This window comes from Pedobacter sp. 05L430 (genome assembly GCF_056397585.1).
This window is the reverse complement of record NZ_JBFTNT010000007.1, coordinates 1-99,761: the sequence shown is the minus strand read 5'-3', so window position 1 is coordinate 99,761 and position 99,761 is coordinate 1. Positions and strand designations below refer to the sequence as shown.

Annotated in this window: 93 protein-coding genes, 6 tRNA genes and 2 pseudogenes; 33 read left to right on the top strand and 68 right to left on the bottom strand. The window is 37.6% G+C overall.

The annotated features are described in order from the left end of the window. From AC1DG9_RS03690 to AC1DG9_RS03670, 5 genes are all read left to right on the top strand, one after another. A partial coding sequence (locus AC1DG9_RS03690) for a transketolase family protein (RefSeq protein ID WP_477634317.1) occupies positions 1-417 on the top strand: 417 nt, incomplete at its 5' end. 27 nt (positions 418-444) lie between these two features. Next, positions 445-1,005, top strand: coding sequence for an RNA polymerase sigma factor (locus AC1DG9_RS03685; protein ID WP_172661208.1), 561 nt, complete (start codon positions 445-447; stop codon positions 1,003-1,005). 34 nt (positions 1,006-1,039) lie between these two features. Then, a complete protein-coding gene (locus AC1DG9_RS03680) occupies positions 1,040-1,567 on the top strand; it encodes a hypothetical protein (protein ID WP_477634316.1) in 528 nt (175 codons plus the stop codon). Between the two features lie 12 nt (positions 1,568-1,579). Next, a complete protein-coding gene (locus tag AC1DG9_RS03675; RefSeq protein WP_172661210.1) occupies positions 1,580-2,026 on the top strand; it encodes a hypothetical protein in 447 nt (148 codons plus the stop codon). A 35-nt stretch (positions 2,027-2,061) separates the two neighbouring features. After that, a complete protein-coding gene (locus AC1DG9_RS03670; protein WP_477634315.1) occupies positions 2,062-3,255 on the top strand; it encodes an aspartate aminotransferase family protein in 1,194 nt (397 codons plus the stop codon). On the opposite strand, the gene AC1DG9_RS03665 is transcribed toward AC1DG9_RS03670, so the two are convergent. The 4 genes and pseudogenes from AC1DG9_RS03665 to AC1DG9_RS03650 form a co-directional block, all read right to left on the bottom strand. Further along, positions 3,252-4,172, bottom strand: a complete 921-nt coding sequence (locus AC1DG9_RS03665; RefSeq protein WP_172661212.1) for a DUF58 domain-containing protein — start codon at positions 4,170-4,172, stop codon at positions 3,252-3,254. The two genes, AC1DG9_RS03670 and AC1DG9_RS03665, sit on opposite strands and share 4 nt — an antisense overlap. A gap of 62 nt (positions 4,173-4,234) precedes the next feature. Beyond that, a pseudogene (locus AC1DG9_RS03660) lies at positions 4,235-4,400 on the bottom strand (thioredoxin family protein). 150 nt (positions 4,401-4,550) lie between these two features. Further along, positions 4,551-8,577: pseudogene (dnaE, locus tag AC1DG9_RS03655) on the bottom strand (DNA polymerase III subunit alpha). Positions 8,578-8,671: 94 nt separating this feature from the next. Further along, positions 8,672-9,154, bottom strand: coding sequence for a lipocalin family protein (locus AC1DG9_RS03650; RefSeq protein WP_172661214.1), 483 nt, complete (start codon positions 9,152-9,154; stop codon positions 8,672-8,674). Positions 9,155-9,302: 148 nt separating this feature from the next. Between AC1DG9_RS03650 and mdh the strand changes: the two genes are divergently transcribed. Both mdh and AC1DG9_RS03640 read left to right on the top strand, forming a co-directional pair. Continuing rightward, positions 9,303-10,241, top strand: a complete 939-nt coding sequence (gene mdh, locus AC1DG9_RS03645; protein WP_172661215.1) for a malate dehydrogenase — start codon at positions 9,303-9,305, stop codon at positions 10,239-10,241. Between the two features lie 24 nt (positions 10,242-10,265). Next, complete coding sequence (locus AC1DG9_RS03640) at positions 10,266-10,688, top strand: retropepsin-like aspartic protease (RefSeq protein ID WP_477634314.1); 423 nt, start codon at positions 10,266-10,268, stop codon at positions 10,686-10,688. 238 nt (positions 10,689-10,926) lie between these two features. On the opposite strand, the gene gyrB is transcribed toward AC1DG9_RS03640, so the two are convergent. Beyond that, positions 10,927-12,885 carry a DNA topoisomerase (ATP-hydrolyzing) subunit B gene (gyrB, locus tag AC1DG9_RS03635; protein ID WP_477634313.1) on the bottom strand — a complete coding sequence of 653 codons (1,959 nt, stop codon included), beginning with the start codon at positions 12,883-12,885 and terminating at the stop codon, positions 10,927-10,929. Between the two features lie 214 nt (positions 12,886-13,099). On the opposite strand from gyrB, the gene AC1DG9_RS03630 reads away from it, so the two are divergent. The 3 genes from AC1DG9_RS03630 to AC1DG9_RS03620 all read left to right on the top strand — a co-directional run bounded on the left by AC1DG9_RS03630 (position 13,100) and on the right by AC1DG9_RS03620 (position 15,046). Continuing rightward, positions 13,100-13,696, top strand: coding sequence for an OmpH/Skp family outer membrane protein (locus AC1DG9_RS03630; protein WP_172661218.1), 597 nt, complete (start codon positions 13,100-13,102; stop codon positions 13,694-13,696). 64 nt (positions 13,697-13,760) lie between these two features. Then, the gene (locus AC1DG9_RS03625; RefSeq protein ID WP_172661219.1) at positions 13,761-14,243 is read left to right on the top strand and encodes a nucleoside deaminase; all 483 of its coding nucleotides are present in this window, start codon (positions 13,761-13,763) and stop codon (positions 14,241-14,243) included. Between the two features lie 77 nt (positions 14,244-14,320). After that, positions 14,321-15,046, top strand: coding sequence for an EcsC family protein (locus AC1DG9_RS03620; RefSeq protein WP_288884128.1), 726 nt, complete (start codon positions 14,321-14,323; stop codon positions 15,044-15,046). Here AC1DG9_RS03620 and AC1DG9_RS03615 read toward each other — a convergent pair whose 3' ends face one another. Then, the gene (locus AC1DG9_RS03615) at positions 15,047-15,448 is read right to left on the bottom strand and encodes an RNA-binding S4 domain-containing protein (RefSeq protein ID WP_172661221.1); all 402 of its coding nucleotides are present in this window, start codon (positions 15,446-15,448) and stop codon (positions 15,047-15,049) included. A 129-nt stretch (positions 15,449-15,577) separates the two neighbouring features. Here AC1DG9_RS03615 and AC1DG9_RS03610 point away from each other — a divergent pair, with 129 nt between their 5' ends. Beyond that, positions 15,578-16,396 carry a 2,3,4,5-tetrahydropyridine-2,6-dicarboxylate N-succinyltransferase gene (locus tag AC1DG9_RS03610; RefSeq protein ID WP_048907289.1) on the top strand — a complete coding sequence of 273 codons (819 nt, stop codon included), beginning with the start codon at positions 15,578-15,580 and terminating at the stop codon, positions 16,394-16,396. Positions 16,397-16,428: 32 nt separating this feature from the next. Here AC1DG9_RS03610 and AC1DG9_RS03605 read toward each other — a convergent pair whose 3' ends face one another. Then, positions 16,429-17,571 carry a glycosyltransferase family 4 protein gene (locus AC1DG9_RS03605; RefSeq protein WP_337717151.1) on the bottom strand — a complete coding sequence of 381 codons (1,143 nt, stop codon included), beginning with the start codon at positions 17,569-17,571 and terminating at the stop codon, positions 16,429-16,431. Positions 17,572-17,670: 99 nt separating this feature from the next. On the opposite strand from AC1DG9_RS03605, the gene AC1DG9_RS03600 reads away from it, so the two are divergent. The 4 genes from AC1DG9_RS03600 to miaA are packed head-to-tail and all read left to right on the top strand — an operon-like array spanning position 17,671 to position 21,298. Then, on the top strand, positions 17,671-18,237 hold the full coding sequence (locus AC1DG9_RS03600) for an L-threonylcarbamoyladenylate synthase (protein WP_172661223.1): 567 nt from the start codon (positions 17,671-17,673) through the stop codon (positions 18,235-18,237). 26 nt (positions 18,238-18,263) lie between these two features. Next, the gene (locus tag AC1DG9_RS03595; RefSeq protein WP_288884133.1) at positions 18,264-19,670 is read left to right on the top strand and encodes a CCA tRNA nucleotidyltransferase; all 1,407 of its coding nucleotides are present in this window, start codon (positions 18,264-18,266) and stop codon (positions 19,668-19,670) included. 57 nt (positions 19,671-19,727) lie between these two features. Further along, positions 19,728-20,381: an IS1096 element passenger TnpR family protein gene (locus AC1DG9_RS03590; RefSeq protein WP_172661225.1), complete on the top strand. Its 654-nt coding sequence runs from the start codon at positions 19,728-19,730 to the stop codon at positions 20,379-20,381. A gap of 8 nt (positions 20,382-20,389) precedes the next feature. Further along, positions 20,390-21,298, top strand: coding sequence for a tRNA (adenosine(37)-N6)-dimethylallyltransferase MiaA (miaA, locus tag AC1DG9_RS03585; protein ID WP_172661226.1), 909 nt, complete (start codon positions 20,390-20,392; stop codon positions 21,296-21,298). On the opposite strand, the gene AC1DG9_RS03580 is transcribed toward miaA, so the two are convergent. From AC1DG9_RS03580 to rpsU, 18 genes are all read right to left on the bottom strand, one after another. Further along, entirely contained in the window at positions 21,295-21,609 is a 315-nt protein-coding gene (locus AC1DG9_RS03580) for a DUF3467 domain-containing protein (RefSeq protein ID WP_048907295.1), read from the bottom strand. The two genes, miaA and AC1DG9_RS03580, sit on opposite strands and share 4 nt — an antisense overlap. Before the next feature lie 86 nt (positions 21,610-21,695). Further along, positions 21,696-25,982 carry a DNA-directed RNA polymerase subunit beta' gene (gene rpoC / locus AC1DG9_RS03575; protein WP_172661227.1) on the bottom strand — a complete coding sequence of 1,429 codons (4,287 nt, stop codon included), beginning with the start codon at positions 25,980-25,982 and terminating at the stop codon, positions 21,696-21,698. 92 nt (positions 25,983-26,074) lie between these two features. Continuing rightward, the gene (gene rpoB / locus AC1DG9_RS03570; RefSeq protein ID WP_477634312.1) at positions 26,075-29,878 is read right to left on the bottom strand and encodes a DNA-directed RNA polymerase subunit beta; all 3,804 of its coding nucleotides are present in this window, start codon (positions 29,876-29,878) and stop codon (positions 26,075-26,077) included. 154 nt (positions 29,879-30,032) lie between these two features. After that, positions 30,033-30,407, bottom strand: coding sequence for a 50S ribosomal protein L7/L12 (rplL, locus tag AC1DG9_RS03565; protein ID WP_008243131.1), 375 nt, complete (start codon positions 30,405-30,407; stop codon positions 30,033-30,035). A gap of 62 nt (positions 30,408-30,469) precedes the next feature. Further along, on the bottom strand, positions 30,470-30,991 hold the full coding sequence (gene rplJ, locus AC1DG9_RS03560) for a 50S ribosomal protein L10 (RefSeq protein WP_048907298.1): 522 nt from the start codon (positions 30,989-30,991) through the stop codon (positions 30,470-30,472). Between the two features lie 2 nt (positions 30,992-30,993). Further along, the gene (gene rplA / locus AC1DG9_RS03555) at positions 30,994-31,692 is read right to left on the bottom strand and encodes a 50S ribosomal protein L1 (protein ID WP_048907299.1); all 699 of its coding nucleotides are present in this window, start codon (positions 31,690-31,692) and stop codon (positions 30,994-30,996) included. A 23-nt stretch (positions 31,693-31,715) separates the two neighbouring features. Next, a complete protein-coding gene (gene rplK / locus AC1DG9_RS03550; RefSeq protein ID WP_008243137.1) occupies positions 31,716-32,159 on the bottom strand; it encodes a 50S ribosomal protein L11 in 444 nt (147 codons plus the stop codon). Between the two features lie 71 nt (positions 32,160-32,230). Beyond that, positions 32,231-32,773, bottom strand: a complete 543-nt coding sequence (gene nusG, locus AC1DG9_RS03545) for a transcription termination/antitermination protein NusG (protein ID WP_048907300.1) — start codon at positions 32,771-32,773, stop codon at positions 32,231-32,233. Positions 32,774-32,782: 9 nt separating this feature from the next. Then, positions 32,783-32,980 carry a preprotein translocase subunit SecE gene (gene secE, locus AC1DG9_RS03540; protein ID WP_108206554.1) on the bottom strand — a complete coding sequence of 66 codons (198 nt, stop codon included), beginning with the start codon at positions 32,978-32,980 and terminating at the stop codon, positions 32,783-32,785. A 13-nt stretch (positions 32,981-32,993) separates the two neighbouring features. Beyond that, a tRNA-Trp gene (locus AC1DG9_RS03535) sits at positions 32,994-33,064 on the bottom strand. 117 nt (positions 33,065-33,181) lie between these two features. After that, complete coding sequence (gene tuf / locus AC1DG9_RS03530; protein ID WP_048907301.1) at positions 33,182-34,369, bottom strand: elongation factor Tu; 1,188 nt, start codon at positions 34,367-34,369, stop codon at positions 33,182-33,184. 124 nt (positions 34,370-34,493) lie between these two features. After that, positions 34,494-34,565 (bottom strand) — tRNA-Thr (locus AC1DG9_RS03525). An 86-nt stretch (positions 34,566-34,651) separates the two neighbouring features. After that, positions 34,652-34,724 (bottom strand) — tRNA-Gly (locus AC1DG9_RS03520). A gap of 10 nt (positions 34,725-34,734) precedes the next feature. Further along, positions 34,735-34,817: transfer RNA gene (locus AC1DG9_RS03515), tRNA-Tyr, on the bottom strand. Between the two features lie 8 nt (positions 34,818-34,825). After that, positions 34,826-34,898 (bottom strand) — tRNA-Thr (locus AC1DG9_RS03510). A gap of 209 nt (positions 34,899-35,107) precedes the next feature. After that, complete coding sequence (gene hpf, locus AC1DG9_RS03505) at positions 35,108-35,455, bottom strand: ribosome hibernation-promoting factor, HPF/YfiA family (RefSeq protein WP_048907302.1); 348 nt, start codon at positions 35,453-35,455, stop codon at positions 35,108-35,110. A 16-nt stretch (positions 35,456-35,471) separates the two neighbouring features. After that, positions 35,472-36,356 carry a tyrosine-type recombinase/integrase gene (locus AC1DG9_RS03500; RefSeq protein WP_172661229.1) on the bottom strand — a complete coding sequence of 295 codons (885 nt, stop codon included), beginning with the start codon at positions 36,354-36,356 and terminating at the stop codon, positions 35,472-35,474. 128 nt (positions 36,357-36,484) lie between these two features. Further along, positions 36,485-36,679 (bottom strand): 30S ribosomal protein S21, encoded by a 195-nt coding sequence (gene rpsU, locus AC1DG9_RS03495; protein ID WP_008243148.1) that lies wholly within the window; start codon positions 36,677-36,679, stop codon positions 36,485-36,487. A gap of 154 nt (positions 36,680-36,833) precedes the next feature. Here rpsU and AC1DG9_RS03490 point away from each other — a divergent pair, with 154 nt between their 5' ends. Continuing rightward, positions 36,834-37,205 carry a hypothetical protein gene (locus tag AC1DG9_RS03490; RefSeq protein ID WP_048907304.1) on the top strand — a complete coding sequence of 124 codons (372 nt, stop codon included), beginning with the start codon at positions 36,834-36,836 and terminating at the stop codon, positions 37,203-37,205. A 101-nt stretch (positions 37,206-37,306) separates the two neighbouring features. Here AC1DG9_RS03490 and AC1DG9_RS03485 read toward each other — a convergent pair whose 3' ends face one another. Beyond that, positions 37,307-38,479: an acyl-CoA dehydrogenase family protein gene (locus AC1DG9_RS03485; RefSeq protein ID WP_172661230.1), complete on the bottom strand. Its 1,173-nt coding sequence runs from the start codon at positions 38,477-38,479 to the stop codon at positions 37,307-37,309. 198 nt (positions 38,480-38,677) lie between these two features. Here AC1DG9_RS03485 and AC1DG9_RS03480 point away from each other — a divergent pair, with 198 nt between their 5' ends. After that, positions 38,678-39,727 (top strand): DUF2238 domain-containing protein, encoded by a 1,050-nt coding sequence (locus tag AC1DG9_RS03480; protein WP_172661231.1) that lies wholly within the window; start codon positions 38,678-38,680, stop codon positions 39,725-39,727. Here AC1DG9_RS03480 and AC1DG9_RS03475 read toward each other — a convergent pair whose 3' ends face one another. From AC1DG9_RS03475 to AC1DG9_RS03465, 3 genes are all read right to left on the bottom strand, one after another. Beyond that, complete coding sequence (locus AC1DG9_RS03475; RefSeq protein ID WP_172661232.1) at positions 39,728-40,465, bottom strand: LuxR C-terminal-related transcriptional regulator; 738 nt, start codon at positions 40,463-40,465, stop codon at positions 39,728-39,730. It lies immediately after the preceding gene. A gap of 246 nt (positions 40,466-40,711) precedes the next feature. Beyond that, positions 40,712-41,239, bottom strand: coding sequence for an adenine phosphoribosyltransferase (locus AC1DG9_RS03470; protein ID WP_172661233.1), 528 nt, complete (start codon positions 41,237-41,239; stop codon positions 40,712-40,714). 2 nt (positions 41,240-41,241) lie between these two features. Further along, positions 41,242-42,153: a ComEA family DNA-binding protein gene (locus tag AC1DG9_RS03465; RefSeq protein WP_288882251.1), complete on the bottom strand. Its 912-nt coding sequence runs from the start codon at positions 42,151-42,153 to the stop codon at positions 41,242-41,244. Positions 42,154-42,286: 133 nt separating this feature from the next. Here AC1DG9_RS03465 and AC1DG9_RS03460 point away from each other — a divergent pair, with 133 nt between their 5' ends. Next, positions 42,287-44,038 (top strand): lysophospholipid acyltransferase family protein, encoded by a 1,752-nt coding sequence (locus AC1DG9_RS03460; protein WP_172661236.1) that lies wholly within the window; start codon positions 42,287-42,289, stop codon positions 44,036-44,038. 222 nt (positions 44,039-44,260) lie between these two features. After that, positions 44,261-45,463 (top strand): hypothetical protein, encoded by a 1,203-nt coding sequence (locus AC1DG9_RS03455; protein WP_477634311.1) that lies wholly within the window; start codon positions 44,261-44,263, stop codon positions 45,461-45,463. 3 nt (positions 45,464-45,466) lie between these two features. On the opposite strand, the gene AC1DG9_RS03450 is transcribed toward AC1DG9_RS03455, so the two are convergent. From AC1DG9_RS03450 to rpsT, 13 genes are all read right to left on the bottom strand, one after another. Further along, a complete protein-coding gene (locus AC1DG9_RS03450; RefSeq protein WP_172661238.1) occupies positions 45,467-46,006 on the bottom strand; it encodes a hypothetical protein in 540 nt (179 codons plus the stop codon). Between the two features lie 130 nt (positions 46,007-46,136). Continuing rightward, positions 46,137-47,597, bottom strand: a complete 1,461-nt coding sequence (locus tag AC1DG9_RS03445) for a hypothetical protein (RefSeq protein WP_246269578.1) — start codon at positions 47,595-47,597, stop codon at positions 46,137-46,139. 86 nt (positions 47,598-47,683) lie between these two features. Beyond that, complete coding sequence (locus AC1DG9_RS03440; RefSeq protein WP_084498422.1) at positions 47,684-50,479, bottom strand: TonB-dependent receptor; 2,796 nt, start codon at positions 50,477-50,479, stop codon at positions 47,684-47,686. 112 nt (positions 50,480-50,591) lie between these two features. Continuing rightward, the gene (locus AC1DG9_RS03435) at positions 50,592-51,092 is read right to left on the bottom strand and encodes an Mpo1 family 2-hydroxy fatty acid dioxygenase (protein ID WP_172661239.1); all 501 of its coding nucleotides are present in this window, start codon (positions 51,090-51,092) and stop codon (positions 50,592-50,594) included. 103 nt (positions 51,093-51,195) lie between these two features. Then, a complete protein-coding gene (rny, locus tag AC1DG9_RS03430) occupies positions 51,196-52,749 on the bottom strand; it encodes a ribonuclease Y (protein ID WP_048907315.1) in 1,554 nt (517 codons plus the stop codon). A 273-nt stretch (positions 52,750-53,022) separates the two neighbouring features. Beyond that, positions 53,023-53,313 carry a cell division protein ZapA gene (locus AC1DG9_RS03425; RefSeq protein WP_068891351.1) on the bottom strand — a complete coding sequence of 97 codons (291 nt, stop codon included), beginning with the start codon at positions 53,311-53,313 and terminating at the stop codon, positions 53,023-53,025. Positions 53,314-53,346: 33 nt separating this feature from the next. After that, positions 53,347-53,637 (bottom strand): hypothetical protein, encoded by a 291-nt coding sequence (locus AC1DG9_RS03420; protein ID WP_048907317.1) that lies wholly within the window; start codon positions 53,635-53,637, stop codon positions 53,347-53,349. 52 nt (positions 53,638-53,689) lie between these two features. Beyond that, positions 53,690-56,089, bottom strand: a complete 2,400-nt coding sequence (gene pheT / locus AC1DG9_RS03415) for a phenylalanine--tRNA ligase subunit beta (protein WP_337717155.1) — start codon at positions 56,087-56,089, stop codon at positions 53,690-53,692. Positions 56,090-56,166: 77 nt separating this feature from the next. Next, positions 56,167-56,364 (bottom strand): hypothetical protein, encoded by a 198-nt coding sequence (locus tag AC1DG9_RS03410; protein WP_048907319.1) that lies wholly within the window; start codon positions 56,362-56,364, stop codon positions 56,167-56,169. A 2-nt stretch (positions 56,365-56,366) separates the two neighbouring features. Next, positions 56,367-57,773: a radical SAM protein gene (locus AC1DG9_RS03405; protein WP_172661242.1), complete on the bottom strand. Its 1,407-nt coding sequence runs from the start codon at positions 57,771-57,773 to the stop codon at positions 56,367-56,369. After that, positions 57,770-58,507 (bottom strand): prolipoprotein diacylglyceryl transferase, encoded by a 738-nt coding sequence (locus AC1DG9_RS03400; protein WP_477634310.1) that lies wholly within the window; start codon positions 58,505-58,507, stop codon positions 57,770-57,772. The genes AC1DG9_RS03405 and AC1DG9_RS03400 overlap by 4 nt, the downstream gene beginning before the upstream one ends. Positions 58,508-58,512: 5 nt before the next feature. Further along, positions 58,513-59,211 (bottom strand): RadC family protein, encoded by a 699-nt coding sequence (radC, locus tag AC1DG9_RS03395; RefSeq protein WP_172661244.1) that lies wholly within the window; start codon positions 59,209-59,211, stop codon positions 58,513-58,515. Between the two features lie 72 nt (positions 59,212-59,283). Further along, the gene (gene rpsT, locus AC1DG9_RS03390; RefSeq protein WP_048907321.1) at positions 59,284-59,538 is read right to left on the bottom strand and encodes a 30S ribosomal protein S20; all 255 of its coding nucleotides are present in this window, start codon (positions 59,536-59,538) and stop codon (positions 59,284-59,286) included. Between the two features lie 420 nt (positions 59,539-59,958). Between rpsT and purN the strand changes: the two genes are divergently transcribed. From purN to rodA, 7 genes are all read left to right on the top strand, one after another. After that, complete coding sequence (purN, locus tag AC1DG9_RS03385; RefSeq protein ID WP_172661245.1) at positions 59,959-60,537, top strand: phosphoribosylglycinamide formyltransferase; 579 nt, start codon at positions 59,959-59,961, stop codon at positions 60,535-60,537. Between the two features lie 73 nt (positions 60,538-60,610). Next, positions 60,611-62,137 (top strand): bifunctional phosphoribosylaminoimidazolecarboxamide formyltransferase/IMP cyclohydrolase, encoded by a 1,527-nt coding sequence (gene purH / locus AC1DG9_RS03380; protein WP_477634309.1) that lies wholly within the window; start codon positions 60,611-60,613, stop codon positions 62,135-62,137. 88 nt (positions 62,138-62,225) lie between these two features. Next, complete coding sequence (locus tag AC1DG9_RS03375) at positions 62,226-63,248, top strand: rod shape-determining protein (RefSeq protein ID WP_048907325.1); 1,023 nt, start codon at positions 62,226-62,228, stop codon at positions 63,246-63,248. Positions 63,249-63,291: 43 nt separating this feature from the next. Continuing rightward, positions 63,292-64,131 (top strand): rod shape-determining protein MreC, encoded by an 840-nt coding sequence (gene mreC, locus AC1DG9_RS03370; protein WP_172661247.1) that lies wholly within the window; start codon positions 63,292-63,294, stop codon positions 64,129-64,131. Then, positions 64,121-64,636 (top strand): rod shape-determining protein MreD, encoded by a 516-nt coding sequence (locus AC1DG9_RS03365; RefSeq protein ID WP_172661248.1) that lies wholly within the window; start codon positions 64,121-64,123, stop codon positions 64,634-64,636. The genes mreC and AC1DG9_RS03365 overlap by 11 nt, the downstream gene beginning before the upstream one ends. Then, positions 64,636-66,582: a penicillin-binding protein 2 gene (gene mrdA / locus AC1DG9_RS03360; protein WP_172661249.1), complete on the top strand. Its 1,947-nt coding sequence runs from the start codon at positions 64,636-64,638 to the stop codon at positions 66,580-66,582. The genes AC1DG9_RS03365 and mrdA overlap by 1 nt, the downstream gene beginning before the upstream one ends. Beyond that, positions 66,575-67,843, top strand: a complete 1,269-nt coding sequence (gene rodA / locus AC1DG9_RS03355) for a rod shape-determining protein RodA (RefSeq protein WP_172661250.1) — start codon at positions 66,575-66,577, stop codon at positions 67,841-67,843. Before mrdA ends, rodA begins: the two co-directional genes overlap by 8 nt. A 2-nt stretch (positions 67,844-67,845) precedes the next feature. Here the strand turns inward: rodA and AC1DG9_RS03350 are convergent, their stop codons facing one another. Next, positions 67,846-68,895: a hypothetical protein gene (locus AC1DG9_RS03350; RefSeq protein ID WP_288882234.1), complete on the bottom strand. Its 1,050-nt coding sequence runs from the start codon at positions 68,893-68,895 to the stop codon at positions 67,846-67,848. Between the two features lie 98 nt (positions 68,896-68,993). Between AC1DG9_RS03350 and AC1DG9_RS03345 the strand changes: the two genes are divergently transcribed. Continuing rightward, positions 68,994-69,584, top strand: coding sequence for a thymidine kinase (locus AC1DG9_RS03345; protein WP_048907331.1), 591 nt, complete (start codon positions 68,994-68,996; stop codon positions 69,582-69,584). Positions 69,585-69,813: 229 nt separating this feature from the next. On the opposite strand, the gene AC1DG9_RS03340 is transcribed toward AC1DG9_RS03345, so the two are convergent. The 5 genes from AC1DG9_RS03340 to AC1DG9_RS03320 all read right to left on the bottom strand — a co-directional run bounded on the left by AC1DG9_RS03340 (position 69,814) and on the right by AC1DG9_RS03320 (position 77,867). Beyond that, positions 69,814-70,344 (bottom strand): ferritin, encoded by a 531-nt coding sequence (locus AC1DG9_RS03340; RefSeq protein ID WP_172661252.1) that lies wholly within the window; start codon positions 70,342-70,344, stop codon positions 69,814-69,816. A gap of 101 nt (positions 70,345-70,445) precedes the next feature. After that, positions 70,446-70,811 (bottom strand): hypothetical protein, encoded by a 366-nt coding sequence (locus tag AC1DG9_RS03335; protein WP_048907333.1) that lies wholly within the window; start codon positions 70,809-70,811, stop codon positions 70,446-70,448. 284 nt (positions 70,812-71,095) lie between these two features. Next, positions 71,096-72,235 carry a SusD/RagB family nutrient-binding outer membrane lipoprotein gene (locus AC1DG9_RS03330; protein WP_477634308.1) on the bottom strand — a complete coding sequence of 380 codons (1,140 nt, stop codon included), beginning with the start codon at positions 72,233-72,235 and terminating at the stop codon, positions 71,096-71,098. Beyond that, entirely contained in the window at positions 72,211-75,393 is a 3,183-nt protein-coding gene (locus AC1DG9_RS03325; protein ID WP_477634307.1) for a SusC/RagA family TonB-linked outer membrane protein, read from the bottom strand. Before AC1DG9_RS03325 ends, AC1DG9_RS03330 begins: the two co-directional genes overlap by 25 nt. A 137-nt stretch (positions 75,394-75,530) precedes the next feature. Further along, a complete protein-coding gene (locus AC1DG9_RS03320) occupies positions 75,531-77,867 on the bottom strand; it encodes a glycoside hydrolase family 95 protein (RefSeq protein WP_477634306.1) in 2,337 nt (778 codons plus the stop codon). A gap of 323 nt (positions 77,868-78,190) precedes the next feature. Between AC1DG9_RS03320 and AC1DG9_RS03315 the strand changes: the two genes are divergently transcribed. Together AC1DG9_RS03315 and AC1DG9_RS03310 are read left to right on the top strand one after the other, a co-directional pair. Beyond that, positions 78,191-79,093 (top strand): AraC family transcriptional regulator, encoded by a 903-nt coding sequence (locus AC1DG9_RS03315; RefSeq protein WP_172661256.1) that lies wholly within the window; start codon positions 78,191-78,193, stop codon positions 79,091-79,093. A gap of 124 nt (positions 79,094-79,217) precedes the next feature. After that, positions 79,218-79,290, top strand: a tRNA-Phe gene (locus AC1DG9_RS03310). A 122-nt stretch (positions 79,291-79,412) separates the two neighbouring features. Here AC1DG9_RS03310 and AC1DG9_RS03305 read toward each other — a convergent pair. The 3 genes from AC1DG9_RS03305 to AC1DG9_RS03295 all read right to left on the bottom strand — a co-directional run bounded on the left by AC1DG9_RS03305 (position 79,413) and on the right by AC1DG9_RS03295 (position 80,133). Next, a complete protein-coding gene (locus tag AC1DG9_RS03305) occupies positions 79,413-79,553 on the bottom strand; it encodes a transposase (protein ID WP_288882274.1) in 141 nt (46 codons plus the stop codon). Between the two features lie 37 nt (positions 79,554-79,590). Further along, on the bottom strand, positions 79,591-79,794 hold the full coding sequence (locus tag AC1DG9_RS03300; protein WP_288882272.1) for a transposase: 204 nt from the start codon (positions 79,792-79,794) through the stop codon (positions 79,591-79,593). A gap of 84 nt (positions 79,795-79,878) precedes the next feature. Continuing rightward, the gene (locus tag AC1DG9_RS03295; RefSeq protein ID WP_288882226.1) at positions 79,879-80,133 is read right to left on the bottom strand and encodes a hypothetical protein; all 255 of its coding nucleotides are present in this window, start codon (positions 80,131-80,133) and stop codon (positions 79,879-79,881) included. Positions 80,134-80,319: 186 nt separating this feature from the next. On the opposite strand from AC1DG9_RS03295, the gene AC1DG9_RS03290 reads away from it, so the two are divergent. Beyond that, a complete protein-coding gene (locus AC1DG9_RS03290; RefSeq protein WP_337717157.1) occupies positions 80,320-80,760 on the top strand; it encodes a pyridoxamine 5'-phosphate oxidase family protein in 441 nt (146 codons plus the stop codon). A 183-nt stretch (positions 80,761-80,943) separates the two neighbouring features. Here the strand turns inward: AC1DG9_RS03290 and AC1DG9_RS03285 are convergent, their stop codons facing one another. The 3 genes from AC1DG9_RS03285 to AC1DG9_RS03275 form a co-directional block, all read right to left on the bottom strand. Beyond that, positions 80,944-81,324 carry a PH domain-containing protein gene (locus AC1DG9_RS03285; RefSeq protein WP_288882223.1) on the bottom strand — a complete coding sequence of 127 codons (381 nt, stop codon included), beginning with the start codon at positions 81,322-81,324 and terminating at the stop codon, positions 80,944-80,946. 257 nt (positions 81,325-81,581) lie between these two features. Further along, positions 81,582-81,818: a hypothetical protein gene (locus AC1DG9_RS03280; RefSeq protein WP_288882222.1), complete on the bottom strand. Its 237-nt coding sequence runs from the start codon at positions 81,816-81,818 to the stop codon at positions 81,582-81,584. A gap of 4 nt (positions 81,819-81,822) precedes the next feature. Beyond that, complete coding sequence (locus AC1DG9_RS03275; RefSeq protein WP_288882220.1) at positions 81,823-82,965, bottom strand: S1 family peptidase; 1,143 nt, start codon at positions 82,963-82,965, stop codon at positions 81,823-81,825. Between the two features lie 422 nt (positions 82,966-83,387). On the opposite strand from AC1DG9_RS03275, the gene AC1DG9_RS03270 reads away from it, so the two are divergent. Together AC1DG9_RS03270 and AC1DG9_RS03265 are read left to right on the top strand one after the other, a co-directional pair. Further along, positions 83,388-83,798, top strand: a complete 411-nt coding sequence (locus AC1DG9_RS03270; protein WP_288882218.1) for a hypothetical protein — start codon at positions 83,388-83,390, stop codon at positions 83,796-83,798. A gap of 29 nt (positions 83,799-83,827) precedes the next feature. After that, positions 83,828-84,520 carry a CPBP family glutamic-type intramembrane protease gene (locus AC1DG9_RS03265; protein ID WP_288882217.1) on the top strand — a complete coding sequence of 231 codons (693 nt, stop codon included), beginning with the start codon at positions 83,828-83,830 and terminating at the stop codon, positions 84,518-84,520. 584 nt (positions 84,521-85,104) lie between these two features. Here AC1DG9_RS03265 and AC1DG9_RS03260 read toward each other — a convergent pair. The 6 genes from AC1DG9_RS03260 to AC1DG9_RS03235 form a co-directional block, all read right to left on the bottom strand. After that, positions 85,105-85,632 (bottom strand): GNAT family N-acetyltransferase, encoded by a 528-nt coding sequence (locus AC1DG9_RS03260; RefSeq protein WP_288882215.1) that lies wholly within the window; start codon positions 85,630-85,632, stop codon positions 85,105-85,107. Positions 85,633-85,870: 238 nt separating this feature from the next. Next, a complete protein-coding gene (locus AC1DG9_RS03255; RefSeq protein ID WP_337717161.1) occupies positions 85,871-87,727 on the bottom strand; it encodes a tetratricopeptide repeat-containing sensor histidine kinase in 1,857 nt (618 codons plus the stop codon). 212 nt (positions 87,728-87,939) lie between these two features. Next, a complete protein-coding gene (locus AC1DG9_RS03250; protein WP_337717163.1) occupies positions 87,940-89,529 on the bottom strand; it encodes an MFS transporter in 1,590 nt (529 codons plus the stop codon). A 2-nt stretch (positions 89,530-89,531) separates the two neighbouring features. Beyond that, the gene (locus AC1DG9_RS03245) at positions 89,532-90,578 is read right to left on the bottom strand and encodes an HlyD family secretion protein (RefSeq protein ID WP_288882209.1); all 1,047 of its coding nucleotides are present in this window, start codon (positions 90,576-90,578) and stop codon (positions 89,532-89,534) included. A gap of 11 nt (positions 90,579-90,589) precedes the next feature. Continuing rightward, the gene (locus AC1DG9_RS03240) at positions 90,590-91,924 is read right to left on the bottom strand and encodes a TolC family protein (RefSeq protein ID WP_288882207.1); all 1,335 of its coding nucleotides are present in this window, start codon (positions 91,922-91,924) and stop codon (positions 90,590-90,592) included. Next, the gene (locus tag AC1DG9_RS03235) at positions 91,911-92,165 is read right to left on the bottom strand and encodes a hypothetical protein (RefSeq protein WP_288882206.1); all 255 of its coding nucleotides are present in this window, start codon (positions 92,163-92,165) and stop codon (positions 91,911-91,913) included. The genes AC1DG9_RS03240 and AC1DG9_RS03235 overlap by 14 nt, the downstream gene beginning before the upstream one ends. Before the next feature lie 88 nt (positions 92,166-92,253). Here AC1DG9_RS03235 and AC1DG9_RS03230 point away from each other — a divergent pair, with 88 nt between their 5' ends. Beyond that, on the top strand, positions 92,254-93,042 hold the full coding sequence (locus AC1DG9_RS03230; RefSeq protein ID WP_337717165.1) for an AraC family transcriptional regulator: 789 nt from the start codon (positions 92,254-92,256) through the stop codon (positions 93,040-93,042). A gap of 722 nt (positions 93,043-93,764) precedes the next feature. Here the strand turns inward: AC1DG9_RS03230 and AC1DG9_RS03225 are convergent. The 8 genes from AC1DG9_RS03225 to AC1DG9_RS03190 all read right to left on the bottom strand — a co-directional run. After that, entirely contained in the window at positions 93,765-95,582 is a 1,818-nt protein-coding gene (locus AC1DG9_RS03225; protein WP_477634305.1) for a glycoside hydrolase family 2 protein, read from the bottom strand. A 176-nt stretch (positions 95,583-95,758) separates the two neighbouring features. Then, positions 95,759-96,337: a Crp/Fnr family transcriptional regulator gene (locus tag AC1DG9_RS03220; RefSeq protein WP_288882202.1), complete on the bottom strand. Its 579-nt coding sequence runs from the start codon at positions 96,335-96,337 to the stop codon at positions 95,759-95,761. Between the two features lie 30 nt (positions 96,338-96,367). Continuing rightward, on the bottom strand, positions 96,368-97,384 hold the full coding sequence (locus tag AC1DG9_RS03215; RefSeq protein WP_337717169.1) for an NAD-dependent epimerase/dehydratase family protein: 1,017 nt from the start codon (positions 97,382-97,384) through the stop codon (positions 96,368-96,370). A gap of 507 nt (positions 97,385-97,891) precedes the next feature. Continuing rightward, positions 97,892-98,140, bottom strand: coding sequence for a hypothetical protein (locus AC1DG9_RS03210; RefSeq protein ID WP_172661391.1), 249 nt, complete (start codon positions 98,138-98,140; stop codon positions 97,892-97,894). A gap of 20 nt (positions 98,141-98,160) precedes the next feature. Beyond that, entirely contained in the window at positions 98,161-98,472 is a 312-nt protein-coding gene (locus tag AC1DG9_RS03205; protein WP_337717171.1) for a hypothetical protein, read from the bottom strand. 89 nt (positions 98,473-98,561) lie between these two features. Beyond that, positions 98,562-98,957, bottom strand: coding sequence for an SET domain-containing protein-lysine N-methyltransferase (locus AC1DG9_RS03200; RefSeq protein WP_172661393.1), 396 nt, complete (start codon positions 98,955-98,957; stop codon positions 98,562-98,564). Continuing rightward, positions 98,954-99,367, bottom strand: coding sequence for an SET domain-containing protein-lysine N-methyltransferase (locus AC1DG9_RS03195; protein ID WP_172661394.1), 414 nt, complete (start codon positions 99,365-99,367; stop codon positions 98,954-98,956). Before AC1DG9_RS03195 ends, AC1DG9_RS03200 begins: the two co-directional genes overlap by 4 nt. Beyond that, positions 99,367-99,761, bottom strand: a 395-nt coding sequence (locus tag AC1DG9_RS03190; RefSeq protein WP_477634304.1) for a hypothetical protein, incomplete at its 5' end; no start/stop codon positions are given. The genes AC1DG9_RS03195 and AC1DG9_RS03190, both read right to left, overlap by 1 nt.

The window sequence follows — 99,761 nt, the reverse complement described above, 5'->3', positions numbered from 1 at the left end:
AAATTCGAAATCGGTAAAGCATGGATGGTAAATGAAGGTACTGATGTAACCATTATTGCTACCGGACACATGGTTTGGAAAGCCATTGAAGCTGGTGAAAAATTAGCAGAAATGGGAATTGATGCTGAAATCATCAATATCCACACCATTAAACCTTTAGATGAAGCAGCAGTTCTGAAATCTGTAAAGAAAACAGGATGTGTGGTTACTTGCGAAGAGCACAATAAGTTTGGCGGATTAGGAGAAAGCATTGCAAGATTACTTTCAACTGAGCTTCCGTCTCCTCAGGAATTTGTTGCTGTTAACGACAGCTTCGGGGAAAGTGGTACTCCTGATCAGTTAATGACTAAATACGGATTAGATTCAATTAATATTATTGAAGCAGCTCAAAAAGTAATTAAAAGAGCAAAAAAATAAATTACCTATCCAACCAAAATAGAATAAATGAAGCAGGTTGAAGATTCAGAGATTTTAGAGAAGTTCTCAAACACAAAAACTCGCGATGAAGCCTTTAACCTGCTTTTAAATAAATATCAACAAAAAATTTACTGGCACATCCGACGCCTGGTAATTGATCATGACGATGCGGATGATCTGGTACAGGATGTGTTCATTAAGGTTTGGAAAAATCTCGATTCTTTCCGCAGCGACTCGCAGCTTTATACCTGGATATACAGGATTGCTACCAACGAATCTATCACCTTTCTCAATAAAAAGAAACAAAGAAACAATACTCCTTTAGACGAGGTATCTGATGAACTGGCAGAGACCCTGATAGCTTCATCTTATTTTAATGGGGATAAAATACAGCTAAAACTACAGCAAGCATTATTAACTTTACCTGAAAAACAAAGACTTATATTTAATATGAAATATTTTGATGAACTTAAATATGAGGAAATTTCGGAGATCACTGGCACCAGTGTAGGTGCTTTAAAAGCCTCTTTTCACATAGCTGTAAAAAAAATTGAAGTTTTTATGCTAAATGAAGACATTACCTTTTAAACCTTTTGGCAATTAATGCATCAATACATTTGTAATGAAACAAGATTTTGAAAACGATGAATGGATGAAGGGAGTTCGGGAAACCGGGTTTACTACTCCTGCGCATTATTTTAATGAATTGAGCGAAAGTRTCAATGCCAGAATTAGTACTGAAAAATTAAAATCTGTTATTCAAAATGATGGGCATACTGTACCAGATCATTACTTTGAAAAATTGCAAGCCAATATTTTAGCAAAAACAGTAGGTGAAACAAAACCAATTGCAAAACCTAAAGTTATACGCTTATGGAATTCCCATCTCGTTAAGTACGCTTCGGCAGCCTGCTTTTTATTAATAACTGGCGTAGGTTTGTATTTCAACCAACAGCAAAGCCCTGCGCAACAAACAGTTTCTTCAGATTTGGCCACAGAGCAAATGTTATACGACATAGATGAGCAAGTAATTATAGATCACATTAGCAGTACCGATATTACACAGCCTAAGTCCACAGTAGCAGATACTGATTTAGAAAATTATATACTAACTAATTATTCGCAGAATGAGCTTGCAACAAGTTTATAATTTATAGAAGAAATGAAAAATTTAACCATTATAGCATTCCTTTTCGCATTTCCATTTCTTGCAATGGCACAAAAGCCAGATGACAAGAAACGCGAAGAAATTGAATCTTATAAGATTACTTATTTAACGCAAAAACTTGAGCTTTCAGCTGAAGAAGCTAAGATCTTCTGGCCAATCTACAATGATTACCAAAAAGAACAATCCCAACTGCGTAAAGAACGTGGACAAAAGATGATCAGTTTCAGAAAAATGCCCGAAATTGATGAACTTTCTGATAGCGAAGTGCAAACACTTATTGTTAATGATTTTAGCTTTAAACAAAGAGAACTAAACCTCGACAAGAAATATTACGCAAAACTAAAAGCGAGCTTACCCATTAAGGTTATAGGAAAATACTATAGAGCACAGGAAACCTTTAAACGCGAACTACTATCAAGATACCGTAATAAAAGGCCTTAAAAAGGTGTGTAGCAAAATAATTCTTAACTTTGTGTATGCTTACACAACGTCAGTTATTTCTTCAACATAACGCTCAAACCACATTAGAACCTCTTCTTTTAGAATTCAATAAAGCCAGCGGAATGTATCTTTATGATACTGAGGGCAAAAAATACCTCGACTTAATTGCCGGCATTGGCGTTAGCAATGTTGGCCATTGTCATCCTGCCGTTGTGGAAGCAGTAAAAAATCAGGCCGAAAGTTACATGCATATCATGGTATATGGCGAGTTTGTTCAAAGTCCACAAGTCAATTTTGCCAAAGCCCTTGCAGATGTTCTTCCTGCCAATTTAAATTGTACTTATTTTGTAAATTCCGGAGCAGAAGCCGTGGAAGGCGCAATGAAGCTTGCAAAACGCTATACAAATCGTACAGAGATTATTTCCTGCAACAATTCCTATCATGGCAGTACTCAAGGTGCGTTAAGCTTAATGGGCAATGAGGAGTTTAAACAAGCCTACCGCCCTTTATTACCTCATATTAAATTTATTGAATACAACTCCCTAACTGATCTGGATCTCATCACTACAAATACCGCAGCAGTATTTATTGAAACCATACAGGGTGAAGCAGGAATTAGAATTGCCGATAAAGCCTATTTTAAAGCGCTTAGAGAGAAATGCACTGCTACCGGTACATTATTAGTGCTTGACGAAATACAATGCGGTTTTGGACGAACTGGTAAACTATTTGGCTTTGAACATTTTGACATTGTACCTGATATTCTTTTACTGGCCAAAGGTATTGGTGGCGGCATGCCTATCGGCGCCTTTATCAGTTCAAAAGAGATCATGATGACTCTGGCAACCAACCCGATACTTGGCCACATTACAACCTTCGGCGGTCATCCTGTTAGCTGCGCCGCTGGCCTGGCAACATTACAGACCATTCTTCACGAAAATATTGTTGACGGGGTAACTGAAAAAGGTGAGCTATTTAAGAAATTACTGGTACATCCGGCAGTAAAGGAAGTGCGTGGTAAGGGTTTAATGATTGCCATCGAGTTTGAGAACTTCGAAACAAACAAAAAGATCATTGATGCTTGCATTGCTGATGGCGTAWTAAGCGACTGGTTTTTACATTGCAGCAACTCTATGCGTGTAGCCCCTCCACTAATTATCAGCAACGAGGAAATTGAATACGCCTGTTCTGTTATTTTAAAGAATACCGAACTGGCAACAAATCCTTAGCTCATCTTTTGTCTTTTAATGAGGTAGGCCTGCAATATGGGATAAAACCCGGCAGAAATATCGGCATCAATCATATCGATCTTATATTGAGTGCACTTAAGCTGAATAGCTTGTCTATAACTGTTCATTTTTAACAGATACGATTCTTTTACTTTGGATGTATGCGCCTTAAGAGTGGCACCGGTTTCCATGTCTACAAACTCATAGGGTCTGTTCTCAAAGCCGAAATCTACTTCCTTTGATTTATCGGTAACATTAAAAATAATTACTTCGTGCTTGTTAAACTTTAAATGTTGCAGTGCAGAAAACAACGCTTCAGTTTCGTTCTCATCCTGCATGGTATTCAGCATATCACTAAAAACTACCACTAATGAGCGTTTATGAATCAATTCCGCTATCTGATGCAATGCCTGATCTACATTAGTTTTTACATCCATCTTTTGAGATTTTAATATCCCTTCCAGATGTGTAAATAAATATTTTTGATGTGTCGTAGTAGATTTCGCCGGAGTATTTAATAATAAATGATCTGTAAAAAGACTAAGACCAAAGGCATCACGCTGCCGTTTTAATAAGTAAATTAATGCTGCAGTGGCTTGTATCGAAAAATTGAGCTTATTGTATTCGTTTACCGGAAAATACATAGAAGATGATACATCTATGATAAACTGGCAACGAAGGTTGGTTTCCTCTTCGTACCTTTTACTGAACAGTTTATCTGTTCTGGCAAACAGTTTCCAGTCAATATTCTTTACACTATCACCCACATTGTAAAGCCTGTGCTCTGCAAATTCAACCGAAAAGCCATGAAATGGACTCTTATGAAGACCGGTAATAAAGCCTTCTACCACCTGTCGGGCAAGAAGTTCTAAATTACTGTTAAAGTGTAAGGATTGTTCATCAAACGGCGATTGCATATTGTAAATATAAAAAAAGCGTTCATAAGTTATGAACGCTTTTTAAACTAGTATATGTTGAGTTATAATAACTGCTTATCTAATTTCTGTGCTAATACAGATTTCGGAACTGCACCAACTTGCTTATCTACAACCTGACCGTCTTTAAGCCCAAAAATCAACCAAAACGGGTTTATCTGATTTTAATACAACTTCCTCGAAGTTTGCATCTGTAATTTCCAAAGCCATAATTCTTATTTTTATTTTATTTTTTTCTATTGAAATCAGCGGTTAAAAGCCTGTGGCATAAACTCTGTGAGTATAAACTTATCAGGCTATTGCTGATGCAAATATATAATCAATTGTAGTGCCATCTACTTTACTAATGCCAAAATGACATTAGTTCAACTTAGGATGAACATCCAAACTCTGCAATTGTTCTAAAAGTTGATTACTAGGATTGATTTTAACCGACTTAGAAGGCATTTTAATGTTCACATTCTGTTCCCTATCATAAACCTCAAAAAGTAGCTGGCAATTTTGTTGATCAGTATTGGCCTTATTGTCTTCTAATATCGCATTAATTTGAGTCATAAAGTCATCGTCTATCCTTTCAAGCGGTACCTGAATTGTTACAGACTTGGCTAACTTATCCCTTAATTCCGAAAGYAGGTTAATCGAAGTGATCTTAAACTCCCAATCGCCCTCTTTTCTAAACCGTTCTCCAACCCTTCCGCGAATCTGCAGAAAATAACCATCAGTAAGAAACTGCTTAAATTTAATGAAATCATCACCAAACAAAGCAAGCTCACAGCTGTCATCATAGTCTTCAAAAACCATAGTTCCAAAAGGCTTTCCGGTTTTGGTCATCCTTTGAGCTGCCACCACTACCAATCCTCCTACAACTAATTCTCTGTTTTTTATCCCTTCAAACTCTGCAAGTACCTCTTCATTTGTATCACCAGTTCTTATTTTGTTAATCACAGAAAGATGCTTAACCTTTTGCTGGCAAAATTCCTTTAATTCTAAACGATAATTATCAAGTGGATGGCCACTCAGAAATATCCCAATAGCATCCTTTTCAAATTTCAACCGATCAATTAAACTCCATTCCGGTGCAACAGGAAGTGATGGTTCTGAAATCATATCGGCAACCGAACCTCCAAATAGAGACGATTGAGATGAGGATTCATTATTTGAAAAATCGTTGGCAAACTTGATAAGCTTCTCAATACCGTTCATTTTCTCATTTAAACCCACAAAAAAGTACTGTGCACGATGATAACCGAAGCCATCAAATGCACCACTATAAACAAAGCTCTCATATGCTTTTTTGTTTACAGTACGAGTATTGGATCTTTTAGCAAAATCATGAACATCTTTGTACATACCATTAACATTACGCTCTTCGATAATACTTTCTACCGCCTTATCACCAACTCCCTTAATACCAGATAAACCAAAACGAATTTCACCTTGAGTATTTACAGAGAACTTAATGTCCGACTCATTAACATCCGGGCCTAGTACCTGAACTCCCATTTGTTTACACTCTTCCATAAAAAAGGCAACCTGTTTAATGTCACTCATATTGTTTGACAGCACAGCAGCCATATATTCGGCCGGATAATGAGCCTTTAAGTAAGCCGTTTGGTAAGCAATCCATGCATAACAGGTAGAGTGCGATTTGTTAAAGGCATAGGATGCAAATGCTTCCCAATCTTTCCAAATCTTTTCAAGCGTAGCGGCGTCGTGTCCTTTCTCTGCGGCCTGGGCTACAAATTTAGGTTTCATCTTATCCAGTACATCCTTTTGTTTTTTACCCATTGCCTTACGCAAAACGTCGGCTTCACCTTTGGTAAAACCTGCAAGTTTTTGCGATAAAAGCATCACCTGCTCCTGATATACGGTAATACCATAGGTTTCCTTTAAATATTCTTCGCAGGCATCAAGGTCATACTTAATCTCTTCTTCTCCGTTTTTCCGGCGCACAAAGCTTGGGATATACTCTAAAGGTCCAGGACGATACAGCGCATTCATGGCAATTAAGTCGCCAAAAACAGTAGGCTTCAGCTCCTTCATGTATTTCTGCATTCCGTTGCTCTCGTACTGGAAAATACCTATGGTTTCTCCCCGTTGGAAAAGCTCATATGTCTTTTCATCATCGATAGGGAAATTATCAGGATCAAGATCTACCCCATGGCCGAGTTTAACAAGCTTTACTGTATCCTTAATAAGGGTTAGCGTTTTTAACCCCAAAAAATCCATTTTTAACAAACCCGCACTTTCCACAACAGAGTTGTCGAACTGCGTTACATACAGATCAGAATCCTTAGCTGTAGAAACAGGAACGAAGTTCGTAATATCATCAGGCGTAATAATTACCCCGCAAGCATGTATACCTGTGTTACGTAATGATCCTTCCAGAATCTGTGCCTGAAGAATGGTTTCGGCACTTAGGTTTTTAGCTTCAGATAATACCTTTAATTCTAAAACCTTTTCATATTCATCTGCTCTTAAAGCACCTTTTAAAGTCTTTTCATCAAGCGTAAATATTTTGGCAAGCTTCATATTAGGTATGAGCTTGGCTATTTTATCAGCTTCAAAAAGTGGCAGATCCAGTACACGTGCAGTATCTCTGATCGAAGATTTTGCCGCCATGGTACCATAAGTAATGATCTGAGCAACCTGGTTTGATCCATATTTTTTAATTACATAGTCCATTACCCTGCCACGGCCCTCATCGTCAAAGTCGATATCAATATCGGGCATGGATACACGATCCGGATTCAGGAAACGCTCAAAAAGGAGGTCATATTTAATCGGATCTATGTTGGTGATCCATAAGCAATATGCAACCACCGATCCCGCAGCTGAACCACGACCAGGTCCAACAGAAACATCAAGGTTTCTTGCTTCAGCAATAAAATCCTGTACAATAAGGAAATAGCCTGGATAACCTGTTTTTTCGATAGTCTGCAACTCGAAATCAAGTCGCTCAATAATTTCCGGTGTAAGCTCGCCATACCGTTTTTTAGCACCTACATAAGTTAGATGACGCAGGAATTTGTTTTCTCCACGTTTTCCTCCATCTTCTTCATCCTCGGCAACTAGAAACTCTTCGGGGATATCGAACTTAGGCAAAAGAACTTCACGGGCGAGTTTATAGATCTCAATTTTATCTACAATAGACTGTATGTTTAAGATTGCTTCAGGAAGATCAGCAAAAAGTGCCTTCATMTCATCCGAAGATTTGAAAGTAAAAACCTCTGGTATAGGCAATGGACGACATTTTTGCCAGATTATGATAGCCATTTTTATTTTTGGCCAGCAATACCATCTGATAACCATCATCTTTACGTTTTTTGTCTTCATGGTTCTCGCATACAAAAAACTCACACCCAACTATTGGTTTTAAAACAACATCAGTAGGTTCCTCTCCTTTTTCTACAGCAGCAGCATTTTTAGCCTCTATGGCTTTATTATGATTGAGTACCTGGGTTACAAAATGAAAGGCTCCCATCATATTTGCATGATCGGTCATCGCTACAGCTGGCATTTTCTCGGCGGCCGCCGCCTTTATAAGCGCAGGAATATTAATGGTCGACTGTAGAACAGAAAACTGCGTATGGTTATGTAAATGCGCAAAAGAAGCGTTTTTAAGCTCTTCTTTATTACCTGCGAGTTCCTGTTTAGAAGGTCCACCGCTGGTTTTTTGCAACCTTTTCCTGATATCATCAGAGGCCGACTTAAGGTTTATATGTGTTAAACCGATGCGGTTTATTACCCCTGGGTTCTTTTCTTTAAAAAGACGTAAATAGTTCTGGTCTGTCTGTAACTGATCAGGTCGGAAGGCATCAATTTTGAGAAGTTGAAAAAAGCAACGTGTGGTTGCCTCTACATCGGCAGTGGCATTGTGTGCTTCCGAAAATGGCTCACCAAAAAGGTATTCGTGAAGTTCCGTTAAATTAGGTAGTTTAAACCTGCCTCCTCTACCCCCGGGAAGACGCAACAGCTCGGCCGTAGTTTCTGTACAGGTATCAAGAACAGGCATCTGTGCCATCGGACTTTCTACACCCATCCTATGAAACTCGCATCCCATAATATTAACGTCGAAACCAATGTTCTGACCTACAATAAATTTTGCCTTAGAAAGTGCAATATTAAACTTCTCTAACACCTCCTGTAATTCAATTCCTTGTTCCTGCGCAAGTTCAGTTGAAATGCCGTGAATACGTTCGGCATCATAAGGAATATTGAATCCGTTAGGATTTACAAGATAATCCTGGTTTTCGATAAGATTACCAAACTCATCATGAAGCTGCCATGCAATTTGAATACACCTGGGCCAATTATCTGTATCAGTAATCGGGGCATTCCAATTGCGTGGTAAACCTGTAGTTTCGGTATCAAAAATCAAATACATATTGTAATCAAATTACTCGTTTCGGAATTCAAGAATGGAAGTCCAAAAATAGGTATTTTTTGACTGTGATGTAAGGTGTTTCTAAATTTTAAGATCAGGCTAGTGCTGCATCAGCACAAGAAAGAATGTGATGTTCCTGAGAAACAAGCTTTGAGGTATCATAACCGCGCTGCCCACACCTGTCAATAATTTCTGCAAGTAGTTTATCAGCCATGCCCGGTTTACGCGATAGAATAGAAAGATGCCTGTGCTTAGGATGCCCAACCACGGCATACGAATAATCATCGGCCAGTTCCACTACCCAATAGTCAACTTTAAAAGGCCATACATATTGAGCCTTTAAAATAGCATTATTACTGCCCCTGGTTACAAAAAGTTTTGATCGGGTATATCTTTGCTCATCAGTCCCAACAACTTTATATGTTGTAAATACAGCATAGTAACCATCGGGGTGTATTACATAAGTTTCGGTAGTTTGATACCAGTCTTTATCCATAATAGTAGGTATGGAACATAGCGAATACCATTTGCCTGCATAAGACATTATATCAACTTTTTGTACTGGTATATTTTCCATAAGCCCCCCTATTTTTTCACTCGATTAGCAAATGTAAATTCTTTATCATAAAACCAGCAATAAAGAATAAAGTTTTAAAAACCATTTTTTAAACTCATGTATTTTTCTAACTTCGAAGGGAAGGTAACATATGTAAAAAACTATATTTATGAAGATAACGGTTGTAGGTGCAGGTGCCGTTGGCGCTACCTGTGCAGATAATATTGCCAGAAAAGAATTAGCTGAAGAGCTAATTTTACTGGACATTAAAGAAGGTTTTGCAGAAGGCAAGGCAATTGATATGATGCAAACGGCCGCTCTATTAGGCTTTGACACTAAAATTACCGGTGTTACCAACGATTATGCCAGCACGGCAGGATCTGAAGTTGTGGTTATAACTTCGGGCTTACCACGTAAACCGGGCATGACTCGCGAAGAGTTAATTGGAATTAACGCCGGCATTGTAAAAGGCGTTGCCGAAAATATCTTAAAACACTCTCCTGACACCATTATCATCGTGGTTTCGAACCCGATGGACACCATGAATTATCTCGCCTTAAAAACTTCAGGACTACCTAAAAACCGTGTAATAGGAATGGGTGGTGCTTTAGATTCATCAAGGTTTAAATATTACTTAAGTCAGGAATTAGGCTGTTCTCCAGCTGACCTGAATGCCATGGTTATTGGCGGTCATGGAGATACAACTATGATTCCTTTAATTAACCATGCCACCTGGAATAGCATCCCTGTTACTCAATTCCTAAGCAAAGAGCAACAAGAAAAAGTTGTTGCCAGCACCATGGTAGGCGGTGCTACTTTAACTAAACTAATTGGCACATCGGCATGGTACGCACCCGGTGCAGGTACTGCTGCAATGGTTGAAAGCATTGTACGCGACCAGAAAAAACTGATCTCATCCGGCGTGTTCCTTGAAGGAGAATACGGACAAAAAGATATTTCATTGGTTGTTCCGGTAATTCTTGGTAAAAACGGTGCCGAAAAAATACTAGATATTAAATTAAGTGATACTGAACAAGCTACATTTAACAAAAGTGCTGATGCTGTTCGTAACATGAATGACGTACTTTATGAAATGAAACTCGTTTAAACGAGGGTATACAGATCTGCTTAAATGAGACCAATCTCAATACCCTTAATATTAATAAGCTTACAAGACGACGGTTTCCACCTGCTGGTGGAAATTGTTGTTTTTGGACAAAAGTTATTTGCCGTTGTTGACACAGGAGCGTCCAGGTCAGTTTTTGACAAAACCTTTGTTAAAGAACACCTTAAGGAACTGGAACATAGCGAAGAGACACMGGCCACTACATTATTCTCTACCTCAAGTACATTGCAAGCGATAATACCGGCTATAAAAATTGGCAGCCTTGTATTAAAGGATTACGAAACAGTAGCACTGGATTTGGAAACCGTAAACCAGGCGTATGAGAATCTGGGCCACCCACCTATTATTGGAATTATAGGGAGCGATTTGCTCTTGAAATATCAGGCAGTAATTAACTATAAAAAGATGAAACTATTCCTTTATAAGTAAATATTTAAAATATTTCTTATAGGGATCAAACAGGGAGTTAATAGGGGGTTGATAGGGGCAATTCTCTATTAACTCCTTTTAGTATCCGTTTAAAAACCCTTGTTGTTTCTTATAATCTATTTTAAGGAAGAATCCAATTCCTCATAGATAAATGGCACCAAAAAATCGATTGGACAAAAAAAGAGGATGTATCATAATCATGACCATCCTCTTTTACATATTCTTGAAAGCTTAAAAATTAAGCATCAATTTTAGCATACTTAGCATTTCTTTCAATAAACTCTCTTCTTGGCGCAACATCATCGCCCATAAGCATAGAGAATGTATGATCGCACTCTGCAGCATTTTCAATTGTTGCCTGCATTAATGTACGCTTTGCCGGATCAAGAGTTGTGTCCCACAGTTGCTCCGCGTTCATCTCTCCCAAACCTTTGTAACGTTGAATATGTACGCTTTCTTCTTTACCAGCACCTTTTAAACGCTGTACGGCAGCATCACGTTGCTGGTCATTCCAGCAATATTCAAATTCTTTACCTTTTTTAACCTGATACAGCGGAGGAGCAGCGATATAAACATATCCGGCCTCTATTAAGGCTTTCATATACCTAAAGAAGAAGGTAAGAATCAAAGTGGTAATGTGAGATCCATCGATATCAGCATCCGTCATGATTACGATTTTATGATAGCGAAGTTTGGTAAGGTTTAAGGCTTTATCATCCTCTGGAGTACCAATACTTACGCCAAGAGCAGTAAACATATTTTTGATCTCATCATTTTCGTAGATCTTATGTTCCATTGCTTTTTCAACATTCAGGATCTTACCTTTTAGAGGCAGGATGGCCTGGAAGTTACGATCTCTACCTTGTTTGGCAGTTCCACCTGCGGAGTCTCCCTCCACCAGGTATAGTTCGCATTTTTCCGGATCGCTATCTGAACAATCGGCAAGTTTTCCAGGAAGGCCCGAACCTCCCATAACGCTCTTGCGCTGTACCATTTCACGAGCTTTACGCGCCGCAGCACGGGCAGTAGCGGCAAGAATTACTTTATTAACAATTGATTTAGCTTCTCTCGGATATTCTTCAAGGTAAATACCAAGGGCCTCACCTACTGCGATATCAACCGCACCCATAACCTCAGAGTTACCTAATTTAGTTTTAGTTTGCCCCTCAAACTGAGGCTCCTGAACCTTAACAGAAATTACTGCAGTTAAGCCTTCTCTAAAATCATCACCGGTGATTTCAAATTTAACTCCTTTAAGCAATCCTGATTTATCAGCATACGCTTTTAAAGTTCTGGTTAAACCTCTTCTAAAACCGGCAATGTGTGTACCACCCTCGTGTGTGTTAATATTGTTTACATAAGAGTGAACGTTTTCTGCATAGCTGTCGTTGTACTGCAAAGCAAGTTCAACAGGAATACCATTTTTGATTCCTTCAACATAAATTGGTTCAGCAATTAGCGACGGACGATTGCCATCAAGGAACTGAACAAATTCTTTCAGTCCACCTTCAGAATGGAAAAGTTCTGTACGGAAAGTTCCATCGTTATTTACTTCCCGCTCATCAGTAAGGGTTAATCTGATCCCCTTGTTCAAGAAAGATAGCTCTCTTAATCTTGAAGCCAGTGTATCATAACGATATTCTGTAGTTTGTGTAAATATAGTAKGGTCAGGCGTAAAGGTCACTATAGTGCCACGTTTATCGGTTTCGCCAATAGATTTTACTTCGTATAGTGGTTTACCAATATTGTATTCCTGTACCCAAATTTTTCCTTCTCTATGTACTTCTGCTCTTAAATGGGTTGACAATGCATTTACGCAACTTACCCCCACCCCGTGTAAACCCCCAGATACTTTGTAAGTATCCTTATCGAATTTACCACCGGCGTGTAGAACTGTCATTACAATTTCTAGTGCGGATTTCTGTTCTTTTGTGTTAATTCCTGTTGGAATACCACGTCCGTTATCTTCAACTCTTATCGAGTTATCTTCAAGAATATTTACATAAATGGTATCGGCGTGTCCTGCCAATGCCTCATCAATCGAGTTATCTACAACCTCATACACCAGGTGATGTAAACCTTTAACTCCTGTATCGCCTATATACATCGAAGGGCGCTTCCGCACCGCTTCTAAACCTTCTAAAACCTGTATATTATCTGCCGAATAATTTGAATTAGGATCCTTTTCTTCGCTCATATTTTTAAATAAAACAATTAGACTCAAATTTAACCATTTATGGCCAATTAACGGCAAATGTGGATAACTATTTGACTTAAAACAGCCAAAAAACATCCGAAAAAAAACAGTTCTTTAGGATACTAAATTTGAAATTTTATATTTGTTGAAATTTATCACTCAGAAATGGGCAAGAGGATAGGTTTATAACCCAGAAAAAACAAATTAAACACTAATGAAAACAAAATCAACATTAGGCAGTATAGCTACTGCTGTAGCCATAGTTTCTTTAATGGCATCTTGTCAGAACAAAGAAGAGAAGGCTGGCGCAGCTACTAAATCTGAGCCAACTACTGTTTCAAATAATGAGAAAATTGTTTACGTGAACTCTGATTCATTACTAACAAAATATCAGTATTTTAAAGACATTAAAGTAAAATTAGAAGCAAAATCTAAAACAGCACAAGCTGATCTTGGGTCAAAACAACAAGCGTTTCAACGTGAGGTTGCTGCTTACCAACAACAGGCAAATACTTTACCCGCTGATCAAAGAGCTAAAACTGAAGAAAGATTAGCACGTAAACAACAAGAATTACAGGCATATCAGCAAAATGCTGGTGCTGCACTTCAAACTGAACAAGCTACTGAAAACGAAAAACTTTACGATAAAGTTGCTGATTACTTGAAAGGTTATGCAAAAAAGAAAGGCTATAAAATGGTGTTGACTTACTCTAAAGGAAACAGTGCAATTTTATTTGCTGACGAAAGTTTAGATGTAACCAGTGAGGTTATTATTGGACTAAACGATACTTACAAACCAGCAACAAAATAATGCTGATTTATTAACATATATGTGCCCCGAATTATCGGGGCATTTTTTTTGCACCACGATTAATATGGACAAATTAAAAGAGCACGAGAAATTCATGAAGCTGGCGATTCAGCTTTCTGAAGAAAATGTTTTAGAAAAGATGGGTGGCCCTTTTGGTGCCGTTGTGGTAAAAAACGGGAAAGTTATTGCTAAAAGTGCCAATATGGTTACAGCAAGTAACGACCCTACAGCACATGCGGAGGTTGCTGCGATAAGACTGGCCTGTAAAAAACTTAAAACATTTGATTTAAGCGGATGTGTGATCTATACTAGTTGTGAACCATGCCCTATGTGCCTAAGCGCTGTTTACTGGGCAAGGATTGACACTATCTATTACGCAAATACAAAAATAGACGCAGCAGATATAGGCTTTAGCGACAAGTTCATTTATGATGAAATTCATAAATCTATGGCTGACCGTGTACTTCCTTTTAAGCAAATGCTTAGAGATGAGGCTCAAAGAGCCTTTAAGCTTTGGAGTAAAACTGCAGAGAAGACAGAATACTAATCTTTTCTGTAACTTGGAACTGCCTTGTCACGTCTTATACCAAACAGTGTAATGACAATGCCAAAAAACCCTGCAGAATGGACAATTACAAGCAAAAAGTAGAGATTGAACTGGAGTTTTGGAAAAGGGATATTCTTAAGAAACCATCTGCTTTGAGCAAGGTTACAGATGGTATTCAGAAAAAGATAAACACCTATATTCCCGACAAGGTTCATAATGCAATTACTGCTGCCATTAAGGGAATGACAAAGGCTGTTCTTTTTGGTTCTACTTATACTACTTCTTCCACCCCTCCAATGGGAATGAGTTTGATTCATAGGGAAGCGCTGGTGCGCGAAAAAATAGACGGTTACTGTAAAACCGGAGCTGCTGAAGGGGGGATAACCGGGGCCGGAGGTTTTTTAATGAGTATGGCCGACTTCCCAATTCTTGTTGGCATTAAAATGAAAATGCTTTTTGAAATTGCTGCTTTATATGGTTTCGATGTAAAGGATTTTCGGGAACGCTTATACATTCTTTACATTTTCCAATTGGCTTTTTCAAGTAAAGAAGGTGCCGCAAAGGTATTTCTGCATATGCAGGACTGGGATCAAAAATTAATTGTACTACCGGAAAGTTCTGACAATTTCGACTGGAAAACGTTTCAACAGGAATATCGCGATTATATTGATATTGCTAAGCTGGCTCAGTTGCTACCTGTAATAGGTGCCGCTGTTGGGGCGGTTGCCAATTATCAGCTGATTAAAAAATTAGGAAAAACGGCCACCCAGGCTTATCGGATGCGTCTGATAAAAAAGGAATAACTACTCTTCTTCTTCAAACATCCCCCCTATCAAATCGTCGGTTTCGCGCCTATCCTTTTTAGTTGGTCGGCCAGACCCTCTGTCTCTTTTTAATGCAGGAGCATGGAACATGGATTTGAATGCATGTGTTTCTTCGACCGGGGTGATGTCTTTGTATTTAGTTACGGCAATTTTAGATTCTACCCTGTTATACAAAAGTTCCACTACCTCTATTAATTTTTTTTCTATCCCTTTTGATACCTGGTAAACATCACCAGGTTTTACGATAGCAGATGGCTTAAGATTTTGACCATTAAATTTAACGCGACCTGCCTTACAGGCCTCTGTGGCTAAACTTCTGGTTTTAAATAATCTTATTGCCCACAAGTATTTATCAATACGTAATTTTTCCTTTTCAGTCATAAAAAATCAAAAATACATAAGAACCATCAGGAATTGATAAATACGAATAAAAAAAACAATAATTATATGGCAAAAAACAATGCGCTATACATAAAATTCATTTATTTTGTCAAAAAATAAACAAACAACATGATAGCAGAATTAAAAAAGTTAGTAGAAGCCGCTTGGGAAGACAGAACTTTATTAGAATATACGGAACATTGTGAAGCAATTGAAACCGTAGTTATGCAGTTAGATAAAGGTGAATTGCGCGTGGCTGAACCTATTCTAAATTCATGGGGTGTAAATGAATGGATCAAAAAAGCTGTTATTCTTTACTTCCCCATCAGACAGATGAAAGTAACTGAAACAGGACCTTTTGTGTTTCATGATAAAATGAAACTAAAAACCAATTATAAAGAACTTGGAGTAAGAGTAGTACCTGGTGCTAGTGCACGTTATGGCGCTTATCTGGCTAAAGGTGTAATTATGATGCCWTCKTAYGTAAACATYGGYGCTTAYGTWGATGAAGGTACTATGGTTGATACMTGGGCTACTGTTGGTTCATGTGCWCARATTGGWAAACAYGTTCACTTAAGTGGTGGTGTTGGTATTGGTGGCGTTCTTGAACCGATCCAGGCTGCACCTGTTATTATTGAAGACAATTGCTTTTTAGGATCAAGAGCTATAGTTGTTGAAGGTGTTCGTGTTGAAAAGGAAGCTGTATTGGGAGCAAACGTAGTACTAACTGCATCTACAAAAATTATAGACGTTACCGGAAGCACTCCGGTTGAGTATAAAGGTATTGTGCCGGCTCGCTCTGTGGTTATCCCGGGAACTTATGCTAAACAATTCCCAGCTGGTGAATATCACGTTCCATGCGCTCTAATTATTGGCAAACGTAAAGAATCAACTGATAAAAAAACCTCACTTAATGATGCATTAAGAGAAAACAACGTTTCAGTATAAGAAGCTTAAATTTATATTAAGAGCCTGTATCATTATTTATGATCAGGCTCTTTCATTATAGCCTGATAGGTCTTTATGACTTGTTCTGCACAGTTTTTATTGCTGAACTTTTCGGCATGTACAAATCCTTTTTTGATCATGTTCTGCACTTCCTCTCCCCCCTTTAATATCTTTAACATACAATCTGCAATTTCAGCATAGCTATCAGGATTAACGTATAACGCGGCATCGCCACCTGCTTCTGGCAAACAACTAACTGAAGAGGTAATAACGGGCACGCCTACGCTTAAAGCCTCTAGTACCGGGATACCAAAACCTTCAAAATAGGAAGGATAAATCAATGCCTCCGACAGGCTATATATTGCTGGCAGATCCGCAGAGCTAATATCAGAAAGAAAGATTATTTTACTGTTCAGGTTATTTTTTTCAATGAAACTGTCAACCTCGTTTTTATATTTACCACTCCCCTTTCCAATCACAATTAAATTAACTGCTGTATCCTTTACTAACATTTGAACCGCTTTACAGACATTGAGCAGGTTCTTTCTTTCTATAATAGAGCCAACGGAAAGGAAAAACTTTTCTGGCAGGCTAAATTTATCAGCTACTAATCGCTTATGATTGTCCGAAATTGATGGGTTAAAGCTGTTATCGCAACTTTGGTAACAAACATCAATTTTATTTGGATCTGTTTGATAAAAGTCTACGATATCTCTCTTGGTTTGCTCACTAATTGCAATTACCCTGTCGGCATACTGGCAGGCATGTTTAAATTTTCTTCGATAGATTTTAACATCTAAAGGGTTATGCTGTTCAGGGAAGTGTTCATAAATCAGATCGTGTATGGTAACTACCGACTTAATAGGTGTTTTATTTATACCTACCGGAATTTCGTGACTTAGTCCATGATAAAGCTCGATACCAAGATCCAGTAAATCCTTTATCATCCATTTGCTCCTCCATAAGGATGAAAGTTTGCGGGAGAAAAATCCTTTAGGTAAAACCTGATGTATATTATTATTTTCTAGTGAATATTTTTTTGAAGGTTTAGGGTTTAACAAAAAATATTCATTATTAGGATAAAGCCGGGACAGGTCCTGGATCAATGTCCTGCTATAGTTCCCTAACCCTGTATTATTATGATAGGCTCTCTTTGCATCGAAGGCAATTTTCATATCACATTTAAAATTGAGGCGAAATATACAACAAATTAAAAACTGAGGTCAATAAAAAACGAAATTTGCCTACTTTTATAGACTAAAAGAAACTCATATATGTTAAATGATCAGATTAAACAGGCGCTGACTGTACTAAAGGATGGTGGTATAATCCTTTATCCTACCGATACAGTATGGGGTTTGGGCTGTGATGCTACCAATGAGCAGGCTGTAGAAAAAATAAATGCCATCAAAGGACGCAGCAATGATAAGAGTTTTATCATTTTATTAGATACTGATGCTAAACTGCAGAGCTATGTTACCGAAATCCCTGATGTTGCCTACGATTTGATTGAATATGCTGAAAGTCCGCTAACCATTATTTTTTCAGGAGCAAAAAACTTGGCAAAAAATGTAATTAATGTTGATGGAAGCGTAGGTGTAAGAGTTGTGAAACATGATTTCTGTGAACAGTTAATACAACGCTTCCGTAAGCCCATCACCTCCACTTCTGCCAATATATCCGGAGAACCTACTCCAAAGTTTTTCGATGAGATAAGTGATGAGATTAAGGATGCGGTCGACTATATTGTTGACTGGGAGCAAGACTTAAACGTTGATAGAAAACCATCAACTATAATGAAATTAGCTCCCGGAGGACAGTTTTCCTTTATTAGAAGGTAAGTTTTACTACTTTTGCAAACTCAGTAATGGAAAAACACCTACAACATCCTGTTTTTAAAGTTCTTGCAGGGATAGCTGCGAAACACAACATTGAAGCTTATGTTATTGGCGGGTATGTACGCGATATTTTTTTGCAAAGGCCATCAAAAGACATCGATATAGTTGTACTTGGAAATGGAATCAATTTTGCCGAATTAGTTGGTGCACAACTGAAAACCAAAGTAGCTATTTTCAAGAATTTCGGTACAGCAATGCTTAAATTTCAGGATCTGGAAATAGAATTTGTAGGTGCAAGAAAAGAATCTTACCGCGCAAACTCACGCAAGCCAATTGTCGAAAATGGTACAATTGAAGATGACCAGCTCAGACGCGATTTTACCATAAATGCGCTGGCAATTTCTTTAAATAAAGATAATTACGCAAGTCTCATAGATCCTTTTAGCGGTATAGAAGATCTTAAGAATAAATTAGTCAGAACTCCTCTGGATCCTGAACTTACTTTTTCTGATGATCCTTTGCGTATGATGCGTGCCATTCGCTTTGCCAGTCAGCTTGGTTTCACTATTGATGAAGCTGCAATAAACGCTATCAAAAAACAAAAAGAACGTATCAGTATCGTTTCAAAGGAACGTATTACTGATGAACTTAATAAAATTATTCTATCTCCCTTACCCTCAATAGGCTTTAAGTATTTATTTGATACCGGTTTATTGCACCTGATATTTCCTCAAATGGCCAACTTATATGGCGTTGAGATCATTAAAGGGAAAGGGCATAAAGATAACTTTTACCATACCTTGCAGGTTCTCGACAATATTTGCACCGTAACTGATGACCTGTGGTTGCGCTGGGCTGCAATTCTACACGATATTGCCAAACCGGCGACAAAACGTTTTGAAGAAGGTCATGGTTGGACTTTTCATGGCCATGAAGATAAAGGCGCACGCATGGTACCTCAAATCTTTGGTCAGCTTAAACTACCTCTTAATGAAAAGATGAAGTATGTTCAAAAGCTGGTCCAACTACACCTACGCCCTATCGTACTGGCACAGGAAGTAGTAACCGACTCAGCAGTTAGACGGTTATTGTTTGATGCTGGAGAGGATATTGAAAGTTTGATGTTGCTCTGCAATGCTGATGTAACGACCAAAAATGAGTACAAGGTAAAAAAGTATAGAAACAACTTTGAATTGGTTAAGCAAAAGCTCAAAGATGTTGAAGAGCGCGACAAGATCAGAAATTGGCAACCACCAATTTCAGGAAATGACATTATGAAGGTATTCGGCTTGGGAGCAGGAAAAGAAGTGGGAATCATCAAAAACGCCATTCGTGAGGCCATTTTGGAGGGAGAAATAACCAACTCTTACGAGGAAGCTTTACAGTTTATGCTTAAAAAAGCAAAGGAACTGGGGCTTTTACCAGTAACTCATTAATACAATTATATAAAGTATATTTTATTTTTTAATTTTATAGCTAGAAAATAAGCTCAAATGGCAATTTATAGATTTAGAATAAGTTTCGAAGATTTCGATGAAGTAGTAAGGGAAATAGATATTAAATCGACCCAAACATTTGAAGATTTACATAAAGCAGTTCACCGCTCAACCGGTTATTCTGCCGAAAAATCTTCTTCCTTTTTTGTGAGCACAGATAATTGGATAAAAGGCGATGAAATAGCCTATTTGCCTAATCAGCGTAAAACTGATCGGGGCGTAGCATTAATGGAAAATTCCAAATTAAGCAGCTTCATTGAAGACCCGCATCAAAAATTCTACTACATATATAATTTTGACCGCCCCTTTGATTTTCATGTTGAACTGATAAAGATCATCCTGGAAACAGATCCTAACATCGAATATCCATACCTTGTTAAAAGTACTGGAGAGGCCCCTAAAATTATCGACAAGAATAATTTTGGATCGGTTGCCGTATCTTCAAATCCGGTGTCTACAGATTTCGATTTCCTAAATGAAATGGATTTTGTCCCTGAAGACACGGATGAAATCGAAGCAATGGGTGGCAGAGGAATTAACACGGAAGAGAAGGATGAGGATGCTGAAGAGGAATCGGAAGACGGAGCAGATGAATTCTCTGATAATGACAACTACGAAGACGAAGAATACAATAGCAAAGAGGATTATTAGTGCCGGCTATGGCATCAGGTAAAACTTTAATTGTTATTGTAGGCCCAACTGCAATAGGTAAAACTGCCTTAGCTATCGAAATAGCTAAGCAGTTTTCTACCGAAATAATTTCTGCAGACTCCAGACAATTTTTTAAAGAGATGGAAATTGGTACTGCTAAACCTTCTGCCGAGGAATTAGCTGCCGCGCCACATCATTTCATTAATTCACATAGTGTAAATACATTATTTAGTACCGGTGACTTTGAAATACAAGCGCTTAAACTAATGGATGAATTGTTTAAAAAGCATGACCTTTTGGTTATGGTTGGAGGTTCAGGTCTTTATATAGATGCTGTATGTAAAGGTTTGGATGATCTTCCTGCCACTGATATCAACATTCGTGAACAACTTAATGAGCAGCTCGCAACAGAGGGGATTGAGGCAATAAAAGATCAGTTAAGCAGGGATGATCCTGAATATTATGCTAAAGTGGATCAATCTAATCCCCAACGAATGATAAGGGGTCTGGAGTTTTTTCTTTCAACCGGAATGAAATTATCTTCTTTTCTTACCAACAGTAAAAAAACAAGACCCTTTAATATCATTAAAATTGGTTTAAATACAGACCGTGCAATACTTTACAATAGAATCAATTTAAGGGTTGATCTGATGATGGATGCGGGTTTACTGGATGAAGTAAAGGCCTTAAAGGATTATAGAAGCTACAATGCTTTAAATACCGTAGGCTATTCTGAACTTTTTGCCTATCTGGATGGAGAAATTGACCTTGAACAAGCTGTAGATAAAATCAAACAAAATACACGTCGTTTTGCCAAAAGGCAATTAACATGGTTTAGAAGAGATGACCACACCACTTGGTTTGAGCCAAACCGCACTGATGAAGTCATCACTTTCATTAAACAGGCATTGGCTTAAGCCTGAGCTGTTGGCCCACCAAAGTTCATTGGAAAACCCGGAGGCTCTTCCTGAGTCTTAATACGTCCGTTTATAGCTTCATATTTTTCTATATTATCCTGCATTGCAGCTAACAATCTCTTTGCATGCTCCGGGGTAAGAATAATACGTGACTTTACCCTTGCTTTAGGAACACCTGGCATTACTCTTATAAAATCGAGCACAAACTCTGTATTAGAGTGAGTAATAATAGCCAGATTAGAAAATATACCCTCTGCTATTTCTTCAGAAAGTTCTATGTTTAGTTGGTTCTCGTTATTTTGTTCTTCCATATAACAAACTTAGATATTTTTTATAGTATAAAAAAAGTCCCCCAACTTTTAAAGAAGGGGGACTTGTAGAAAAATGTATTTAAAAATTAAGCCTCTATTTCTTCTTGTTTAGAAGCTAACAATTTATCGTATTCTTCCTGAGAACCAACAATGATACGCTCATATCCACGTACACCAGTACCTGAAGGGATTAAGTGTCCAACAATTACGTTTTCTTTTAGTCCAAGCATACTGTCACGTTTACCAGCAATAGCTGCTTCGTTCAATACTTTTGTTGTTTCCTGGAATGATGCTGCAGAGATAAATGATTTCGTACCTAATGATGCACGTGTTATACCTTGCAGCACTGAACTCGCAGTTGCAGGTCTTGCATCACGAACTTCAATTTGCTTCAAATCCTTACGTTTCAATTGAGAATTTTCGTCTCTTAATTTACGTAAAGAAAGAATCTGACCAGGTTTAACTGTGTTTGAATCACCAGCTTCTACTACAACTTTTTTGTCATAGATCTCATCATTCTCGATCATAAAGTCCCAACGATCTACAGAGTTATTCTCTAGGAAACTGGTATCACCCGGATCTTCGATATGTACTTTCTGCATCATTTGGTGTACAATAACCTCAAAGTGTTTATCATTGATTTTCACACCTTGTAAACGATAAACCTCTTGGATACCATTAACAAGATATTCTTGTACAGCCGCAGGGCCTTTAATTGCAAGGATATCAGCAGGCGAGATAGAACCATCAGATAATGGCATACCAGCTTTCACAAAGTCATTATCCTGTACAAGGATGTGTTTAGACAATGGAACAAGGTATTTTTTAATCTCACCGTCTTTAGATTCAATAGTCATCTCACGATTACCACGTTTCACACCACCTAAAGTTACCACACCATCAATTTCTGTTACTACAGCAGGGTTAGATGGATTACGTGCTTCGAATAACTCAGTTACACGCGGTAAACCACCCGTAATATCCCTTGTTTTTCCAGTAGCACGAGGTATTTTAACTAAGATCTGACCTGTTTTAACAGCATCACCTTCATCAATTGCAATGTGAGCACCTACAGGAATGTTATATCCTCTGATTAGTTCACCTTTTTTATCAACAACTCTTACAGAAGGGTTTTTAGTTTTGTCACGTGTGTCAATAATTACTTTTTCTCTGTGACCAGTTTGCTCATCTGACTCTTCACGGAAGGTTACACCTTCGATAATTGCATCAAATTCGATTTTACCGGCAAATTCCGAGATAATTACAGCATTATATGGATCCCACGAACAAATCCTGTCACCTTTAGTAATTTTAGCTCCATCCTCTACGTACAAGAATGCACCATAAGGAATGTTACTGGTCATGATAATCTTATTCGTTTCCGGTTCAACAATTTTGAACTCACCTGAACGGCCTAAAACAATTTGTTTTACTCCATCTTCAGTATCATTCTCAACTGTACGAACGTTTTCAAATTCGATAATACCATCAAACTTCGCCATAATCTGAGATTCAGCAGCAATGTTCGATGCAGTACCACCCACGTGGAATGTACGTAGTGTTAACTGCGTACCCGGCTCACCGATTGACTGTGCAGCAATTACACCCACAGCTTCACCTTTTTGAACACGTTTACCAGTTGCTAAGTTACGTCCATAACAAAGGGCACAAACACCTCTTTGATTTTCGCAGGTTAATACAGAACGTATTTCAATACCTTCAAGTGGRGACTCTTCGATTGTTTTAGCAATCTCTTCGTCAATATCCTCTCCGGCTCCCACTAATAGTGCTCCATCCAATGGATTGAATACATCATGCAGCGAGATACGTCCTAAAATTCTGTCATATAATGGCTCAACGATATCTTCATTGTCTTTCAATGCAGTGGTATACATACCTCTCAATGTACCGCAATCCTCAGAATTAACGATCATATCCTGTGCCACATCATGTAAACGACGTGTCAAGTAACCAGCATCGGCAGTTTTTAACGCCGTATCCGCCAAACCTTTACGAGCACCGTGAGTAGAGATAAAGTATTCTAGTACCGATAATCCTTCTTTAAAGTTAGATAAGATCGGGTTTTCGATAATCTCACCACCAGAACCTGATTTTTGAGGTTTTGCCATCAAACCACGCATACCGCACAACTGGCGAATCTGTTCTTTCGAACCACGGGCACCAGAATCCAACATCATGTATACAGAGTTAAATCCTTGGTTATCGTTCGATAACTGGTTCATCACGAATGATGTCAAACGGTTATTGATACGAGTCCAGATATCGATAATTTGATTGTAACGCTCGTTGTTGGTAATGAATCCCATGTTATAGTTATTCCTTACCTCTTCAACTTCTGCAGAAGCTTGCTCTAATAAAGTATGTTTTTCAACAGGAATGTTTACGTCTTGTAAGTTAAACGATAAACCTCCTCTGAATGCCATTTGGAAACCTAATTCTTTAATATCATCAAGGAATCTTGATGCACGAGCCATACCAGTGATTTTTACTACCTCACCAATAATGTCTCTTAAAGATTTTTTAGTTAACAATTCATTGATATAACCAACTTCTTCAGGAACCATTTGATTAAATAGTACGCGTCCAACCGTTGTTTCTGTCAATTTATTAACAATAGATCCGTCCTCAATTTTAACATTTACTTTAACTTTAATAAATGCGTGAAGATCAATTTGTTTCTCATTGTAAGCAATGATTACCTCTTCAGGAGAATAGAATATAGAATCTTGTCCTTTAACTACACGTCCTGCATCAGTTCTACGGCCTTTAGTAATATAATAAAGACCCAAAACCATATCCTGTGAAGGTACAGTAATAGGAGTACCGTTTGCAGGGTTTAGAATGTTGTGTGCAGCAAGCATTAATACTTGTGCTTCTAATATTGCGGCGTGCCCTAATGGTAAGTGTACTGCCATCTGGTCACCGTCAAAATCCGCGTTAAATGCGGTACAAACTAACGGGTGTAATTGAATTGCTTTACCTTCAACCAATTTAGGTTGGAAAGATTGTATACCCAATCTGTGCAATGTAGGCGCACGATTCAGTAATACAGGGTGTCCTTTTAAAACATTTTCAAGAATATCCCAAACTAGTGGATCTTTTCTGTCTACAATTTTCTTAGCAGATTTTACTGTTTTAACGATACCTCTTTCTATCATCTTACGGATGATAAATGGTTTGAATAGCTCGGCAGCCATATCTTTAGGTAAACCACATTCATGTAATTTAAGGTTAGGCCCTACAACAATTACAGAACGAGCAGAATAATCCACACGTTTACCTAATAAGTTCTGACGGAAACGACCTTGTTTACCTTTCAGGATATCTGAAAGAGATTTTAAAGCACGATTACCTTCAGTTTTTACAGCGTTTACCTTACGTGAGTTATCAAATAACGAATCAACAGCTTCCTGTAACATACGCTTTTCGTTACGTAAAATTACTTCCGGAGCTTTGATCTCGATCAAACGTTTCAAACGATTGTTACGGATAATAACACGACGATAAAGATCATTTAAATCAGAAGTCGCGAAACGACCGCCTTCAAGAGGTACTAATGGACGCAATTCTGGTGGAATAACCGGAACGATCTTAATGATCATCCACTCTGGATTATTCTCAATACGTGATCTTGAGCCACGGAATGCTTCAACAACCTGTAAACGTTTTAATGCTTCGTTTTTACGTTGTTGAGAAGTTTCATTAGCAGCCTGGTGACGTAAGTTATATGATAATGTATCTAAATCAATACGTTTTAATAAATCCTCTAATGCTTCAGCACCCATTTTGGCTACGAATTTATTAGGATCTTTATCATCCAGGTATTGGTTCTCTTTAGGTAATTTATCAAGAATATCTAAATATTCTTCCTCAGTAAGGAAATCCATATACTGAATACCTTCCTCAGCCATTAAACCTGGTTGAATTACTACATAACGCTCGTAGTAAATGATCAGATCTAATCTTTTAGTAGGCAAACCTAATAAGTAACCGATTTTATTTGGCAGTGAGCGGAAATACCAGATATGCGCAACAGGAACCACCAGGTTGATATGTCCCATACGCTCTCTACGTACTTTCTTTTCAGTTACCTCAACACCACAACGGTCACAAACAATACCTTTATAACGGATACGCTTGTATTTACCGCAATGACATTCGTAATCTTTCACAGGACCAAAAATACGCTCGCAAAACAAACCATCACGTTCAGGTTTGTAAGTACGATAATTGATGGTCTCAGGTTTCAACACCTCACCACTTGAGCGCTCTAAAATAGCCTCAGGCGATGCCAAACTAATGGTGATCGATGTGAAATTGCTTTTTAATTTATTATCCTTTTTGTAAGACATAGCTCTTTTGTTTTAGTAACTAGTACTTAGTAGTTAGTATTTAGAACCAGGCGCTTAGCCTATCTAATTACTAACTACTTAATACTATATACTTAGTCTAACGTAATATCTAAACCTAATCCACGTAACTCATGCACCAATACGTTGAACGATTCTGGTACACCCGGTGTAGGAAGGTTTTCGCCTTTTACAATCGCTTCGTAAGTTTTAGCTCTACCGATAACATCATCCGATTTAACGGTTAATATCTCTTGTAGAATGTTGGCAGCACCAAACGCTTCCAGTGCCCAAACCTCCATCTCACCAAAACGCTGACCACCAAATTGAGCTTTACCACCCAATGGTTGTTGTGTAATTAGTGAGTATGGTCCGATAGAACGAGCGTGCATCTTATCATCAACCATGTGTCCTAATTTCAACATGTAGATAATACCTACAGTTGTTGGTTGATCAAATTTCTCACCTGTTAAACCGTTATTTAAGTAGGTTCTTCCAGAAGCAGGTAATCCAGCCTTTGCGATCCAGTCTTCAACCTCATTGTGCTTAGCACCATCAAAAATTGGAGTAGCAAATTTAACACCCAATTCTTTACCGGCCCATGCCAATACAGTTTCATAGATCTGACCAAGGTTCATACGTGAAGGTACACCAAGTGGGTTCAACACGATATCAACAGGAGTTCCATCTTCTAAGAATGGCATATCTTCATCACGTACAATACGAGCTACAATACCCTTATTACCGTGACGACCAGCCATCTTATCACCTACTTTTAACTTACGCTTTTTAGCTACATAAACCTTAGCCATTTGAACAATACCTGATGGCAGCTCATCACCCACACTAATCGCAAATTTATCACGTTTGTAAGCACCAAGTTCTTCGTTTACACGAATACCATAGTTGTGCAATAACAATTTGATCTGCTCATTCTTGTCATCATCAGTAGTCCATTTGTATGGATTAATGTGCGCATATTCTAAATCGGCTAAACTCTTTTGAGTAAACTTAGCTCCTTTAGGGAATAACAATTCCTTATAAACATTGTACACACCTTGAGATGTCTTACCGTTTACAATCTGGAATAATTTATCTACAAGCTCATTTTTTAGATTTGTAGTGGCAAGTTCATATCTCTTGTCTAATTTTTCTATTGCTGATTTTTCCTCAGCTTTAGTAGTTTTCTTAGCTCTAGAGAATAACTTAGTATCAATTACAACACCTTTAATAGATGGAGGAGTTTTTAATGATGCATCTTTAACATCACCAGCTTTATCTCCAAATATCGCACGCAGTAATTTCTCTTCCGGTGAAGGATCAGATTCTCCTTTCGGAGTAATTTTACCGATAAGGATATCGCCTTCTTTAACTTCAGCACCGATACGGATAATACCGTTCTCATCTAAATCTTTAGTAGCTTCTTCAGAAACGTTAGGGATATCTGGTGTTAATTCCTCTTCCCCGCGTTTCGTATCACGTACTTCCAATTCAAATTCTTCGATGTGTAATGAAGTAAAGATATCTTCACGAACAATACGCTCGTTAATTACGATCGCATCCTCAAAGTTATATCCTTGCCAAGGCATGAAAGCAACTTTTAAGTTTCTTCCTAATGCCAACTCACCATTTTCAGTAGCATAACCTTCACAAAGCACTTGTCCTTTAACAACTTTCTGACCTTTCTTAACGATTGGTTTCAAGTTGATACAAGTATTCTGGTTGGTTTTCTTGAATTTGATTAATTTATAAGTTTTGCTATCACCTTCAAACGATACTAAACGATCTCCATCGTTTCTTACATATTTAATAGTGATCTCATTTGCATCAACATATTCAACAACACCATCACCTTCAGCATTGATCAAAGTTCTTGAATCGCGGGCTACGCGACCTTCTAAACCTGTACCGACAATTGGAGCCTCAGGACGTAACAAAGGTACAGCCTGACGTTGCATGYTTGATCCCATCAATGCCCTGTTCGCATCATCATGCTCAAGGAAAGGAATTAAAGAAGCAGCGATTGAAGTAATCTGATTAGGTGCCACGTCCATTAAGTCTAATTTCTCAGGCTCAATAATCGGGAAGTCACCCTCATAACGTGCTTTTACACGAGGAGTAGTGAAATTACCTTTATCGTCATACTCAGCATTTGCTTGTGCAATTGTTTTACCATCTTCATCCTCAGCAGAAAGGTAAATAACCGGTTCATCAACAGACACAACACCATTATCTACTTTTTTATAAGGGGTTTCAATAAAACCTAAGTTGTTTATTTTCGCATGCACACAAAGAGACGAGATCAAACCGATGTTTGGTCCCTCTGGAGTTTCAATTGTACATAAACGACCGTAGTGAGTATAGTGAACGTCACGCACCTCGAAACCAGCACGCTCACGTGAAAGACCACCTGGGCCTAAGGCTGACAAACGACGCTTGTGCGTAATCTCTGCCAAAGGATTTGTCTGGTCCATGAACTGAGACAACTGGTTAGTACCAAAGAAAGAGTTAATAACCGACGATAACGTACGGGCATTAATTAAGTCTGTTGGAGTAAATACCTCGTTATCACGAATGTTCATACGCTCACGAATAGTACGCGCCATACGTGCTAAACCAACACCAAATTGAGCGTATAATTGCTCACCTACTGTACGAACACGACGATTCGACAAGTGATCAATATCATCCACTTCTTCTTTAGAGTTGATCAACTTGATCAGATATTTAACAATAGCAATAATATCAGCTTTTGTCAAAACCTTTACGTGATCAGGAGTATCCATTTTCAACTTACGGTTGATACGGTACCTACCTACATCACCTAGATCATAACGTTTATCCGAGAAGAACAAACGCTCGATAATACCTCTTGCAGTTTCCTCATCAGGTGGTTCTGCATTACGCAAAGCACGATAGATGTTTTCAACAGCCTCTTTTTCAGAGTTAGAAGTATCCTTTTGTAATGTATTATATATAATGGTATAATCAGCCTGGCTTGCACCATCATCTTTAGATAAGATAATAGTTTTAACACCAGCATCAATGATCATATCAATATGGTCATCTTCTAAAACAGTATCCCTGTCTAAGATCACTTCATTACGATCTATAGAAACTACCTCACCAGTATCTTCATCAACAAAATCTTCAACCCATTTTCTTAATACTCTTGCAGCAAGCTTACGACCGATATATTTCTTCAATCCCGATTTGCTAACCTTAACCTCATCAGCTAAGTCAAACAATTCAAGGATATCTTTATCAGAATCGTAACCAATGGCACGCAATAAGGTGGTAACCGGGAACTTTTTCTTACGATCGATGTATGCATACATGACGTTATTTACGTCGGTAGCAAACTCAATCCAAGATCCTTTGAAAGGAATTACACGGGCAGAATAAAGCTTAGTTCCGTTAGTGTGACGGCTTTGACCGAAGAACACACCCGGAGACCTGTGTAACTGAGAAACAATTACACGCTCTGCGCCGTTAATCACAAAAGTACCTTTAGGAGTCATATAAGGTATGGTTCCTAAATATACATCTTGAATGATCGTTTCAAAATCTTCGTGTTCAGCATCATTACAAGAAAGCTTAAGCTTTGCCTTTAATGGAACACTATAAGTTAACCCACGGTCAATACACTCAGGTATATCATAACGTGGTGGGTCAATAAAATAATCAAGGAACTCAAGAACAAAGATGTTTCTTGAATCGGTGATTGGGAAGTTTTCAGCAAACACCTTAAATAAACCCTCAGTGTGACGGTTATCTGAAGTTGTCTCGATCTGAAAAAATTCTCTGAATGATTGCAACTGCACATCTAGAAAATCTGGGTAATCTATGATATGCTTACTACGTGCAAAATTTACTCTTTGGTCGACTTTATTTGCCAATGGACTAAAGTTAATTTACTTTAAGAATAAACTATTTGTTTGGTTAGCCGTTAAACAATTCCACCAACCAAACAAGATGAAATGTTTATAAACAGGTATAGACTCCGACTATACAGTCGGAGTCTATGGTTAAAGTTATATTAAAATTAAGTGATTACTTAATTTCAACTACAGCTCCAGCTTCTTCTAATTGTTTTTTCAAAGCTTCTGCTTCGTCTTTAGCAACACCAGCTTTTAATTCTTTAGGTGCACCATCAACTAAGTCTTTAGCTTCTTTCAAACCTAAACCAGTTAAATCTTTTACCAATTTAACAACTGCTAATTTCTGACCACCAGCTTCTTTCAAGATTACATCGAAAGTTGATTTTTCTTCAGCCGCAGGAGCAGCATCACCAGCAGGGCCTGCAACAGCAACTGCAGCAGCAGCTGGTTCAATACCATACTCGTCTTTTAAGATTTGAGCTAATTCGTTAACTTCTTTAACTGTTAAGTTTACCAATTGCTCAGCAAACGCTTTTAAATCTGCCATTTTTATAGATTTTAAAAATTTACGTAAAAATAATTTGTTTAATATGAACTTTTAAGGTGTCCTTAACCTTCTCTTTCTTGAAGAGTTTTAACAATTCCTGCAATTTTGTTACCGCCAGACTGTAAAGCCGAAATAACGTTTTTAGCTGGTGACTGTAATAATCCAATGATATCTCCAATAAGCTCTTCTCTTGATTTCAAGCTTACTAAAGTATCTAATTGGTTGTCACCAATAAATACCGTTGAATCGATATATGCAGCTTTAAGCTGAGGTTTATCAGATCCTTTTCTCAAGGCTTTGATCAGCTTAGCTGGACCATTACCTACTGTTGAGAATAATAATGCTGATTGGCCTTTAAGCGCAACAAAGATCTCTGATGCATCGCCTTCTAATCCTTCAATCGCTTTTCTGATTAAAGTATTTTTAGCAACCTGCATTTCAATCCCACTTTCGAAACATTTGCGACGGATACTGTTTACTTTCTCAACAGATAAGCTTGATGTATCGGCAATATAAAAATTACCGAATTCCTGCATCTTCACTTGAAGAGCCGAAACGACTTCGTGTTTTTCTTCTCTGTTCATAATTAGATCCCCGCTACTGATTTAGTTTCGATTGCAATTCCAGGACTCATAGTTGAAGAAACATGTATGCTCTTAAAATAAGTTCCTTTTGCAGCAGATGGTTTTAGCTTAGAAATTACTTGAAGAACTTCTAAAGCATTTTCATATATTTTATCTGCTGGGAATGATACTTTTCCTACTGAAGCGTGTATAATACCACTTTTGTCAACTTTAAAATCAATCTTACCGCCTTTTACATCAGTTACTGCTTTACCAACTTCGTTAGTTACAGTACCTGATTTAGGGTTTGGCATAAGGTTACGTGGACCTAAAACGCGGCCCAGTTTACCTACTTTTGCCATACAAGCAGGAGTAGTGATAATAATGTCAACATCAGTCCATCCACCTTCAATCTTGGCTACATATTCGTCTAAACCTACAAAATCTGCGCCAGCCGCTTTAGCCTCTTCTTCCTTATCAGGAGTACAAAGAACTAAAACACGTACAGTTTTACCTGTACCATGTGGTAAAGTTGCAATACCACGTACCATTTGATTGGCTTTACGTGGATCTACACCTAAACTAACATCGATATCAACCGATGCATCAAATTTAGTAGTAGTTATTTCTTTAACCAAAGCAGCCGCATCCTTTAAAGAATACGTTTTACCAGATTCTAGTTTAGCATGTGCCTTTTTTTGATTTTTTGTTAATTTAGCCACTGTTGTAAACTGTTATTTGTTAATTAATTTGTCCAAGGCGCATCACCGCTAACGGTGATTCCCATACTGCGTGCTGTACCGGCAACCATACTCATTGCCGATTCGATAGTGAAAGCATTTAAATCAGTCATTTTATCTTCAGCAATTGACTTAACCTGATCCCAAGTCACCGAACCAACTTTTTTACGGTTGGGCTCAGCAGAACCACTCTGTAATTTAGTAGCATCCTTTAACTGGATAGCAACCGGAGGGGTTTTGATGATGAATTCGAAAGACTTGTCAGCATAAACAGTAATTACAACAGGTAATACTTTACCAGGCTTATCTTGGGTACGAGCATTGAATTGTTTGCAAAACTCCATTATGTTCACCCCCTTAGCACCTAAAGCAGGTCCTACTGGTGGCGATGGATTTGCAGCTCCACCCTTGATCTGTAATTTAACAAGTGCACTGACTTCTTTTGCCATTTTCTGTTTTTGTTAATTTGTAATACTCAATGTTAAAATGTTGGAAGCATGTAACAATTAAGATCTTTATTCTATTCCTTTTCTACTTGCATATAGTTAAGTTCTAACGGAGTTTTTCTTCCGAAGATCTTAACCATAACCTTTAATTTCTTTTTCTCTTCGTTAACCTCTTCAATAACGCCGGTAAAACCGTTAAACGGTCCATCCATTACTTTAACGTTCTCTCCAACATAATAAGCAACGTTCATGATCTCGCTTTGTTGGCTCATCTCATCAACTTTGCCTAAAATACGGTTAACTTCCGCTTGGCGCATAGGAACAGGATTTCCGCCCTTATCTCCTAAGAAACCAATAACGCTATTAACATTCTTAATAATATGTTCTAACTCACCATCTAAAATAGCTTCAATTAAAACATAGCCAGGATAAAAGTTGCGCTCTTTTGCAATTTTTTTCCCGTCTTTCATTTGGTAATATTTCTCCATCGGTATTAAAACCTGAGGAACCAAATGTGAAAACCCTAAACGGCTAATTTCAGAATCAATATACTGTTTTACTTTCTTCTCTTTTCCACTAACGGCCCTAACTACATACCATTTCAACTGATCGTTCATTTAGCTATATTAATTAGAAAGTGATTTATAAAAAGTATCCAAAACGAATGTAGAACCCTTATCCATTGCAAAAATAACACATGCAATAATAAGCGACGCTACCAAAACCAACACTGCAGAATTTTGCAATTCTCCCCATGTAGGCCAGGTAACCTTCTGGGTCATTTCTTCATATGATTCTTTAACAAATTGAACTACTTTAGCCATAATTAATTTTTTGCACGGGAACAAGGATTCGAACCCTGATCAAAGGTTTTGGAGACCTCTATTCTACCGTTGAACTATTCCCGTGTATAATTTTCGCTCTTCCAAGCGAATCGTTTTGCTATTAGAACAAAGTACTCAGGCTGTTAAAGCCCAAGTACTTTGCTTTATAAATTTGTCCGGTATCTTTTGGATACCTAAGAACTATTTTACAATTTCAGTTACCTGACCAGCACCTACTGTTCTACCACCCTCACGGATAGCGAAACGTAGACCTTTTTCCATTGCGATTGCGTTGATCAATTTAACATTGATAGTAACGTTGTCACCTGGCATAACCATTTCAGTTCCTTCAGCTAGTGTAATCTCACCAGTAACGTCTGTAGTACGGAAATAGAATTGTGGACGGTATTTGTTAAAGAATGGAGTGTGACGTCCACCTTCTGCTTTTGATAACACATAGATCTCAGCTTTGAAATCTGTGTGAGGAGTTACTGAACCTGGTTTGCAGATAACCATACCACGACGGATATCAGTTTTCTCAATACCACGTAACAATAAACCTACGTTATCACCTGCTTCACCATAATCAAGGATCTTACGGAACATCTCAACACCTGTTACAGTTGATTTAAGATTTTCTGCACCCATACCCAAGATCTCAACTGGATCTCCAGAGTTGATTACACCACGCTCAATACGACCAGTCGCAACAGTACCACGACCAGTGATCGAGAATACGTCCTCAACWGGCATTAAGAATGGAAGATCAGTTAAACGTGGAGGAATTGGAATGTAGCTATCAACAGCATCCATTAATTCCATGATTTTAGCTACCCATTTCGGATCTCCGTTCAAACCACCAAGAGCTGAACCTTGAATAACAGGAATATCATCACCAGGGAATTCATAGAATGATAACAATTCACGAACTTCCATTTCTACTAATTCTAATAACTCAGGATCGTCAACCATATCCACTTTATTCATGAATACTACCAACGAAGGAACACCTACCTGACGAGCCAATAGAATGTGCTCACGAGTTTGTGGCATCGGACCATCTGTAGCAGCTACAACAATGATAGCTCCATCCATTTGTGCAGCACCAGTAACCATGTTTTTCACATAATCCGCGTGACCTGGACAGTCAACGTGTGCATAGTGACGGTTAGCAGTTGAATACTCAACGTGTGCTGTATTAATGGTGATACCTCTTTCTTTTTCCTCAGGAGCTGAGTCAATTGAATCAAATGAACGCGCCTCAGATAAACCAGCATCAGATAACACTTTAGTGATAGCTGCTGTTAAGGTTGTTTTACCGTGGTCAACGTGACCGATTGTGCCGATGTTTAAGTGCGGCTTGCTGCGGTCAAACTTTTCTTTTGCCATGTTTTTATACTTATTAGTAGGTTATAACTTTTTATTTATTTATTGTTTTGATACAATTCAATACAAAAAACCTTGTTCACCCTGCGTTTAAACAGATTCAACAAAGCCTATTTTTATTTTTTTGAGCCAAAGATGGGACTTGAACCCACGACCTCTTCCTTACCAAGGAAGTGCTCTACCGCTGAGCTACTTCGGCTTTTAATCTCTAGCAGCTTATTATTTAATTCCTTTTAGAATCAATTTTCACAATCCCTGCCGACTGCCCACCTTTTTCCATTTAAGAGCGGAAGACGAGGTTCGAACTCGCGACCTATAGCTTGGAAGGCTATCGCTCTACCAACTGAGCTACTTCCGCTTCTTTATTGTGGGGGGAGAAGGATTCGAACCTTCGAAGTCTTGCGACAACAGAGTTACAGTCTGTCCCATTTGGCCACTCTGGTATCCCCCCAAAAAAAGAGCCTCCTATCGGGATCGAACCAATGACCTACTGATTACAAGTCAGTTGCTCTACCAGCTGAGCTAAGGAGGCTTATATCATGTGCTGCTTACAAACGAAGCAACAAATCTTATAATATTAATCTTTCATAGAACATTCCATTTTAGTTGTTGAGGTAACGCCCTCTCTGAAATGGAATGCAAATCTACAAGAATTTATGATAGACGCAAAATTTATTTCAAAAAAAAATTGGCGAAACTTACTCCGCCAATTCAATATTAAAATATCGCTAAAATATGTACCTAATAATCAGATACTTCATTCGCGTTTAAAATTGCCTTATGTTCACTTAATTTTATTCTCGTCTTGTCTTTATGTTTGGTAATTTGCTTCCTTAACGACTCAATTGCTAAATCTGTGGCCTCTTCAAATGATTTACACTGTTCCTTTGCGAACATTGTTCCGCCCGGTACGATCAATTTAATCTCACTTATTTTATTGGCTTCATCATCTACATTCTCTAATTTTAAATAAACTTCGCCACTGATAATCTGATCAAAAAACTGATCTAGCTTATCTACTTTCTTTTGAATGAAATCTAATAACTTCTGGTCTGCATTGAAATGGATCGATTGAACTGTAATTTTCATATTTTCCTCCTCTTTTTTATGCCTTTGGATGGGCTTGTTTATATATTGATTTTAATCTTTCTACTGAATTGTGGGTATAAACCTGAGTAGCGGCCAGGCTTGCATGCCCCAACAATTCTTTTATTGCATTTAAGTCTGCCCCCCTATTCAACAAACTGGTGGCGTAAGAATGGCGCAACACGTGTGGACTCTTCTTATCCTGCGTTGAAATGAAACTTAAATAACGCTGAACTATTCGGTATATTAATTTAGGATATGCATCCGCTCCTTTATCTGTAACGAATAAGCCTTCCGTTTTGTTATCAAATTTTTGTAATGTTTTTAATTCAATGTAGGTTCTTAGCTGATCCTCAAGTGGTTTGCTTATCGGAACTATCCGCTCTTTATTTCTTTTTCCCAAAACCCTGATATTTGAGTCGTAAAAGTTAATGTCAGATTCCTTCAAGGTCAGCAATTCTGCAAGCCGCATACCGGTTCCAAATAATGCTTCGATAACTAACCGGTCTCTTACTGATGAAAAGCTTCCATCAAAAAACTCTTCAGAATCAAGAAGCAGATCCAGCTTTTGGTCGTCCACAAATACAGGAAGGCGCTTAGGGGCTTTAGGAGCTTTTACGAGAGCCATAGGGCTCGATTGAACTATTTGCTCGCGAACAAGGTATTTATAAAAACTGCGCAGGGTAGATAGCTTCCTTCCTATAGAATTCTCGGTAACACCTTCCTCCATCAGCCAAACCATATAATTCCTTACATGGATATAGGCCACCTCATTAAGTGACAGTTCAAATGTTTGGAGCATAAAATCTCTAAACTGAATCAGGTCGGTTCTGTAGGACTGGACTGTGTGTGGAGAATATCGCTTCTCGTGCTGGAGATATGTTAGAAATTGTTCAACAGTCATAGAAACTATTTGTATTGCTCGATAGAGTGAATATACAAAACATTATCTTAACAATTCCTTTTTATTTGAACAAAAAAAGCCATCAAACAATTGATGGCTTTTAATATTATTATGTTAAACTACAAGAACTATATTGTTCCTTCTAGTTGCATATTTTGCTTATAAATAGCGTGTTTCACTAATGTACGACGTGCTACAGATTTTTTCTCGTAAGCTTGGCGGCTACGTAATTCTCTTAACACTCCTGTTTTTTCAAATTTCTTTTTGAAACGTTTTAACGCTTTATCTAGTGATTCACCGTCTTTAATATTAATAATGATCATAACGTAAAATACCTCCTCTCGTTGTTTTTAGGACTGCAAAGATAGGTATTTCATTTGATAATCAAAACACTATGTTTAATTTATTAATAATATTGGATTTGAAAATACGTGGTACACTTTTTATACTTATTTTTAATATAAAAACAAATCTATCATGAAATCTAAAAAGCCGCTGTTTATTACTCTTGCTATAATAATTGTTATCCTGTCAGGATTCATTTATTACCGTTATTATTTTGTGTTTGGCGATGGCGTTAAAGCTGGCGAGCTGAACTATGTTGTAAGAAAAGGTTATGTATTTAAAACCTACGAAGGCAAACTGATCCAAACAGGGCTCCGATCCAAACAAACCGGCACCATACAATCAAATGAATTTGAGTTCTCTGTTGATGACAAAGCCATCGCCGAAAAAATGATGATGAACAGTGGAAAAACATTTGAATTACACTATAAGGAATATGTCAGCACACTTCCCTGGAGAGGTTACAGCCCTTATGTAGTCGACCGTATCATATCCATAAAATAGAAGTAAGCTCTTTAAAAACAAAAATCCGGCATATTTAAATATGCCGGATTAATTGGTTTTATATTTGGTTAGAATATTCTCTTTTATTTTGTTACACTAATCTAATGTTTTAAAACTTCTCTTGCAATAACTATTTTCTGAATTTCTGAAGTTCCTTCTCCAATAGTACACAATTTACTGTCTCTATAGAATTTTTCTACTGGAAAATCCTTTGTATAACCATAGCCTCCAAAAATCTGCACTGCCTCTGTTGCCGTTCTTACAGCAACTTCCGAAGCAAAATATTTAGCCATAGCAGATTCTTTGGTCATAGGTAAACCACGATTCTTTAAATCGGCAGCCTGTCTAATCAACAGCTCCGCAGCCTCAATCTCAGTAGCCATGTCTGCCAGCTTAAAGCTAATGCCCTGAAAACTTGCTATGGGTTGCCCGAATTGATGTCGTTGTTTAGCATAAGCAACAGCTGCCTCATAAGCACCTTTTGCAATACCTAGTGCCAGCGCTGCAATAGAGATTCGTCCACCATCTAAAACTTTCATTGCCTGCTTAAAGCCTCCGCCTATATTCCCTAAAAGATTTTCTTTTGGAACACGGCAATTGTCAAATATCATTTCAGTTGTCTCCGATGCTCTCATACCTAATTTATTCTCCTTCTTGCCTGCTGCAAACCCTGGCGTTCCTCTTTCAACAACAAAAGCCGAAACCCCATTAGAATCTCCTTTTTCACCTGTTCTGGCCATAACAACTGCAATATCTCCGGTCTTACCATGAGTAATCCAGTTTTTAGAGCCATTAATAACATATTCATCTCCATCCAGTGTAGCAACTGTCATCATCCCCAAAGCATCAGATCCTGTATTTGCTTCGGTTAAGCCCCATGCTCCTATCCATTCTGCTGTTGCTAATTTAGGCARCCATCTCATTTTTTGTTCCTCATTAGCAAAAGCCAGGATATGACCAGTACATAAAGAATTATGAGCCGCTAAAGAAAGACCTATTGAACCGCAAACTTTAGATACCCCTACAATCACATCTACATATTCCTGATAGCCCAAACCAGATCCACCATAAACCTCAGGAACAAGAACTCCCATCAAACCTAATTCGCCAAGTTTTTTAAAAACATCTATCGGAAAATGCTGCACTTCATCCCACTCCATTACATTTGGACGAATATTCTTCTCCGCAAAATCATGTACCACCTTTCTTATCATTTCCTGATTTTCTGAGATGCTAAAGTTATAGCCTACAGAATTATCCATTGTTTCTAACATAATTTTATCGATTGAATCCCGACAATTATAAACAAATAAAACAACAGAAACACAAGTTTAAATTTGCAGAATAATAGAACGAAATGGTATTTAGTTCATTAACCTTACCTCCTTATTTTAAGTAAGTCAAATACGCTAAAAACTTTTTTTATTTTTTTTTAGCTTTACCCCCTTAGAACTATCTAAATAAAGCATCTCATGAAGTCCATTACCGTAAAAGCTCTTGTCGCTCAATTAAAGAACGACCTTATAGGCAAAGATTCTTACAGAGGAGTAACGCTTACTTACTCCTGGCTGGCAAACCAGTTTGGTCACTTTTCTTTAGGTTTTATTCCAACAATACTGCTTTATAATGTACTTAAAGCAAAGACAAATATGTCTCAGCCTGAATTGTGGGCGGCATTTGGTGTTTGGGCTGGCTGGATTTTGTTTGAACTTTTTAATTTCCTATGGCCGTTATTGTTTAAAACAGAATCAATACGTAAGGCTCTTGGAACAGGCAAATACACATTTCAGCCAGCATGGACAAATGTTGCGTTCGATACTTTAACAGATCTGGTTTATTTTGGAATGGGTGCACTTGCTGCAAGTCTCATCTGTGAGTTTCACAAAGGTATGTTAATTGGTCTTATTGTGTTAGTATTATTGGTTATTTACCCCTTCTACTATTGGTACACCACAAAAATGTTTATCCAAAATGCCGATTATCCTTTTCAGTTACGACTAAGTCAATGGAACCAACGAATAAAAGAAGACAACAAAGCATTGATTTTAGACTTCCTCAAGCACAATGAACCAGGAAAACATATGTTGCTATTTGGCTCCAGAGGCAGTGGCAAAACAATGCTATCAGTCGGAATTGCAACGGAGTCATCTATTAAAAATAACAGTTGCAGCTACATTACTGCCGTAAAACTACTCTGTTTATTTTTCGAGAATGAAGATAACCCGCCGATTACAAAGCCTGGGGCTTGGTCGTGGAGAAACTCTTCTTTATTAGTTATTGACGATATTAATCCTGGCGGAAATGTACAAGACGATATTTTAAGCGCAAAACAATTCTACACGATACTTAATAATTTAAACTGTGGCGAATTAAATAAAAAAGCTATCAAAGAAAAAAGTATTATCTGGGTTATGGGTAATGATGACCCAGACAGGCACGCTGAAGAACGCTGGGAAACATTATTAGAAAATATAGGTGTAGAGAAATCAAATATTACAACCGTAAACCTCGATGCAGTTTAATTAAGGAAGTATGTTATTGTCATACGCAAAGCTTACCAGGTGTGTTAAACTTTTAACATCAAAGCGCTTGTACAGTGGAATTATCCTTTTTTCAATTGCTGAGTGCGAAACACCCAATTCATGGGCAATTTCTTTGAAGGAATAGCCTTTTGCCACAAGCGAAAGTGCCTCCTTCTCTTTATTGGATATAGCCAGATGGTAAAACAATATCTTGTTTAATTCCTCTTCAAATTTTTCCTTATCAGGGCCATAAGCCGCATATCTCATTATTTTTCCAAAAATAAGACTCCTGTTAATTTGAAAACGACCGATAATAGATTCGATTTTACCATTCTCAGAACTAAAAACACCTACCCTTGCAGAGATAGGAACTTCCTGACCGTTTTTATGTATCTTTTTAAGCTCTATAGTAAAGCTATACTTCTCCAGGTCTTTTGACTTGTTATGAATAAATTTGAGGGCCTTATCATTAAGGTCATGTGAGAAGGGAGCAAATTCAGGGGCCGACATATTTACTATTGCCAGCATATTTATTTCATCATCTTTATAACCAACCACCTCTTCCCATCCGCTGGCAAAAATCATTCTGTTCTCTTTAAATGAATAGATATAAATGGCTTCTTCAGCAAACCTGGGGATAGTTTGTTCAAAGAACAATGCTTGTTCGCTCTCTAAGTCGGCAGGAACATCTGTAATAAAGTTCCTTGAATAGTCTCCAAAATTCCCTTTTGATTTCATTTTATATCAATTTTGAGAAATCCTTTCATTAAAACCTGCGTATTTACTCAGTTGATTTCAATTAAAAGCACTGCTAATTTTGCAACAAGTTTAAAAAAAATACCTCTCATTTCAGCATACAAAAAAAAGCTGCAAAATTATGCCTAGTCTTACCCCTCGCTTTTCTATTCTAATTTTAAAATTAATTGCAATTTCTCTACTGATCTTATGTTTATATCAAGCCAGCAATTTAATCGTTTAAGAGAACTAGTAAGAGGCTAAAGAAAAAACCTCACTTCCATAAGGGGTCAATCTCTTCCTGCCATTTAAAAAATCCAACGATATAATAAAAGAATAAGCGGCTACCGTTGCTTCCATTTGCATCACAAGTTTTGATGCCGCTACAACCGTTCCCCCCGTGGCCAGTAGATCATCATGAATTAAAACCCTTTGTCCTTTAAGCAATGCATCCTGATGACACTCTATGGTTGCACTGCCATATTCCAGATCATATGATTCCTGCATCGTTTTGTAAGGCAACTTCCCTGCCTTTCTAATAGGGATAAAAGGCACATTTAACAGCTGAGCCAAAGATGGGCCAAACAAAAAGCCCCGGCTCTCTATACCTGCAACCACATCAATGGCCACATTCGAAAGTTGTTTAGCCAACGCGGCTGTAATATCCATGCACAAGCCCGGATCCTTTAGTATCGGAGTTATATCTTTAAAAATGATTCCTGGTTTTGGAAAGTCTTGTACATCGCGTACAGTTTGTTTTATTCTTGATTCTATCATGACTAAAAAGTAAGGTAAGGCGCCAAACGCTCAACCGTTTCCGGGTCTAAAATAGCAACCTTATTTAAGTCAGCAATATTACTATAATTTCCGTGTTGTTTTCTATATTCAATAATAGCATTTACCTGTTTATACCTTATATATGGATGTCCTTTAAAATCCTCTAACCTTGTAGCATTAACGTTAATTCTTTTCAATTTTTGATCATCCACAGAAACCTGATTCCTGATCTCCTCATATTTTACTGAGTCCAGTCCAAATACTTCAAGCAGCTGCTCCTTTTTATAAAAGCCTCCAATACGTTCCCTGTATTTTATTATCCTCCTGGCAAAAGCCGGCCCAATTCCTTTTATCTCAATAAGGGCTGCACTATCTGCCCCATTCATTTCTATTATTTTGCGCGCTCTGGAAACTGGGCTGTTGACATTATTCTTAAAACTCTTCTCCGGCACTTTAGTATTTCCAGCATACTTATCCTCAATTCGTACATAAGGAGATAACCTTTCGTACATTTTCTCAGTAATCGTATACATTTTCTTCAGATCTTCTACATTTCTAAACTTCCCTCCTTTCTCTAAATATTTTAAAATAGCTGCAGATTGCTTAAAAGACAGGCCCAGTCTTTGCCAATCATCAACATTTATAGTATTCGGATCAAACACGAACAAAGAATAATGATGTTCTTTTTTAACATTGTACTTTAATTTTCTACTGTTAAAAACGGAAGACTTATTAACCGGTAGCACTAACCTTTTAATGGCTAATTGTTCGGCTACTGAATTATCCGGTTCTGGCGTCACAAAGCTGTATAAATAAGGAGTAGCACTAATTAATACTATAAGCACTATTAGAACTAAAAGACCATTAAATTCCTGTTTACTAAAATCAAAATAAGCATTCAACCATTTTCTCATTGCCTAATCTATAGCAGAATATTATAAATAACAACCATAATAGGATTAGTATTATATTTTAGTATGTCGCCAACGATTAAAAATATAAATCTTACTTTTGAGGTTGGATAATGTTTCACAAACTGGAATTTAAATGAAGATCATAACTACCCAAGAGTTTGCAAAAGCTACTAAAATAGATAAACTGGGCGTACCCGGACTTGCTGCTTTACTCATGGAGATGATGAAACTTAATGACATCAACAAAGTTTTTTCGCAGAATGAGCATTTTAGTGGTTTAGAATTTGTCGATAAGATTTTAGAAACCATAGGCGTTAGTATCGATTTTGATGAAGACGACCTTAAAAACATACCCAAAACCGGAGGTTTTATTGCAATAGCAAATCACCCATATGGCGGTGTCGAAGGTCTTGCACTTGTAAAATTACTTTGTACCGTAAGGCCCGAGGCAAAGGTGATGGTTAATTTTATACTTAAAAAGATTCCCAATCTAAGTGAGTTCTTTGTAGCAGTAAATCCTTTTGAAAACGTTCAGCACACCTCAAGCATAAGTGGCTTAAAAGCTACTTTCGACCTCCTTCAAAGCGGTACACCAATAGGAATATTTCCCGCAGGTGAGGTTTCAACCTTTAGTTTAGATAAGCAGGAAATTACAGATAGGATATGGCACCCGGTAGTAGGTAAATTAATTGCCAGGGCTAAATTACCTGTAGTACCAATCTATTTCCATGGCAACAACGGGGTTTTATTCAATATCCTTAGCTTTATCCATCCTACGTTAAGAACAGCTAAATTACCTTCAGAATTTTTAAACAAACAAGGTTTAAAAATAAAAGTAAGAATTGGTAAGCCTATTAATATAGAAGATGTTTCTTACAGAAATAACACCAATAAACTACTTGATTTTCTTAGGGCACGTACCTATGCCCTTGGAACCGGTTTAGAACAAGAAAAGAAATTGTTCAACCCAATCAATCTGTTTAAAATAAAGAAAAAGCCAGAAGAAGTTATTGTTGAAACGGATAGGAATAAAATTGTAGAAGAAGTTGATCAGCTCGAAAACTTCAGGGTATGGCAAGAAAAGAACTACGAAGTATATATTGCCCCTACGGTAGCCATTCCAAATATTTTAAGGGAAATTGGCCGTTTAAGGGAAATAACCTTTAGAGAAGTTGGAGAAGGAACAAATAAAAAGATTGATCTCGACAACTACGATATTTATTACAACCATCTTTTCATCTGGGATAAAGACCTGCAAAATATCGTAGGTGCTTATCGTATCGGTAAGGGAGATGAGATTTTAAATACCATGGGCAGACGTGGGTTCTATCTATCAGAACTCTTCAAAATCAAAGAGCCTTTTTATCCGATCTTAAGACGTGGAATTGAATTGGGCAGATCGTGGATCCGAAAAGAATATCAGCAGAAACCACTTCCTCTTTTCTTGTTATGGAAAGGTATTTTAAAATACCTTCTGGATAATCCTCACTATCGCTACATGTTTGGCCCGGTAAGTATCAGCAATAATTTCTCAAAGTTCTCCAAGTCTTTAATTGTAGACTATATTACAAAGAACCACTTTGATTATGAGCTGGCGCATTATGTAAAGCCTAAAAATAAATTTAAAGCAGATCTTTCTGCGATTGATAAGGATCTGTTAATTGAAAGCAGTGATTCCTTAAAAGACCTTGACAGCTTAATATCTGACATTGAGAACTCTCACATTAAGATACCTGTATTACTTAGGCAGTATATGAATCTTAATGCCAAAATCATTTGTTTCAATATTGATCCTAAATTTTCTGATTGTCTTGATGGCTTTTTAGTAGTGGATATGCAAAATATCCCACCTGAAATGCTAGAGAAGATTGGTAAGAATTTTTAATAACAAAAGCCCTGACATCCATCGGGGCTTTTTGTATCAACTAAACCTAAACGTATATAAATACTAACCAAATATTTATGCCACAAAAGTACTGGCGTGATGTTAAGTGCTTGTTAACTATTGATTACTATATAATTTTTTAAAGCCGAAAACTTAATATGCAACTACTGTTAATTCTGTGTATATTTAATGTTACCATAATATTAATTAATCCACAGAGTCATGGGCCGTTTGCTAAAAATATTCGGTACACTAATTTTACTACTGGTTACGCAACTTGCGTACAGTCAGAATAATAGCTACAATATTAGTTTTGAGTTTTACAATGACACCTTCAACCTTGAAGTCGATTCATCTATAATTGTAAATGCCCCCACAGACCTTTCAGAACAATACATTAAATCGAGCTACAACAAAGTAAATGCCGGCAAGTACTCATCAATAATAAAAACGCTTACTGATTACAAGGGGAAACACCAGCTAAACGATTGGCTTTATTATCAACTAATCAGAAAAACAGCTCAGCAGATTAGCCCTAAAAAAGATAACTATGAGCGCTATACTTTTTACAAATGGTTTCTTTTAGGTAAATCGGGATACGACGCCAGACTTACCATTGCAGATAACCGGATCATATTCTATGTTTTTAATGATGAGGATATTTCTGATATACCTTTCGTCATGTTCAAAAACAAAAAATACATGTGCTTAAACCATCATGATTATGCATATGCAGATTTAAATAAGGTACCTCCTCACGATATGATCAGCATCCCTGAAGCTAAAGAGGCCTTTTCTTACAAAGTAACCAGAATGCCTGATTTTAAGCCTGAAGACTATTATGAAAAACAGATTCAGTTCAGCTATAAACATAAAACCTATCATTTCAACATTAAGCTAAATCCTGATGTAGAAATTATTTTTGCCAACTACCCGGTGGTTGACTTTGAATCRTATTTTAATATCCCCCTTAGCAAAGAAACTTATGGTTCCTTAATTCCCCTCCTTAAAAAAAATGTGAGTGGAATGAAACAAAAAAAAGGGATTGATTACCTGATGCGTTTTACCAGATATRCATTCTTATATGAAAATGATGAAGAGAATTTTGGAAAAGAAAAGCGACTCTCTCCGGAAGAGACGCTCTTCTCTAAATATAGTGACTGCGATGATAGAGCAGCCTTGTTTTTTTATCTGGTAAAGGAGATCTATAATGTTCCAATGATTGCTCTGCTGTACCCTACCCATATCACTATGGCAGTTCAGTTTGACACACCTGTAGGCGGCGACCCTATAGTTTATAAAGGCAAGACCTATTCTATTTGTGAACCAACACCACAGAAAGAGGATCTTGGTATTGGGAAAATGTCTGCCGAACTAAAAAAGATCCCCTATCAAGTAGTTTATGCTTATGAGCCGAAACACTAAAGCCTAATTAAAAACAAAATTTGGGTCAAAATATTGCTTTACATGTAAAGTATCTCGCTTTGCTGGCTGTCCGATTGCTTCCAAAATAATCTCTGCCTCTAATAACCACCTTGTTTGGTCTGCTTGTTTATCAGGTCTTAAATTAATTCCTTTAACATATCCATCTTCTATTAGCCTAAACGGTGTCATCAGGCAAGCTGCACAACTCCTGATTAACTTTACTTTTCCATCTAAAATAGCTTGCTTGTTAAATGAAAAAGTTTTTCCTTCCATTGGCGCCTTTATGTAGAGCGTTGTTCTAACACCTGGGGTCTGTATATCTGCCCAAAATAGTCGATAAGGGCCGGTTATTAATCCTGAACCAGCTTCATTTAAATCTGCATCTTCAGTAAATAGATATTGACAACTTGCTTTTTCGGGACAAGGTGTTAGATTTTTTTCATCTATTTCATCCTTAATAATTTTTCCTTTGTCTTTCGTGCAGGAAACACCGATCAAAATGGTTGTCATTACCATCAACAGTTGAATAGTTATTTTTCTCATAATCTTATTGTTTACAACTATACGCTCAGCCATCTATTACCGCTACAGAATTCAGGTTAAGTTTATGTTAAATAAAAAGGCCTTTTTGCGATGTGCAAAAAGACCTATCAAAAATGTTATGATTTGAATATTATTTTACAGCTCCAGGAGTTGTATAAGGTAATACCTGAGGATTATAATTAGCCCAACCAGCAGTCCAATCAGTTGTACCAAAAGCACCTCTATAAGCAACTTTCTCGAAAAAAGCATCAGCAACTTTTACATTTGTGTACAAAGCTCCGTTAGCAGCGGCAGAACCTGCAACTACAGTAAAGTTAGGAGTACCTTGTTTAGCTGCAGCAACTAAATCAGGTGAAAACTTGTAAGGATCAGTAATAACTGATGAAGCATAAGCATCAGGAGTAAAAGTATTATTTGAAGTCAAAGAAGTAGTTAATGCAGCCAATATACCAGCAGCACCTTTAATTTGATTTGATTTACTATTACTTCCTAATACTAGATTGTTAGCAAATACAGATTTACCTGCCACAAAGTTAGCATAAGTAGCACCAGCTGTAGTAACCTTCGTATCATCATAATAAACACCCTCTGTATATCCAGCTAATACTGAATTAAAGATGCTTATTGATGAGTTACGACGAATTTGAGCAGCATGTTGATAGTTAGCATTTATATTTCCAGCACCAGCTACGTCAACAGGACCTAATATAGTTACGTTAGAAAAAATAGCAGATGTTTGAGGAACATTATTTGATCCATTTCCATCATTATCAGATTCAAAACCATTTGAGCCAGAGAAGTCAGCAATTGTAGCCACACGTTGTGCTAAAGCAAATTGAACCTTTCCAGAATAGCCATTATCAGTATCAAAATCATCATCCCATGTTCCAACTGAAAGTAAGTGTTTTGCATTTACTGTTCCACCGAACCATTCAAAAGCATCATCTCCTGAACGATAAACCTGAACATAATCAATAGTAGTACCTGAACCAACGCTTCCAAAAGTAAGACCGTTGATTTCATTATCAGGACCTAAGGCAATACCAGCATATTCAATACGAATATATTTCAGAGTTCCTGAATTATCAGCATCATCAGTACCTCCGTGTAGTGCCTTATCAGTAGCATCAGCAATACCTTCTATTTTAACACCTGTACCGATATTGTTTTTTGCTTTTCCTAATAAAACTAATCCACCCCAATCACCTTGAGCACGACCACCAGCAGGTTGATTTGAAGTAAATACAATCGGCTTGTCAACTGTACCTACAGCCTCGATTTTAGAACCACGTGTAATAACTAATGAACCTTTAGAAGCTTTATCACCTTTAATGATTGTCCCTGGCTGAATAGTAAGAGTAGCATTTCCAGTTACATAAACATTGCCTTTTAAAAGATATATTTTATCAGCAGTCCATGTAGTGCTTGTAGCAACATCTCCTGTTACGGTAACAACTCCTTCTGTAGTTGGAGGATTTATGATTCCTTCATCTGAATCATTCTTTGAGCAGCTTGCAAAAAAAACAAGCACACTTAAAGCTGATATTAATAACTGTTTTTTCATTTCTTTATTTTTAATTTGTTGTTTCAAAGATATTAAGCGTGATTTACCTGTATATTACTATATGTTTAAATAAACATTAAGCATTATTAAAGTCAATTAACAATGATTTAACATTAAAGCGTGTAAGAGAAAGACAAGGAGTAATTGCTACCCAATTTATATCTATTGATTGTTTCATCCTCTCCATTCATTTCATACTTCTTGTTCATGTTATTATCGTAGTATAAAATATTATTGTTGTTTAGGATATCTCCGGCATTGATTTTAAATTCACCCTTATTTTTAAATACCTTCATTCCTAATTGTAGATCTAAAACATTTCTTGGTGCTTCCCAGATGCTAGGGAATCTAGAGCCCCCAGCTGCTATAATTCTACGGCCTACCTTGTTATACAAAATATTGAAGTTCATTTTATTATTAAGAAAAGCATGTTGCAAGCCAGCATTTATAGTATAAGGAGCCTGTCCTACCATTTGGCGACTTTTTTCTAAATAAACTACCCCTGTATTTTCCGGATTTGTTACTTTAGATTTAATCAAAGCTAAATTGGCATAGGCAGTAGTATTTTTCATAAATTCATTCTCTGCTATAAAATCAAGAGACTTTCTAACTTCAAACTCTAACCCATAAACATCCGCCTTATCAGAATTGAAATAAGTAATTGTTCTTGTAGAATTGTAATCCTCATTTAGAGATTCAATGGCATTATTAAATTGCTTATAAAATGCGGATACAGAAATAATCTGACCTGCCGAAGGATATAGTTCAAAACGAATATCTGCATTATTAACCTGAGCACGCTTCAGATTTGGATTTCCTTGCTGAAAGGCAAGTTGTTCATAATCATAATATTGAAATGGGGCAAGTTCTCTAAATTCAGGACGTGCCAATGTACGGTAATATGATGCCCTTAAATTTATTTTTTCCGTTAGGCTATAAGTAAAATTCAATGAAGGTAAAACGTCAAAATAATCCTGTTTAACTGGTTTATTACTTGGGTCAAGTGTTTTTAAGTTTACATTGAACATTTCCGTTCTTACTCCCCAAACTAATCTTGCCTTCTCGCCAAATTTATTATCTAACATAGCATAGCCTGCATTCGTAAGTGAATTAGCTGTATAGATATCTCCAGAGTTTGGAATTTCACTTAGCGTATAAGCACCACTCTCAATTAAATCCTTGCCAAATAATGTTTTTAGTGGTCTTGCTCTTATGGCCTCAACATTTTCGTTATTGAACCCTAACTGTAATCCAAGGAAGCGAACATCAAAATTACGATCACGGTAAGATGAAGCTAGTCCAACTTTAAGTGTCGATGTCTCTTTAAATAAATTAACGGGTAAAGAATAATTTACTGAACCAGTGTATCCATTCTCTTTTAGGGTAGAGAACAATCTTGTGTTTTCTTTACCAATATTTAAAACGTTAGCTGTGTAAGCAATTTCAGGTTTATCCAGATCAGAAATATTTTTAGAATAATTGATCTTACGTTGATCTGGTTGATCATTTAATACGTTACTGAAGCCTACTGACCAATTAATCTTTGCATTTCTTGCCCCTAGCTGATGATTACCTTCTAGTGTTGATTTGAATAAAGATTTCTGAATTAGGTCAAAAGCAAAAAATTTGTTATCTGTTCCAGAACTTCCATTGGTTCCAGTTCTACTAGTATATTGGTCGTCAAATATTCTATTATAAATATTTTTGAAGGTAATTTTACTCTTACCATAAGTGTATGCAAAATTAGCAAGGGCACCTACGTTTGTAGAGAATTTATAAGAATTATCCAAATAATTATACTCATAAAAATCACGTACAGCGTCTCTAGTTATGCTTTGTGCATTACGATAAGTTAATGAAACTATAGCTCCGAATTTCCTATTATCCTTTAAATCCTTAACCCGACCTAAAGTAAACTGATAGTTTTGAGTTGGCAATGCGGTCATGTTATAGATCGACCAGTCTTGAGGAAGCGTTCTTATCGCTTTGATATTTTGCTCATAAGTAAGGCCTGCTGCTAGTCTATTTGTAGAAGGAAAACTTGATTGTAGCTTTCTTTTACCATCATCAAAACCAAAATAATCGGTTGCATTTCGAGGGCCACTAAAGAAGTCTTTAAAAGTCGATGCTGTATTATAGCCAACCCCACCACTTAATGTAATATAATTCTGATCAGGTATATCTTTAGTAGTAATCTGAACAGCTCCACCGGTAAAATCTCCTGGAAGATCTGGTGTGGCTGTTTTACTAATAATTAGATTATCTACCAAGTTCGAAGGCACAATATCAAACGAAAAAGCCTTTCTATTTGGTTCAGTACTTGGCAATGAAGCTCCATCAAGCATCGCAGTGTTATACCTATCACTTAAACCACGGATAACAACAAATTTATTATCCTGAATTGTAGCTCCACTTACCCTTTTTAGAACATCCGAAGTATTTTTATCTGGAGAGCGTTTAATTAATTCTGATGAAATACCATCAGAGATTACCGCGCTATTCTTTTGCTGAGCATAAAGTGCATTTACACTTTCCTTTTTAAAACTCCCCTGAATAACTACTTCATTCAGGTTTTGACCGCCTGCTTCATCAAGGATTATATCGAATATTGTATTTTTTCCAGAGGTTACTTCAACATCACTGATCTCTTTTCCATTGTAACCAACATATTGAAATATTAAAGTGTATTTTCCAGTAGCCAATCCTGTTAATGAATATTTACCATCAACATCTGTAGCCATACCTTTGGGGGTATTTTTTATCTTAACCGTAACACCAATAAGTGTTTCACCGGTTTTCTTATCAGATACCTTTCCTGAAATTTTGCCCGTTTGTGCAAATACTGCTGTGCCGATAATTACAAATAAGGCCGTAATTATTGCCTTTTTAAGATTTAGTTGTGATTTCAATTTGCCGTATATTAATTTCCAGCAAAGCTATTACCACAATGTTAGGTATATGTTAGGTGTAAATTACCATTCGTTTACCAGAGTGTTAACCCTATGTTAAGTAGCATTAGGCTCAGTATCTTAGCCCTACTTTTTTGCAAATAAAGTGCAATAACCAAATCGGTCCGATTAATAGAAACTTAACATCATCTAAAAACGAAGGCTTCTTTCCTTCAATCTTGTGCCCTATAAACTGCCCTATCCATGCAATTACAAAAATCACCAAACACACCAGCCACAATGCTGGTCCACCACTGGCCTCCCATTTCTCTAGCTGAACAATGATCATACTCATTCCAAAAATGAGCAACAGCATCAGGTACGACAATACAGGAGAAAGCTTTAAATAGTAATAAACAGAAAAGGCGATTAAGAACGAAGCCCAGTTCAGGTATCCATTGTACCTTCCCAAAAATCCGATATGCGGAAAAGGAATGGCCCAAACCAAACCTAATAAACTAAACACAATTAGAGGAACACAAATCCAGTGAATAATTTCATTTGAAGGGTTTTGATGGCTTTCGGCATATTTATCAAAAAGGACATCTACCTCACTTCTTTGCTCCGTTTTCATATCGTTATAAGTTTACTGAGTAAAAATAAAAAAAGCGACAGAATAAACCGTCGCTTTTATAAAATATTAATAGCCTGCAGTAATAATTGCAGGTTCGCTTATGCTATTTCGCAAAAGAAACAGATCTGGTCTCTCTTATTACAGTTACTTTAATCTGACCTGGATAAGTCATCTCTGTTTGAATGCGGTTCGAGATGTCAGCTGCCAATAGTTCTGCCTGCTGATCAGTTACCCTTTCACTTTCAACCACAACCCTAAGCTCTCTACCTGCCTGTATCGCAAATGTTTTCTCTACACCCGGATAAGAAAGCGCAAGCTCTTCCAACTCTTTTAATCGTTTAATATAGCTTTCAACTACCTCACGTCTAGCACCCGGACGTGCACCTGATATGGCATCACAAGCCTGTACAATAGGAGATATCATTGAAGTCATTTCTATCTCGTCATGGTGAGCTCCAATAGCATTACAAATTTCAGGATGTTCCTTATACTTCTCAGCCAGTTGCATACCTAAAATAGCGTGAGGTAATTCTGGATTATCATCTGGCACCTTACCTATATCATGTAACAGACCTGCACGTTTTGCCATTTTTGCATTTAAACCAAGTTCTGCCGCCATAGTAGCACAGAAGTTAGCAACCTCACGTGAGTGATGTAATAAATTTTGTCCGTAAGATGAACGGTAACGCATACGACCAACCATTCTGATCAATTCAGGATGTAACCCGTGGATACCCAAATCAATTACAGTACGCTCTCCTATCTCTACAATTTCATCCTCAATCTGCTTCTTGGTTTTAGCAACAACCTCTTCAATACGGGCCGGATGAATTCTACCATCAGTTACCAAACGGTGTAAAGCCAAACGCGCTATCTCTCTTCTTACCGGATCAAATCCTGATAAGATAATTGCTTCAGGAGTATCATCTACAATAATCTCAATACCTGTTGCAGCTTCTAAAGCGCGGATATTACGACCCTCTCGCCCAATAACACGTCCTTTAATTTCGTCACTTTCGATATGAAAAACTGAAACCGTATTCTCAATAGCAGCCTCAACTGCAGTACGCTGTATGGTTTGTATAACAACTTTCTTTGCTTCTTTTGTTGCAGTAAGCTTAGCTTCATCAACAATATCCTTAACCTGGATCATTGCTTGTGTGCGTGCCTCCTGTTTCATTGTTTCAACCAACTGGCTTTTTGCTTCATCAGCACTTAAACCTGCAATAGTTTCCAATTGCTTTACATGTTGGTTTTTCAACAATTCAACTTCTTCTTGTTTCTTTAATGCAATTTCAGTTTGCTTTTCAAGGTTCTTTTTATGATTATCAAGTTCTTGATCTTTGCGGGTAGCGTTTTCAAGCTTCTGGTTTAAAGACTGTTCTTTTTGTTTTAAAGTATTCTCTCGTTGATTGATCTGGTTATTTTTGGAATTTACTTCTTGCTCGTGCTCAGATTTCATTTGGAGGAATTTCTCTTTTGCCTCTAGCAATCTGTCTTTCTTTAAGATCTCAGCGTTACTTTCCGCATCCTTAAGTATCTTCTTTACCTTGCTCTGAACTGCAATTTCCTGCTTCTTAAGCAGGCTACGCAGCAGATATCTGCCTATTAAAATGCCGATTACTAATCCGGCAAGTACGTATCCTAATATTTCCATTCTATTTTTCTATATAAATCAGCTCATACACGCTGCATCACTGTTAAAAATTCGTTTAAAAAAAAACCGCAACTAACTTTATTGAGCCCCAAAGTTTTAAAAACCTCAACTAATTATAATTRGGATTTAAGTCATTTTCAGGTACATAAATGCAAATGAAATACACCTTCTTAATCCTATAAATATTGAAGTGTTAAGTTTTAAAAATAATGAAACTCAAAAACCTAGCTGCGGCTAATATCTTTGTTGTCTTAACTAATATAAAGAACGATCTTATTTCGAAAAAAAATCATTTAATAAACTATCCAATTCTTCCACCTTCTCGGCAACAGCAGTATCTTGATCCTGGACTTTGTTTTCTACTCTCAACACTGCCGTTGCATAGTGCAGTACTGCCATAGAAAGCAAATCCTGTTTATCGCGAACGGCATAATTTTCCTGATAATCTTTTATGCGCTCGTTAATAATCTTGGCTGCTCGCCTTACAATTTCTTCCTCTTCTGTATTGACCTTTAAGGGGTAAATACGATCGGAAATAGTTATTTTTATAGAGATTTCTCCCATTTTTTAGCTTTGTTTCACTTTTTCAAGTATTCCTTATTTCTTAAGTAATACAACACACTTATCTATTTCACGCACAAAATCGTTAATTTTTTGCTTTATATCAAGTGTCTTTTCACTTGTTCCTTCAATACTTTTCGCAAGCTTCAAAACTCTAAGCTTTTCCTCAAGCTCAGTGTTCTTGTTTTTTGATGTATCAAGGGCAACTTTTACTGACTGGTTCTCAAGCTTTAATAAATCATTTTCTTCCTGCAAAGCATTACAAAGCTCTATTAAACGAGTTGTTTTTTGCAATACTGAATTTAACTGATCTGCTACAGAAGACATTCTACTAAAGTTGTTTTTTATTTAAAATATTATTTTTTCAGAAAACACTTACTTATTTTCTGATTTCTGCTTTCGCTGTTTGCGCTAAGTTAGATATAATCTTTTGCATAACGGAATCAATCTGCTTATCCGTTAATGTTTGCTCTTCATCCTGAAGGGTAAAATTAAGTGCATATGATTTCTTTCCTGCAGGTAGTTTATCTCCAACGTACACATCAAACACCTGTACATTCTTAATCAATTTCCGCTCTGTTTTGAATGCTATGGTCTTTAAATCATCAAAAGTCACATTAGTATCTACCAGCATAGATAAGTCTCTTCTTACTAATGGATACTTAGGAACTTCTTTATTTATAATTTTATTTTTCTTTATAATATCTAAAAGCTGTGCCCAATCAAAATCTGCATAATAAACATCTTTATCAATATCAGCTTTCTTTTTATCAGCAGCTGTTGCAGCTCCAAAAGTTACAATTGCTTTATCACCTCTAAAGTATTTTAAACCAAAAGCAAAGCTTTCATTTTTAACTTCTTCAGTTTGATAGTTTGTTATGCCAAGGCGACCAATAACGGCATCAACTGCAGCTTTTAAATTATAAAAACTTACCGGCGAGGCTTTATGGTTCCATTGCTCAGATTGATTAGAACCTGACAACACAATTAATAACCTTGGGCGCTCTACATATTTCTCATTTATCAAATGGTAGGTTTTACCAAATTCATAAAATTTAATATCAGCAGTTTTCCTGTTTAAATTATAAGCAACACTCTCCAGGGCAGGCAACAGCAATTCCTGGCGCATTACATTTAAATCTGAACTTAATGGATTTAAGATCTGTACTGCTTCTTCAGGCACTTTTGAATAAGCTCCCTTTGTTAATGAATTACACCAGATCTCTAAAAAGCCGTTAGCAGTTAACATATCAGCAATAACATGCTGTGTTTGCTCTTTATCTGGCTTAGTGCCATAAGATAGTGATGCATTTATTTTACTAGGAATCTCAATATTATTATAGCCATAAATCCTTAAAACCTCTTCAGTAACATCGCATTCGCGGGTTACATCAACTTTAAAGCTTGGCACTTTAAGCTCCAAACCTTCGGTGGTTTCTTTGGCCACTTCAATGCCTAATGCAGTAATTATATCTTTAATTTCTGCATCGGGAATATTAGCTCCAATTAATTTATTGATGTTCTGATAGCTAACTTCAACATCAAAAGGCTTTATAGGATTAGCGTAAACATCTGAAACCGACGAAGCGATTTCACCGCCTGCCAATTCCTGAATTAATAGCGCTGTACGTTTTAAAGCAAAAGTTGTTATTTCTGGATCAGCACCACGCTCATACCTGAACGAAGCATCTGTTTTTAAACCATGGCGTTTAGACGTTTTACGCACAGAAACAGAGTCGAAATAGGCACTTTCCAGGAATACATTTTTAGTGGCATCAGTTATTCCCGAGGTTTTGCCTCCAAAAACCCCTGCAATACACATAGGTTCTTCTGCATTACAGATCATCAAATCTTCAGCAGAAAGCTTACGCTCAACCCCATCAAGCGTTACAAAAGGTGTTCCTTCAGCACATTTCTTAACAAAAACTTTAGCACCTTTTATCTGATCAGCATCAAAAGCATGAAGTGGTAAACCCAGATCATGTAAAACATAATTGGTTATATCTACAATGTTATTGATGGGTCTGATACCTATTACTTTTAATTTATCCTGAAGCCAATCTGGAGAAGCTTTGACAGTAACTCCACTTATGGTAACACTGCTATAACGCGGACAAGCATTCGTATCTTCAACCTTAACTTCAATTTTAAGGTTTTCATTATTCGTTTTAAAGCCAGAAACGTCAGGCATCTGAATACTTTTACGCAAATAAGCAGCTAAATCTCTTGCTACACCTAAGTGCGAAGCAGCATCTGCCCTGTTAGGTGTTAAACCTATTTCAAAAAGATAATCATCTTCCAGCTTAAAATATTCTTTAGCAGAAATACCAATTGCAGTATCGGCTGGCAAAACAAGTATTCCGTCATGAGAAACGCCCAAACCAATCTCATCTTCTGCACAGATCATCCCTTCGGATACTTCTCCTCTTATTTTTGATTTGTTGATTTTAAAAGGCTCCCCTTCATTTGGGTAAACGGTAGTGCCAACAGTAGCAACCACAACCTTTTGGCCCTGAGCTACGTTTGGAGCACCACAAACAATTTGTAAAATATCTGGTCCGCCAACATCAACGGTTGTAACACGAAGACGGTCTGCATTAGGATGTTGTACGCAAGTTAACACATGACCTATAACCAATCCGGCTAAACCACCAGCAACAGGCTGCACGGTTTCTAAGCTTTCTACTTCCAGTCCAATATTTGTTAATATAAGAGAAAGTTCCTGAGGTGTTTTATCAGTTTGTATGAATTGTTTAAGCCAATTGTATGATATCTTCATTATCTGGTATCTAGTATGAAATACTGGGAAAACGCAAAGATAATATTTTAAAGGGGAATGCTAAAAGAGAAATGCCATTAATGCATACCTCCCAATCCCGATAACATAATGGCACATGCTCCTGCTCCTATTACTAATAAGATAACTGATAGAATAACCAATCTGAGACCCGGCTTTACAGGTTTGTTATTTGCTGTCGCTACAATCATCATGATAATACCAACTATAAATATGATGGCAACAGCTGCCCAATACAATAAAAGAAGAGCAATCATAATTACTGTATTAATTTAAAACGTTCGTTTAACTTTTCTCTGATATCATCGATTTTATTATCTCTGTAAAAAATATTCATTGTTTCAAATGGGATGATCTTCATTTTATCACTCACAATATGAACACATGATTTTTTTACTGCCCGTACATCAAAATCCAGAGGATCCATAAAGTTCATTATAATGATGCGAAACAGGTTATTATAATTCAAATGATCTGATTTTACTCTTGGCAAACAACACATAAGCTCTCCAAACTCTCCCTCTGCACAATCAACAGATATTCCTGTACTAAACAAATTCAGCAGATGCTCCTTCAGTTTCTCATCATGTTCAAAAACGATGGTGTTTTTTGAATTGTTCAGCAAATCTTCTGGATTAATTAAATGTGTCATAGGTATTACGTCATCCCCAATTTTTAACGCATAAGCCATACAAAGTGCATCAGGGTTACAAGGCACCGGAATCAGGTCCTGCGGGGTAAACAATGGGTACTGTTCATATATTTTCCTACGAACCTCTGTAAGCGTTATCCTTCCCTGCTGATCGTTATAATTGTCATTTCTGCCGGCAACCTGGGTTGGCTGAAATGTTACTCCACGCACGCATTTTTGTTTTAAAGCGTAATCTAGGATATCACCAATTTCATGGTCATTCAAGCCTTTTTGTAACGTTACCACCAATGTGGTCGAAACATTAAACTTATTTAAATTATCTATCGCCTTTTTCCTTACTTCTGTAAGGTCTTCTCCTCTTAACTTTGTTAAAACGGCTGCATTAAAACTGTCAAACTGAAGATAAATTTCAAAATCAGGCATATATGAGGCCAGCTTTTCAACAAAATTAATATCCTTTGCAATTCTAATTCCATTTGTATTTACCATTAGGTGTTTAATGGGCTTACTCTTTGCAAGATCAAGAATTTTAAAAAAGTCGGGATGCACAGTTGGCTCGCCTCCAGAAATCTGAACCACATCCGGCTCCCCTTCATTCGCCACTACCGTATCCATCATTTTATTGATTTCTTCAAGAGTTCTGTGCCTACCATAACTCGGAGAAGACATAGCATAACAGGTTGGGCAACTTAAATTACATCGGTCTGTTACTTCTATTATTGTTAAACACGAATGCTGTTCATGATCTGTACAGAGGCCACAATCATATGGGCAACCATAATGTACCTTGGTATTAAATTTCAAAGGCATCTCAGACTGTTTGTTGTAATTTCTGATCTGCTTGTAATACTCTACATCGTCGGCAATCACAACTTTACTATCGCCATGGGTTTTACAATGTTTTAGCATATAAACCTTCTCATCCTGAAAAACAATTTTTGCATCTATTAGTTCCAGACATTCCGGACACAGACTTTTTGTATAATCGTAATAGATATAATTTCTTATTTTCATTTGAGGATGCTATTTGAGATGCGAAGAATAAATTTGTAATAATAGTTGAATATAAACAATGAAATCCAATGGATCACACTTAAATCCAAAAACAATGGGTGATACGGTTTAATAAATTCTACCAGAAATCGATATAAAAAATATAAAACCATAAACAATTTAAAGTGATCGCCATTGATCAGCCTCTTTTTCAAAAAAATAAAGAATAGGAAAAGAAACACCATATAGATCATTTCATAGAGTGCCACTGGATGTCTTTTTAAACCATCACCCAGATCCATCCCCGTAAAAAAATGTGTTTCAACACCAAAAGTGGGCTCATCTATACCCATTAAAAAACAACCTATGCGCCCAATAAACAAGGCAACTATAATTGGTATTACATAAAGATCACCGGAGGCAATCTTTACGCCTATAATTTTTTTGATAAGCTCTACGCCAAACAACCCTCCAATAAAACCTCCTGCGATAGTTTTATTACTGAAGAATGCCAGCAAACTTAAATGTTTTATTGATTCCGGATCCTMAAGCGCAGCAATGACCCGGGAGCCAATAAGTGCACCAATCATTGCCCCCAGCATAATCCACAACCTGTTTTCATCAGAAATAGGATCAACTATCTTTTTCTTTAAGAAATAATAAACCCTAATGCCTATAAGAAAGGCTAGTGTTTCAAAAATATAATGCCAATGATATAACTCACCAAAAAGCTCAAAACGAACGGGAAAATTCATGTTTATCAGATTAACCCTTGATCTCCGAAGCTATAATATCCCTTATCTGCAAGAATAAGATGATCCAATACTTGTAAATCAAGCATCTTCCCTCCCTCTACCAGCTTCTTTGTAAGCTGTAAATCCTGACTGCTGGGCTTCAGATTTCCTGAAGGATGATTATGAGCAAGAATAATAAAAGCTGCGTTATGTTCAAGTGCAGTTTTAAAAATAATTTTTGGGTCTGCTACCGTACCTGCCAACCCACCTTTGCTAATAATCTGCTTTCCGATTACCCTATTTGCCGTATTTAAGATCAAGATCCAAAACTCTTCATGATTTAAGTCGGCAAAAACCGGCATCATTATTTCAAAGGCATCCTTTGATGATGCTATATGCACCACCTCTGTTGCTCCTGTATCCTTTCTCCTACGACCCAGTTCTAATGCGGCAACTATAGCTATTGCTTTTGCTTCTCCAATGCCTTTAAAGTTCGAAAGGCTTTTAACAGAAACTTTGCCTAGTGCATCCAGATCATTTCCATACTCGGCAAGTATTCGTTTGCTTAGATCAACAGCACTTTCATTTCTGTTTCCAGAACCAATTAAAATAGCTATAAGCTCGGCATCGGTTAAATGCCTGCGGCCGTTAAGTAATAGTTTTTCGCGAGGCCTATCTGCCTCTGCCCATAATTTTATCCCCAGTTTTGGTTGATATGGTTTCATTGGAACGCTTTTTTGAACATAAAAAAAGGGATATGCAATGCATATCCCTTTTACAATATTGTAAAGCTATGTTTATTTTAAGCTATTAACAAACTTAGTTAATTTAGATTTGTTGTTAGCTGCTTTATTTTTGTGAATAACGCTTTTTTTGGCTAAACGATCTAACATAGAAACTACTTTAGGAAGTAATTCTAGTCCTGTTTTTTTATCTTCAGCAGCACGCAGTCTTTTAATAAACGTACGAGTTGTTTTTGCTTGATATCTATTACGTAAACGTTTAGTTGCGTTTGCTCTAATTCTTTTTAATGAAGATTTATGATTTGCCATTTTTTGTTATTAAAATATTTTATGTTGAGACCAGCTCTTTTATTTCTTCTTATTTTTCGGACTGCAAATATAGAACTAATGTTTTTAAAATGCAAAATCAGAACATAAATATTTTTTTTAATCTTCTCCAACATAAATACTTGTATCATCAATATACCACATTAATACATGTTAGATATTAGATAAATCGAATTTAGAGCACCAATTGTTCGAAAAAAACACCTGTTTTGCGAAGTAATGTCGAACCAGCGTCGAACCAGCAACATTCTAACACAGTGCCGATCAATACCAACAGCTATATTTATCAATCAAAAAACCGAATTAAAAGCTTTCATTAAACGCTTAAAATGCTATTTTTGGACATAATGATAACATTACTACCTTTGAAAAAGAATAAATAGCCTCAATTTATATTGCCCCATGAAAAAACGTATAGCCATATTTGCCTCAGGGTCAGGATCTAACGCCCAAAAGCTAATGGAGCATTTTAAAAATAACCCTGAAGTAGAAATTGCATTGGTGCTTACCAACAACCCTGATGCCTACGTTCTACAGCGTGCAGACAATTTTGAAATCCCTTCTCATATTTTTGACAGACATGAATTTTATCAAACCGATAATATTATTGATCTGCTAAAAAATCTGGATGTGGATCTGATTGTATTAGCAGGATTTTTATGGCTAATCCCTAAAAATTTAATAAATGAATATCCGGGACGTATTGTAAACATACACCCTGCTATATTACCTAAGTTTGGCGGAAAAGGAATGTATGGAGATCATGTACATAATGCGGTACTGGCTGCCAAGGAAACTGAAGGTGGCATAACAATACATTATGTTGATGAAAATTACGATGAAGGAGAATATATTTATCAGGCAAAATACCGTATTGACAAAGACGATAATTTGGAAATGATTAAGTTTAAAGGCCAGCAATTAGAGCACCAGCATTATCCCCGTATCATAGATGGGATTATTAAAAAGATAAAAAAATAGTATATTTTTATTATTTAGGCATACTAATTTCTCGGTTAAAAAAACTAATTTTGCGGCTCAAAATTTTTCTCTAATGARTCAATCGATAAAGATCAAAAACGCTTTAATTTCAGTTTATTACAAAGATGGTTTAGAGCCTTTAGTTCGCCTGCTGGCAAAACAAGGTGTTCAATTGTTTTCTACCGGAGGTACAGAACAATTTATTAAAGATTTAAATTTACCTGTTACCGCAGTTGAAGACCTTACGGGTTATCCTTCAATTTTAGGCGGAAGAGTTAAAACTTTACACCCTAAAGTTTTTGGTGGTATTTTAAACCGCAGAGCTTTAATTTCAGATCAGGAACAAATTTCTCAGTATGAGATTCCAGAAATAGATCTTGTTATTGTTGATTTATATCCTTTCGAAGAAACACTAAAAGCTGGTGGTTCTGAAGAAGAAATTATTGAAAAAATAGACATCGGTGGCATCTCACTGATCAGAGCAGCAGCTAAAAACTTTAATGATGTAGTAATCCTTGCTTCTAAAGATGATTATTCAACTTTACAGGAGCAACTGGAAAATCAGAATGGAGAGACTACTTTAGCTCAACGTAAAGCATACGCCAAAAAAGCATTCCATACTTCTTCTAACTACGACACTGCAATCTTCAATTATTTCAATATTGAAGAACCGCTTAACGTATTTAAACAAAGTATCAGCAAAGCACAAATCTTAAGATATGGCGAGAACCCACATCAGCAAGGTGTGTTTTATGGCGATTTAGATGCAATGTTCACTAAATTAAATGGCAAAGAGCTTTCTTACAACAACCTTGTTGACGTTGATGCTGCTGTTGCATTAATTGACGAATTTGAGGCGCCTACATTTGCTATTTTAAAACATACAAATGCTTGTGGCGTAGCTTCAAGAACAAATCTTTTAGATGCCTGGAACGTAGCTTTAGCTTGTGATCCGGTTTCTGCATTTGGTGGTGTATTAATTGCCAACAGAGAGATTGACCTTGCTACAGCAACAGAAATTAATAAATTGTTTTTTGAAGTATTAATTGCTCCTTCTTATCAGCCTGAAGCTGTTGAGCTTTTCCGTGCTAAAAAGAACAGGGTAATTTTACAGAGAAACGATGTAGAATTGAGCAAAAAACAATTTAAAACTTTGTTAAACGGAGTTATTGAGCAGGATAAGGATTTAGTTATCGAAGGTCCGGATCAAATGACCGCTGTAACAGAAAAAGCACCTACTGCCCAGGAATTAATTGATCTGCATTTTGCAAATAAAATTGTAAAGCATACAAAATCAAACACCATCGTATTTGTTAAAAACGATCAGCTATTATCTAGCGGTGTTGGTCAAACTTCAAGAGTTGATGCATTAAAACAAGCAATTGTAAAGGCAGAGGCTTTCGGTTTTGACTTAAAAGGCTCTGTAATGGCTTCAGATGCATTTTTTCCGTTCCCTGATTGTGTAGAAATTGCTGCTGAAGCAGGAATTACTGCAGTTTTACAGCCAGGTGGCTCTATTAAAGATGCTGATTCTGTAAATATGGCTAATGAAAAAGGTATAACGATGGTTACTACTGGCATCAGACATTTCAAACACTAACTTTATTTGTCTCTCAATACAATAAAAAGACGTAGTTTTACATTACTATAGTACACAGAATTTTTAATACTTAAATTATCACCTATAAATGGGTCTATTTAATTGGTTTACACAAGAAGTTGCTATCGATTTAGGTACGGCAAACACCTTGATTATACATAATGACAAAGTAGTAGTTGATGAACCTTCAATTGTTGCTTTTGACAGACAAACAAATAAAATTATAGCAATTGGCAGGCAGGCCATGCAAATGGAGGGTAAAACCCACGATAACATCAGAACAGTTAGACCACTTAAAGACGGTGTTATTGCTGATTTCAATGCTGCTGAAGCCATGATCAAAGGTATGATCCGCATGTTAAATGGCGGTAAAGGCTGGATGTTCCCTTCGTTAAGAATGGTAATCTGTATTCCCTCCGGTATTACTGAAGTTGAAAAACGTGCAGTAAGAGATTCAGCGGAAATTGCAGGTGCTAAAGAGGTTTATCTGATCCATGAGCCTATGGCTGCTGCAGTAGGTATAGGTATTGATGTGGAAGAACCAATGGGCAACATGATCATTGATATAGGTGGTGGTACAACTGAGATCGCGGTAATCGCTTTATCAGGTATTGTGTGTGATCAGTCTATCCGCGTTGCGGGAGATAACTTTGACTCTGATATTGTAAACTACATCCGTCGCCAGCACAACATTATGATTGGCGATCGTACTGCTGAAAAAATTAAAATTGAAGTTGGTGCTGCATTACCTGAATTACAGGATCCACCAGCTGATTTTGCGGTACAGGGAAGAGACTTGATGACTGGGGTTCCTAAACAGATCACCGTATCTTATACTGAGATTGCGCATTGCTTAGATAAATCAATTTCAAAAATCGAAGAGGCTATTCTTAAAGCTTTAGAGATTACTCCGCCAGAGCTTTCTGCTGATATTTACCAAACAGGTATTTATTTAACTGGTGGTGGTGCATTGCTTCGTGGTTTAGATAAACGTGTAGCTGCTAAAACGAAATTGCCTGTTCACGTTGCAGAAGATCCTCTTCGTGCAGTTGTACGTGGTACAGGTATCGCCTTAAAAAACATTGGCGGTTTCAAATTTTTAATGCAATAATTAAATGAAGATAAACTAAGGGCTTCCCTCTTATATTTAGAATATGCGTAACCTTTGGATTTTTATAAGCAGATATAACGCATTTTTCTTCTTCATCATTTTCTTTACTGTTGGAGTTGTTCTTACCGTAAGAAACAACTCCTACCAACGAAGTGTAACCATTAACTCGACAAATAAAGTTGTTGGTGATGTGTACAACAACCTTAATGTATTAAAAAAATACATTAACCTGGGTTCTGTAAATGATAGCCTGGCAGTAGAGAATGCGAAACTGAAGACGGAGATACTTGCCCTTAAAAATATAGACACGGCTAAGGATGTTGTAGTAAAAGACACGGCCGGAGTACCTCAATACACTTATCTTTCGGCCAGGGTTATTAAAAACTCCATTACCAACCGGAATAACTTTATCACTATTAATCGTGGCAAAGCCGATGGCATGGAAACTAATATGCCTGTCATTTCGCCAGGAAGGGGCGTTGTAGGCTTTGTACAGGATGTTTCTGAGCACTTAGCTACTGTACGTTCGCTACTACATAAGGACACGCACATTAGCGTGAGCCTAAAGAGAAACAATGCGGTAGGATCGTTAGTATGGGGCGACAGAAATTCCGATTACAGAAAGGCCTATATTAAAGATATTCCTAATCACTTTAAAGTAAATCTAAAGGATACGGTAGTTACATCGGGGTTCTCATTTTTTCCTTCGGGCATTCCTGTGGGCACAGTTAGTAACACTGGCATATCCACCGGAGATAACTTCATGACCATTGAAATCAATCTGTTCAATGATTTTAGTACCTTACAATACGTTTACGTCATTAAAAATAAACTAGCAAAGGAACAAACAGAATTAGAAGCGAAATTACCCAATGAGCAGTAGATTAGTATTAACAAACGTAGTCAGGTGGTTTATACTACTTTTATTTCAAATCCTTTTACTAAGGAATTTGAGTTTCTACAATATGGCAACTCCTTTTGTTTACATATTGTTTTTGCTATTGCTTCCATTTGGAATTCCCAACCTGTTACTTTACTTAATCGCCTTTGTTACCGGTTTAACTCTTGATGCATTTTATGATACATTGGGTGTTCATACCGCAGCTTGTGTAACTTTAGTTTTTGTAAGGATACTGTTTATTTCTGTAACGGTAAGCAGGGATGGCTTTGATGAACCGGAACCTACTCTGGGAAATATGGGCATTAAATGGTTTCTTCTATATGCTTTTTTATGCACTTTTGCACATCACATTGTGCTGTTCTTTTTAGAAACATTTAGATTAACTGAATTTTCATACACGCTACTAAAGTGTCTTTTAAGTGGAATTTTCACACTGTTTCTTGTTACCTTGATCGAGTTTATATTTTATAACAGAAAGGTACGCTAATGGATAATCTGTTTAACCGAAAATATATTGTACAAGGATTATTCATTGTTGTTTCATTGATATTATTAGGTACACTTTTTTATATACAAGTATTTAGCGACAAATATTTCCTTTCTGCAGAGAGTAATGTGTTGAGGAAGCTTTACACTTTTCCGGCCCGTGGGGTTATTTTAGATAGAAACGAAAAGATTCTTGTACAGAATGAGCCGGTATACGATTTAATGGTTATACCTAACGACGTAAAAGAATTTGATACGCTTGCTCTTTGTGGCATTATTGGTATTGATACCATAAAATTCAAAAAGAATTTTAAGAAAGCTTTAAACCAGTCGAGATACCAACCTAGCATATTTGAAAAACAACTTTCCGTAAGTATTTATCAATCGCTGTCAGAAAAACTATATCGTTTCCCTGGTTTTTTTGTACAAAGCAGAACGATAAGACAGTATCCCGATAGCATAGCCGGTCACTTTTTAGGGTATATAAAAGAAGTAAGCCCTACCGATATTGAAAGATCTGAAGGCTATTACAGACCTGGAGATTACATAGGAAAAACAGGTGTAGAGAAAGCTTATGAAACTGCGCTAAGAGGTGAACGGGGTGTAGTAAATATGCTTTATGATGCGCACAATGTACCAAAGGGTAGTTATGCGGAAGGGAAATTCGATACTTCGGCGGTTTCAGGAGAGCAATTGATATCTTCTCTGGATGTAAGAATCCAGAAACTAGGTGAAGAATTACTGAAAAATAAGGTAGGCAGTATAGTAGCAATAGAACCTGCTACTGGCGAAATCCTCGCTTTTGTAAGTAGTCCGGGTTATGATCCGAATTTAATGGTTGGCCGCCAACAGGGCAATAATTATATGGATTTACTTAAAAATCCAAACCGTGTGCTTAACATTCGTCCTATACAAGGTTATTATTCGCCAGGATCTTCTTTTAAGCCTTTAGATGCGCTGATTGGGCTACAGGAAGGCGTTATTGATGAGAACACCACATTTAATTGCCCGGGCTATTTCCGTGTTGGAAACCACACTACTAAATGTGAGCACGTTGACGGAAATATTGCATTGCGAAGAGGTCTTGCCAGATCATGTAATACTTATGCATGTTATGTATTTCAGAAACTATTAACACAGAAAAAATTTAATAGGAATCAGCAAGTAGCATATGATTACTGGCAAAAGAAAGTAAAGCTCTGGGGCCTTGGCGATACCCTTGGTATAGATTTACCGGGAGAGCGTAAAGGAAGGCTATACGACGCATCTTATTATTCAAAAAAGTACAGCAAGTATTGGGGCTATTCAACTGTAATTTCGTTAGCCATTGGGCAAGGCGAGATGGATGCAACCCCTTTACAGATGGCAAATATTATGGCGGCCATTGCTAATAAAGGTTATTATATAAAGCCTCACCTGGTTAAATCTATCGGAAAAGATCATGTGATTAGAAAGGAATATCTAAAGAAAAACTATGTTGGTGTTGATGCAGCACACTTCGGGCCTGTAATTGATGGAATGCAGGAAGCAGTAAATTCGCCGTGGGGTACTGCTTTGGCTTCGAGAATAGATGGAATTATAATGTGTGGAAAAACAGGTACTGTACAAAATCCACGTGGCAAAAACCACTCCGTATTTATTGGCTTTGCCCCCAGAGATAATCCAAAAATTGCCATCGCAGTTATTGTAGAAAATGCTGGCTACGGGGGCACTTATGCGGCGCCAATTGCAAGTTATATTACAGAGAAGTATCTTAAAGATAGTATACCTCCAAACAGAAGAGGTGGAGTAGAATGGATGAAAAAACAAGTTATTCTTCCTGCGCTACCAAAACCAAAAGTGAAAACCAAAGCAGCCCTTATTGATTCTGCTAAAAAAGCGGATTCACTTAAAAAAAGCATTAATGCTGTTGAACCAAAAAAAGTGATAGATAAAAAAAATGACTAATCAGCAAAGCAACAGATTCTTCTTCAATGTAGATTGGATTACTATCCTAATTTACATTGCTTTGTGTGCGGTTGGTTACGTAAATATTTATGCTTCAGTACATAACACGACTGACACCTCTGTGTTTAATTTTGGCAGCAATTACGGAAAACAATTGATCTATGTTATTGCGGGTCTGGTGTTGGGTTTTTCAATTTTGCTATTGGATGCCAAGTTCTTTAGCGTCTTCTCGCCTATTGTATACGGTGTTACAGTACTACTACTCATTATTGTTTTGGTGGTTGGTAGAAATGTCGGTGGTAACCAGGCCTGGATATCACTAGGTGGTGGGTTTCGATTGCAACCCTCTGAGTTTGCGAAGTTTGGTACGGCTCTATTGCTCGCCCGGTATATTAGCAGCTTCAGTCCTAAATTCAGAGATTTAAAATCTATAGCTTTTGCGGGATTGATTATGGGCATTCCTCTTGTGCTTATCATGCTTCAGCCTGATGCTGGATCGGCTCTTGTATTTTTGGCTTTCATGTTTCCAATGTACAGAGAAGGTTTATCTGGTTACTTTTTGCTGATCTTTTTAGGAATGATTGTGTTATTTGTGGCCGACTTCCTTGTTCCATTAAAAGTATTAATTCCTACTATTCTGCTTATTGGAGGTTTCTTTGTTTATCAAAACAAGCGAAAACAGAAGGTTATGTTTTCTGCAATTCTTGTAACAATAATAGCAATTGCTTATTTATTTGTGGTAAAACTAGCCTACGAGAAGGTTTTGAAACCGCATCAACGTACAAGGATAGAGCTGATATTAGGATTAAAGATAGACCCAAAGGGTGTTGGTTATAATGTGATACAATCTAAAATAGCTATCGGTTCGGGCCAACTTACAGGTCGTGGTTTTTTACAGGGGACCCAAACTAAATATGGTTATGTTCCAGCTCAGAGTACTGACTTCATTTTCTCTACAATTGGAGAAGAATGGGGTTTTGTAGGTTGCTTTGTAGTGATTGGATTGTTCTTATTCCTCTTACTTCGCTTAATTAACCTTGCAGAGCGACAGCGATCTACATTCTCCAGAGTATATGGTTATTGTGTTGCCAGTATCCTGTTCTTCCACGTATTCATAAATATTGGTATGGCCATAGGCATTGTGCCTGTAATTGGCATACCCCTACCTTTTATCAGTTATGGAGGATCATCGCTTTGGAGTTTTACAATATTGTTGTTTATATTCCTTAAGCTGGACTCAAACAGAATGGGCTTTATCTAAGCCTATGAAAAACGCTGACTTAGCAATTCGTAAAATTTATCTACAGTAGTCTGTTTTGAAGCCCAGTTGTTCTTCTCTGCATAGTTATTTTTTAGGAACGTATCTGCAGTCTTTAAATCAGGCATTTTATTGATCAGGTCGATGGCTTCGGAATAAGCAAGATTATAGCCATTAAACAAATCCTTAATGTATAATAGTTTTTCATTAAGAGTTATTCCTTTTTTAAGATCTGTTATTGTGGGCTTGTTGCTTTCCAAATTCAAATTAACAGAGCTATTATTGTTCTTGCCTGCCAGAATATCGTTTAAGGTAGGCCTTACATTACTTACAGGCTCTTGTTGTATTGGTTCTGGTGTAGTTTCATTTACAAAAGCTTTGGCTGGCTCAGGGGCTTTAAAAACAACAGGTTCAGGAGTAGGTATTGGAGCAGGTTCTAGCGCTTCTGGTTCTTCCTGTACTTGAACGACTGGTTCTTCTTTATAAACAACGGGTTCCTGAATTGGTTCTGGTTCCTCGTCAATTGTTGCTTCTTCAATTCCGCTAGTCACAAGAGCAGGTTCCTGAGTTACTTTTTCAGTCGGCTGCTGATCAGTTGTTTCAAACTGCGACTTGCTTTCCATTAACCTCTGCTTTTCAGCAATAATGCGTTCTTCTTCTTTACTTAATGGCCTGTCAAAAATACTATCAACAGATTTTTCTTCGAAGTCAAACTTATCAGTTGATGAATTATCATTTAAAATAAATTCAAAAGACGGAACGTGGTTCTTAACTTCTTCCACTTCCCGAACATTCTCTGGTTCTTGAGAAATTAAAGGCTCTTCCTTTTCTACAACACTGTCTAAAGTATGTTCAGGTATTTCCTTTACAGGCTTATTGTTATTTAACTTCTTTACAATTTGAACATGATCCGACAAAAAATTGGCATTTGCCATAAACAGTTCCAGTTCTAACTCATTCAATTGCTCTGGATTATGAGCTAAAAACTCGTACTGATCTTGAAGTTCGTTTAGTATTTGTCCTATTTTTTTGAAAATATCACCTTGGTTCATCATAATTTAATAACGGAAGAATTGACTTTTTATGTTGGTAACTTGCCATTCAAAAGTACTACAAAATTCTGATATTAGCAGGCTATAAGTACTACAATACGATGTTATTCAGCGAACAAAATTACAGAAGAGGAGAGTTTTGCGGTAGCATAGAGGTAATTTGCGGCTCTATGTTTTCGGGCAAAACAGAAGAATTATTAAGGAGATTAAGAAGGGCTCAAATTGCTCAGCTGAATGTTGAAATCTTTAAACCTAAAACAGATACCAGATATGACGAAAATGCAGTGGTGTCTCACGATTTAAATTCAATTCAATCAACACCGGTAGAAACATCATCTTCAATACTACTTTTAGATGCCAATACTCAGGTTGTCGGTATTGATGAGGCTCAGTTTTTCGATGAAGACCTGCCTGACGTATGCAACAAACTTGCTCAAAAAGGAATAAGGGTTATTGTAGCCGGGTTAGATATGGATTTTCTTGGTAAACCTTTCGGTCCCATACCAGCGCTAATGGCTATTGCAGAATTGGTAACAAAGGTAAATGCAGTTTGTGTTCGTTGTGGTAGTCCGGCGATGTACTCTTTCCGTAAAGTTGCTAGCGAATCGAAAATATTATTAGGCGAAAAGGACAGTTATGAGCCTCGTTGCAGACGGTGCTATCATTTGGCCGATAACGTTATCCTGAATTAAAAAGCATAAAGTGATTACAAAGCTAGGCCAGGGGACAATTTTTACATCGTTTTCCTCTAAGGTATTTCTCACAGCAGTCTTTTTTCTTTTTATCCTTTTTTTCCTGCTTAGAGTGTTTGTTCTTTTTATGTTTCTTTGACATGGCCTATATTATCAATAAACAAAAAAAGGTACATACTGTTTCATCAGTATGTACCTTAAAATACCAGGGTAAACTGGCTAAATTAGATTAAGCCTCGCTTTCGTATTTAATCTGGCCAACGTGTTTGTCAATCTGCCATCTTCCAGTTCCTTCTTCTCCGATTACATCAAACAATTCAAGGGCACGACGAGCTTTATATTCTTCTTCTCTTTGTTCTCTAAAGAACCAGTTTAAGAACTCAAGAGTTACATAATCCTGTTCTTTATGGCAACGAGCTGCAATGCTTTTAATAGATTGGGTTACGCTAATTTCCTGATCCAAAGCTTCTTCAAAAACCTCACGGAAAGAGTTATATTCAATTTTGATATTTGTGATGTCAGGAGAAATTGCTGTACCTCCCATATCTAAAACATATTTATAGAATTTAAGCTGATGGGCTCTTTCTTCTTCGGCTTGCTTGAAAAAATAATCAGATGAAAAGTCGTATCCATTGCGATTACACCATGAAGCCATAGAAAGATAAATAGCTGATGAGTGGGCTTCTTTTTTTATTTGCTGGTTAATAAGTGTCTCTACATCTGATGAGAGTAAGCACTTTGCGCGAATGATATCTTTCATAATTACTATCGTTTAAATGATATTATAACATCAAAAATAATGCAATAAATTAAGAATAGATAATATTAGAGTAATATGGAAAGATTCTAATTCTAAGTTAATCAGGCAACTATACGATGCAAACGATCGAATATGATGTGATTAAGCTCTAACATTACAAATGTACCTTGTAATAGCTCTTTTAAAGCAATAATTTCCAGGATAGAAAGTACATAGCAATGATCGCAAGCGCAGATAAAAATGATTTCAAGATCTGGTGCTTTGGTGCTATTTAAAAGCAAATTTTCTATATCGATCTGATAAACTGCTTTTTTAAGTTTAAGTAAGTTACGATAATCGAAACGAGCAAGTTTACCGGCAAAATCTATATACCAGCAGTTCTCACTGTCTGATTGATAGATGGCACCTTTGTTAGTATTAAATACTTCTGTAAAATTGATTGAAGGTAGTATAACTAAATCCTGCATGTTCACATTTAAACTCTTGATATTGCAAAGGTTACTATTATTTAGAATTAATCCAAATCGTTTGGTAATTTATTTTAAAAAAATTAAATGATTGGTATTCTGAGCGCCTGGCATTAAAGAGATGAAACCATCATAAGAAGACTTTCTAAAGCTACTACTTACGATGGTTTCTTATTCAGATTTGGCTTGTGTCTCGGTTAATTCAAAGAAAGCATGATTTGCTTATAAAAAGATTTACACAATTGTCTAAATATTAAGCGATTTTGACATAACCAATTTGCGTCTTAAGGCTTATCCCACCATAATCGCCCAGTTAAATCATCGGTACCATTAAATTGTCGCTGGATCGCTTCAGAATAATGTGCTTTGTTGTTAGATGATTCTTCTGTTGGATACGCCTGCCTTCTAGGAATTGCTTTAGCTGGATTACCTACGGGTGAGCTCAGTTCAGGATAACCAGTCCTTCTCCACTCAGCCCATGCTTCAAAGCCGTTCATAAATAAATGAACCCAACGCTGGTAGGCAATTTGTTTAAGGCCATTTGCAGGATTATATTGAATTTCGGCATGTGCTTTCATTTTTGCCAGACCACTAATATCATCATTGTTCCATTGCCTAACGGACTGTTCAATTCCCATGTCGTAATTTGTTTTAGCTTCGACATCTGCCCCTGGAATCCAGTTCATTTTTGCAGCTTCAGCTTTAGCAAAAAGAGCCTGCGCAAAAGTAACCAGGTAAACCGGGGCGTCCTGTTTACGAATAGCTAACCCCAGTAACGAGGGGTCCTTTTTATCAACGCCCTCTACAAGTCCAAACTCTAACCCTGTATAGTCTCCGACTTTATTGGCATCCCCATAAACCTTGAGTCTTGGGTCGTCAAGTGGTTTTATATAATCTACCAATGGTTTGCTTAAAGCCCACCACTTACGGTTTTGGTTTGAAATCTGATCATACCAATAGTTTTCATTAGCCGCATTCGCCAAATGTTTGTAGACAAGATTATCTTCATTAGACTCCATAATACCCGCAGCTAAAGCCTTATTGAATTCCACTTTTCCTGTATTCGGATCTATCTTTGAAAGTCTGAGTGCTATTAATAAATGAAGGGTATTTCCCAGCTTTTTCCATCGCTCCATGTTTCCGTTATAAACAATATCGTTTGAGATATCACCTGCAACAATTTGTGAATTTGCTTCATCCAGTAACTTAAAGAGACTATTATAAATTGACTGTTGTGTATCATAAGCGGGGGTATAATTATTTTTTCCCTTTAAAGCCTCACTAAATGGAACATCYCCCCATCTATCTGTTATATGCCAGAAAAAATAAGCTTTTAAGATCTTGGCAACCGCAAGCTGGTTACTTATGGGCCCCTCTGATGGCACTAAAGATGGAGAAGTTAGAACCGATTCCAGGTTCTGCAACGGGCCTGTATACAGCGTATAAAAGCTGAAGTTAACATTATTATAAAGGGATTACGTGCAATAAAAGCAAGCTTAAGTGATCGGAAAGGCAGTTTAGAAAACATTTTTTTGTCAAACGTATATCCTATACTTAATTCTCTTAATTTAATATATGAGGCATCATATAGATACTCTTCATACACATTTGTTCCTAGAGTGTTTCTGTAGTAGGCCCTTGCCTCAACATAAGGACTGGCTTCCTGTCCACTAACATCAGTGCCATTTATTACAGTGCCTGGAGCATACACGCCATTAATCTTTATCCCTCCACCCTCAGCTACAGCATCACGAATATTATGTCCCTTGTCATTCATAGCAGCAGTCTCTTCCGCCTGTCCTGATTTTTGGGCAAGCATTTTGGACCAGCTAAAGAATCGGCCTCCTTTTTGGAAATCAATCATCGCCGCTATACTAAATTTCCAGAGGTTAAATGTATTTAGAAATCCGCCAGTGTATTGAGGTAGCACTGTTCCAAAATTATGAGTAGCGGGTGTGTAAAGTGGCATATTATTAGCTCCTAGCAGAATTTTACCAGTTGCAGGATCACGCTGGTAGGCCTGCCCGATAAGGCTTCCGTACGAGCCCAGTTCATAAGAATTAAGGAACACTGACTTACCGGCATAGGTATTTGAGCTAATTGGATAAACCTTTGAATCAGTACCCAACTTTTTAATCAGGTTTTTACTATGTGCAAAGTTAAAAGCAGCATCCCATGAGAAATTTTGAGATCTTATCGGTGACCCATTTAAGGTGAGTTCAACCCCTTTGTTTTCTATCTCACCTGCATTAATTATAGTAGTATTAAATCCAGTTGTACCCGAAACTTTTAACTCAATAATCTGATCCTTATTTTGCTGTTTATACAACGTAAAGTCAACTCCTAAACGATTATTCAAAAACTTCAAATCAAGACCGGCTTCATAAGAATGAGCAAATGATGGTTTTAATTCAGGATTTTTAATATCATCAGGGACATAAATAGTATTTATAGTCCCTAGAGGACCATCATATATACCACCAATTCCATATACAAATGACGTTCTATAAGGACTAACATTTGATCCGGCAATTGCATAACTAAGTCGTACTTTTCCATATGAAAGCGGTTTCCATTTTAACAATTCGCCGAAGACCATGCTACCCGAAACCGATGGATAGTAGTAAGAATTATTCTTTTTAGGCAAGGTGGATGTATTATCATTTCTGATTGATGCATCTAAATAATAGATGTTTTTATATCCAAAAGATGCCATTGCATACAAGCTTCGTATCTGTTGCCTAAGTAGGTACGACGTAACAGTAGGCCTATCCTTTGAGGCCGCAATATTATAAAAGTCGGGACTAATTAAACCCCCTTCTGTTTTTTCAAGTAAATAGTTATACTTACGGGTATAAATATTAGAACCAATATTGGCAGCTAATGAAAAGTCATCCCAGCTCTTATTATACTGACCAAGAAATTCATAATTCATTTCTTTGTTCTGGTATTTGCCAGTAGAGAATGAACTTAAATAACGACCACCTACGGCAGACCGCTCCTCAATATTCTGAATATAGCTATCAGTTCTGACAAAGCCGCTTAATTTCAATTCAGGCAAAACCTGATAAGTTAAACCAATATCACCAAATATGCGATCTCTATCATCATTATTTAGGTTCTCATTCGCTTCAAAATACGGATTATTCCAGTATAAAGGCTGGTAGCTATCTAACGAACCATCGGAATTAGGCACATCCAAGTTCCAGTGCAGAAACGTGCCGTCAGCGTATTTATAGTCTTTCAAACGTTTCATATCTATATTCCGTTGAAACCACTGCACAAAGTTTCTTGACCCTCCATCATATCCTTGTGAAGGTCTTTGACCTTTATTACCTGCGTAATTTATGTTAGCAGATGCCGTAAGCTTAGTTGTTACATCAAGGGAAGCATTTAGTCCTAGATTGTTTCTTCTAAGCCAGGTATTTGGTTCAATTCCATTTATATTTCCATTGGTATAACTTAGCCTGAATGTTGAATTTTCTCCACCTCCGGAAACAGATATGCTATTCACCGCATTGTTTCCTGTTTCAAAAAAATCCTTAATATTATTAGGATGAGGAACAAACGGAGTTTCCTGTCCGTATGTAGGATCCTGAGGATAGAAACTGAATACTTGCCTAACTGGTGTACCATCCATTTTTGGGCCCCAGCTCTCATCATAATCCATCTGAACATATTTCTGGCCATTATCAAGCGTATTCCAGGTTTGTTTAGAACCTGCCCCATATAAATTTTGCATTGGCATCAGATTCCCAACCTTTTCAATTGAAAATGCAGAACTAAATTGAACATCGACTTTTTTAGGTCCTTTTGCTCCCTTTTTTGTAGTGATCATTATAACGCCATATTGCCCGCGTAACCCATAAAGCGCTGATGCTGCTGGCCCTTTTAATACGTTCACTGATTCAATATCGTCAGGATTTATATCCTGAGCAACGTTTCCATAATCAGCACCGGTATAACTTCCATCACTACCTGAAGCACCTCCCCCACCATTAGAGAAATTACTGTTAGATATCGGTGTTCCATCAACCACTATTAAGGGTTGATCTGAGCCTGCAAGGGAATTAACCCCACGGATTTTAATCTTTTGGGTACCCCCCATGCTGGCTCCTGATGACCCTACAACTTGCACTCCTGCAATTTTACCGGCAAGGGAACCAATTACATTCTGCTCTTTGGTAAGCGTTAGGTTATCACCTTTTACCTCCTGAGTGGAATAACCAAGAGAGCGCTCACTTCGTTTAATACCCAGAGCAGTTACTACCACTTCTGATAATGACTCAGAGTCTTGCATCAATGAGATATTGATTTCGGTACGACCATCAATAGCTACTTCCTGACTAATAAACCCAAGGTATTTTACAACAAGAGTTGTGGCATTTGCAGGGACTGAAATACTATAAGAACCGTTGGATTGGGTTGAGGTGCCAGTTGAAGCACCTTTAACGAGCACGCTTGCGCCCGGAATTCCTGTTCCGTTACTTGCATCCATTACCTTACCCCTGATAACTTGCTGGGCAAAACTATAAAATGCGAGAAAAAAGGAACAGGAAAAAATTAGGGAAAATTTCTTCATGTCGGTTAGTTTTTAGGTTTGTTAGAGAAAAATACTAAAAAAAATGAAGAAAATGCGACTAACCTGATCAACTCAGATCAAAACAGGGTTAATCTTTATTAAAATACATCACAAATTGATTGTAGCTATCAATTTTATTACAATCTGGAAGCCATTATCTCACTGATCTTTCCATTTACCTTAACTTTTACCCTTTTTGGATGGTTTGAGCTGATGCGATAACTGATAATCTTACCCTCTTTCCAACTCATATCAACTGTAAAATTTCCTCTTGCTCTTAGACCTTTAATCGATCCGTAAGCCTTCCAGGCATCAGGCACAGCGGGCAAAAGATCAATAAAGCCGTCATGACTTTGTATTAGCATCTCTGCGATTCCTGCTGTTGCGCCAAAGTTTCCATCAATTTGAAAAGGAGGACCTGCCGAAAGCATATTAGGATAAACACCACCACCTGCACCGTAGTTGATATCAGTTCTCAAGGTGGGTTTTAAAATCTCTTTAAACAGCTTAAATGCGCGATTCCCATCATGTAGTCTGGCCCAGAACAATAGTTTATAAGCAATGGTCCAGCTAGGGCCATCATCGCCTCTTACTTCAAGTGTTTTTTTTGCTGCCTCAGCAAGATCTGGGGTTGAAAGAGGTGTAATTAATGACGCTGGGTATAAACCATATAAATGTGATATATGACGGTGCTGTAAATCTGTTTCTTTATAATCTTCTATCCATTCCTGAATTCTTCCATCCTTACTGATTACCCCTGCCGGAGGAACAGATTTCAGTTTTTCCTGCAGTTCGTTTCTAAACTCTGCGTCTACATTTAAAAGCTTTGAGGCTGTAATTACATTAGTAAACAATTCTCTTACAATCTGATTATCAATGGTAGGTCCCATGGATATACTTGCCGTTTTACCATTTGGAAGATAGAACGTGTTTTCGGGCGATACCGATGGCGAGGTTACTGACCAACCAGTTTTTGGGTCTTTTATCAATACACTTTTATAGAATTTAGCAGAGCCTTTTAAAACCGGGTAAATACTTTTTAAATAATTAACATCCTGGCTAAAAGCATAGTGATCCCACAAATTATTACACAACCAGCCTGATCCCGCATTTGTTGCCCCCCATGAGGCACTCTCTCCTGGCTCTGTAAAGCCCCACACGTTGGTAATAACGTGGGCAATCCAGCCATCGGCATTGTAATATGCCTTTGCGGTTTTCTCTCCTGGTTTTACAAGACTCTTAACCAATTCTGCCAGTGGCAAATTCAATTCTGAAAGGTTTGATACTTCAACCGGCCAGTGGTTCATTTGCACATTCACATCTAAATGGTAATCGCCATTCCATGGTGTATTGATTTGGTTTGCCCATAACCCCTGAAGGTTTGGGGGAAGCAAGCCTACTCTGGTACTGCTTATACTTAAATACCGACCAAATTGAAAAAATAAGACAGGTAAAGATTTATCATCTGCAAAGTTCTTATAAAAGAGGTCTAACCTTTTATTAGTGGGAAACTTAGCTGATTTTCCCTGTCCCAAATCTATATTTACTCTTTTWAAAAGCTTGGCATAATTTAAGATATGTTTCCCTTTTTGGAGTTCATAAGGAGTTTTTAAAGCAGCAGATAACAATTGCTTTGTTTTCTCTTTAAATGCAAATCCTTTAAAATCTGTTGCAGCAGAAACGTAAATAACTAATTCTGTTGCATTTTTTACAATAAGAACATTCCGATCTACTGTAACCTTTCCCCCCTTCAACTTTGTATTTACCCTGGCCTGATATTGCATCCCCTTGCCATCAGTCCCATTATCAAGTTGACCATACATTTGMAATTCAGTTCCCTCGGTTTTTACTACTGATTTTTCTGATCTGCTAATAGAGATTTTGCAATTYAATTTTCCGGGTTTATCAGCTGTTATTTTGATCACATCAATATCCCCACTAAAGCTTGTAAAATACTCTCTTCTATAGTTTACTCCATCTACTTTATAGCTGCAGTTGGCTATCGCTTTATCCAGAGATAATTCTCTGTGATATGCTTCAGGAGTTATTTCGTCAGGCTTTAGGTTTCCGTAGTTAAAGTCAATTTCGAGATTTCCGAGCACCTGGTATTTGCCCCATTTTTCGCCTCCAGAACCCAGTCCTTTACAAACAAAATCTTTATTTACAAGATCCTGGGCTTCATCGTTTTTTCCTTGAAGTATCAACTCTCGTATCTTCGGCAAACTTTTGTAAGCTTCGTAATTATTAGCATCCTGAGGACCACCCGACCAAAGTGTAATGTCATTTAATACAATCTTCTCTTTCGATATCCCGCCGTCTGGAGTCATACCTAATCTTCCATTACCTAGAGGCAAAGTTTCTTCCCATATTTGTGCAGGTTTGTCGTACCATAAATTTAATGGCTTTTGTTGCGCGCTAACTTTTAAAGTAGCATAGGCTGTTAAAAAAAATAGCGAAAATAGTCTTCTAGTCATTCGGTTTGTTATACTTGGTTGCTATATGAAGGTAAAAGTAGCTGGTCTTGATTTCTTTTAAAATGTACAAACTTTAAAAAAGAATGGATTAAACTATCTTATCTCTGTTGAAAAAGTTAAGGATTAAACAAAAATAGACGACAGACACAAATAAAAAAATAGCAAAAACATTCATCGACATGAACTATTCACTTATCAATAGCATTATCATATCTTAAGAATACACTAATAAAATACTATTGCTAGACTAAGAATGATCAATCCCATCAAATAGCAAACCCAAATAAGAAGAATAATCCCTATACTTGTTAGATACATGACACATGAACGAGAAAAAAATACAAGATGGATTTGAGGGAGAAAAATACATCAGTATCCCAGCCTCTGCGTGGAAAAGTGTAATTAAGGGTAATCGCGTAATGAATCAACTATATGTTACCTATATCGGTTATTTCCCAAAAGCGGCTTACCATTATAGAGAAAGACCCGAGGGCTGTACCGATAATATACTGATCTATTGTACCAGAGGAAAAGGATGGTTCATCATCAATGACAAGCGCTTAGATGTTGGTCCGAATGAGTTTATTATTGTACCAGCTACAAAAGTAGCCATGAGTTATGGAGCAGACATAAATGATCCATGGACAATTTATTGGGTACATTTTAGTGGGAAGGACATCGATACTTTTAACAAGGAATTTAACATTAATCTTTATGATGGTGCACAGCAAATTTTATTGAATGAAAAGGGCATCCAAATTTGGGAATCCATGTACCAAAATTTAGAACTTGGTTATAGCAAAGAAAATCTAACAAATACAAATTTATGCATGTATCATCTTCTGGCTACTTTTCTTTATCCCGAAAAGCATAGTAGCGTTAAAGTTCAGGATGAAAAGAATATGATTAAGGAAACTGTGGCGTACATGAAGAGCAATTTAAGTGAGAGACTTACGGTCGAAGATCTTGCGAGTAAAAACAACTTGTCTACCTCACATTTTTCAAAAATGTTTAAAAAGTCTACAGGTATGTCTCCAATGGATTACCTGATTCACCTGAAATTGCAAAGGGCATGTGTACTCCTATACAATTCGGAAACCAAAATAAAAGAGATAGCTACTTCTCTTGGTTATGACGATCCTTTTCATTTTTCACGATTATTCAAAAAAAGTATGCGCATTTCTCCAAATCAGTACCGGACCAACAGAAGGAAAAAGCTTGGATAGAGAATAACAAAAAAAAATAAACACACAGATAATCAACTACTAATGCGACAAAGTGAAATTATTTTAAAAAAAGATTTTGTCATCCAAAAAAAGACACTACATTTGCAATCCCAAACGGGAAGTAGGTACGGTAGCTCAGTCGGTAGAGCAATGGACTGAAAATCCATGTGTCGCCGGTTCGATCCCGGCCCATACCACTACTTAGAAAAGCTCAATTTCATAACGAAATTGAGCTTTTCTGCTTTAAAAGGCACATTTCCGCTCCAATTTCAATGGGATCAATCCCAAAACTTGTGGAGCGAGAATGATTTTTTGCTTGCTAAGCATATAGTTGAGTTAGTCTGTACAGGAAGAATTCTATGTTTTTCACACCCCTAAATAGATTTCTAAACGCCTTTATTTTTGCGTTAAAAGATTCCGCTGAAGCATTGGTAGATTTGTTGTCAAAGTAGTTGAGAATAGTTTAATAGTGGTTTTGTATCGAGCGAGCAATTGTATTAAATGCTTTGAAACCTGTTTGCCTGAGGAAAACAACGTTTGCAGATCAATTCCATATTACCTGCCCTATCCAGGGTAACTTCAGTTACTTTTTTTCTTGCTCTTTCCGGAATCTTTTTCAGTACTGAAATGACGGTTTCCGCTTTGGTGCCTGCTACAATGGTAACAATGGCTCCTTTCTTACCTTTTGCTGCTTTGTTGATAAGGATCGTGTAAAGTTCACCATGAGAAAGACTAGTTTCGTCTATAGAAAGCTGTTCACCCAGGTTTTCTGGATATAACAGCCATTATTTTGCATGTGATTTCTGGTCCCAGCTCTTAAAATCACTAAGGTAATCACGATATTGCCGAAGTAGGTTTTTAGCCTTTACCCCATAGAATGAACTGATCGTATCAACCCTATTCGGGGCTGTAACAATTGCGGAATGCAGGTCATTTGCTGAAGTTTTCAATTTGAAACCGCGAATGCGAATCATGATAAAGATGAAATAAGGGAAGAAAGGAAAAAGCAGTTGTTCACTCCTTAAGCTACATAACCTCATTCAGAATTTTGAGCTTGCTAAATACCTCACTAAAAGTGATATAGATCATATTTATTTCCATACCTTCTTTCCATATTTGATTTAGGATACGCTTATATAAGAATAAATAGCTGGATTAAACAAACATCAATATGGCAATTGTTTACTGAAAATTAAATTGGGTTTAAAATTTATCAATCATAGAAAATGTTAGGAGACCTTAATAAAAAAGAGCTTATTGATTTACTGGAAAGCCAGGTGATTGGCAGGATCGGTTGCCATTCCGATGGTGAAACGTATGTAGTACCGGTTAATTATGTGTACAAAAACAACGCGGTTTATGCGCATTCGGGGAATGGAAAGAAAATTAAGATGATGCGTGCCAATCCAAAGGTATGCTTTCAGGTAGACCAGATCAAGGATACCTTTCGCTGGAAAAGTGCTATTCTTTGGGGAGATTTTGTTGAACTGACTGGTGAGGAACGTCAGCAGGCCATGCAGGGTATTATACACCGGATTATGCCTTTAACCAGCCGGCCCTCACAAGAAACCTCGCATGGAATTCAGACTGAGGAACACACCAGCCTTGTCGTATTCAGAATCGACCTGACAAAAGCTACCGGAAAATACGAAACCCATAACTTATGATCATAATTTCGTTTCACCTGTGATAGGAGAACATTTAAATGCCTCTATTTTCAAATATTTATGGTCATACCAGTCCTCCAGGTCCGGTAAGGTCAAACCCTTAAATGGAATATAAGCCGCATCTGTCTAAAAGGGATCAATTGCTGCCGGACTTCCCGCTTTTTCTTTTTCCCGGAATAGAAACTATCCTAAAACATGATGTGCAAGTACTTTCTGTACCTCAAAAACATTCACTGATTTATTGAATTTCTTACGGATACTTGGAATAGTTTCACTGGATACCCAGATTTTTAATTCCGCATCCAGGTCAAAAGTACCAGCTGTTTCCACACTAAATCTGCTAATCGCTTTATATGCAATAGAAACATATTCCGTCTTGCTTCCCGTCAATCCCTGAACATCAACAACGATCAGTCTTTTATTGGTAAAGATGAAAGTGTCCCTTATCAATTTAAACCCCATTTCGATCTCTTCATTAGCTGTAAGCAGTGTCCCGTAGTTTTTCCTTACCTCGTTCTGACTTACCGCGCCGGCATTGCCCATTAATGCTGAAAATAACCCCATATTGTATATATTTTTAACTGATTTAAAATTAGAGGTAGCAAGAGGAATAAAGTTACAGTACGTCCGATATTTTGAATTTATTTTTCATAGGCTACCACTTGATAGGCACAATTAAAAATGGCAAACAAGTCCCTCTAACACTTTCCGCTGAAGAACTGTTTGAGGGTTATCTGGCTTGTTTTACGATTCATTGTATCATCGTATATACTGATCAGTTTGAGCATCCAAACCTGAAGTTTACTTTGACGGTTGAGCTGCTATTCATTACGAAATTCCCGCTCGGTAGTTTGCCCTTGGCATCGGCATACAATATCCCCGAAAAACACTAAAAAACCATTGTGCCCGCCATTGACCTTCGTAGCCTTCCACAAAAGCCTGCTCGTATTCGCATCCAGTTTGTAAACAATCGGCTTGGCAGCTGGCTGCTGCCTTGCCATAGTTGTATTTGCCAAGCAGAACAGTACGGCCAATAACACTAAATATTTCTTTTTCATTTTTTTAAGGTTTAGCATTTAATTTTTCCAGCGCGGCATGAGCCTCATTGTCTTTACTGTCATTTGATTTTACCGACTGTTGATACGCGGCTATGGCACCAGTATTATTTCCAACCGCCAGCTCCGCTTTGCCCAGCAAGTTATAATTCTCATAAAAATGGAGGTTCACTTTGATGTTAAACTTCAGGATCGCCACAGCATCTTCATTGCGCCCCTCAGCCAACAGCTTTTCTGCAGTTTCCCTCAGGCCATTGCGGTTTGGGCTGCGCAAATTGTACACATAATAATTCTTTGGATCTTTAACCAGATTCTGATACAGCTTGGTCGCCGCCCCAACACCATCTTTGATTACTGTATTGTAAACCAATTCCCCATAATCCTTTTTTGGCTCATTAAGCCCCGGTTTGTTATCCAGCACATCCTTTAGGTATTCATTGGAGATCGCTACAGAAACATTCCCAACCTTAGAACCCGCACTGCCCGTAATGATCCCGATCAGGTAACCATTGGCATCAATTACCGGCGAACCACTGCAGCCGCCCTTATGCGTCTTCATGTCCCGCTCAATGAGGATATCCATTCCGTATTTCTGATATACTTTTCCTTCATGAACCGTACACAGGCTGTCATCATAGGCACAACTCAGAATATAGACCTTCTCTCCCGGCTTCACTTGTGTATAGCGGGGTTTCAAGGGGTATAAATTTGACGAACTCTTTTTCACTGTAAACACAATCCAGTCCCGGTCCTGTATGGTAGAGCCCTTAGCCTCCAGCACTTCATTCGGGTCTTCATTCAGCAATTTGCCGATCACCGCCGAATCCTGTGTATCACCTTTTGGCCTCATCACCCATTCCTTAAGCGCAGCATTGACTTCAGTCGCCTTGCTTTGTTTATTTTTTGCGATCCAGAGGATGTGCTTGCCAGTCGCCGCCAGCGTGTCCTTACCATTGTCAATTAAAAAACCCGTACCCGCATACTTAAAAGAAGGATGAACGTAGCGGTCACCATTTTTAAACTGCACCTCGTTGATCAGCGCAATCTTCGGCCACTCAGAAATCGGCTTGTCTACCCAGCTTTCCTTTTGCTGGCCATAACCCGCCAGCGAAAAGCACATTAGCATCTGAAATAATAAATTAGTTTTCATCTGAATATAGTTATTTACCCAAACCTAATTTAAACAGCCCATTTCGGCATCAACAACATTGTAAAAAGAATTGTAAAAAATGTAAATTCAGATTAAATAGTGCCGCTATCATCTTTAAGAACCAATTTCGGTATGTTTCTCAGCTGAGTGACAGCAGTAAGACACAAGAGAAACAAAACAAATAAATAATACTACTAAATATAAATATCTCAAATCTATCTATTTGATCTATTCAAAATCCATTAGCTATCGCAAGTATCGACCTCCCCATTCGTCAACACCTAGGTAGTAAAGTTTAACAAAAAATTATATAAATCCGATCCAAAGATCGTCTGGTTCTCAAAAGGTTATAAAAAAAACTTAAGCATTTAAAGAACCGAAAAGAATATCTAAATTCATTTCCAATATCCTATCTTTAGTGCATGAAAACGCTTTTATTGATTTGTTTATTGGTGTCCACTTCCTTTGGGTTAAAAGCTCAGGAAGTCGAGATCGATCAGGTGATTGGCCACTGGGAATTAAAGGATATTCCTAAGGCTGCCGGGAAAGAAGTTGTTCTGGTAGATTCTGTTTATGATGGACGAGCTTTTGAAAATCATACTTTACTGAATGTTGGTGGCAATTTCCCAAATCAGCTGATTTCGGTGTTCATCGATAAAAAGGATTATGACAAATTTGGCGGGGATGTCTTGAAATTATACCAGCACAAAAAGATCAGTGTACACGGTAAGCTATCTCTGCATAAGGATAAACCTCAGATAGTGGTTACCGATCCTAAGCAGCTGAACAACCACCTGAGCTGGAAACAAAAAGTGCTCAATGTGATCTTCTAATTATTGCTGTCTTTTTATTTTTCTGATACATGCTGGAATCGCTCTCTGCCTATTTGCAATATTTAAAGTCCCCACGCTTACTTGTTTTAAGTAAGGACAAGAAAATGCTATGGAAGGATTTGTTATGGTTATTAGTTTTAGATATAGCATTTGCTACGCTCATAGGAGTAATCTACTATACGCTACTGCATTTCAAATTAATCAGGGAATATGAAGAATTCGACATCTTTAAGTATGGGTTTCTCCTGGCTATGTTCTTCGGTGTTGTATTTGCCCCGATTTCTGAGGAATTGCTATTCAGATGGCAATTGCGTAAACCTAAATGGAGTATCTTATTTGTATTGATCTCTCTTGAAATCGTAGCCTGGACTTTTACTAAGAATGACTATGCATTATTTTTTACTGCCATTGGATTGTTGCTGATTGGCCTAACAACTGTTTTGGTAATGAGCAAATTGAACAGATTGAAGAAAGTGAAGGTCTTCAGGATGTATTATGTTTTCTTATTTTATTATACAGCCATATTATTTGGATACGTACATATCACAAATGCCAAGGGATTGACCCTGGCAGACCCAACATTCATTTTTTACATTGGCTCCCAGATTTTTGGAGGTTTAACCATGGGGTATCTTAGAGTGAAGTATGGTCTAAAATACGGCATCTTACTACATGCAACCTTTAATTTGATTGCGGTTCCCCTGGCTTGGTGGATGTCTTAGAATTTGTCTAGTTTATTGTATTGACGCGAAGCCGGATTTTTTATTAAGCAGTGATAAGATTTTCGCTGAAGAACTGTTTGAGTGCTATCTGGCTTGTTTACGATTCATTGTATCATCGTGTGTCTTGGGGACTATTCCATATGTGGCCACCTCTTTCGCGGAATGTGGCCTAATATTACGGCCCAAAATGATCAGTCGATTTCGCTGAAAAGTGGTCAATAGGCTCATTTTAAGCTGTTTTTAGCCTCGAGAAAAGCACTATGGAGATAGCTCATTTTGATCATCAACAATCAAAACGCTAAAAACAAAAAAGCTTGTCTAAGAAATGGCTAAGGTTGAATTTTAAATCGAAACAAGCTTATTATCTCGATGGTTCCTTTGTGTTTTTTGCGGGAACTAACATTGATCATGATTCTCGTCTATATGTTAGTGGATCCGACGGCTTTAATCATCAGCAAGCTTTAATGAACACTTAATTCATTGATTTTACATTACTCGCCTCATTTTAAAACCACCAAAATTGGGGAAGAACCACTATCTGAGAAATATACATGTTGCTTTACATAATCTTTTACTTTCCATAATTACCGTGATGCAAAACTTTGCAGGTCAATTTCAAAACGACAACAATTCGGTTCCTTTTGATAATGAACCGGCAGGTCTGCGGTGTCAGTCAATTTAACTATTCCTAAAAAATTAAATCCCGCCGAGGTATAATGCGCTATAAGTTTTGTGTTGTTACCCAGTGTGTCTAAACGTACAAATCTTTTGCCCAGTTGTCTTGCATACTCCCTGGACCATTCTACGATTTTCTCTATGTATCTGTTCCCGCGTAATGTCGGGTTTGTGCAGATCCGGTGGATGTAAATCGCATCATTCCTGTCTTCTTCTCCCCAGATCTCCTTGTCTTCAAAGGTAATGGCCCAGTTGCAGGCGATTAAATTGTCCTGGAGGATTTTCCATTGCCGGTTTTCTGTGATTTCATTTTTAATGAATGTGTTTTTAAAAACTGGCCAGACTACCATTTCTTTCTGAATTTGCAAACTCCTTGCCGCTTCATAAAGCGATTGAATTTCAGCTACGTCAGTTATTAAACAATTCTTAATCTCCATATCTTATATTTTTTCAAAGGCAATATCTGTATAAATGGAGGATTTATAAAATCCGTATCTTGCTAAATGTGATTTAACTACGGGCTGGGGTACAGGAAAACTTTCAGAATAATCAGGGGAATCTATAAGAATAAGAAGCGAATAGAAGAACAATCGACTTTTAATGTGGCGAAAAAAATTGCGAGGTTAAATTACATTTCAATACCGATCAGGAAACTCATTCAATATCAATAATTGATTATACTTTGGCGGGAATTGTATAGGAGAATACTGCCCCGTGTGGCGTTGCATTCTTAGCCCAGATTCGCCCACCAAGCTTTTGAATAAAATCCTTACACATGGAAAGCGCTATTCCTGCGCCGTGCTGTGTAGATGAACCGAAATTGCTGGATATTGAAAATAGTTTGCTGATGGTTTGTTCATCCATCCCCTGACCCTGATCTGCAACAGATACAATCATTGAATTGTTTTCCAGTGTATAGGTAATCACAATTTCGCCGCCCTCCGGGGAAAATTTAATGGCATTGGACAGTAAATTCCGGTTAACAAATTGTAGCATTTCTTTATCCGATGTTGCAGTTACATGCTTTGGAATTTGATTAAACACTGTTATTTTTTTCGCTTTTAGTTGTTCCGAAACAATATCTGCTGATTCGCAGAACAGATCATGGAGCACGAGTGTTTCTGCTTTATACTGGTAACCAGACAACTGCTGCTTGATCCATTGCAAGATGGTGTCAAATGATTCCAGCATACCCCTGGCTTGCCTTTCTATATCRCCATAAAACTGTTCCATTTCTGTTTTTGTAAATTCAGGATTGTCTTTCATTAAGCCTGCAATGCCTATTGTAGAGACAAGTGGTGTTCTGAAATCGTGAGCTAAAATAGAAAAGAGTTTATTTTTGAATTCATCAGCTTGCTGCAAGGTTTTATTTTGCTCCAGAATTTTTAGATTAAGCTGCTGCAGCTCACGCTCGTGTTTACGCGAAATCTGGTATAAACGATAAATGAAAAGCAGTAAGAATAAACCGGCCACACAAACCGAAACCAGCAACCATATTTTGGTCTTGTTATTTTTGTTTACCATACTTAAAACAGCATTATCACCTTGCATCGCGTTGTACTTAATGTAGTCCCCAACAAATTTTTTCAGCTTCTGGTTCTCTTCTGCCATCGCCCCTTCAAGTAACTTCTGAACATTGATGATTTGATCTTTATTACCCTTCAATGTAGTATGGGCTAAAATATTCGTCAGTATAGGTATTAATTCCAGGACATAGTCCTTTTCTTTGGCCAACTGATAGCTACGCCAGGCATAATGCAAAGCGCTGTCGGGCTGGTTAGCATAATAGTTGCTATAAGCGCTAAGTATGTAAATTTCCTGATCATCAAGCTCATATTTTTGTGCTTCGGCCAAAGCACCGCCAAGCAGCTTCAGTGCTTCTGCAGAACGGCCTTTTTTTACTAAAAAATCGAATTCTAACTCCTTTACAGCAATTAGCACCCGGTGATCTTTGTACATGGATGCAATTTCCCTGGTTTTGTTAATGTAATACTGGGCACTGTCATTTGAAAGAGACGGATTGCTCATGCAATAATTTGCGTACACCAGGCTCATGATGCTATCTCTTCTTCCTGTCCTAATAACCTGTCGAAAAAGATCAAGGCCTTTTGTAGAATCACCAAGACTCAAATATACATTCCCCATGTTCATTACGACCTGACTCATATTTGCGGTATCCCTTTGAATCTTGTAATCAGATAAAGCCTGAGTGTATAGTTGAAGCGACTCTTGATACATTCCCCTAATATAAAGTACAGAAGCGATTACATTATCCGCATCTGCCTTTCCCTTAGGATATTGCAATCTGGTAGCCATAGCTTTAGACATCATACCATAATAAAGGCTACTATCAACATTCTTCATGTGATAAAGCATCCCCAGACGATTTATGGAATTGACATAACTAATGCTGTCTTTAATGAAGGGCAGCTTTTGCTTCTCTGCTCCTATTAGATTAGACTGTCCCTGCACGGTGCCATAACAAAATAGCAGAATCAGTAAAAGATTGTGTATTAATTTTGATGGGCGCATGATTTCTGTACAAATAGCTTAAACTAATTTATTATTAATTTCAACAAATACTGCCAACTAAAAATCCTGGCGTCTGTTCATTTCATTTATTTACAGGTATTTTGTCTTTCTATTTAGGTTAATAAGCAATAATTTTCCATCATAAAAAATTCCAGATAAAAATCGGATAAAAAAATGGTTACAGAATTTGCACACGCTTATTTAAAAATGGCCTAATAAGGRATATTGCTCTTTTTTAACCGTAAAACGACCTTTTGAATCTGTGGTGTAAAAATCAGAATAACAATTACTATCAGGACGCCAACGAGCATCAAATCATAATAATCGCGTGTAGAACGAGTCAATATCTGTTCCCGGACAAAATTATTGAAGTAACCTGTCGATACGCCTTTCGCTGTATAGGCGTCGCTACCGGCATTCATATAGCTGCTTTGTATATCCAACAAAGTAACAGGAAGTTGTGCGGCCGTCTCGATCAGCGCTTCACGGAATTTCTCCCTAACCGCAGATCTGGTATATAATTGGAGTTCATTATTAATAGCGAGACTGGTAGTAAAACCGATAAAACGCGCGAAAATACCAATCAAGGAGGCGTTTATCGCAATTTTTGGTGGTGCTGCGGATGTGGTGAATGAAACAATTGGAACAAATAATACGCCTGTTGCAATACCGTATATAAACATAGGGAGGATAAAATCAATCGTTTCACCCTGAACGGATATAAAATTCAGCATGTATACGTAATACAATGCCATGATCCCAAAACCGGCTATGATCATCCTTATCAGGTTATAGCCCATCAAGATCAACCGGGAGGTAACAAACATACTCAGGACGGTTCCCGCGATCACAGTTAACCATATTGGGATAGTGCTGAGGGGATCATTGCCCAGGACATTTTCCAGATAACCATAAGTAAGTCCCGTACTTCCTTTAAAAATATAAAATGTGAAAAGCAAAAGTAGTCCGAGGACGAAATTCTTTGCCTTGAAAATTTGTAAGTTGATCAATGGCCGCTTGATTTTTCGTTCCCTGATGATAAAAAGGATTAGGATCATTGAACTACTTAAGCTCAGCAGAACGATTATCCGGCTGCTGAACCAGCCCAGCTGCCGTCCGTAAATCAGGATGTATCCCAATCCTAAAATAAAACATACATAAAAAAGATACCCCATCCAATCTATCTGGTAAAGCGGAACCTTTTTTGTAAACCTGGCTTTGCTGCTCATCGTCAGCAATACAATAAGGGCCAGGATGATGAGCAGGATATTGAAGCCATAGAATAACCAGTTGAAATCAAAATAATGAAGTACCATACTGGAATAGATCGAATAAAGTGGAACGGATATCTGTATACCGCAATACAGAATGGAATAAGCGATGACCCTTGCACGTGTAGATTTTAATCTTGGAAATATCAGATTCAATACGATTCCCGACATGAGTGCACAGGTAATTCCCTGTACGAACTGACAGATGATGAACGATGTCCAATTCCTCATATGAAAGCAGATGACGGAACACGCCGCGTTGATGGCAAGTGCGACCAGCAGGCATTTCCTTGGCGAAAAGTATTTCACTATACGAAAATCCAGTGCCAGGAAAGCCACTGTTGAACCATAAATAACAATCATGGCGTATTGAACATCATTAGGTTGTATGCCATAGAAACCCATTGCCGCGGCAGGGCTGCTGTATAAAGCAAAACTAAACAGGCAGGTCATCAGGATGGCGAATATTACAGATCTTGCCATCCATTCTGGTACCCAAAATTTAAAGACGGGGATTTCATGTGGCTGCATCACTAATCCCTTAAAATGTAAACATTGGCATTCATTCCTGCAGAGAGTTTAGCGAGTTTTTCCGGCTTGTCGGTGAACCTGATCCTGACTGGTATACGTTGTGTGATCTTGACGAAATTACCGGTCGCATTGTCCGGAGGGAGAAGCGAATAACGAGCGCCTGTGGTTGGAGAAAGTGATTCTATGGCGCCGTTAAATTTTTCACCCGGAAAAGCATCCGTTTCTATCATAACATTTTGATCCGTCCGGAAATGGCTGATCTGTGTTTCCCTGAAGTTGGCGATCACCCATTTTTCTTCTGATCTGTTGACTAAAAATGCCAGCGTTTGGCCAGGCTGTATCAATTGTCCTTCCTGAATGGCTTTTTTCCCCATCTGCCCGTCAAATGGAGCTGTAACGACCGTATATCTGACATCAAGCTCCTGCCTTTCAAGCAGGGCTTCCTTGAGCTTGATTTCCGCTGCTATAGCCGCACGCTGTGCTTTAATGTCATTCAGCTTGGATAGAGATACCTGCAGGGAAGCTTGTGCCTGATCAAGATCAGATTGCGTGATCAACAAAGAGGTGCTAATGTTATCGAATTTTTGCTGAGTAGTAGATTCATCAGCCAATAACTTTTTATAGCGATCGAATTCTCTTTGCTGCTGATTTAGCTTTGCTTTTGCCCCTGAGAGCTGCGCTTTGATGACCTGAATGCTTCTGATTTGCGTTTCCTCATTGGAAGCTAAAATGGGTAATTTGGCCCGCGAACCCATTAATTCTGCTGAAGCGGCATTCCTTTTAAGTGCATATTCGTCAAGCGCAATGATCACAAGCGTATCTCCTTTTTTAACTTGCTGATTGTCTTTGTAATAAATTTTACTGATATAACCGCCGACTTTTGCATTTACAGGTGATAGATAAGCGTCTATTTGGGCATCGTTGGTGTATTCGTAGCGGTATCCTTTTAGAAAATAGATGACGCCCCAGGAAATGATTGCCACCAACAGAAAGATGCCCAGCCACTTGGTTATCACTATGATCATTTTATCTATTTTAATTTTGTCCATGATATATTGTATTAGAGAATTCCTATGATTGCCAGTAAGCGGATATGGCTGAGTTTTAAATTTGTTTGTGCAGTTGTTAGGTTGAACTTTGCTCCCAGCAAAGTATTTTCTGCATCCAGAAGATCGGTCAAAAGCGATTCCTGATTGAGGTAACTGTTTCTGATGACCCGAACAATTTCTGTAGTTTTGATAATATCCTTTTGTGCCGTTTCTACGCTTTCCAACGACTGTTGCTGCTGTAAGTAAGCTTCTTTCACCTGAATAGAGATTTCGTCCTTTTTGATGCGTGCGTTTTCTTTTGCTTCGTCATTTACGACTTGAGCGCGTGCAACAGCGTGTTTGTTTTTGTACAGGTTATCAATCGAGAACTGCACCTTGATCCCGGTTTGCCCAAACCCCCATAGATCATTTGAGTAAGGATAAAATGAGATCTGGGGGTAGTTGTAATTGTAATTGGAATACAAGGAGACTTTTGGTAACAAAGTCGCCTTCAGCTGCTTAATACTCATCTCTGTCAACTTAATATCACTATTCACGATCTTGTAATCCGGTGATTGATTTAACGCGATATCAATATAATCGGCATAGGCCGAACTTTTAAAAGCACCGGTTTCAAAACCGTCTTTATAGGAAATAGAAAATTGCGCTTCACCTTCGCGCCCCATTAGCATATTCAGCCGTTGTTTAGTGATGTCAATTTTCTTTTCAACATCTGAAAGGCTTAATTCCAACTGGGACAGTTTGACCGAGGTTCTAAGCACATCACTTTTTAGTACAATGCCATTTCTGTTCATATTTTTAATGAGCTTTAGCTGTTTATTTTCTGCAGCGATCTCTGCCGTTATAAACTCCCGGAAGTGCAGGTATTTATAGAGATCGTAATAAGAAACAGCAATATTGAATTTTACACTGTGCTTTTGCAGATCCTGCTCATATCGGCCACGTATTTCTTCTTCCTGCTTGATCTTAATAGTTCTTCTCTCTTTTCCTCCGCTAAAAAGGCCCAGGTTAAAGTTATAGCCAAGTCCATATCCGTACTCGGAAACGGGCACATTCTGTGGAGAGGAGAATAATCCATTGTTGTAGATCAGGAACTGTGAATTAAGCTTGAGATCTCCGCCTACGGAGAGTTCCGGCAGCAAACGGTCCTTCGCTTCAAGCACCTCTAATTTACTTTCAGCAACATTTAGATCAGAAAGCTTTAACTGCCGGTTATGGCTTTCTGCAACTGCCCATATTTTTTCTAATGAAAATACATTAACAGTATCAGGTAGTTGAGCTTTAACAGGCTGCACGAACAGAAAGATGATCGCTTTTAAAATCGCTGCAATTTTATATCGTTTCATCTGAGTGTTTTTTTATATTGGTTTTAATCGATCTGCGCTGCCTCCAGGTTTTGATCATTCTGCTCAACTCATCGATGACAGATGAAAAGTCCATCACAGGCATTAAACCGCCTGAGCATGCAGGAAAAAAAAGATTGAAAGTAATGAGTTGTTCCCTGAGCGCTCGTTCATCATTGTTATGATTTATGTCCTGCTTTTCAAGAACTAAATTAGGGTTGGTTTCAATTGTCTTCTGCTCCATAATGACATTATTAAATTCATTACAAAAGTATCCCGACTGGCGTTTAGTGTTTTTATATAATAAGCCTAATATTTGTTAAATTTGGCCAATGAAAACGCTTCAACAGCTTATCGACAATGTTGACCAAAATCCCGGCTCGATCCTGGTAGTGCGACAGCAAACAGAACAGCGGTTACCATCGCACCAGCATGATAAGGCTCAGTTACTCTTGGTCTTTGGAGGTATCGCCTACCTGCAGACAGAGGAAAATGATTTTTATATTCCGTCCAACCATTACATCTGGATACCTAATAATTATCCGCATAACCTGATGTTTAATGCGCAGGACCTGTTTATAATCAATATTTACTTTCCGAAGGAAAACGGGGACAGTTTCTATAATGAAATGGGAATTTACCCGGTAAGCAAACTATTGTATGAAATGCTTTCTTTCAGCGAAACCTGGCACGGGGATTATTATGAAGGTTCATGGGAATATGAGTTTTTAAGAACACTGAGGAACGTGCTTTCGAAAGAAAACCTTAAAAAGTTTTCGATCCAGCTCCCCACCACCAATGATCAGCGGCTCAATGCTGTTGTTGACCGGCTCCGAAGTCAATTGAATGAAAACCTTACGTTGGAAGCGACGGCCAGTCAATTGGGCATGAGCGTGAGAAGTCTGACCCGTCTATTTCAGGCAAAACTGCATATTACCTTTATCCAGTATGTAAAAATGCTAAGGATTATTCGTGCGATGGAATTGATCAAAGGCACCAGCCTGAATATGACAGAAATCGCCTATGAGATCGGATATTCTAGTATATCAGCATTCAGTAACAATTTTCATCAATTGACAAACATGAGGCCTACTGAATTTAAATCAATGGCTGGAGTATAAGGCATATATATCAGTATTAAAAACATAAAACACAATTCCTTACTGATGTCTACGCGTTGCCTTTAATATAAACTTTTCACAAACCTTACCGTCTTCGATTCCTCGAAAATAAAGTTCAAAACCATACTGTATATTTCGCAGATAGTGGTTCTTCCCCACTTTGGTGGTAGAATAAATTTGTAGTCAAACAGAGCATTCCCATAGCTCCTGAATCACTCGCTAAATAACTGATTGAAAAAACTAAAGATATCAAAGCTGAACTTCTATTGTTGGGAGGGGCTAAAAGCCATCATTATCTGTCCATCGAATTGGATCACTTGGAAAATTCTATACCACATGTACCGCGTATGCAATTTGAGAAACTTAGTCATTTGGCATCAGATAATAGCGAAAGTCCGTTGGTTATCGCAGAAACACTATGGAAATTCTTTTTAAATACATATTCAGAGAATTTGATTATTAAGTGATCGAAAACCGAGTCGAGCCGCGTAAGAGACTTTGCCAGCCCCTGCCGAGCCACTCGGCCTTTAAAATTATGATAATTAGCTAACAAGTCCAGCCTACAAAAAGTTTAGATTTTTTTAACAGAAAATGAACTCGAACATAACGAACGACGGATGTCTGGCTTCTTTTCAGAAACCGGATTTGTTTTTTAATTAATTTGGAATCTACAGGCAACTGCATTCATGTTAACTCCTGCTCCTACGGAAGCATAAATCTTATCATTTCAACTTCTTGCCTTCATTAATCACTGCCTGATTAACCTCTTTAATTCTCTCAACATCCATTTTCTCAAAGGCACGGTCATAGGTCAAAACACCATTGACTTCATGCTCCACATCTGTCGTTTGTGTATAGACGGCAACACTCAGGCCTTTATATTTCATGAGCTGTTCAACCTGATCTAACAAGAGGATGTAACGGTCTGTAAGCGCAGTTTTGGTAGGCTCATAACCATACGCATTATTTTCTACAGGCCACATATGTCCCCTCACAAACAGACCTACGCCTCCAAATTCACCCAGTGAGGCGGCTCGTTTATCATCAGGCACAGAAGCATCGTTAGGTMCGATGTAAATATGGGTATCTACAAAATCTCCATTTCCAGGATCTCCGGCTGCTTTCTGGTACCCTGGATTGTTGTTGAAGCCAGAGTTGCCATTTACAAGTCTTGACGGATCATATTTTTTTACCCAGTCAGTAATTTCTTTTACGTCAAATGCACCCCAGTTTTCATTAAATGGAACCCAGGTAATGATAGAAGGGGAGTTGTAATGATCGTCCATTATGGCTTTTAGTTCCTTACGGAAAACTGTTCGTGTTCTGGCTGTATCTTCATGTTGGTACCAAATGGCCGGCATATCCTGCCAAACCAATAAGCCAAGTTTGTCTGCCCAGTAATAAAATCGTTTTGGCTCAGTTTTCATATGCTTCCTAATCAAATTGAATCCTGCCCTCTTGGTAAATTCCACATCATATTTCAGCGCATCTTCTGTTGGTGCAGTCAGAATTCCGTCCGGCCAGTATCCCTGATCAAGGAGGCCGACCTGCATAACGAATTTGTCATTCAATAATGGCCTAATGACCCCGTTCACTTTACCAAGTTTCACATCACGCATTCCGAAATAGCTGGTTACCTCATCGGTAACTTCGCCGTTTTTACTTCGTAACGTCAACTTCAAATCATATAAAAAGGGCTCATCTGGAGACCATAGTTTTGGATTTTTAATTGGAATGTAAAATGTAGTTCCAGCTTCGGATTTAATCTCGGAAACCATCTTTTTCCCATCAAGTACCACCGCAGAAACTTGGGCAGCGTCTGCATTCACCTCTACCTTCAGGCGACTATTGGCTAAATCAGGCATCAGGCGGATGTTCTTGATGTAATTTTTATTTACCGGCTCAAGCCAAACCGTTTGCCAGATTCCCGATGAAAAAGTATAATCGCCACGAGGACCATTCTTACCTGACGGCGCCCGGCCATCGTTTGGATCATAGGAGGCAACAATAATTATGTTGGCGCCCTTTTTCAAAAAAGGGGTAATGTTTAGGCTGAAAGCATCGTACCCACCGGCATGTGATCCGGCTTTTTGTCCATTGACAAAAACAGTCGCGTCGTGATCAACAGCATCAAAATGGATAATGATTTGTTTATCTTTCCAGGAGTCTGGGATTTCCAGACTCCTGCGGTACCACATATTTATTTCCTGTTTTCTTTCAATTCCGGACAGTACAGACTCCGGACAGTAAGGAACAAGTATCTGCTCACTTTTGTCACCGAAGTTTATGGGTTTTGATGGATTGAGAGCATTCATGACATCTTTACCCCCAATATAGTCCCATTTTCCATTCAAACACAGCCAATTCTTACGCTCAAGCTGAGGCCTGGGGTAGTCCGGGAATGGAATTTTTGATTCTATAGCCACCTTCGTCCACGCTGTGGGTAATTTAGCAACCTGACCCGCTGATTTCTCAACTGAAGCAAAAATCACTAACAAAAGGACGGCAAAAAAGAGAATTTTGATGTTTTTTTTCATCATTAAGAACATTAGTCTTTAATTAGGAGTAAATTCTTTTATAAATATATAAATATGCTTTAAAAATCTTGTGGTTCACTACAGTTTTAATGATCATCAAGAGAAGATTCTGATCATTTCCAATATACTATAGCAATTCTGGAAATTAGCTGTGGGTTGATTACTGAAAAAACGCCTTATTAGGAAAGCAATTTCCTCCTGATGCGACTCAGACTTTCCGGTTTCATACCAAGAAAGGAGGCAATATAAGTAATGGGAACATTGTGTAAAATTCCGGGATAGTTCTCTATCAGCTTTCGGTAGCGCTGTTCAGCTGAAAGGGTTGCCAGTTCCATAGAGCGGGTTTCGTTATAGGCAATGGATTGCTGAAAAACGCCAATACTAAAGTCTTTCATCGTCAGACTTTTTGAAGTTAAGCTTCCCAGGTCTGCCTTTGTAATCCGCAACAATTCACATTCCGTAATACATTCTACATTGTCATTGGATTTAGCCTCATTCACAAAAGAGAAGTAGGAGGTAAAAAAACCCGGAGGGCAATTGATGTGCGTGGTAATCTCATCACCGGTTTCATTGTAATAAAATAGGCGCAAGTAACCGGAAACAATATAGTAAAGGTATTTTGGCACTTTTCCTTCTTCTTCAATAATACGATTTTTTGGGAAAAGTACCGGCTCAAAATATTGGACAATCAGGTCCATATCCGCTTTTGAAAGCGTATGACCTGATTGGATAAAGTCAATTAATTTCTGTTGCAGCATACCTCTAAAAGTCCTCCAAATTTACAATAACTATTTTAATAAAGCTTTATGCGCCATTAAGTATGCCAGGGCATCCGTTACTGCCCTTTCCGGTTTTTTGGGATTAAAGCCCAATTCCTTTCTGGCTTTGCTGATATCGAAATTCTGTTGCAAACCTGAAAACATGGCGATGTCCTTTCTTGTCAATACGGGTGCCTTTTTGCTTATTTTGGCTAAACACTCCATTATCCCTGCAATAGCAAATAACATAAGTTTTGGAACAGCACCAGGAATTTTAAGCTTTAATTCCGGATATAGCTCATTGGCAAGCTTAGTAGTATCGGTGATCGTCATACATTGTTCATTGGCCAGTATGTAACGTTCTCCACTCCTTCCTTTTTCTGCAGCGAGCCAACAGCCCTCTGCTACATCTTTTACATCAATCCAGTTCAACGTTATTTTGGTGTCGACAGGAATTTGCTTGTTCAAAATAAGTTTAAGTACTCCGTAGGATACATTAAGCGGCAAAAAAGCTTCGCTGCCAATCATAGCGCCAGGCATTACGGCTACAAGTTCTATACCTAAATCTTTTGCCAGTTGGAAAGCTAACCTTTCACCATCATTTTTAGAGTTGTAATACATATCCCTTCGATCAGGATTGTACCCATAACTCTCCTTTGTTGGTAATTTCGCATAATCCAATGCGGCGATTGAACTGACATATACAATGCGCTTTACACCAGCTTCCGCAGCGGCCTCTATGGTGTTCTTTGTCCCCTGAATATTGACATCATAAATTTCTTTTTTGGCATCTTTAGCCCAAAGCTTGAACGAGGCACCAACGGCATAAAAGGTTTCTACACCTGCTAAAGCTTTTACAAAAGAGGGTTTGTCGGTAATATCTGCCTGTACTACCTCACAGTCCAATCCTGTAAAAGGTATTTTGTCATTGATCTCGCGGACAGAGGCCCTCACAGGGATCCCTTTATCAATGAGCAGCCTTACCAGGTTATTCCCCAAATGTCCATTTGCCCCCGAAACCAGTGCTAGTTTTTTCTGTGTCATCATGTCTTATAGTTATTGAAGACACAAAGTTCCTACAGAAATTCCCCGATACACTTGACTTTTGTTAGGAAATGGATCTGGGTGGAGATAATTCTACAATGGTCTAAAGCAATCCTATACAATAGAGATATTGTGTTTCGTTTTACTTGCTCCTTTGTGAAAACAATGTGTTCTTATAGTAAGCGCTGGTTAGCATTTTTATTGTGAATAGATGTAAATACATATTCTGAGAAATAACAAAAAGCTATCTAGTAGGGCAATAAAAAGAGTTTTGTGTGATTTTTCCGTACTGGCATCGTACTGAGAACCCTAAATCAAAGACTTTTTTGGGTATAAAAAACCCCTTTAAAGCTAATTAAAGGGGTTTAAAACTATCTGGGTCAGTGATGACGCATAATTTGAGTCATTTTGTGGACGAATTGATTGAAATTGGAGTTTTTTCGAAAATTCTGCAAAAGTAATCAACCTTATAGTTTGTCTATTATATTTTGCTATGAATTTAAGCAGATACTAGTTTACAGGAGTGAGCTTGCCCATTTTTGTTGATGCTGGTGCAACTTTTGAGGTGGATGCATATTTGATGGCAGGGGCAATTTTTGCATCCTTTTTACCAATTGCTTTATTACTTTGTTGACCGACACTACTTTTAGCCAGTGTATCAGCTTTTGGTTTTACTGTTTCTTTTTGTACAACTATTTTTTGTGCCTTAAGCCCGGTTACAATTAACAAGGCACTTAAAAGGGTCAATATCTTTTTCATGATTTCTTACTTTTATGAAGTTACTTATTCTCGTTCTTAGGTTTGATTGCTGTTTTATTTGAGTCAACAACGGCGGATGGCACGCTATCAGTGCGTTTTTTATTTTTCTTTTTAAATAGGCTATTCAGTTTTTCGCTGACTTTGTTTATGGCTTTATCTGTAACATTGTTGGCAGATTTATTGACAGCCTTGTCCACAACTTTATCGGTTGATCGGTCAACTGAGCTCGCTGTCGCAGTTTTTGCTTTTTCTTTAAGTTTACGCAATACCTGTGCTTGTGCTATCCCCCCTATACCAAGAGTAAGGAAAAAGATAAAAATTACTTTTTTCATGGCTTTAATTTTTTCATGATTTGCTTTCTTCTGGTAAAATTAGGCCAGGCGCGGACATAGGTCAATCATTAAAAAAGATGATTTTTCAATTAAAGGGGAATGATTTCCCTATCTACAAACCATTTACTATAATCTTTACCGTATTCGCCMCCATAATTGATGCATATCTCCGTATGCGCCTTTATCTGCTCATGAGCTGTAAATACCATCTGTCTTTCTTCCCTATTGAGAAGATATACGGCATTGGGATATTGCCTGTGGTTATACATGGATCCAAAACCCATGGTTAACGACAATGTATTCTCTTCTTTATTGAAATAAAAACTATAATCCATCAGTGGTGTGGTACTTAATGCGGTAAATTCTTCGGCTGCGATAATGATAACTGGACAAACTTCTATAATATCTCCTTCAGAAATAGCTGTATGGCAGAAAACACCCCTACCCTTTCCCTTTATCGTTTTTAAATACAGTTGTTTCTTCATTGTTCATCCGAATTGGGAAAGTATACTTCAGCCTTATCATCTGGCTTACCATTATAGTTAATGGTTATTTCACAGCCTTCTTCAATGGTTTGATAGGCATAGATATTAAGGGCATTTTTCTTTCTAGAAAAAGTATAAAAGGCATTCGCGACTGAGGAATGATTGTAAAAAGAGGCATAACCAAAACCAAATGCAGTCTTTTTTTCGGGATTGCCCAATAAAAAGTAATAATGAAAGAGCTTGGTAAACCGTAAGGTCTCCCTCTCGTCATTTGACAAGAAAATAACAGGAGCCTGTTCTATCAGACTTCCTCTCCTTATTTTGCTTTTCGCAAATACACCACGCCCATGAAGCGGGCTTTCCTTAACTTCAATATGCTGTGGTTGCTCAATGTTGCAATTGAACAGCATTAGTTTCCTTTTTGTTGGGCAATTTTTGCGTCTTTGGCTGCTCTTTCTTTTGCGGCTTTATCTGCTGCTTCCTTTTTAGGATCAGTAGCAGCAGCCTTCGGGTCTTTTACAGGGATGGTTTTAGGATCAGCCTGCTGCGCAATTTTTGCATCCTTTGCAGCCCTTTCTGCCGCTGCTTTAGCTTCAGCTTCCTTTTTGGGATCGGTAGCCGCAGCCTTAGGATCTTTTACTGGTGTAGAAGTACCAGTAGTTTGGCTACTTCCGGGATTTACCGTTTCTTTTTTCACCACGGTTTGCGCTTTCACTGCTGTTACCAATAGCAATGAACCTAAAATGGAGAAGATTTTTTTCATGACATTTTTGATTAATGAGTAAAATTTAAATAGCAGGATAC

Coding starts and splice junctions, on each gene's coding strand:
- AC1DG9_RS03290 (WP_337717157.1), top strand. CDS start 80,320: ATGTTAGGAGACCTTAATAAAAAAGAGCTTATTGATTTACTGGAAAGC.
- AC1DG9_RS03350 (WP_288882234.1), bottom strand. CDS start 68,895: ATGATGAACCAAGGTGATATTTTCAAAAAAATAGGACAAATACTAAAC.
- AC1DG9_RS03675 (WP_172661210.1), top strand. CDS start 1,580: ATGAAAAATTTAACCATTATAGCATTCCTTTTCGCATTTCCATTTCTT.
- AC1DG9_RS03420 (WP_048907317.1), bottom strand. CDS start 53,637: ATGTCTTCTGTAGCAGATCAGTTAAATTCAGTATTGCAAAAAACAACT.
- AC1DG9_RS03275 (WP_288882220.1), bottom strand. CDS start 82,965: ATGAAAACTAATTTATTATTTCAGATGCTAATGTGCTTTTCGCTGGCG.
- hpf (WP_048907302.1), bottom strand. CDS start 35,455: ATGAAAATTACAGTTCAATCGATCCATTTCAATGCAGACCAGAAGTTA.
- rpsT (WP_048907321.1), bottom strand. CDS start 59,538: ATGGCAAATCATAAATCTTCATTAAAAAGAATTAGAGCAAACGCAACT.
- AC1DG9_RS03340 (WP_172661252.1), bottom strand. CDS start 70,344: ATGAAAGATATCATTCGCGCAAAGTGCTTACTCTCATCAGATGTAGAG.
- rplK (WP_008243137.1), bottom strand. CDS start 32,159: ATGGCAAAAGAAGTCAGTGCACTTGTTAAATTACAGATCAAGGGTGGA.
- AC1DG9_RS03205 (WP_337717171.1), bottom strand. CDS start 98,472: ATGAAAAAAGTAATTTTTATCTTTTTCCTTACTCTTGGTATAGGGGGG.
- AC1DG9_RS03405 (WP_172661242.1), bottom strand. CDS start 57,773: ATGAAAATAAGAAATTATATCTATTACGATTATACAAAAAGTCTGTGT.
- AC1DG9_RS03315 (WP_172661256.1), top strand. CDS start 78,191: ATGAACGAGAAAAAAATACAAGATGGATTTGAGGGAGAAAAATACATC.
- AC1DG9_RS03665 (WP_172661212.1), bottom strand. CDS start 4,172: ATGCAATCGCCGTTTGATGAACAATCCTTACACTTTAACAGTAATTTA.
- AC1DG9_RS03235 (WP_288882206.1), bottom strand. CDS start 92,165: ATGGAGCAGAAGACAATTGAAACCAACCCTAATTTAGTTCTTGAAAAG.
- AC1DG9_RS03345 (WP_048907331.1), top strand. CDS start 68,994: ATGTTATTCAGCGAACAAAATTACAGAAGAGGAGAGTTTTGCGGTAGC.
- AC1DG9_RS03480 (WP_172661231.1), top strand. CDS start 38,678: ATGAAGTCCATTACCGTAAAAGCTCTTGTCGCTCAATTAAAGAACGAC.
- rny (WP_048907315.1), bottom strand. CDS start 52,749: ATGGAAATATTAGGATACGTACTTGCCGGATTAGTAATCGGCATTTTA.
- AC1DG9_RS03615 (WP_172661221.1), bottom strand. CDS start 15,448: ATGACTGAAAAGGAAAAATTACGTATTGATAAATACTTGTGGGCAATA.
- AC1DG9_RS03685 (WP_172661208.1), top strand. CDS start 445: ATGAAGCAGGTTGAAGATTCAGAGATTTTAGAGAAGTTCTCAAACACA.
- AC1DG9_RS03465 (WP_288882251.1), bottom strand. CDS start 42,153: ATGAGAAAATGGTTGAATGCTTATTTTGATTTTAGTAAACAGGAATTT.
- AC1DG9_RS03605 (WP_337717151.1), bottom strand. CDS start 17,571: ATGAAAATTGCCTTCGATGCAAAGAGAGCCTATCATAATAATACAGGG.
- AC1DG9_RS03195 (WP_172661394.1), bottom strand. CDS start 99,367: ATGCTGTTCAATTGCAACATTGAGCAACCACAGCATATTGAAGTTAAG.
- AC1DG9_RS03210 (WP_172661391.1), bottom strand. CDS start 98,140: ATGAAAAAGATATTGACCCTTTTAAGTGCCTTGTTAATTGTAACCGGG.
- mdh (WP_172661215.1), top strand. CDS start 9,303: ATGAAGATAACGGTTGTAGGTGCAGGTGCCGTTGGCGCTACCTGTGCA.
- AC1DG9_RS03280 (WP_288882222.1), bottom strand. CDS start 81,818: ATGAAAAAGAAATATTTAGTGTTATTGGCCGTACTGTTCTGCTTGGCA.
- AC1DG9_RS03215 (WP_337717169.1), bottom strand. CDS start 97,384: ATGATGACACAGAAAAAACTAGCACTGGTTTCGGGGGCAAATGGACAT.
- rpsU (WP_008243148.1), bottom strand. CDS start 36,679: ATGATCATTATTAATATTAAAGACGGTGAATCACTAGATAAAGCGTTA.
- AC1DG9_RS03265 (WP_288882217.1), top strand. CDS start 83,828: ATGCTGGAATCGCTCTCTGCCTATTTGCAATATTTAAAGTCCCCACGC.
- AC1DG9_RS03285 (WP_288882223.1), bottom strand. CDS start 81,324: ATGGGGTTATTTTCAGCATTAATGGGCAATGCCGGCGCGGTAAGTCAG.
- miaA (WP_172661226.1), top strand. CDS start 20,390: ATGGCATCAGGTAAAACTTTAATTGTTATTGTAGGCCCAACTGCAATA.
- AC1DG9_RS03590 (WP_172661225.1), top strand. CDS start 19,728: ATGGCAATTTATAGATTTAGAATAAGTTTCGAAGATTTCGATGAAGTA.
- AC1DG9_RS03335 (WP_048907333.1), bottom strand. CDS start 70,811: ATGCAGGATTTAGTTATACTACCTTCAATCAATTTTACAGAAGTATTT.
- AC1DG9_RS03325 (WP_477634307.1), bottom strand. CDS start 75,393: ATGAAGAAATTTTCCCTAATTTTTTCCTGTTCCTTTTTTCTCGCATTT.
- AC1DG9_RS03240 (WP_288882207.1), bottom strand. CDS start 91,924: ATGAAACGATATAAAATTGCAGCGATTTTAAAAGCGATCATCTTTCTG.
- AC1DG9_RS03245 (WP_288882209.1), bottom strand. CDS start 90,578: ATGGACAAAATTAAAATAGATAAAATGATCATAGTGATAACCAAGTGG.
- AC1DG9_RS03375 (WP_048907325.1), top strand. CDS start 62,226: ATGGGTCTATTTAATTGGTTTACACAAGAAGTTGCTATCGATTTAGGT.
- AC1DG9_RS03410 (WP_048907319.1), bottom strand. CDS start 56,364: ATGATTGCTCTTCTTTTATTGTATTGGGCAGCTGTTGCCATCATATTT.
- AC1DG9_RS03625 (WP_172661219.1), top strand. CDS start 13,761: ATGGACAAATTAAAAGAGCACGAGAAATTCATGAAGCTGGCGATTCAG.
- nusG (WP_048907300.1), bottom strand. CDS start 32,773: ATGAACGATCAGTTGAAATGGTATGTAGTTAGGGCCGTTAGTGGAAAA.
- AC1DG9_RS03470 (WP_172661233.1), bottom strand. CDS start 41,239: ATGATAGAATCAAGAATAAAACAAACTGTACGCGATGTACAAGACTTT.
- AC1DG9_RS03580 (WP_048907295.1), bottom strand. CDS start 21,609: ATGGAAGAACAAAATAACGAGAACCAACTAAACATAGAACTTTCTGAA.
- AC1DG9_RS03270 (WP_288882218.1), top strand. CDS start 83,388: ATGAAAACGCTTTTATTGATTTGTTTATTGGTGTCCACTTCCTTTGGG.
- AC1DG9_RS03650 (WP_172661214.1), bottom strand. CDS start 9,154: ATGGAAAATATACCAGTACAAAAAGTTGATATAATGTCTTATGCAGGC.
- AC1DG9_RS03435 (WP_172661239.1), bottom strand. CDS start 51,092: ATGAAAACGGAGCAAAGAAGTGAGGTAGATGTCCTTTTTGATAAATAT.
- AC1DG9_RS03450 (WP_172661238.1), bottom strand. CDS start 46,006: ATGAGAAAAATAACTATTCAACTGTTGATGGTAATGACAACCATTTTG.
- AC1DG9_RS03475 (WP_172661232.1), bottom strand. CDS start 40,465: ATGAAATCAAAAGGGAATTTTGGAGACTATTCAAGGAACTTTATTACA.
- mrdA (WP_172661249.1), top strand. CDS start 64,636: ATGGATAATCTGTTTAACCGAAAATATATTGTACAAGGATTATTCATT.
- AC1DG9_RS03595 (WP_288884133.1), top strand. CDS start 18,264: ATGGAAAAACACCTACAACATCCTGTTTTTAAAGTTCTTGCAGGGATA.
- AC1DG9_RS03425 (WP_068891351.1), bottom strand. CDS start 53,313: ATGGGAGAAATCTCTATAAAAATAACTATTTCCGATCGTATTTACCCC.
- rplJ (WP_048907298.1), bottom strand. CDS start 30,991: ATGAACAGAGAAGAAAAACACGAAGTCGTTTCGGCTCTTCAAGTGAAG.
- AC1DG9_RS03220 (WP_288882202.1), bottom strand. CDS start 96,337: ATGCTGCAACAGAAATTAATTGACTTTATCCAATCAGGTCATACGCTT.
- AC1DG9_RS03295 (WP_288882226.1), bottom strand. CDS start 80,133: ATGAGGTTATGTAGCTTAAGGAGTGAACAACTGCTTTTTCCTTTCTTC.
- AC1DG9_RS03620 (WP_288884128.1), top strand. CDS start 14,321: ATGGACAATTACAAGCAAAAAGTAGAGATTGAACTGGAGTTTTGGAAA.
- AC1DG9_RS03630 (WP_172661218.1), top strand. CDS start 13,100: ATGAAAACAAAATCAACATTAGGCAGTATAGCTACTGCTGTAGCCATA.
- secE (WP_108206554.1), bottom strand. CDS start 32,980: ATGGCTAAAGTAGTTCAATTTGTTAAAGAATCATATGAAGAAATGACC.
- radC (WP_172661244.1), bottom strand. CDS start 59,211: ATGAAACCATATCAACCAAAACTGGGGATAAAATTATGGGCAGAGGCA.
- AC1DG9_RS03600 (WP_172661223.1), top strand. CDS start 17,671: ATGTTAAATGATCAGATTAAACAGGCGCTGACTGTACTAAAGGATGGT.
- rodA (WP_172661250.1), top strand. CDS start 66,575: ATGACTAATCAGCAAAGCAACAGATTCTTCTTCAATGTAGATTGGATT.
- AC1DG9_RS03490 (WP_048907304.1), top strand. CDS start 36,834: ATGAAATCTAAAAAGCCGCTGTTTATTACTCTTGCTATAATAATTGTT.
- mreC (WP_172661247.1), top strand. CDS start 63,292: ATGCGTAACCTTTGGATTTTTATAAGCAGATATAACGCATTTTTCTTC.
- rplL (WP_008243131.1), bottom strand. CDS start 30,407: ATGGCAGATTTAAAAGCGTTTGCTGAGCAATTGGTAAACTTAACAGTT.
- AC1DG9_RS03260 (WP_288882215.1), bottom strand. CDS start 85,632: ATGGAGATTAAGAATTGTTTAATAACTGACGTAGCTGAAATTCAATCG.
- AC1DG9_RS03365 (WP_172661248.1), top strand. CDS start 64,121: ATGAGCAGTAGATTAGTATTAACAAACGTAGTCAGGTGGTTTATACTA.
- purN (WP_172661245.1), top strand. CDS start 59,959: ATGAAAAAACGTATAGCCATATTTGCCTCAGGGTCAGGATCTAACGCC.
- AC1DG9_RS03460 (WP_172661236.1), top strand. CDS start 42,287: ATGAAGATCATAACTACCCAAGAGTTTGCAAAAGCTACTAAAATAGAT.
- AC1DG9_RS03500 (WP_172661229.1), bottom strand. CDS start 36,356: ATGACTGTTGAACAATTTCTAACATATCTCCAGCACGAGAAGCGATAT.
- pheT (WP_337717155.1), bottom strand. CDS start 56,089: ATGAAGATATCATACAATTGGCTTAAACAATTCATACAAACTGATAAA.
- AC1DG9_RS03230 (WP_337717165.1), top strand. CDS start 92,254: ATGAAAACGCTTCAACAGCTTATCGACAATGTTGACCAAAATCCCGGC.